The sequence below is a fragment of the Peristeroidobacter agariperforans genome (assembly GCF_004138335.1).
In the GTDB taxonomy this organism is placed as follows: domain Bacteria; phylum Pseudomonadota; class Gammaproteobacteria; order Steroidobacterales; family Steroidobacteraceae; genus Steroidobacter; species Steroidobacter agariperforans.
In genome coordinates this window covers 403,123-518,465 of sequence record NZ_RYFW01000001.1, presented here as the reverse complement: position 1 = coordinate 518,465, position 115,343 = coordinate 403,123, and the positions used below count along the sequence as shown (strand labels likewise).

Sequence of the window (115,343 nt, the reverse complement as noted above, 5' to 3'; positions counted from 1 at the left end):
AGAACGGTGCATGGCCGAGCTGCTGTCCCGGCGCGTCGACGGCATCATCATTTTCTCGGGCCGGCTGGAAGATCGACAGTTGGCCCACTATGCGAAGCAGGTGCCGCTGGTGGTGAGCGGTCGCAGCCTGAAGGCGCAGAACATTTTCAGTCTGCCGGTGGATGACGAGCGGGGTGCGTGGCTCGCGACTCGGCACCTGATCGAGCTCGGGCATCGGCGCATCGCCTTCATCGCCGGCATTCTCGATCACCCGGACGCATCGCTGCGTTTCAAGGGATATCGCCGCGCGCTCGCCGACGCCGGCATTCCGCACGATCCGAAGCTGGTCGTGCCCGGTGACTTCCACGAAGAAGGCGGTGTCGAGGCGACGATGCGGCTGCTCGGGTCCGGAAACAAATTCAGCGCGCTGTTCTGTGTGAACGATCAGACCGCGTACGGCGCGTGCCTGGCCTTGTATCGCCGCGGCTTGAATTGTCCACGCGATGTTTCCGTCGTCGGCTTCGACGACCTGCATTCCTCGTCCTATCGAGTGCCGCCGCTCACCTCGGTGCGTCAATCGATCCGCGTGCTGGGCGAAAGCTCCGGCGCGGCCATGCTTCAGATGCTGCAAGGTGAACAGCCGGATATTTCCTTGCCGCAGGTCGAGCTCATCGTGCGTGAGTCCACCGCGGCGCCTGCAAAAGAATGAAGATAGCGATGACCGATCAATTACCCGTAGCCGAGCTGCGTCGGCGTTTTGCCAGCGATTTTGTCTGGGGCGTGGCCACCAGCGCCTTTCAGATCGAGGGTGCGGCGCGCGCCGACGGCAAGGGCCCGTCGATTTGGGACGACTTCTGCCGCGTGCCTGGCGCAATCGCGGATGGCGGCACCGGCGACGTGGCGTGCGATCACTATCACCGGCTCGAATCCGACCTGGATCTGATCGCCGATCTCGGCGTCACCGCGTATCGCTTTTCCATTTGCTGGCCGCGAGTTCAGCCAGCAGGCGAGGGCGCATACAACGAGCGTGGCATCGAATTCTACGAGCGCCTGGTCGATGGCTTGCTGGAAAGAAACATTCGACCCTACGCGACGCTGTATCACTGGGACCTGCCAGCCGAGCTGCAACGTCTGAACGGCGGCTGGCTGGCGCGCGATACGGCATATCGATTCGCCGAGTACGCGGAGGTGATCTCGCGCCGCTTGGGCGATCGCGTCGTTTCCATCGCGACTCACAACGAGCCTTGGGTCTCGGCGGTGCTTGGCTACGAGCGCGGCGTGTTCGCGCCGGGAGTGAAGGACCGTCGCGTTGCGTACCAGGCCAGTCATCACCTATTGCTGAGTCACGGACTGGCGATGCAGGCGATCCGCGCGAGCGGCGTCAAGGCCGAAGTGGGGATCGTGCTGAACATGTCGCCGGTTCGTCCGGCTACGGATTCCGAGCTCGATGCGCATCATGCGCGGCTCGAAGACGGACGGCTGGTTCGCTGGTACACGGATGCGGTGTTCAAGGGCCAGTATCCGAGCGATATCGTCGAGCATCTCGGCGCCGATGCGCCGGTCGTCCAAGCCGGCGATGCGGCGCTGATCGCGCAACCGTGCGATTTCGTCGGCATCAATTATTACCACCCGACGGTGTCCAGCAGCTCCAATCCTGCCGCGCCGGCTTCCAGCGGCGCAGCCGTCACCGATATGGGCTGGGAGGTTGCACCTCGCAGCCTCTGCGATTTGCTGCTCCGATTGAAGCGCGATTACCAGCTGCCGCCGATCTACATCACCGAGAACGGCGCGGCGTACCGCGACCAGTTAGTGGACGGGCGGATCGAGGACGAGCAGCGACGCCAGTACATCGAGTCGCACCTGCTCGCCGTGGCCGAGGCGATCGACCGGGGTGTCGACGTGCGCGGTTACTTCGTCTGGAGCCTGATGGATAACTTCGAGTGGGCCGAGGGTTACCGCAAGCGGTTCGGCATTGTGCACGTGGACTACGCGACTCTGCGCCGGACTTTGAAGCGCAGCGCGTTGTGGTACCGGTCGTTGCTCAAGACGGCGAGTGTCTGACGATCAGCAGACGCCGACAGGCAGGACCAGTTGAGCGGATTCCGGCTGAGGACCGCGGCGGCCGCGGGCGCGGCCCTTGTTGCTTCGGCCACGGGGGCTGGCGTGAATGGCCGAAAGGGTTTCGCGAGCCGCTACGGTGGCGTGATCTGCGGACTCATAGCCCAACATGCGCGTGAAGAGGTCGACCACCGGCGTATGCCGGTAGCTGTGCAGCTCGTAGCTGTAACCGTCCTGGTCGTGGAAGATCCGTGCGTATCCGTGCTCTGTGTGGAGTAGATCAACCAGCGTGCGCATCGCCTTCGCCAGCAGGGTAAAACGAGACTCGACCACGGGCTCGAGGGCTGTCATGGTCGGGAGTATAAGAACAAGAGGTTTCGGCAAAGAGGCGACCAGTGCGCAGCCTGCGCATTTTAGGGGTTCGCCTTATTCATATTTTTCGCGGGCGGTCGGCGTTGACTTGGCCGTGGGAGGGAATCTCAGCGGCGCCGTCAGTTAATTATCAGCCTGGCCTACGCATACTGCCGCGCTTTTCCGTCACGCGGAGTATGCGATGCGTTTAGGTTCAGTGGTGCTCGCCGGGGCTGTTGCCGTTGGCGCAACGGCTGCGGCCCACGCCGACGAAGCCGGCTTGCTCTACAAGCTGGAGTCGGCGGTCAGCCTGCCCAGCACCGATAGCGGCTGGGATTACATCAAGATGCAGCCGGGCACCGGCCGGTTGTTCCTGGCGCGCGATGTCGATGGCCTGACCGTGTTCGACGTGGACCAGAACAAAGCGATCGCGACCGTCGAGAACTCCAAGGGCGCCAATGGTCCGCTGCTGCTGCCTCAGTACAACCGGGGTTACGTGGCGAACACCGACGGCTCGCTGCTGAGCTTCGACCTGCAGACGCTGAAGCCCATCCAACGCCTGGGGCTCGATAAGGACGGCGGGCTGAATAGTGGCGTGCACGATCCGGCGACCAAGCAGGTGCACTTCATCACCGGTACGCGCCCCGCGCAGTCCACCTGGTACACGCTGGACGCTGCGACCGGCAAGCTGCTGAAGACGACGACTTTCCCGTTCAAGAAGATGGACGATCCGGCGATCGACGGCGCCGGCAACATCTACGCACCGGCGCGCAAGGACAACCTGATCCTCAAGCTCGACTCCAAGACGCTGAAGGAGAGTGCGCGCTGGCAGGTGCCCTGCAATGTTTCCAAAACGCGCTGGCAGGCGAGCACCAAGCGCATCATCGCCGCTTGCGTGGGTGACAACCCGCAAATGTTCTCCGTGGACCCGGCAACCGGCAAAGTGAGCGCGACGGTCGCGATCGGCCCGAGCATCGACGGCATCGGTATCGATGAGAAGCGCAAGCGCATCGTCACCTCCAGTAACGATGGCTTCGTGACCGTGATTCAGCAGAAGGGGCCGGATCAGTTCGCCGTGCTCGGCACTGTCACTACGCGAGTGGAAGCCCGCATGATGTACATGGATGAGCGCAACGCGAACCTGTACTTCGTCACGGCCGATTCGACCACGACGAAGGATGCGAGCGGCCAGGAGAAGCAGGTTTATCACCCGAACAGCTTCGTGGTGCTGACGTACAAGCCGATCTGACGGCTTGTCATGAGCCCTCTCTCGCCGTCCGCGAGAAAGGCAATCAACGTCGGGACCTGTAAATCTCGCACCAACGTGTCGGCGGCGTGCAAAAACCGACGTCTCTTCTCTTAGTGGTGCCTGTCGCGGAAGGTTTTAGCAAGAATTCTCCTTCCACCATCATTACACTCACCCTTCATGCGACAGCGACGTCGTAGTGATCAGGCGAGGCAGTGCATCCATGAAAGTGGTCATCACAGGCGGCACGGGATTTCTGGGTCAACGCCTTGCTGCTCGCATTCTCGAGCAAGGATCTGTATTCGCTCCTTCCGGCGGCCGCGAGGCCGTGAGCGAGATGGCGCTGTTCGACAGCCGAGTCCCACCCGACCTCACAGTCACCGATGAGCGCATCAAGCTGCTGGAGGGCGACATCGCCGATCGCGCCACCGTCGCCAAGCTGATCGATCGGCCGGACATCGCAGTCTTTCATCTCGCCTCGGTCGTGAGCGCCGGCGCCGAGCAGGACTTCGAGCTGGCGATGCGCGTCAATCTGGATGGGCACCGGTATCTGCTCGACGCACTAAAGGCACTCGGTTCCTGTCCGAGATATGTATTCACCAGCTCACTGGCTGTTTACGGTGGCGATGGCAACCTGCGCGAGGTGGATGATCCGACTCGTCACATTCCACAAACCACTTATGGAATGACCAAAGCCATCGGCGAGCTGCTGGTCAATGACTACACTCGCAAGGGTTTCATCGATGGTCGCAGCGCGCGGCTGGGCTTTGTGATCGTACGGCCGGGTGCGCCGAACCGAGCGGCGTCGGGCTTCGCGAGCGGAGTGCTGCGCGAGCCGCTCAATGGTGAAGACTATGTGTGCCCGGTGCCTTTCACGACCAAGGTGGCTGCAACCGGCTATCGCACCGTTATCGAGGGATTGCTGGCGTTGCACGCAGTCGAGGGCAGCAAGCTGGGCGCCGATCGCGCGCTCAATCTAAGAACGAGGACGGTCACGGTCGGCGAGATGATCGAGAGCTTGCGGCGAGTCGCTCGCGATCGAAAGCTCGGCGCGATCAGCGAGCAGCCGGATCCTTTCGTGATGAAGGTAATATCGGGCTGGCCCGAGCAGATGCACGCGACCCGAGCGGCAACGCTCGGGTTTCCGCAGGATGAGAGCATCGATAGCATCATCCGCGAATACATCAGTGACTATCTGAAGTGAGCTCACGCGCATGGACCAGAAGAAGATTGCGGTCGTCACCGGCGCCGGCACGGGCATAGGGCGAAACGCCGCGTTGGCGTTGGCGAAGCGGAACTTTGCAGTCGTACTCGCAGGCCGCAATCTGCAAACCTTGAATGAGACTGCATCGCTGGCCGGAGGCGCGGAGACGCTCGCGGTGTCGACGGATGTGACCAACCCCGATTCAGTTGCGCAGCTCTTCGAGAAGACGAAGTCGGCCTTCGGCCGCGTCGATGTGCTCTTCAACAATGCGGGCACCAGCGCACCGCCCGTGCCTTTCGAACAACTCACGGCCGAAGAGTGGAATGCCGTCGTTGCAGTGAATCTCACGGGCGCATTTCTGGTGGCGCAAGCGGCGTACCGCGTGATGAAAGATCAAACGCCCCAAGGGGGTCGGATCATCAACAACGGCTCCATCTCGGCGCACGTGCCAAGGCCGAACTCGGCGCCGTACACGGCGACCAAGCACGCCATCACGGGCTTGACCAAGTCGCTGTCTCTGGACGGCCGCAAATACAACATCGCCTGCGGGCAGATCGACATCGGCAACGCCGCGACCTCGATGGTGAACAAGATCTCCACCGGCGTCGTACAAGCGAACGGCTCGCTGCTGGCGGAACCCACCATGTCGGTCGATCACGTGGGTGAAGCCATTGCCTACATGGCCGGCCTGCCGCTCGAGACCAACGTGCAATTCATGACCGTGATGGCGACGGCGATGCCATACATCGGGCGCGGCTGAGTCGGCGCTCGACGCCAGTCGAGCAAGGATGTATTTTCATTCGCCGTGAATTTCCTCCAGCGAGGCGCCGCAGACAATGGGCCGAGCCAGGTACGCCGCAGTCGTCGCCTTGCTGCTGACGATGGCCGCATGCAATAGCAATGAACCGCAACCTCCCGCGTCGCAGAGCACTGACGAAGTGACGCACGAGTTGGCAGGCACGCGCTGGGCGTTGGTGCAGCTCGGCGACAAGCCGGTGACGATCAGCGAAGGCGGTCGCGAAGCGTACATCGCGCTCAATTCCGCCGATGGCAGCGTCGTCGGGCACGCCGGCTGCAATCGCATCTCGACGAAATACAAACAGACCGGGTCGCAGCTCAGCTTCGGCGATGTGACTTCGACGTACATGTTTTGCCCGGACATGCCGACCGAGACCGCGCTGCTGGATGCACTGAAAGCCACTGCTGGCTGGCGGATCGCAGGCTCGCAACTGGAACTGCTGAACGGCCAGCAAACGCCCGTCGCGCGTTTCGAAGCCAGGAATCTTTAGAGCACCGTGCAGCGCACGCCCCTTCCTGCCGGCGTCTGGGCGCTCGGTCTGGTCAGCCTGTTCATGGATGTTTCTTCGGAAATGATCCATGCACTGCTGCCGGTCTTCGTGGTCGGCACGCTCGGGGCCGGCGCGATCTGGCTCGGTGTGATCGAAGGCGTGGCCGAAGCCACCGCTAATATCGTTAAAGTGTTCTCGGGCGCGCTGTCGGATCGCTGGGGCAAACGTAAATCGCTGGCGCTGCTCGGTTACGGCCTCGCGGCGGTCACCAAACCGCTATTTCCGCTCGCCGGCAGTGCGTTCACGGTGTTCGCCGCACGGTGTGTAGATCGCGTCGGAAAGGGAATTCGCGGCGCGCCGCGCGATGCCCTAGTCGCCGACTACACGACGCCGGAGCAGCGGGGCGCCGCTTATGGATTGCGGCAGTCGCTCGACACGGTGGGTGCGTTCATCGGGCCGCTGCTCGCAATCGCGCTGCTGATGTTATTAGCGAACAACGTCCGCGCGGTGTTCTGGATCGCCGTCATTCCGGCGCTCATCTCGGTCGCGATTCTGTGGTTTGCGGTCAAGGAGCCGTCGCACCTGCGGCCGATGCAAAAGCGCGTCGTGGATCTGCGTCCTCGCGATTTGCCCAAACCGTTCTGGGCGATTGCCATCGTCGCGACCTTCTTCACGCTCGCTCGTTTTTCCGAAGCGTTTCTGATCCTGCGCGGCGCCGACATTGGCCTGACTATCGCCTGGACGCCGGTGGTTCTGGTGGTCATGAATGTGGCTTACATGTGCTCGGCCTATCCCGCCGGAGTGTTGGCGGATCGAATGCCACGCCATCACATTCTGCTGTTGGGAGCGGCGGTGCTGGTGCTGGCCAACTTGATGCTCGCCGGCGCCAGCGATGCCACGGTCGTGTTGATCGGCGTCGCGCTCTGGGGACTGCACATGGGACTGACGGAAGGCGTGTTCACCGCAATGATCGCCGACGCCGCGCCTGCGGATCTACGTGGCACGGCGTTCGGTGTATTCAATCTGATGCGTGGCCTGCTGTTGCTCTTCGCCAGCATCATCGCCGGAATCATGTGGGAGGCCAGCGGCCCGGCGGCGACTTTCATTACCGCGGCCGTGCTCGCGGCGTTCTCGATGTTGCTGCTGATGGCATCGCGCAGTATGTTGCGATCATGACAGCCACCGATGTGATTCAGGCGCTGCAGCTCGCTCCTCATCCCGAGGGCGGGTGGTATCGAGAAATCTATCGTTCTACGGATCAGGTTCAGCGTGGCGCCGAGTCGCGCAGCGCGACCACCGCGATCTATTACCTGCTCGAACGTGGGCAGCTCAGCCGTTGGCACGTCGTCGATGCCGATGAGATCTGGCACTTCTACAGCGGCGCCCCGCTCGAGTTGCTGGCTTACGATCCCAAATCCCATCAGCTGAACCGCCACTTACTTCATGCCGGTACCGCCGAAGCGCGGCCAGTGGGTGTCATTCCTTCCGGTGTGTGGCAAGCCGCGCGCAGCCTCGGCGACTATTCATTGGTTGGCTGTACGGTCAGTCCGGGCTTCGAATTTTCAGGGTTCAGGTTCACGGCCGACCTGCCCGATCACCGGCCGCATTTTGTCGGCGAGTTGTCGAAATACGCGGCGTTGCTATGACCCGCTGGATTGTTCTTCTCAGCCTCATCTTGAGTTGGAACAGCCACGCCGAGCAGCTGTGGATTCGCGCCGGCAAAGTGATCGATGTGGAGCGCGGTCGCGTGCTCAGGGATCAGATGATCCGCGTGGACGGTGAGCGAATCGTCGGGGTCGGCGATTACAAGGCGGATGCAAATGCGGGTGGCCATTGGCTGGACTGGTCCAGCTACACCGTGCTGCCCGGCCTGATGGACATGCACACCCATCTGGCGGACTTCGTCACCTCATCTGAGGTCGCCGCGCCACTGTATACGTCAGCGGCCGACGCAGCCCTACAAGGCGTCGACAATGCGCGTCGAACGATTCGAGCCGGATTCACGACGGTGCGCGATGTGGGCTGTTATCGCGCCTTTACCGATGTAGCTCTGCGCAACGCCATTGATCGCGGCATCGTCGAAGGGCCGCGGATGTTTGTTGTGGGCGCCTATATCACTGTCAGTGGCGGCGGAGGCGAGGTAACCGGCTTTGCGCCCGATGTAGTCGTGCCAGCGGAGATGCGTCGGGGAGTCGCGAACTCGGAGGCCGAAATCCGGCAGCGCGTGCGTGAGCTGATCAGCGGGGGCGCGACGTTCATAAAGATCATCGCGACCGGCGCCGTGCTCACGTCCGGTACGACGCCTGGCGCCGCTGAATATTCCGAAGCGGAGATACGTGCAGCGGTCGATGAAGCCGCTCAGTACGGAGTCTTCGTTGCCGCTCATGCGCACGGCGCCGAGGGCATCAAACGAGCCGTGCGCGCCGGCGTGCGCTCCATCGAGCATGCTTCGTATCTCGACGACGAAGGCATTGCGCTCATGAAGAAGCACGGCACCTGGCTGGTCGCCGACATCTACAACGGCGACTACATCGCCGAGATCGGCCGGCGCGATCATTGGAGTGAAGAGATTCTGCGCAAAAACGATGAGACGACGCAGACCCAGCGCGACGGATTCGCCAAAGCGGTCAAGGCGGGCGTTCGCATCGCGTTCGGAACCGACAGCGGGGTCTATCCGCACGGCGACAATGCGCGCCAGTTTCCTTACATGGTGCGCTATGGGCTCACGTCGATGGATGCCATTCGGGCCGCGACGTTGAATTCCGCGCAGTTGCTGGCCCAGGAAAAAGACCTCGGATCGATCGCCGTGGGCAAGGTCGCCGACTTGATTGCGGTCGACGGCGATCCATTGCAGGACATCGACAAACTTCGCCAGGTCCGCGGCGTCATCAAAGCCGGCCGTCAGATCCGCTTGGACTGAAGCATGAGCGCCACCCAGTTGCCGCCGCGTCGGATGGGGTTCTGGATGTGCCTGGCGCTGGTGATCGGCAACGTGGTCGGCTCGGGTGTTTACTTGTTGCCGGCGTCGCTGGCGCCGTACGGTCTCAACAGCATTTTCGGCTGGCTCATCACCTCGGGCGGGGCGGTCGCTTTGGCGGTGGTGTTCGCCCGGCTGGCGAAGCTGTTCCCTAAGGCCGGCGGACCGTATGTTTATGCGCGCGTTGCTTTCGGCGATCAGGTGGGATTTCTCACGGCCTGGGGCTATTGGATCGGCGCATGGGTCGGCAATGCCGCCATTGCCATTGCGACGGTCGCGTATCTCGCCGAGCTGATTCCCTGGATCAAACATACCACCGGCGCGCCCGCTCTCGCGTCGTGTGTGATCATTTGGGTGCTGACCTATGTGAACTGGCGGGGCGCCCGGGAGGTCGGCGGCGTGCAGATCGTCACGACGGTGCTGAAGTTGCTGCCGCTGATCGCGATCATCGCATTGGGACTGTGGTTGCTGATGAAGGCCGACGCATCGGTCATCCAGGCCGAGCGTACGGCGTTCTCCATGCCCGCGATCAACGCGTCCGCAATCCTGACGTTATGGGCGTTTCTGGGGCTGGAGTCAGCCACCGTTCCCGCGCGCGCGGTAGACAACCCGGAACGTAACGTGCCGCTCGCGACCCTCTGGGGCACGCTCGTCACTGCAGCGATCTACATCCTGACGTGCTCCATCGTCGTGTTGTTGCTGCCCGGCTCGCAGCTGGCCGACTCCAGTGCGCCACTCGCCGAGGTCATTCGCATGTTCTGGGGCGACGGCATCGCCGGCACGCTGGCGCTGTTTGCTTTCATCAGCGGCTTCGGTGCGCTCAACGGCTGGATTCTGTTGCAAGCGGAAATGCCGCGCGTGCTGGCGAATGAGGGTGTATTCCCAAGGGTTTTTGCTCGCGAGTCGAGGCATGGCACACCCGGCGCGTCGCTGGCGATCACGAGCCTGTTACTGACCACGCTGGTTTTGATGAACTACAGCCGCTCCATGGTGCAGGTGTTCACCTTCATCATTCTGATCGCGACCTCGACCTATCTGGTGATGTACCTGTGTTGTGCCCTGGCCGCGCTCAAGCTTTGCTGGAACGGCTCGCTGGGCGAGGCAGGCCGACGGCTGTCGCCGTTCTTGCTAATAGCGATGTTGGCCTCGGTTTATTCGCTCTGGACCCTGTTCGGCGCCGGGGCCGAAGAATTCTGGTGGAGCATGGCGTTGTTCGCGGCCGGTTTGCCGGTTTACTGGTTGATGCAGCGGCATAGAGCCGGGGCCCGGTCCGGCTCGCCACCTTATTGACTGACAAATTCACTCGCCAGCGAGCTATGCGGCGATGCATACTGGCGGGGAATGCAACCGGTTACACTCCGGAAACTAGCCATAGAATTCCCGCCGTCACGAGGCGGAGCGAGAGGGGGTTGGATGAACGAGAACACCTACGACGCCATTGTCGTCGGCACCGGCATCAGTGGCGGCTGGGCGGCCAAGGAGCTGACCGAAAAGGGTTTGAAGACGCTGGTGCTGGATCGCGGGCGCAATGTCCGGCACGTCCAGGACTATCCCACTGCGACCACCGATATCTGGGAGTTCCCATATGCCGGACGGGCCACCGCCGAGGAATTGAGGCGCCAGGAAACCGCGGCGCGCACCGGCTACGCGATCACGCAGGCGAGCAAGCATTGGTTCGTCGACGACACCGAGTTTCCGTACACCGAGAAGCAGCGCTTCGACTGGGTCCGCGGCTATCACGTCGGCGGCCGCTCCATCATGTGGGGCCGGCAGAGCTATCGCTGGAGCCCGATGGACTTCGAGGCCAATGCCAAGGATGGAATCGCGGTCGACTGGCCGATCCGCTATGACGATCTCGCCCCCTGGTACGACCACGTCGAGCAGTTCATCGGCGTCAGCGGCCAGAACGAGGGCTTCGCGCAGCTGCCCGACGGCAAGTTCCTGCCGCCGATGGAAATGAACTGCGTCGAGAAACATTTCAAGCAGCAGGTGGCCGAAAAGCTCGGTCGCCAGCTCACGATCGGCCGGGTCGCGCATCTCACTGCGCCGCTGGCGCACAGCCCGCAGCGTGGCACCTGCCAATATCGAAATATGTGTATTCGCGGCTGCCCGTTCGGCGCGTACTTCAGCAGCCAGTCGAGCACGCTGCCGGCCGCCGAGAAGACCGGCAACATGACGCTGCGGCCGAACTCGATCGTTTACGAAATCATTTACGACGAGAAGAAGGGGCGTGCGTCGGGCGTGCGCGTGCTCGACGCGGAGACCCGCCAGACCACCGATTTTTTCGCCAAGGTGATCTTCCTGAATGCGTCGACCTTCGGTTCGACGTACATCATGATGAACTCGATCTCCAAGCGTTTCCCGAATGGCTTCGGCAACGACAGCGGCGAGCTCGGCTGCAACATCATGGATCATCAGCTCGAGATCGGCGCACGCGCGATGGTCGACGGCTTCGATGACAAGTACTACACCGGCCGCCGCCCGAACGGCATTTACATTCCGAGATATCGAAACGTCGGCAAGGACAAGCGCGATTACCTGCGTGGCTTTGGCTATCAGGGTGGCGCGTCACGCGGCGGTTGGACCGGGCTGATGCTCGACACCAAGCTCGGCGAGGAGTTGAAGGAGCGCGCGGCGGAGCCGGGGCCTTGGTACATGGGGCTCGGCGGCTTCGGCGAGATCCTGCCGTATCACGAGAACCGCGTGACCATGGATCATTCCAGGAAGGACAAGTACGGCATGCCGGTGCTCGCATTCGACGCCGTGCTCCGGCAGAACGAGTTGGCCATGCGCAAGGACATGGCGAACGACGCGGCCGAGATGCTCGAGGCGGCGGGCTATCGCAATGTGCGTAGCTACGATCGCGAGATGGGCATCGGCCTGGGCATTCACGAGATGGGCACGGCGCGCATGGGACGCGATCCCAAGACGTCCGTGCTCAATGCGCACAATCAGGTGCACGCTTGTAAGAACGTCTATGTCACCGATGGCTCGTGCATGACCTCCGCGGCATGCCAGAACCCGTCGCTGACCTACATGGCTTTGACTGCGCGTGCCTGCAATCACGCGGTCGAAGAACTGAAGCGCATGAACATCTGAGGTGACTCATGAGTGCCGATAACATGAACATGAATCGTCGCCAGGTGTTGCAGCGGGCTGCCTATCTGATGGGCGGCGCGCTCTCGGCGCCCGCCGTCCTTGGCTTGCTCAGCGGCTGCGCGCCGAAGCAGGAAGAGGCGCTCTGGGAGCCGGTCTTCTTCAGTAAGGAACAAGGCGCGATCGTGGCCGACGTCGCAGAGATCATCATTCCGCGCACCAAGACGCCCGGTGCAAAGGATGTCGGTGTGCCTGGGTTCATCGACACCATGCTCAAGGATGTTTACGAGCAGGCCGATCGGGATCGCTACCTGGCGGGCTTGAAGGAATTCGACGATGCGGCCCGCAAAGCGCACGGCAAGCCGTTCGTCGAGCTGAGCAAGGCTCAGCAGACCGAGCAGGTGCGGAAATTCAATGACGACGCGATCGCGACCGAGCTTTCTTACGACCCGCGGCCGAAAGATCTGAAGCGTCCGTTCATCCTCATGACGCGCGAGCTGACGCTGCTCGGCTTCTTCTGTTCGGAAGTCGGCGCTACGCAAGTCCTGCAATACGTTGCGGTGCCCGGCGGGTTTCAGGCCTGCGTGCCCGTCGCGGAAGCGGGTAACGGCAGGGCGTGGGCGCAGGAAGCGATGGGACGTTTATAATCCGTTACCGACGCAGCAGCCGCCGGCGCAGGAAGCCGCGGCTGCTGGTCGATTCGAACATCAGCAACAATCCCAGCGCGATCAACAGCGGCAGGATTTCGAACACGGCGCGATAGGCCAGCACGGCGCCGAGCAACTTCGCCGGCGGGACCTGCGGCAACATCAATAATAACGCCGCTTCCAGCACGCCCAGTCCGGCGGGCACATTACTGAGCTGACCGGCGACGAAGGCGATGCAGTAGATCGCGATGAAGGCCGGCCAGCTCATGTTGAGCTCCTCGGGCATGAACAGATAAAGCATGCCCGTCATCAGCGAGATCTGGATCACCCCGATCGTCAGCTGCAACGAGGTGTCACGAAGCGTCGGCACCGGCAGCGTTTGCCCGCCCATCGTCAGCGGCGTCTTGCGACGGATGACGAAGGTCAGCCAACCGATATCCTTCGCAAGGCCGACGGCGCCGAGTATCAACACCGTGCCGGTGGAAATTCGCAGCGCCTGCGCGGCGGTGTCGGCGTTGAGTAAAAGTGACAAATCGATCAGCCAGCCGACACTGAAGAAATAAGGCATGGCGGCCAGCACGACGACGGTGGCGACCTCTCGCGCCGACAAGCCGACCGCAGCATACATTCGATAACGCAAAGCGCCGCCACTGACCAGGGCAAGCCCGATGGCCCGTGCGATCGGGTTGGAGATGATGGCGGTTCGAAAAGCCACCAGCGGCATGGTTCGGCCGCTCGCCATACGCACGGCGATGCCTTCGTAAATCCCCACCAGCGCATACACGCCGGCGCTGAACAGCAGCCCGAGCAGCATGGTTGTCGCGGGCTGCGCCAGCACTTGTTGCCGCACGTCGTGGAAATCGATGGCTTCGAGCCGATCGACCAGCACCCAGCCGGCCAGCGCGAGCATCGGAATCCACAGCAACGGGGCCCATTTCTTCATGTAGCTGAACGCACTGACTCGGACTTTGGCTCATCTTAAGTCGACCGCTTCGCGCGGCGGCTGCAAGTCGATGCAATTCGTTCAGGTGGACGCGCGTTCCGCGCTGGCGGTTTTTGCCCACCCGCGCGCCCTTATTGCTTGGCGCTGGCGCGCCGGACTTGGAGACCCCACCACCCGCACTTTTGCCTCTCTTTATGGCGCTGCGCGCCGGCCTGCCGGCGTTCCGTGCGGTCAGCAAAAGGGGGCCGGATGGCCCGCGCGCAGTGCCAACAAAAGAGATACACGGGCGGGCGGGTGGGTTCTTCGGCGCGCAGTGCCAAAGTAAAGAGAACAGGGCGGGGGCTCAATTTCCCGACTGTGCCGCGCAGTGCTGGCGAATGAAATCCATGTGCTTCGGCATGGCGCCGGCGCAGTTGGCGATGACGGAGCGGACCTGAAGCACGCGCCTGCGCGATTCCTCGGCGGACAACGCGTCGCAGACCGGATCGTAGCCGCGCGGCACGATGCCCTGCCCGATGAACACTGCGAACCAGCTCGTGTCGGTGAAGAGCTCGGTGTCCTGACGGAAGATGCGGCCCCGGCTGCGGAACAGCTCCATCCTTTGCTTCAGGCTCTCCGGGATGCTCATGGTGCGGCACTGGTTCCAGAACGGCGAGTCATCGCGCGTAGTGGCGTGATAGTGGAGGATGAGGAAATCGCGGATGCGCTCGTGCTCGAAGGTGCAGGCGCGGTTGTATTCCTCGATGTCAGCGGCTTCGAAATGACGGTCCGGAAATAGCGAGAGCAGCCGCGCGATGCCGCTCTGGATCAGGTGAATGCTGGTGGACTCGAGCGGCTCCATGAATCCGGCCGCCAGACCAATGGCCACACAGTTGTTGATCCAGAAGCGCTTGCGGCGCCCGGTTACGAACTTGAGCAGCCGCGGCTCGGCGAGCGGCCGCCCATCGAGATTGGCGAGCACTGTCTGCGCCGCCTCGTCATCGCTCACGTGGCTGCTCGAGTACACATAGCCATTGCCAGTGCGATGCTGCAGCGGAATGCGCCACTGCCAGCCGGCGCTGCGTGCGGTGGAGCGCGTGTAGGGCAGAGGCTCGCCCACGTTTTCGCTGGGCACGGCCACGGCGCGGTCGCAGGGCAGCCAGTGGTTCCAGTTCTCATAGCCGCTCTTGAGCGCCTGCTCGATGAGCAGGCCGCGAAACCCGGAGCAATCGATGAACAGGTCTGCCTGAATGCGCTCCCCGCTCGCGAGCTGCACCGACTGGATGAAGCCGTTCTCGCCGTTGAGCTGAACGTCCACCACTTTGCCTTCGGTACGCACTACGCCGCGACTCTCGGCGTAGTTGCGCAGGTAGCGCGCATACAGCGCCGCATCGAAGTGAAATGCGTAGGACAGCGTTGCGAGCGGCGTGTTGCCCGTTTGCAGCGGCCGCATGAATCGGCCGTTGCGCGCGGCGACCGCGGGCAGTGAGTAATCATCGAGATCGGTCGGCTCGCCGAGCGAACGTAGTTTCAGCCACCAGGCATGGAAGGAGACGCCCTTGATGTCGGTGCCGAAAGGTCCGAAGGGGTGCAGGTAGGTGCGGCCAATGGCAGCCCAGTCCACGAACTGAATGCCGAGCTTGAACGTGCCCTGGGTCTGGCGCACGAAGTCGTTTTCATCCAGGCCGAGCAGCCGGTTGAACACCGAGATCATGGGAATGGTCGCTTCGCCGACGCCGACGATGCCGATCTCTTCGGACTCCACCACGCGAATCGCGCAGTAGTCCTTGAGCACCTGTGAAAGCGCGGCGGCCGTCATCCAGCCGGCCGTGCCCCCGCCCACGATGAGCACGCTGCGAATTCGCGAGTCGGACACGGCTTCCCCCTGATGCTGGGGTGCGTTGCGCACTATGGGGCGCGAAACGCACGCAGCTTTGTATCAAATGGACAACAAACTCGTTATTTAAAGCCTACGTTCTTACGGTCAGGAATGTCCAGCGATAGTCAACGCGAACAAGGACTTCGCAACCGCAGAATTAACGGCAATTGGCAAAATCCCGATTGCGCGCAAGCTCTGCTACATAAAAATATTTGGACAGCGCTGTCATTCTGCCTTTAGGATATTTCCCAACAGCGAAGCCAGGCGCGTCTCGATCGCACAGGTCGGGCGTTGGCTCCCGGCAACGCTCGTAGCAACCATGGAACGTGCAAAGAATTGGGGGAACCATGCGAAAGGTGCCGTTGGTACTGGGTGGGGTGGGCCTTTGCTTCTCGATGTCGTCGGGCCTGCAGGCCGCCGAGACGGGCGAAGCGGGTCTGGAAACTGTTGTCGTGACGGCGACGCGCCGCGAGACAAATCTGCAGGAAACGCCGCTGGCGATTTCGGCCTTCAGCCAGGAAAGCCTGGATGAGAATCACGTCTCGACGCTGCTGGACATGCGCGGCCTCGTGCCCAATCTGCAATTCTTCTCGAACGGCGATCACGCCGTGCCGCTGGTTTTCATTCGCGGTCTCGGCACGCGCAATCAGACGGAAGCCGGCGATCAGGGCATCGCGTTCTACACCGATGGCGTGTTCTCGGCTCGCTCCCAGGGCACGACGGTGATGATGTATGACCTCGATGGCGTCGAGGTGCTGCGCGGCCCGCAGGGCACGCTGTTCGGACGCAACTCGACCGGCGGCGCGGTGTCGCTGCGTTCGGCCAAACCCCGTTTGGACGGCTTCGATGCTTCGGGCGAGATCGCCGCGGGCAGCTACTCGATGTTGGAACTGCGCGGCATGGCCAATGTGCCCATCACTGAGGACTGGGCCATCCGTGTCGCTGGCGCCAAGGATGAGCAGGAAGGCCAGACCGACTTCGCGCCGGGCAATCAGTTTGCGTCCTCGCGCAAGTACGGCACGGTCGATCTCAGCTCATTCAGAGTCAGCTCGCTCTACCAGCCGTCCGATGACGTCCGTTGGCACCTCGTCTACGAGAATTTCCGCAATCGCGGTACCGGCGATGTGGCCAGCCAGGATTTCGAGGATCGCGTGAATGACGCGACCGCGGCCGGCAACCTGGACCTGGATTCCGACAGCATCCGCACGCGTCTCGATATCGGCTTCGGCGAGGGTTACACGCTGAGCTACATCGGCGGCTATGCCGAGTTCAGCCAGGCCCAGATGTACGGCAATCAGCCGCAGGGCGACACGCGCAACACGGTGGATTCGACCTACGAGGGCACGCAGCACGAGTTGCAGCTCACGAATCCGTCCGAAGCGCGCTTCAACTACACCGCCGGCCTTTACTACTTCGAGGAAGAAAACAGCATTCGCTTCGACATGCTGCACGGGAGCTGGGGCTTCACGCCTCAGGATCAGGCCACCGTGCTGTCGTCCTTCGTACAGCCGGCGCGCTCGCTGGAGACACAGAGCGTGTATGCGCAGGGTACGTTCAAGTTCACCGACGACCTGCGATTCACCGCGGGCGCCCGCTACATCGAGGATACACGCGAGGATAAGGGCGGACGCTCGATCGACTGCACCTTCGGCCTGCGCGGCGACCTCCCGAGCAACATCGTACGCAACGCGGCGGCACTGAACGGCGCGCAGGGTTGTTACTACCGCCAGTACAACGACATGAAAGGCGACTGGGACAAGACGACGTGGATGGCGCGCGGCGAATATGACCTGACCGATTCGGTCATGATGTATCTCTCGTACGAGACCGGCTGGAAATCGGGCGTCTTGCAGGATGGCAAGGGCTACGACGACCTCGTGACACCGAGCGGCACGCTCGATTTCTCGCGCAACAATTCGTTGCTGCAGAAGCCAGAAGAGGTCACCAGCACGGAGCTCGGCATCAAGACGGATTTCAGCACCTGGCGGCTGAGCGCCAACCTGTTCTACATGGACTTCACGGACATGCAGGTGACTGGAGCAGTGATCGATCCGGTCACCGGGCAGTCGACGCTGACCAACACCAACGCGGGCGGCGCCACCATCAAGGGCTTGGAGCTGGAGGCTTCGACGGGGTTGTTCGACGGCGCGGGCCAGCTCGCTGCGACGTTCGCATATCTGGATGCGACGTACGACGAGTTCTTCGGCAACGACCAGAACTTTGGCAACGCAAACGGCCGTATCTGGAATCCCTGCGCCCTCGGCGTCGAGCCGAGCGGCGCCTGCGTCGGCAACGTGTTCAACTTCGCGGGCAACAATCTGCCGTATGCGCCGGAGTATCAGCTGACTGTGCAGTACTCGCACGAGTTCCCGCTGCCAGGCGGTTCTGCGGTGGTGCCGCGCATTCGAGCCAGCTACTACGACGAAAGTTTCCTCAGCTGGGAGAACCGCGGCGACCGGCCCGCGGGCACGATCAATGCGGCCGATCCTGGGGAAAGGGATTTCGACCGTCAGCCCGCGTACACCATGGTGGATGCGGCTATCGCCTTCCGTTCGAGCACGGATCAATGGACCGCCGAGGCATTCATCACCAACGCGCTCGATGAGGAGGTCAAGACCGAAGCCTTCTACGGCACGCCGCAGACCTTCTACAGCTGGGGCCAGCGCCGCCAGGTGGGCCTGCGCCTCGCGTACAAGTACAAGTAATCGATCCGCCAATCATCGTTGGCAGGAGACGAGGGCACCTCCCGCCTCATCCTGCACTCCGGCACGGCGCAAGGAAGCGCCGTGCCTTTTTTATGACGACCGATCGGGGCACATCCACGTGCCCGGGTTTTCTTCCAGATGTTGTCTGTTTTGGTGGGGCCCGCTCGTCATGGCAACGGACAGGTATGCTGTCCGTCACTTCTTCAGGAGTCCGCCATGGCCGAGTACCTGGTTTTGTTGCACGAAGATCCCGCCGCTACTCGCACGCTCAGTCCCACGCAGATGCAGGCGCTGATCCAGCGCTATACCGACTGGATCGGTGGCCTGCGTACCGGTGGATTCGTCACCGTGGGCAAGAAGCTCAAGGACGATGGCGGCCGTCATCTGCATTCCGAGAAGGGCAAGATGGTCGTGAGCGATGGGCCCTACGCCGAAGGCAAGGACATCATCAGTGGTCTGTTCGTCGTGACAGCCGACAGCTATGAGCAGGCGCAGGCCCGGCTGGGTTCGGGGCCGCACCTGGAATTTGGCTGGATCGAGTTGCGCGAGATCGATGCCGCCCCGTGCGCCTGACGCGAGAGGGCTGGTCGCCGACCTGTTTCGTCGCGAGTCGGGTCGGCTGATCGCGCTGCTCGCCAATCGCACCGGCGTGGCCCGCATCGACATGGTCGAGGATGCCGTGCAGGATGCGCTCGTCTCGGCGATGCGCAACTGGGCGATCAATGCCGTGCCGGCGAATCCGTCGGCATGGCTCTACACAGCGGCTCGGAATGCGTTGACCGATAAGCTGCGTCGGGCGCGCTTCGAAGTGCCCGAGGAATTCACGCAGGAACGCTCGGCCGAAGCGGACAATTCCTTTTCCTCCGAACACGCCTTCAATGACGAACTGCTGCGACTGATCGCCTTCTGTTGTCATCCGTCCCTGATGCCGGCATCGCAGCTGGCATTGACGCTGCGACTGGCCTGCGGATTGAGCGTTGAGGAAATCGCACATGCGTTACTGACGACGCCGCAATCCATCACGCAACGCATCGTGCGAGCCAAACGCGAGCTGCGCGATGCGGATGTGACTTTCGATATCGCCCCGCGAGAGCTGGTTCAGGAACGATTGCCGCGCATTCTCAATGCGATCTATCTGCTGTTCGACGCGGGCTATCTGAGCCCGCGACATCCGCAATGGTTCCGGCCGTTGCTCTGTGACGACGCGTTACGCCTGGTGAGGATGCTGGCCGAGCACCCTTTGACGGCAGAGCCCGAAACACACGCGTTGGCCGCGTTACTACATCTCACGGCGGCGCGCTCGCCGACGAGAGTGGATGATGAAGGTCGTCCCGTGCCGCTGGCCAAGCAAGATCGTTCGCGCTGGAATCAGGCGGCCATCAACGCCGGCATGGAGTTCTTTTCACGATCCATTCGCGGCGAGACGCTGACTCGTTATCACATCGAGGCGGCGATCGCGACCGTGCACGCCAGCGCGACCAGCATGGAAACGACCGACTGGGCGCAGATCGTGCGTCATTACGATCAGCTGTGCGAGTCATTCCCGAGCCCCGTTGCAACTTTGAACCGAGTCATCGCGTTACGCTACGCGCGTGGCGCGCAAGAGGCGCTATTGGCGCTGCGGGCCAGCGATGAGCTGCATGCAATCCAGGACACGATGGTGTACCACGCCACGATGGCGGAACTGCACGAAGCGCTCGAAGAGCACGATCAAGCAGCGGCCGCATTTGGCGCGGCGGCCGAGCTTGCGGAGAGCGACACCTTGGCCGAGTTGTTCCGGCGCCGCGCACGGGCAGTGAAGAAGTAACGATCCTTTGATTCATGACGCTATTCGCCGTCATCGTAGAGACATCTTCCAAAGTGGCGTCCACGTCGGCGCGGCTGGCGAAGGTGCGCGAGCTGGCCGCCTGTTTGCGGCAGTTCGCGGCCGATGAGATCGTCGTTGGGGTCGCGTATCTCTCCGGAGAAACGCCACAAGGGAAGTTCGGCATCGGCTACTCGGTCTTGAAGACGGCAAGCGCGGCCGCGGCAGCGAGCGAGCCCGAATTGTCAGTTCTGGAAGTCGATCAACGGCTGACCGAGATCGCGAGTATCCGTGGGAGCGGCTCGACAACGCGCCGCGCCGATGCACTCCGCGAGTTGTTTTCTCGCGCGACTGAAGCAGAACAACATTTCCTGATGCGCCTGCTGGTCGGTGAGCTGCGCCAGGGTGCGCTCGCGGGCGTGATGGTGGACGCAATTGCAGCGGCTGGCCAAATTCCAGTAGACAAAGTTCGGCGCGCGGCGATGTATGCGAAGAGCCTGGGCGCCGTCGCGCACGCCGCGCTGGTCGAAGGAGAAGACGCGCTGGCGAACTTTCAGTTGGAGCTGCTTTCGCCGGTCGCGCCCATGCTGGCGCAAACGGCGGCCGATGCCGGTGAAGCGTTGGAGAAGTTGGGCGAAGACACTGTGTTCGAGTGGAAGATGGATGGCGCGCGCATCCAGGTTCACAAGAGCGGCGACACGGTTCATATCTATACGCGCAGCCTCAATGATGTGACGGCCGCGGTTCCTGAGATCGCGGAGCTGGTGAAGGCGCTGCCAGCGCGCGAAGTCATTCTCGACGGCGAGGCCATTGCCTTCACTGCGGCGGGTCGGCCGCACCCATTCCAGATCACCATGCGTCGATTCGGGCGCAAGCTCGATGTCGAGAAGCTGCGAGCCGAGTTGCCGATGCGTGCTTACTTCTTCGATTGTTTGCGCTTGGGAGAAGCGAGCCTCGCCGATCGGCCCACGCGCGAGCGCTACGAAGCGCTGGCACGGGTCGTTCCGACGGATTTGATCATTCCACGATTAGTGACCGCGTCCGAGGAAGAAGCGAGTGCGTTCTACGACGCAGCGATTGCCGCCGGTCACGAAGGCATCATGGCGAAAGCGCTGTCGGCGCCGTACGAAGCGGGCAATCGTGGCGCGAGCTGGCTCAAGATCAAACGAGCTCATACGCTCGATCTGATCGTGCTCGCCGCCGAGTGGGGCCATGGTCGGCGCACCGGCAAGTTGTCGAACCTGCATCTCGGTGCGCTCGATGCGGCGACGGGCGAATACGTCATGCTCGGCAAGACCTTCAAAGGTCTGACCGATGCGATGCTCGAATGGCAGACGAAGGAGTTCCTCGCACGCGAGACGCACCGTGACGATTGGACTGTCTATATCCGTCCGGAACTGGTGGTGGAGATTGCGTTCAGCGATCTGCAGGCGAGTCCGCGCTATCCCGGTGGCCTGGCGTTACGACTGGCGCGAGTGAAACGTTATCGCGACGACAAGCGGCCCGATGAAGCCGACACGATGACATCGGTGCGCAGGATCTTTGAAGCGCAGAGCGGCTAAGTCGCGGACACGGGCGCCGTTGACGCCGCGGCCCGTCGCATCGGCTGCAACCGCCAATAGGTGAGCGAGCGCCACAGCCATTCCGCAGGTCCATAACGGAAGTGACGCAGCCACAGCGGGCTCCAGATCAGCTGCACCACCCAGATCGCCACCACTATGTAGTACAGCTCGTGTCGCGCGAGCTGGCCGTACCAGGCAAGGCCGGCGCCCGTAAAGATCAGCAGGCACAACAAACTTTGCGTCAGGTAGTTGGTCAGGGCCATCTGGCCGACGTCGGCAAGGACGCGCGACGCGTTCGCGAGCCACGGCGTCCGGCAAATGATCGCGATCAGTCCGAGGTGTCCGAGCGTCATGGGGATCCGGCCGAGATCGTAGGTAAGAAGGGCATTCATCAACGCTTCGGGTGAGAAGCCGCCGGCCTCCAGCTCCCGGATCTCGGCAGCATTGACGATCAATCCCATCGTGTAACCGACGACGATCATCGCGAGGTAGGTGCGAGTCGAGCTCCCGCCAGTCAGCACGCCCCATTTCAGTAGCGCCATGCCCAGCAGCATCATGCCGAAGCACTCGACGATGCCGTGGCGGAAGAAGAACACGCTTTGCATGAACCACGTGTCGCCCCGGAGCACGGCAAAGGCGGACGCGTAGCTCTCGCGCACTTTGGCGACGTAGGCTTCCAGATTCTCGCGCGCCGGCTGGAACTCGGCCTGCAGAGCGGCATAGGCATCGATGGCTTCCTGATCGCCGTCGGCGAGTGGCTCACCGGCGGCGCGACGCTCATTCGCCGCCTGGGCCAGCGCCTGTGTCTCATGGAAATCCAGCCACTCACCCGCCGAGATCGCCGTCTGCAAGCACATGAGCACGGCGGCGAGAATCAACAGGCGTCGTGGGGAGAGATCGCGAAATACGAACAGCACCAGGCCGGCGAAGCCGTAATAGAACAGCACGTCGCCGCTCCATAGCAGCACATAGCCGTTGAGCAGCCCGAACACGATCAGCCACAGCGTGCGTCGGAAATACAAATCGGCCGGCCGCAGATCGCCGGCGCGCGAGGCATGGCGCTGTAGAAACAACAAAGCGCTGGCCCCGAACAGAAGTGTGAACAAGCCGCGCATCGTGCCTTCGAAAAACAGCGCCATGACGCGCCATACGGCGAGATCGGTCGCTGAATTGGCGCCCCAGACGGTCGGATTGTCATAGGCATAGGGCAGCCCGAAGCCGGTGATATTCATCAGCAGGATGCCGAGCACGGCGATGCCACGCATCGTATCGAGCATGCCGATACGATGTTCGTGGGCTACCGCTGCGGCTTGGGGCGACATGGCACGGTTACGGTACCTCCGCGAAGCTGTGCCATAAAGCGGCTTTTGGACTCGGCGGGCGCGCCTGCGTCGGACGATTCCGGCACAATAGCGCGTCGCCGTTTTCGGGAACCTCACGTGAGCTTGCAGTTGTCCGCCGCGCTGATCATTTTCGTCGTCACCATCGCTACCAGTCTGGTCGGCCTGTTCGGCAATACCAAGGTCATCGACCGCTGCATGTTCCGGCCGTACTGGTTCCTGCGGCGGCGTGAGTACCACACCATCGTGACCAGCACCCTGGTGCACGCCGACCTGATGCACCTGATCTTCAATATGGTGACGTTCTGGGCGTTCGGCTTCCTGCTGGAGCGCGCGATCGGCTCGGTTCACTTCCTGACGTTATATTTCGCCGGCATGCTGATCAGTCATGTCGGCACCTACATCAAGCACAAGCGCGAGCCCGAGTACGCCAGCCTCGGCGCGTCCGGCGCAATCCTGGCAGTCCTGTTCGCGGCCATCGTCCTGTTTCCCGACAACTCGCTGTACATCATTCCCATCCCGGTGCCGATTCCGGCGCCGTTGTTCGGCATCGGATACCTCGCCTATACGTGGTGGGCTTCGCGCAATTCGCACGGTCGCGTCAACCACGATGCTCATTTCACTGGTGCGATCACCGGCTTGGTATACGTCGCGCTGGTCGCCCCCGAAGCCTACCGGTATTTGTTAGCTAATTTATTCTGACGTTTTCGAGCTCGCGCCTTTCGTTGTATACGCGCAAATCATTGCGCCGCACTATGAGGTGATGCGAAAAAGCGGCAGCGAAAAAGTATGCAATCCAAGTCGATGCATACCGCTATAGACGTTCAGTATATAGACGTATTGGCGTTGCCATGATCGGTGCTACGTTCCGACCTTCTCCCAGCGGAGGTCACGATCATGGAAAGAAGAAAGATCGATCGTTGGAGCGTCCGTCCTTTGTCTGCAACTGCTGGAATGTGTGTTGCCCAGGCAACACTCATGCTGTGCAGTACCTTGGCATGGGCTGGGGAACAGCCCGAAGAAGTCGTCGTCACCGGTTCGCGCATTCGTCAGAATCCGGTGGAAAGCGTCGCGCCGCTGCAGACGGCCACCGCGGCCGATATCGATCGCAGCGGTGAAATCTCCGTAGCCGACTATCTACAGCGCTTGCCCATCTCGGGCTCGGCCATCAATCGTTCCAACAACTCCAGCGGCAACCTGGGCTTTCCGCCGGACGGCGGCGGCATCGGCGCCGGCTCGAGCGAGATCGATCTGCGTTATCTCGGCTCCAAGCGCGTGCTGGTCCTGGTCGACGGCAAACGTTGGGTGCGCGGATCGTCGGCGAGCGGCGTCTCAGGCGCGGTCGATCTGAACACGGTGCCGACCGCGGCCATCGAGCGCATCGAAGTGTTACAAGACGGCGCGTCGCCGATCTATGGATCGGATGCCATTGCCGGCGTGGTCAACATCATTACGCGCTCCGATTTCAGCGGCGCGGGTTTCGAAACCAACCAAGGGATGTTCGACGAGGGCGACGGTTACACCCAGGACTACAGTGTCTCCTTTGGCGCGGGCGCCGAGCGCAGTCGCGCCTTCTTTGCCGCAAGCTACTCGCGGCAGGACGCGGTGTATTCGAAAGACCGCGAGCTGTCGCGCGAGGTCATCTATGGAGCGCCTCCGGGCGTCGGTGGCAGCTCGGGCACGCCGCAAGGACGCTTTATCTTCCTCGACCCGCGCGGCGATGTGGACGGCGATGGCGAGCTGGACGCTGTCGATGTAACGCTCAACACCGGCGTGGTCAACGACGGCACGATGCTGCCGACTTACGATCCAAACAATCCGGCCAGCGCCGATTTCCATGCGTTCGGCACGTCGGACCGTTTCAACTTCCGGCCGTACAACTATCTGGTGACGCCGAACCGGCGCGTCAATCTATTTGGTAAGGCGGAATACGATATTTCCGACAACGTGCTGTTTCGCTTCACGGCGGCGTACACCAATCGCAAGTCGAGCAACCAGGCGGCGCCGAACCCGCTGTTCCTCGGCTCCGACGCGGGCTCCGGCTTCTATTTCGACAATATTTTCATTCCGGCAGACCAGCGCTACAACCCGTTCGGCATCGATCTGGACGGCACCGACAATCTGATCACGATCGGCCGGCGTCCGCTGGAGGCCGGGCCGCGCATCTTCGATCAAACTGTCGACACCTGGATGGTGTCCGGCACGTTGAGCGGCGAGCTGCAGTTCGGTAGCAAGCCGCTGTTCTGGGATGTGAGTTTGAACTGGGGCCGCAACAATGCCTCGCAGCAAGGTCACAACATCTTCAATTCGCGCAAGACCGCGCTGGCGCTCGGGCCGGAGGCCGCTTGTCTGGCGGTGCCCGGCTGCGTGCCATTCAACATTTTTGGCGGCCAGGGCGCGAACGGCGAGGGCAGCATCACGCCGGAGATGCTCGAGTGGGCAACGTTCACGCAGAGCGATCAGAGCGAGCAGGAGCTGAACGACGTCATCGCGAACGTCAGTGGCGACTTGTTCAATCTGCCGGCGGGTGCGTTCGCGTACGCGGTGGGCTTCGAATATCGCAAGGAGTCCGGCTCGTTCACGCCGGACGCGGCGGTACAGGCAGGAGAAACTGCTGACGTGCCGGCGCAGCCTACCGACGGCCAGACACGAGTACGCGAAGCCTATCTCGAGTTGCGTGCGCCGGTGCTCGCGGAAGTGCCGGCTGTCCAGCGGCTGGAGTTGTCGGCGGCAGTGCGTTACTCCGACTACGACAATATCGGCAGCGACAATGTGCTCAAGGGCGGCATCTACTGGCGCGTGGTCGACGATCTGGCGTTGCGCGCCAGCTATTCCGAAGGCTTCCGAGCGCCGAACATCGGTGAGTTGTTCAATAGCGGCTCGCGTTTCGACAGCAACATCAACGATCCGTGTTCCAACTATCTGACCAACGCGTCGGCGACGGTGCAGGCGAATTGCGCGGCGCTGGGTGTGCCGACCTCGTTTACGCAGATCAATCAGCAGATCAGTGTGCAGACCGGCGGCAACGAAGAGTTGCAGCCCGAGACCTCGGAAACCATCAACATCGGTTTCGCGTACAACCCGTCGTGGGCCGAGGATGCTGCCTGGATCGACCAGCTCACATTCGACGTCAACTACTACGACATCAAGCTCGAGGACGCGATCCAGGCGTTGTCCGCGCAGAGCCAGCTGACCAATTGCGTGAATACGCTCTCGCCGTTGTTCTGCGATGGGATCGTGCGCGGACCGGGCGGATCGATCACCGCGTTTGCCAACCAGCTCACCAACATCGGTCGAATCGAAACGGACGGCTTCGACTGGACGGTATTGCTCGCGACGTCCGAGGGCGGCATGGGCTCGTTCCGCTTCCAGTGGTCCAACACTTACCTTGCCGGCTACAAGGAGTTCACGCTCGGCACCAACGGACTGGTCGCAACCGAACGTGCCGGCATCGAAGTCGGATCGCCGACGCGTGGCTATGTTCGCTACAAGTCCACACTTGCCGTCGACTGGCTGTTCCATGACTTCATCACCTCGCTGACGCTGCGCTATCTGAGCGGTCTCACCGAGATCTGCCCCGGTACGCTGGTCGATGCCGGTGTGCCCGAGGTGTGTTCCGACCCGGTGAACCTGACCAACGAAATGGAAAGCAAGGTCTACACCGACTTGCAGCTGAGCTGGACGCCAGCGGTCTTCGATCAACAATTGCAGGTGGCCATCGGCGTCAACAACGTGCTCGACGAAGATCCTCCGCCCTGCCTGAGCTGCGATTTGAATAACTACGACGGCACGCTCTACCCGGTGCCCGGCAGGTATTTCCATGCCCGAGCCGCGCTCAAGTTCTGAGGCGGCCTATCGACAATCTGGGAGGATCCAATGAGCAAGCACAATGACGTGATCTTGATCGCGATTGCTTCTGCAGTGGGATTGGCGATGACGCCACGAAGCGCGGCAGCAGCGACGCCCGCAGCAGCCGAAACCAACATTCTCGATACCATCGTGGTCACCGCGCAGAAGCGCGAAACGGCCTTGCAGGACGTGCCGTTCTCCGTCGCGGCCGCGAACGAGGCGCAGATTCGCAATTCCGGATCCGACAACATCGTCAACCTGTCGCGCAACTTCGCCGGTTTGACCATCACCGATCTGGGCCCCGGCCAGAGCCAGGTGGCGATTCGCGGCATCAGCGCCGGGCAGGTGGTGCGCGATCAGCCGGGCGTGAAGGAGTCCGTCGGCGTATATCTCGACGAGTCTGCGATCTCGGTCGCGCTGTTCACGCCCGATCTGGATTTGTTCGATCTGGAGCGCTTCGAAGTGCTGCGCGGCCCGCAGGGAACATTGTTTGGTGCAGGCTCTTCGGCGGGCACGGTGCGTTACATCACTCGTCAGCCGCAGTTGGGCGAGTTCGAAGGTGCGGTCGAAGTGGGCGGCTACACGGGCACCGATGCCGATTGGGGCGGTGGCATCAAAGGCATGATCAACGCGCCCATGGGACAGACCACGGCGCTGCGGCTGGTCGGCTACTACAACGAGCAGGCCGGCTTTATCGATTCGGTCTATCCGGGCCGCGCCGTGCGCGAAGATGTGAACAGCGGCGAGAAGAGCGGTGCACGCGTCGCGCTGCTCATTCAGCCGAGCGAGCAGATCGCAATCACACCCCGCATCGTTTATCAAAAGCTGGAGACGGATGGTTATCCGCGCATCGACGTTTATAACATTCTCGGCAATCCCTACACGACCACCGAGCCGCCCGTGAATCCTGGCGAGCGCGGTCAGGTCACGCAGATCCGTGAGGGCATCGACGATGAGCTCACACTCGCCGATCTGAAAATGGAATTCGGTCTCGGTGGCGTCACGCTGACTTCAGTCAGCTCTTACACCGACCGAGATCTGACGGTGCTGCGCGATGCTAGTCAGCTGACGGGCAGCGTCACCTTGTCATTGAGTGGCAATACGGGAATCGCAACCTCAGCGGACGTGCGCCTGAACTCGCCGCTGTACGATGTGACTTCGCTCAAATCGTTCAGTCAGGAGCTGCGGCTCGCCTCCGATGGCGGCGGCGTGTTCGAGTGGCTGGTCGGCGCCTTCTATCAGGACATCGATCGCGACTACGGTCAGAACCTGCCGACGCCGGGCTACGATGCCTTGCTCACGCGCCTGGACTTCCCGACCAGCGCCGGCTTCAATGCGCCGCCCGATACGCCGTATTTCTCGAATGTTCCGTATAGCTTCCGGCAGTACGCGGCCTTCGGCGAAGGCACGTTGCACTTCAATGAGCAGTGGAGCCTGACCGGCGGTCTGCGCTACTACGATTTCAAGGAAGACCGGACGCTGACCTTCGCCGGCGTGTTCGCCGATGTCGGTTATACGAATCAGCCGGGCTCGACCAGCTCCGACGGCTTTTCGCCGCGCGTGATTCTGTCCTTCGAGCCGGACGACGATGTGTTGCTCACGGCGCAGGTGGCTCGCGGCTTCCGTTTGGGCGGCATCAATGATCCGCTGAACGTCACGCTGTGCAGCGACGACGATCGAGCGACCTACAGCGGTCAGCCGACGTTCGAAGATGAGAAAGTGCTGAACTACGAGCTGGGCGCGAAGACGCTGCTCGCCGATCGGCGCGTCACGTTGAACGCTTCGGTGTTCTATTCCGACATCGACGATCTGCAGGTGATCGCGGACGCCGGCTCCTGCTCGTCCCGCATCGTGCTCAACGCCCAGGCCGAAGCGCTTGGCGCCGAAGTCGAGCTGTATGCGCGGCCCGATGAGCACTGGGACTTCGGATTGTCGGCGACCTATGTACAGGCGGAGATCACCGAGTCGCGGTTGAATGCGAGCGGCGCGCCGATCGCAGGTATTCGAGACGGCAACCGGCTGCCCACCTCGCCGGAGTTTCAGGCAGCGGCCAGCGTGACATACAACTGGGCGTTCTCGACTGCGCTGGACGGGTTTGCGAACCTCACTTTGCAGCACGTGGGCTCGTCCTACACCCAGCTGGCGGACCAGGAACCGCCGACCGGCTGCGTCGGTTGTGCCGGAGCGCCGGGTTTCTTCCCGTTCGGCGCCCCGACGATTTCCCAGTTCACCTTCGATCCGGAGCTGCCCAGCTACGATCTGGGCAATCTGCGTTTCGGCGTGAGGTCGGATGTGTGGGAGGCGGCGGCGTATGTGAACAATTTGTGGGACGAGCGCGCCTTCCTGTCGTTGGATCGTGAGCGTGGCTTTCGCGCCCGCGTCGGGTATCTCACCAACATGCCGAGGACTTATGGCGTGTCGCTGCGGATGAACTTCTGAGCCAACGTAAAAATTGCCAAAGAAAAATCGACCCATTCGCTTCGCTGGACGCCGGCTGCCCGCCGGCGTCCCCCAGCGCCGGCGTTGAGCGGTTATCATCGCCGCTCAACTTTCGCCGAGGATTGTGAATGTCAGGTCTACGTCGCACCCTGTGCGTCATCACGGTGCTGGTCGCGCTGGCCGGTTGCGACCGCTCGCCCAAGCCGAATGCCCGAGCCACCGAGCCGCCGGCGCCGGTCGTCAACGTCGAGTGGACCAAGTACGTCGATGAATTCGTCGACGGCTATTTCCGCGCTCATCCGAGTTTCGCGGTCGCGCAGGGCAAGCACGAGTTCGACGGCCAGCTGCCGGACTGGAGCGCCGAGGGCATCAAGAAAGAGATTGCGCGGCTCGAGCAGATGCGCGCCAAGGCAGTCGGTTTCAAAGACGACTCGCTGATGCCGGAGGAGCGGTTTCAGCGCGACTACGTCGTGAGCCGTATCGATAACGATCTGTTTGCGCTGCGCGACCTGCGCCAGCCTTTCACCAACCCGGCCTGGTACTTCGATTCCGGTCTGGATCCGAGCACCTACGTCACGACGCCCTATGCGCCGCCGGACGAGCGGGCCCGCGCATTCATCGCGTACGCAAAACAGGTGCCGAATGCGCTGGAACAGATCAAAGCGAACCTGCAACTGCCGTTGCCGCGCACCTTCATCGATTTCGGCGTCGCGAGCTTTGGCGGCTTCGTGGATTTTTATCGCAACGATGTGCCGCAGGCATTCGCGGAAATTCCCGACGAGCTGAAGAAAGAACTGAGCGTAGCGATCGAGCCTGCCGCGGTCGCGATGGAAGATTTCGCCAAGTGGCTGGAAGCGCAGCGTGCGACGGCCAACGACAATTATGCGCTCGGCCCCGAGCGCTTCGCCGCCATGTTGCGAATGACTGAGAACGTCGACGTGCCGCTGGAAAAAATCGAGGCCATCGGTCGCGCCGATCTGGAGCGCAACCTGTCTGCGCTCAACGAAGCGTGCAAGGCGTTCGCGCCGGGCGCGAAGATCGAGGAATGCGTCGCGCGCGTGAACGCCGACAAGCCCGAGGGCGGCGCTGTCGCGGGCGCGCGAGCCCAGCTCGAGACCATCAAGAAATACATCCTGGATCATGACGTCGTCAGCATTCCGGGCACCGAGGAAGCGAAGGTCGAAGAAGCGCCGGCGTATCGGCGCCAGAACTTCGCGTACATCAACATTCCCGGGCCCTTCGAGAAGGAGCTGCCGTCGGTCTACTACATCGCGCCGCCGGATCCGAAATGGTCCAAAGCCGAGCAGGACGAGTACATTCCCGGCAAGGCCGATCTGCTGTTCACTTCGATTCATGAAGTGTGGCCGGGCCACTTCCTGCAGTTCCTGCACTCGAACCGTTCGCCGTGGCGCTTCGGCCAGTTGTTCGTCGGCTATGCCTTTGCCGAAGGCTGGGCGCACTACGCCGAGGAGCTGATGATCGAGCATGGCCTCGCGGCCACCGAGCCCGAGTTGCACATCGGCCAGTTGCTGAACGCGCTGCTGCGGAACGTGCGTTACATGTGCGCAATCGGACTGCACACCCAAGGCATGACCGTTGCTCAGTGCGAACAGATGTTCAAAGAGAAGGCGTTTCAGGATGCAGGCAATGCGCGGCAGCAGGCGGCGCGCGGCACTTATGATCCCGGTTATCTGAATTACACGCTGGGCAAGCTGATGATCCGCAAGCTGCGCGACGACTGGGCCGGCAGCCGCGGCGGCCGCGAGGCGTGGAAACTATTCAACGACGAATTCCTGTCGTATGGCGGTCCGCCGATTCCGCTGGTGCGCTCGCAGATGATGCCTGGGCCGGCGGGCGAGCTATTTTGAGGTAGACAGGGCGCGCAGGTCTCGAGACATTTTGATCGCGTCCTCGAGGCCGCTGTAGTAGCCATCGACGCGATCGGTCTCGCGATAGCCCAGCCTTGCGTAGAAATGGCGCGCCTCACGCTTGATGGCGCGCACTTCCAGCCGCACCAGGAACAGGCCAGCGACCATTGCGGTCTCCTCCACCCATTGCACCATGCGCCGGCCGATACCCTGCCGGCGATATTCGTTCGCGACGCCGAGCAATGCGATGTGCGCCGACTCGTCGCCGTACTGGGCGAGGATGAATCCGGCGAGACGATTCTGATCGCGCGCAATCACTGCAGCGCTTTCGCGCTGGCGCATCAGGCTGGCCACGCGCCGGGGCGTCCAGCTCCAGGGCAGGTCGGTTTCGATCAGGTCGCGCGACAGGTGGGCTATGGCAGGTGCATCTCCCATGCGCGCTGGACCAAGAGTGACGGTGCTCATCGGTGTCGATAGTAACCAAATCCGGCGCGGCTGGAACTGGCCGGGACTCTCAATTGGGCATTCCTGCAGGTTGTTCGCGTTCAGGTGGGGATGTGGTTTCGGCGCCGTGACGCGGCCGGCGGCCGGCAAAGAAATATTTGCTCTATGATGCGATCCATGTCGCATCTTCCTGACCCGCAGTCACGGGCGAGCCTGTGGCCGCTGCTGATTGCAGCAGCATTACTGGCCTTCGGCACTGGCCTGGTTCGAGCCGAATCTCTGCAGGACGGGCCCTATGTCATTCGTGCCGCCGATGGCAGCTGGCGCTCACGCTCGGTCGAAGATGCTGGCGAGGGGCCACGAGTGCGCGATCAGGCCGTCGCGGTCGGCGATGTCGTGACGCTTGCGGCCGTCGGCTCGCTGCCGGCGTTCGAGGTAAAGTTGCGTGGCCCCGCGCAGCCGGCGAGCGATGAAATTCGTGTCAACCCACGCACGCCGATATTCGTGATGGCTGATACGCACGGCGAATTCGAAATCGCCGTGCAGCTTCTGCAGCGGCACGGAATCATCGACGAGCGCCTGCGCTGGTCGTTCGGCAAAGGACATCTCGCTGTACTCGGCGATGTGTTCGACCGCGGCCCGAACCAGACCGAGCTGCTGTGGTTGATTTACAAGCTCGAAGCGGAAGCGGCGCGAATCGGTGGAGGCGTGCACCTGGCGATCGGCAATCACGAGTCGATGGTGCTCACGGGCGACGATCGCTATCTGAACCCGAAATATCGACGCGTCGCTGCGCTGCTGGGCGCCGACCGATATGCTTTGCTCTGGAGCGAGCAAACACTACTCGGCCAATGGTTGCGGAGCAAAGCTGCAGTGTTCCGGCTCGGCCAATATCTGTGCTTGCACGGCGGCATCTCGCGTGAGCTGGTGGATCGCGGGCTGTCTTTGTCGGCTGTGAATCAAACCGTGCGCGCCGCGTTGCTGGAGCCCGGGGCATCCGCGGACGTGCAAACCGAATTCGTCATGGGCCAGGACGGGCCGCTGTGGTATCGCGGCTATTTTCAGGACGCGGCTCGCAAAGGCGGCTTCAAGGTCGCGGAGCAAAGTGATATCGAGCTGATTCGGGGGCGCTTCGGCGTGCAGGCCATTCTGGTCGGGCACACCACGGTGCCTGCCGTCACTGCTTTATATGGCGGGCGCGTGATCGCGGTGCAGGTTTATCCGCATCGGGATGAACAGACGCAGGCGCCGGTAATGGAAGGTCTGATGATTCGCAAGGACGGGCAGATGTTTCGAGCGCGTGTCGACGGCAGCAGCGAAATGTTGCCGCGCTCTTGATGCGGCCGCAGCGCCTGCGCTGCGGTTGCCGTTAGTTCGTAGAATTTTTTTCGCACCCCCAGGGTTCATTTCCGAGGCCTACCGGATCTATACCAACAAGCAGCTCAATCGAAACTGCGAGTCTGCTCCCGGGTCCGATGTGATCGTGCTGGTCTCATGTCAATCTGTGAGCCTGCCTGTGAGCGATCGAGGCGAGTAAGGTTTTGCGAGTTGGCCCGTTGTTGCCTTGGCTAATCGGTGTCCTCCTGCAGGCCCAGGCACAACGATCTCTCAACACTGACGTCGCGATCGTTCACAGGCTTCTCTTCGGGCTCCGTGCTTCAGAGCCCGCCACCACCCTAGCGCTTCTTACTTACGCCCACGTGCTGCGCTTCGGCCGCGACTTGATCCACGCGCCGAGCGCCAATCCGATCAGCACCAGGGCGCCGCCGGATAACAGCCAGCGCAACATCACATTGCGCTTCAGGTCCTGCACTTCGTCGGTCAACTGTGTGACCTGTGTGGTCAGCGACGCATTGCTGGCCTTCAACTGTTTGTTTTCTTCGAACTGCGTGATGGCCGTGGCCGAGACGCGGCGGATCTCCGCCAGCTCGGTTTGCAGTTTCTGATTTTCTTTGGAGAGATCGTTGGCCTTGCTTTCGATCTCGCTGCGCGCGCCGCGCACGTCCTGATAATTCTCGCGAGTCGATTTCAGCTGCGCCTCGAGTGCTTCGACGCGCTTGGTCGCGGCGGCGAGTCGGTCCTTCGCGACGGGTTGACTGACCAGGTACTGAGTAGGCAACCATCCCTCGGTGCCATTCGGTGTGCGCACCTGCGTGAACCCCGCGGCCTTGTCTTCGCCGAGCACATCCAACGCGAGACCGCTGGGCAGCGCGGCGTTGATGATCTTGTGACCATTCGATGGGCCGCGACGCAGAGGAACAGTCAGCTCATCGGAGATATACATTGTCGCGGCGAAGGCGGACGCCGGTCCTAGCACCATCAGCAGCGCTAGCAGCACCTTTCTCAACATCAGCTCGAATCCTTATAGGTCTAGTTGCTGCCGATCTGTCGGCAGACGCGAACTATAGCGAAACTGAACCGTAATAACGGCCTGATCTGAACCGGTTCGCCAAATGGCGACAGTTACGCTCGTAGGTATTTCTCCAGCGCCAACCACGGAACTTACGAATAAAAAGGGCGGCTCGATGAGCCGCCCTTGTAAGAGTTGCCAGCCACAGGCTGACGGAAATTTAATCGTCGAGCGCCGCTGTCTGCGTGGCCTTGCTTGCACTGACGCGCGCTTTATCGGTGGTCTCGTCGAGGTAGCGGAAGCGCACGAAGCCGATGCCCATTTCTTCGAAGGTCTGATCGCCCCAGCGCACCGGCTTGGTGGGATCCGGGTTTGCCGGATTCTGTGTCGAGTTGTCCCAACTGAAGCGCCACACCAGCTTCGAGCCGGCCGGAATGGTCTTCGGCTGCTGGTACTCGTACACCGTCTGCCAGTTGAAGTCGTATTTGGGCACGTTGAGCAGAATCTCTTCCCGACCGTCCGGATAAACAGCGGTCATCGTGCCGGCGCGGCCGCGCAGATGCGAGTGGGGCATGATGTTGTAGATCAACATGTCGCGCTGAATGGGGCGCGTCACCGTGGTCGTATGTTCCTTCGCGCCCGGCGGAATCTCGAATTTGAAATCGGTCAGCGCCGTGAGGTGCAAGGGATACTTCGGCGGGTTGCTGGCTTCGCGGAAATAGAAGCCGACCTTGCTGTGATCCGTGACGGCTTTGCCGTTCGGCGTGTAGTGCATCTGGAATACGAAGTCCGCGTCCTTCGGGAACAGCACGCCGGTGTCTTGCGGATAAACGATCGGCTCCATGCCCGGCGCGAAGCCGGCGAGATTGCCGCCGCTGCGCTCGCCGGTGGAGCCGGCGACGACGGGATCGTTGGCGATGATGTGATGAATCGCCTGCTTCGCGCCCGGATGAATCTCGACCGCAGTGATCCAGACATCGCGACCGAGCGGGTTCTTCACGCGCGGATACTGATATTCGATGACGCCCGTCGCGGGAATGTCGTACGCGGGGATTTCAACGATCAGATCCGGCTTGCCGTGTTTCCATTCTTTGATCTCAGGCTTGACCGCCAACAGCGGATCATCGCCAGTGCCGCGAGGCGCGCCCGCCTCGATCCAGTGCACCAGCAGTTTGCGTTGATCGTTGGTGAGGCCGCGTGCGTTCTCGAATGTGCCGTAATGGGGATCGGCATGCCACGGCGGCATGCGCTGAGTGCGCAGGACTTCGCGGATCATCGGCGCGAAGCCTTTCACCATGTCGTAGCCCGTCATGGCCCACGGGCCGACGCCGCCGACTTGATGACACACGACGCAACGATCTTTGAGCAGCGGCGCGATCTCTTTGGAATAAGAGATCTGGTTGTGACTCACCTTGCGATCGCGCTCGGGAAAATTGACCAGGCAGCCGACGCCGTCGGCCTGCGGTGTCTGCACGGGCTTGCCGGCGAGCACGGCGTCGAGCGCATCGGTGAGATAGTGGTGCTGCGCCGGGCGTTGACGCTCATAAGAGAGCCGGTCATCCATTGGGCCGCGATATTTGAGCTTCCAGCCCTTGGGATCGATCACGAACACTTCGGAGGTGCGCACGACACCGAGCGCCTCGCCGATGAGCTGCGATTCATCGAGCAGGATGGGGAAGTCGATCTTGAACTCGCTCGCTTCCTTGGCGACCAGATCGCGCGTGTCCTGCAAGTTCGAATTCAGCAACAGGAACTCGACGCCCCGAGCCTGGTATCTGGCGCGCACTTCGGCCAGCGCCGGCAACGCCTGGCGCACGATGGGGCAACCATTTCCCTGCACCATCAGCACCACGGCCTTCATGTCCGAGAGGTAGTAGAGCTCGTGCGATTTGCCCCGCTGATCGAGCAGGCGGAAGTTGTCGACCGTCTGGCCCGGCTCGACGGCCATGGCCTGCGTGGTCAGGCCGATGGTCATGGCTAGGGCGGCCAGCGCCCGTTTCGCTGCGTTTCTCATGGCACCCCCAACGAGACATCCTTGGTCCAGCTATGGACAACATTGTCAGCGAGGGCGCGGCGGGGGGCACTCTGGCCCCGCGTGAAGATTTGTCAGGTCTTGTAACCCACTAGTATCGGATGACCGTCCGCGCCGACTGCCCTTCCCAACGGAAGTCCTTGATCAGATTGAGATCGATGAGCACCGCCAGGGCGTCGACCTGGTAGCCCGCGAGCAGGCACAGCTCGGCGGCTGCAGCCAGGGTCCCGCCGGTGGCGAGCACGTCGTCGATCAACAGCAGCCGGCCGTTACCCTGCTGCATTTCCAGCACTCCCTCGCCGTACTCGAGCTGATACGGGATGCTGACGACCGGCGGAGGCAGTTTGCCTTTTTTGCGGATCGGGACGAAGCCTTTGCCATGCCGCAGGGCCAGGGCGGAGCCGAGCATGAAGCCGCGCGACTCGATACCCGCCACGGCGTCGATCCGCCCCCATTCCTCGGCGTCCAGCAAGCCGCTCATCGCCTCGATGGTCGGCCCGAAATGACTGCGCAGTAACGGGGCAATGTCGCGAAAAATAATGCCGGACCGTGGGAAATCGGCGACATCGCGGATGAATTGTTTCAGATCGGTCATGAGGTCGGGGTCGGTTGGCGGCAAGCTTCAGGTAGACTCTCGCCCCCAATTATTGACCATGTCAGCGCGTTTCGCTGCGGACCGGTTCAGGTTCGCCCCGTTTTCATCCCCCAGTCCATCTACGTAATCATGCCGACCATGTTTCCTTCTGCATTCCGTGCCCATCCCTGGCATGGCGTCGAAATCGGCGCCGAAGCTCCGTCCATCGTCACCGCCTATATCGAGATCGTGCCCACCGACACGGTGAAATATGAGCTCGACAAGGCCACCGGCCTGCTCAAGGTCGACCGCCCCCAGCGCTTCTCGAACATCTGCCCGTCGCTCTACGGTTTCCTGCCCCGCACGCTGTGCGCCGAGCGCGTCGCTGCTTATTGCGAGGAGCGCACCGGCAAGACCGGCATCAAGGGCGACGGCGACCCGATGGATATCTGCGTGCTAACCGAAAAATCGATCGGCCACGGCGACGTGCTGGTGCAGGCGATCCCGATCGGCGGTCTGCGCATGATCGATGACAACGAAGCCGACGACAAAATCATCGCCGTGATGCGCGATGACGCGCTGTATGGCCACCTGACCGACATTTCTCAGTGCCCGAAGTCGGTGATCGAGCGCGTGCGCCACTACTTCCTGACGTACAAGCACGCCCCGGGCTCGCCGGATCACGCGGTAGAGATCACGCACGCGTATGGCCGCGATGAAGCGTACGAAGCAATTCGCCGCAGCCAGGCAGACTATACGTCTGCGTTCATGGGTGTTCGCTAAGCGCATTTTTCTTTGGGTGTGCGCTGAAGATTACTCACACCCCAACCCCCTCGCCCTCAAGGGCGAGGGGGCTAAAAGAATAAATTTGCGCGCTGGCGCGCGCGGCTGATCCTTGGGCGAAGGTTGCGATGTGGGCAATCTTCGTCTTGGTTGACGTCTTCGTTGACATACTATGTCAGCGTTTGAAGTTGTAATCCCGACATGCGCGCCGAACGACTCATTGCCATTCTCATGGCCCTGCAGAGGGCTCAGGCGCTCACCGCCGGTGAGCTTGCTCAGCGTCTGAGTGTTTCGGTTCGCACTATATTTCGCGATATCGACGCGCTCTCGACCATGGGCGTGCCGGTGTACACCGAGCAAGGGCGGGGCGGGGGCATTCGCCTGGTCGAGGGTTACACCTCCGATCTGACGGGTCTGTCTTCTGGCGAAGCGGAAGCGTTGGCGCTCATCGCGAGTCCCGCCGGCATCGGCGTTCAGGATCTCGCGGCTCCAACTCGTACCGCACTCGACAAGCTCGCCGCCGCCGTACCGACGATGCACCAGTTGCGGGCTCAGCACGCTCGCGGCCGATTGTTGTTCGATACCAAGCCCTGGTTCCGTTCTTATTCCGTTTCGCCTTACCTCGACACGTTGCGTGCCGCGATCTGGAAGGACGAGTGCATCAACATCAACTATCGCCGCAGCAACGGCGAAGAAAAGGAGTATCTGGTCGAGCCCTACGCGCTGGTCGTCAAGGTCGACACCTGGTACCTGATCGGCCGCGTGAAGCGTGAAACTCGCGTGTTCCGCATCTCACGCATGTTGTCGCTGGCGACGACCGGCACGAGTTTCACGCGCGATTCCGATTTCGATCTGCACAAGTTCTGGAACGCCTGGTGCGAGAAGTTCGAGAAGAATCCACCGGTCGCCTTCCCGGTGGATCTGAATATTTCCGCCAAGGGTAAGCAGCAATTGCTCGACAGCTTCGGCAACTGGTTTCGCACCCGGCTCGAGCCGCTCGGCGAGAACTTCAAAGGCCGCAAACCGGTGACGCTCGACTTCGAGCGGGAGGAAGCGGCGCTGCGCATTCTGTTCGATCTGGTGTTCGAGGCCGACATCGTCAAACCTACCGAGCTGCGTCGTAAGCTGCGCAATCAAGCCAAGCGAGTGGTCGCGGCGACGACCTGATTATTTTTTCCCGAGCAGCACGGCGATCAGGCACGCGATGATCAGCACGCTGTATTCCATGCCGTTGCGGCCGAGCCCGACCACGAACCAGCCCGCGTGCCAATGCACCCACCAGATGCCGAGCGCGGTCTGGATGATGAAGTAAGCCGCGAGCGGCGCGGTGTAACGGCCCAATGCCAGCAACGTACCGCCGGCGATCTCGATGAGCGTGACCGCCCAGGCCCATGCCAGGCCGAACGGCAAGCCCCGCGATTCCAGGAACGGGCCGAACGGGCCGACGGCATTCTCGACGACACGCATGACGCCGTGAATGATGAACATGGCCGCGACCGCGACGCGCACCACCATGATTGAAGAGATCTTCATGATCTACGCTGCATCCTTAAATAAAAGCGCGCGATCATAAGGGAGCGCGTCGGTGATTGCAGCATTACCGGGGTTTCGATCACCAGAGTGATGAACCCATCACGTCTAAAAGCGGCTGGTGAGACGCAGCGGTAACGCGCAATACTTCACCGCCTTATGAGCACATCCACCGCAGCTCCGTCCAGCGTCTCCGCCAGCACGTTTGGACTCATTCTCGCAGCGGCGGCCATCCTGCTCATCACGATGGGTGTGCGGCAAACGACAGGTTTGTTCCTGTTGCCCATCACTCAGAGTACAGGCGTATCCATCGTCGCCATGAGCTTCGCGCTCGCCGTCGGCCAATTTGTATTTGGGGCGGCTCAGCCGGTCTTCGGCGCCGTCGCGGACAAGTATGGCGCGCCGAAAGTCATCATCGCGGGCTCTTTGTTGTTGGCGCTCGGCGCCGCGCTCACGCCGCTCATGACGACGAGTGCCGGCCTGCTGCTGACGATGGGGGTGATCGCAGCGGCTGGTGCGGCGGCAGGCAGCTTCTCGATACTGATCGGCATCGCCTCGCAGCGCTTGCCGGCGGAAAAGCGCTCGATGGCCTCGGGCATCATCAATGCCGGGGGCTCGATCGGTCAGTTCGTGTTCGCGCCGCTGGTGCAATTCATCATCGGCGTGGCGGGCTGGGCGAGCGCAATGTTTGCTACGGCGTTCGCGGCGTTGCTGACGATTCCATTGGTGCTGCCGTTGATTCGCTCCACTGCAAGCGCTGCAAGCAGCGCTGCCAGCACCGTCGCGGCTGGTCACATCAGCCTGAGCAATCAGTTGCGCGAGGCGCTGCGCAATCCGAGCTACTTATATCTGCACGCCGGCTTCTTCACTTGCGGATTTCACATCGCGTTCCTGGTCACGCATTTCCCGAGCGACCTGCAGCTGTGCGGATTGACGCCGAACGTGGCGGCGAATTCGCTCGCCTTGATCGGATTGTTCAATGTTGTCGGCAGTCTCGGCATCGGCTGGCTCGGCCAGCGGTACCGGATGAAATATCTGCTGGCGTGGATCTATGCGAGCCGCGCCCTGATGATTGCCGTCTATCTCGTGATGCCGAAGACGGCGCTGAACATCTACGTGTTCGCAGCTGCGCTGGGCGTGACCTGGCTCGCGACCGTGCCGCCGACGGCAGGCCTGGTCGGCAAGTTGTTCGGCACGCGTTATCTGGCCACGCTGTTTGGTCTCACGCTGTTCTCGCACCAGGTCGGCGGTTTCCTCGGCGCATGGCTCGGCGGCGTGGTGCTGTCGCAGACCGATTCATATCAATGGATGTGGTACGCCGACATCGCCCTGGCGCTGCTGGCGGCAATTATCAATCTGCCGATTCGCGAGCAGAGGTTACAAGCTCAGCCAGCAACGGCTTGAGCCCACGCCGTCGGCAGCTCCTGCACGTCCATGTGCCCGCTGCATCAGGGCATCCCTGCCCAAGTCCGGTTGCTAGCCGCATTTTGCCGGCACCCCCTGACACCCTGCTGCTCTAGTGGGTACACTGCCGCGCCTCCAATAGCCGACACGGATCAAGTGCCATGACTGCACTCGTGACTCTGCGCAATGTCACCAAGAGCTATGTTCGCGGTAAGCAGAAGGTTGAAGTGCTTCATGGGGTCGATCTGACGATCGAGACCGGCGAGTTCCTGGCGTTGATGGGGCCGTCGGGCTCGGGCAAAACCACGTTGCTGAATCTGGTCGCCGGCCTGGATCAGCCCACTAGCGGCGAAGTGCTGGTCGCGGGCGATCGCATCGATCAACTGTCGCGCGGCAGCCTGTCGGACTGGCGCGCCCGGCACATCGGCTTCATCTTCCAGTTCTACAACCTGCTGCCGGTGTTGACCGCCGAGGCCAACGTCGAAGTGCCGTTGCTGCTGACCAATCTTTCCAAGGCGGAGCGGCGTCGGCGCGTGCAGGTCGCGCTGGAACTGGTCGGCCTCGCCGAGCGCGCCCGGCACAAACCCAACGAACTGTCGGGCGGTCAGCAGCAGCGCGTTGCCATTGCCCGTGCCATCGTGTCCGATCCTACGCTGCTGGTTTGCGACGAGCCCACCGGCGACCTCGACCGGCAGAACGCCGAAGAGATCATGAACCTGCTGCAGGCGTTGAACCGCAGCCAGAACAAAACCATCGTGATGGTGACGCACGACCCGAAAGCCGCCGAGTACGCGTCGCGCGAGCTGCACCTCGACAAGGGGCTGCTCACCAACGATACGAGGCGCGCGGCGTGAAATATTTCAGCCTCGTCTGGGCCGGGCTGTGGCGCAAGAAGACGCGCACCGTGTTCACGATGATCTCCATCGTGATCGCGTTCCTGCTGTTCGGCCTGCTGCAGGGGATCAACCAGGGGTTCAACACTGCGCTGGCGCGTCTGGACGTGGATCGCCTGTATGTTTCGGCGCGCACCGGCATGACCGACGGCATGCCGATCTCGTATCTGTCGCGCATTCGCAATGTGCCGGGCGTGCGTGCGGTTTCCATGTGGGCGTATTTCGGCGGCTATTACCAGGAGGCGCGCAATCCCGTTCCGGCCTTCGCCACCGACGCGGTCGAGCTGATGAAGGTCTACAAGGAAATCAAGATTCGCCCCGAGTACATCGAGGCCATGGCCAAGACTCGCACCGGTGCGCTGATCGGCGAGCCGCTCGCGGCGAAGTACGGCTGGAAGGTCGGCGACCGGGTGCCGATCGGCACGTCCATCTGGACCAACAAGGCCGGCAGCAATACCTGGGAGTTCGATATCGTCGGCACGTTCGACGCCCAGGCGTATGGCGCGGGCTTTCCGTCGTTCTATCTGAACTACAGCTACTTCGACGAGGCCCGCCAGTTCGGCACGGGCGAGTTGCATTACTACATCGTCTCCCTGGAGGACCCCAAGCAGGCGACACGCATCTCGCGTGAGATCGACGAGATGTTCGCCAACTCCTCGGTGGAAACGCGCACGCAGACCGAGTCCGCGCTGGCGCAGTCTCAGCTCAAGCAGTTTGCCGATATCAACTTCATCGCCAATGCGATCGTCGGCGCCGTGCTGTTCACGCTGTTGTTCCTGACCGCGAACACGATGATGCAATCGGTGCGTGAGCGTACCTCCGAGCTGGCTGTGCTGAAGACACTCGGCTATTCGGACACCAAGGTGTTGCTCCTGGTGCTGACCGAGTCGCTGCTGTTGTGTTTGTTTGCTGCCGCGCTCGGCATTGCTCTGGCCGCGCTGGTGTTCGAAGCGCCCGCGCTACAGAAACTGTTCGGAAACTTCTCCATGCCGATGTTTGTTGCGAGCATGGGCGCGGGCATCGCGGTGCTGGTTGCGTTCATCAGCGGCTTTCCGCCAGCCTGGCGTGCGCGTCAGCTGAACATCGTCGATGCTCTTGCCGGGCGTTGAGCAGGATCGCTTCATGAAAATGTTCCGTCAGATCGGCGCGGTCACCGCAATGAACTTCCGCAGCCTGCCGCAGCGGGTGAGCACTTCACTGGTGGTCGTCATCGGCATTGCTGGCGTGGTCGCCGTGCTGGTATCGGTGTTGGCGATGTCGACAGGGTTGATCCGGACGATGGAAACCACGGGGCGCGAGGATCGCGCCATCGTCATGCGCAATGGCTCGGTCGCCGAGACCTCGAGCGCGCTGGATCGCAATTCGGTGCGGCTGATCGTCGATGGCGCGGGCATCAAGCGTGACGAGAAGGGCGAGCCGATCCTGAGCGCGGAGAACTTTCGCATCCTGATGCTGCACAAGAAGGCGGACGACGCGGAAATCAGCGTGATCCTGCGCGGTGTCGGCCCCAGGTTGCTCGAAGTGCGTCCCGAGCTGAAGATCGTCGAAGGACGAATGTTTCAACCGGCGGTGGCCGAGGTGATCGTTGGGAAGTCGGCGCACGCGCAGTTCAAGGGTTTGAACGTCGGTGACGTGGTCAGGTCGCGAGGCGCCAACTGGACGGTCGTCGGCGTGTTCGAGACCGCCGGTGACGCGCACGAATCGTCGTTGATCACGGACGCGGAAACCTTGAACTCCATCGATCAGCGCGGCGCGTTCCAAAGTGTCACTGCCTTGCTCGAGTCGCCGTCGGCATTTCAAACGTTCAAGGATTCGTTGAGCGCCAACCCGGCGCTTGCGGTGGACGTGGTGCGAGAGCGCGAGTACTACCGCCAACAATCGAAGACCATGACGACCATCATCTCGGTGATCGCCTACGTGGTGGGCGGCATCATGGCGGTGGGTGCGGTGTTCGCGGCTCTGAACACGATGTACTCGGCCGTGAGTGCTCGTTTACAGGAGATTGCAACGTTGCGTGCGCTCGGGTTCGGCTCCACCGCGATGGTCATGTCGGTGCTGGCTGAAGCGCTGGTTCTGGCGTTGATCGGCGGTGTCATAGGCGCGCTGCTCGCGTGGGCATTCTTCAATGGCAATACCGTGAGCACGCTGGGCGGTGCGGGCGGTCTCGGCCAGCTGGTGTTCGAGCTGAGCGTCAGTCCACAGCTGATGATTCTTGGGGTCGTGTGGGCCTGCGTCATCGGCGTGCTCGGCGGTTTATTCCCTGCGTTACGGGCCGCGCGCTTGCCAGTGGCCATGGCCTTAAGGGCGGTTTAGTTCGCGACCTCCTCCCTTCGGGACGCATTTTGTTATTCTGGGGGCGGACCGGGGCGCCCCATGCAACAAACGATTCGATTCATAAAATCCGCGGACGGCACGCGCCTGGCGGTCGGCACATCGGGGCAGGGAGCGCCGCTGGTGAAGGCGGCCAACTGGCTGTCGCACCTGGAGTTCGACTGGCAAAGCCCGGTGTGGCGACACTGGTTTCGCTTTCTCTCGGCGGGCCGACAGCTGATTCGTTTCGATCCACGCGGTTGCGGGCTCTCGGATTGGGACGTCGCCGATCTCTCGCACGCCGCTCAGGTCGCAGACCTCGAAGCAATCGTTGCTGCTTCCGACCTGGAAACATTTCCGTTGCTCGGCGTGTCACAAGGCGGCGCTGCGTGCATCGAGTACGCCGTGCGCCACCCCGAGCGAGTCAGCAAGCTGCTCTTATATGGCTGCTATGCGGAGGGCTGGGCGCAACGGGGCGAAGATTCGCGACGGCACGGCGAGGCGCTGGTCGAGCTGATTCGTCAAGGCTGGGGTCAGGAGAATCCGGCGTTCCGCCTGTTGTTTGCTTCGTTATTCATCCCGGATGCGACCACCGAGCAGGTCCGCTGGTTCTCGGATCTGATGCGCACCACGACCGAACCGGAGATTGCCGCTCGCATCATCGAATCGTTCGGGCAGATCAATGTCCGGTCGCTGTTGCCGCTGGTGAAAGTGCCAACCGTCGTGGTGCATGCCCGCAATGACGCGCGCATTCCTTTCGATCAGGGCCGATTGCTGGCGGCTGAGATTCCCAACGCCAGTTTCGTGACGTTGGAAAGCCGGAACCACATACTCATCGAGAACGAACCGGCCTGGGCGCGGTTCTGCGAGACATTCAACGATTGGATGGGCGTGACGGAGCCGGTGGATGTCGGCGGTCAGGCGATCGCGCCAGTCGACCTCGTCGAATTGACCGCGCGTGAGAACGCGATCCTGCGTCTGGTGGCGCAGGGTGCTGCGAACGGGGAAATCGCACGGCGCTTGTTCATCAGCGAGAAAACGGTGCGCAATCACCTGACGAACATTTTCGAGAAGTTGGGCGTGGACTCGCGCGCCCGGGCCATCGTCGTGGCCCGCGACCGGGGCGTCGCGTAGTCCTAATGGGCATCCAATCAGCCCGGGTACAAGTAGGACATTTGTCCTGGCCGTGTGGCGCTGCGAATGAGTCTTCTGCCTCATGCGCCGCTTGCCATAAATCTGCAACATGCGCGCACTTTGAAAAACCGCCCGCGAGTCAAACGTATGAGTGCCGCAGCCGCCATGGTGGTGTCGCCCGCCGCCGAAAAGCTTTTCCAGGAAAATTCCGATCGCGCGCGCTATGCCCGCTGCATCAAGGCGTCCAAACGGGTGCGCTGGGACATCGACGCCGATGTGTTCCGCGGCCGGACGTTCGACTTTCGCCGCAAGTTCCTGCCCGACGGCCTGACCAAGGTGGACGAGCTCGAGTTCCTCACTGCGGACGAGAAGCGGGCGATGAGTCACGTGCAGGGGCGCAGCTATGCGTGTCTGTTCGGGCTGGTGGAACGATTCATCGGCGCCAAGACGCTCGAGCTCGCCAGCAAGCAGGTGCTGGGCGACCAGGTGGCGCTCGAAGGGCTGGTGCGCTTCAGCGACGAGGAGCTGAAACATCAGGAACTGTTCCGTCGCATCGAAACGGCAATCGCCGCGCGCATGCCTGGCGGTTACGCCTTGATCGCCGATGCCAACGAAGTGGCTCGCAGCGTGCTGAACAAATCCACGTGGGCGGTGCTGGCGCTCACCTTTCACATCGAGCTGTTCACGCAGGCTCACTATCGGGAAAGCCTGGAGCGCGACGACCAGCTGTCGGATCTGTATCGCGACATCTTCCGGTTTCATTGGCTGGAAGAGTGCCAGCACGCGGTCATGGATGAGATCGAGTGGAGCCGTGAGGATCGCAGTCTCACCGCGGCGGAGCGCGACATTGCCGTCGACGATTTCATTTCCCTGCTGCGCACTCTGGATGAAGTGGTGAGCGCGCAGTCCTCGGCCGACGCGGGATATTTCATGCGGCTGTGTGAGCGCAGCTTTTCGCCCGCCGAGCAGCAGCAGATTCGGAACACGATGCTGCGAGCCTATCGCTGGCAGTACATCGTGTCGGGCGCCCAGCATCCGCACTTCATGAAGATGCTGAGCGGCATGGTCACGCGCCAGCAGTTGCAGCGGGTGCAGGCGTCGCTGGCGCTGATGATCGGCGGGCGCACGCATATCTGACGCTTGCGAACGAAGTCAGATCGAGTGCGAGTAAATAAAAGGAGGGCCGACGTCCGTCGGTCCTCCACTCGAATTGCGGATCAGGTCTGGGGAATCGGGCCCAGGTAATCCAGCTTGCCGATCTCCACACCGCCATGACGCAGCAGCGCGTACGTGGTCGTGACGTGGAAGAAGAAGTTCGGCAGCGCCCAGTGGCGCACGAAATCCACCGCCTTGAAGTTCAGCGACGTCCGCGGCGTCTTGACCGTGATGATGCGATTGTCATCGCCATCGAATTGCTGGGGCTTGAAGCCTTCCAGATAGTCGATGGTCTTGTTCACGCGCGCGATCAACTCGGCCATCGTGGTTTCTGTGTCTTCGAACTTCGGCGGCTCGGTGCCGCTCAGACGCGCAGCTGCGCCCTTGGCGGCGTCGCTCGCGATCTGAATTTGACGGGCGAGCGGCAGCATGTCCGGATACAGCCGCATGGAAGCGAATACGTTGGCGTCGAACTTGCGCGCCTCGGCATGCGCCACTGCTTTTTCCAGGATGGCTTTCAGGCTGCGCAAGGAGTGCAGGAATGTGGGAATCGACACGTCGTACAGTGACAGGCTCATGGCGTGGTCTCCAGCCCCCCTGGGCTCTATTGGGTTAGCGCCGCGGATTATAGGTGGGCGGTAACATTCCGGTCTCCGGTCGGCGAGCGGAATATTCAGCGGTCTGGGTCACGAGTCTTTTGCCTGATACCGCGCGTGTCGGACACCTACTGTCTGGCCAGCACCAACGTATCGGCTTCGCGGCCAAGCTCGATCAGTCGCAGTCGACCCTGGTCGTTGCCGATGACGGTGACCGATGCGTGATCCGGACGGACACACACGACAGCGTCGCTTTTCTGAGCGGAGCCGACCGCGGCGTTGATCGCGATGAAGTGAGTGTAGATGACGCAGTCGTGCTGGATGGCGAGCAAGGATTCGATCAGCTGACGGCGCCACTGCAGATAATCGATCGATCCTGCCGGAGCTTTCTCGTGCAGCTGTTGCCAGGTGCCGCGCATCGATGCGATCAGCCAGTCGCGTCGTTCGGTGGCGGCGATCGGCGGTGAGGGAATTTCAGCCACCGAAGGCATCGGCTCGGCGTTGCAGAACCAGATTTGCTCGAGCGGCTGCGCGGTCTCGCGGCAACGGCGCATCGGGCTGCAGTAGAGCTGCAGCCGGGACAACGAGCGGGCCAGCTCTTCAGCGGTGGCTTGCGCTTGGGTCAGGCCGGTGGGGTCGAGGCCCGGATCGGGGTCCTCGCCCCAGGAGGCGGCGGGTTTGGCGTGTCGAACCAGGTACAAACGTGGCATGCCGCCAGTTTGCGTTATTTTTCGGGCGGCTTGTACACGTCGACAGACAGGGTCACGGTCCTGCCCTCGTTCACATTGAGTGCGCCGACCCCGACGACCTTGCGCTCGACTTCCTCGCCACGGTCATTGCGGACCGAGATGACGATCGAATATTCCCACGGCTCGCCTTCCGCCGGATGACGGAATCCACCCTCGACCCGCAAGGCCGAGAAGGTGGCTTTCGCTCGTTGTTCCGCGACGGCCTTGGGATCGAAGCGCAAGTGGTGCTTGCACGCCGGGCAGATGCTCGCGCTTTCGAGAATGGTCGACTTACAGTGCGGGCAGACGCGCGTCTTGCCATAGGCAGCCGCGCGTCCCGAACCTATCGAAGCCATTGCGGTTACTTGCCGCCCTTCTCATCCCAGCCGAATTCGGCGCGGCCGCGCATGCGCGAGCCCGCGGCGACCGTGAGCGAGCCAGCCTTCAGGTCGCCGTTCAGCACGCCGGTCTGCAACAGCTCGACGCGAGTCGCCGCATCGATGTTGCCTTCCAGCTCGCCGCCGACGACGACCGTGTTGGCGCGAACGCTGCCGGTGATCTTGGCGCCCTGCTCGATGGTCAGGTTGCCCTGCACGTGCACGTCGCCCTTGAAATTACCGGCGACGCGGACGTTACCCGAGCCTTCGATCTTGCCTTCGATGGTCAGGCCGGCGGCCAGCACGGATTCCTTAGCATCCGCAGCAACGGCAGCCGAGCGAGCTGCCGGCGCGGGGGTACGGGCTGTTTCGACACTCGCGACCGTGGCCACGGCTTTCTCCGGGGCGGGATCGGGGGTGTTCTGTTCCCTGCCGTACTGATCTTTCCACAACGCCATATCGGCACACTCCTCAAGTTGAACGAGCTGCGGTTAATTACACAGGCTGTTAAAACGTGTCAAACATTCCGACACGAAGCGTCGCGGCCTGGAGACATCACCGCGCCGAAAGGCTGTTCGTGCAGTCGCGTCGTTCAGTTGCGGCTTTTGCGATGCAGGAATACAGACTGTGAAATTGCTCACTCGCAGGCCTATATTCAGGCCGCACAACTCTAAGCCGGTGAGGATTTCTACATGATCAAGCTCACGGTCAATGGCCAGCCACGCGATGTGGACGTGTCGGGGGATACACCACTGCTTTGGGTGCTACGGGATTCATTGGGGCTGACGGGCACCAAGTACGGCTGCGGAATGTCACTGTGCGGAGCCTGCACCGTGCATGTCGAGGGTGCTCCAACGCGCGCCTGTATCACGCCCGTCGAGAGTGTCGCCGGTAAGGCGATCACTACTGTCGAGGGGCTGTCGTCGGATCGCAGTCATCCAGTGCAGAAGGCCTGGATGGAGATCGATGTCCCTCAGTGCGGTTACTGCCAGTCCGGACAGATCATGTCTGCCGCGGCGCTGCTAAAGCAGAACCCGAAACCTACCGATGCCGACATCGATGCGGCGATGAGCGGAAACATTTGTCGCTGCGGCACCTATCCGCGCATTCGCAAGGCGATTCATCGAGCCGCGGCGATCGCGGCGGGCGCGACGGGCAGGGAGGGCGGCTGACATGGCAAGCTCACCTCGCTCATTCATGAACGACATGTCACGTCGCGGCTTCCTCAAATCGAGCGCGACGGCCGCGGGCGGTCTGGTCATCGCCTGTTACTTGCCCGGCTGTAGCAAACCGGAAGAAGTCGCGAAGCAATCCGGTCCGCCGAAGCTGGTCAAGGCCAACGCCTTCCTGCAGATCGGCACCGACGGCTCCATCACGATGTTTTGTGACAAATCGGAGATGGGCCAGGGCGTGTACACCGCGCTGCCGACGCTGCTCGCCGAAGAGCTGGGCGTTGCGCCCACCGCCATCAAGGTTGAATTCGCACCGCCTGGAAACGAATACGTGAACAAGCTGCTCGGCGCGCAAGCGACCGGCGGCAGCACGAGCGTTCGCGAAGCGTGGGACAAGATTCGAATGGCGGGCGCCGAAGCGCGCACTCGTTTGATTGCCGCCGCGGCCAAAGAGTGGGGCGCGCCACCGCAGTCGTGCACGGTCGCCGATGGCTATGTTTTGTTCACTAGCCGTCGTGCTTCTTTCGGCGAGTTGGCCGAAGCGGCCGCCGCGATGCCGGCGCCGCAGAACGTTCAGGTCAAAGGGAGCAACGAGTTCAAATATGTCGGCAAAACATTGCCGAGACTCGACACGCCGTCGAAGGTCGATGGCAGCGCGCAGTTCGGCATCGACATGCGCTTGCCCGGCATGTTGTACGCAGCACTCGCGCAGCCGCCCGAGCTGGGCGGCGCCGTGAAGAGCTTCAATGCCGACAAAGCGAAGGCAATGCCCGGCGTGCGCGAGGTGTTGCAAACATCGTCCGGTGTGGCTGTGGTTGCAGACACCTGGTGGCAGGCGAAGACCGCGCGCGACGCGTTGGATATTCAGTGGAGCCCGGGCGCGACGGCGAAGCTCAACAATGCATCCATCTATGCGGGATTGAAAACGGCCTCGGGCGGCAAAGGATTGGATGTTCGCAAGGAAGGCGACGTCGAGGCGGGTTGGAAATCGAACAGCCGGCGTGTCGAGGCGACTTATGAGCTGCCGATGCTCGCGCATGCGACGTTGGAGCCGCAGAACTGCACGGTCGAGTTTCGCGACGATGGCTGTCACGTGTACGCGCCCACTCAAGTTCAGCAGATGTCACAGGCCGCGGCGGCGAAAGCTGCTGGATTGCCGCCAGAGAAAGTGTTCGTACACACCACGTTCCTGGGTGGCGGCTTCGGTCGCCGGCTGGATGTCGATTTCGTTCCCGCCGCGGTCGAGTGCGCGAAGGCGATGAACAAGCCGGTGAAATTGTTGTGGACGCGTGAAGACGATACGACGCACGACAAATATCGTCCGCCCGCTCGCAACACGCTGTCGGCGGCGTTTGACGGTAACGGCAAGCTGAATACGGTGAAGGTGCACCTGGTCGCGCCGTCCGTGACTGCACGCTGGGCGCCGGGCGCCGTGCCCCAAGGAACGCCCGATCCGTTCGCGATCGAGGCAGCTCACAACTTTCCGTACGAGGCGCCAAATCTGCACATCGACTATGTGCAGCACGAAGTCGGACTGGATGTTGGCTACTGGCGCTCGGTGAGCCATGCGCTCAACTGCTTCACCATCGAGAGCTTCATGGACGAGCTGGCGGCCGAAGCACAGATCGATCCGGTCGAGTTCCGCCGCTCCTTGTTAACCAAGCAGCCGCGTTGGCTGGCCGTGCTCGATGTCGCGGCTCGCAAAGCAGGGTGGGGCAAGCCGCCGGCGGGACGGCATCAAGGCGTGGCTCTGATGTCGGGCTACGACTCCTACCTGGCTCAGGTCGCGGAGATTTCGCTCGAAGGCGACAAGCTCAAAGTCCATCGCATCGTCTGCGCGGTCGACTGCGGCCAGATGGTGAACCCCGGCATCGTTCAGACCCAGGCCGAAGGCGGCATCATCTTCGGCTTGACCGCGGCGCTGTTCAGCGAGATCAACGTCACGAACGGCAAGGTGCAGGAACAGAACTTCGACACGTATCGACTGCTGCGCATGAACGAGTCGCCGGTCATCGAAGTTCACTTGCTCAACAGCGATGAAAAGCCCGGCGGTATGGGCGAACCGACCGTCGCGCTGGTGGCGCCTGCGGTTTGTAACGCGATCTACGCGGCGACCAGGAAGCGGCTGCGCAAGCTGCCGATCGTCAAGCAAGGATTCGTGGTCTGAGCACTCAGCAGCAGCGCGATACTCCGGTCCATTTGCTCTGCTGCTGTTTCATATAGAAGGCGCGTCGGCTCATCGGCGGTGAGCCGGCGTGCGCGTGGGCGTGATGAGCCAGATACTTATCGTAGGCGTCATCGGTGGCGAGCGACCGGATCATGCTCCAGGCCAGGCCCAGGAATGATGTCAGTCGCTGCATGGTTATGTCGCCTCTACCCCGAGCTCGATGGTGCTGATGTGGACATGCGGTGCTTCCGAGTTCGGAGGCACCGGCTGGCCTCGAATAGCGCGCAGGCTAACACGCACCATGTCGGCGATGACAACCCAGAGGATTGCCGACAACAACACTGCGAGTACCGCGTCCAGGCGCTGATTGAAGATCAACTGAGGCGCGACCGCCGCTTGTTCAGGTGTCATCGCGCCGGAGGCCAGCTTGGCCGCCATCTGATTCGCTGCCGATAGGAAGCCGATGCGCGGGTCGTCGGAAACCACTTTTTCCCAAGTGGCCGAGGTCGTGATGATCGCGAGCCACGCCAGCGGCACGCCGGTGACCCAGCTATAGCGCAGCTTGCCCTGCTTGATCAGGATGCCGGTCGCGACGCTCAGGGCGATGCCGGCCAGCAGCTGATTGGCGATGCCGAACAACGGCCAGAGGATGTTGATGCCGCCGTTCGGATCGACCACGCCGATGTACAGGAAGTAACCCCAGCCGGCGACCACCAGGCCGCTGGAGATCAGCACCGACGGGTACCAGGAGGTCTCGCCCATCGGCTTCCATACATGGCTGAGCGCATCCTGCAGCATGAAGCGGCCGACGCGCGTGCCGGCGTCGAGCGTGGTGAGGATGAACACCGCCTCGAACATGATGGCGAAGTGATACCAGATGGCCAGCATGCTCTCGCCGAACGCACTCGAGAAAATACTCGCCATGCCGACCGCCAGCGACGGCGCGCCGCCGGTGCGGGCGAACAACGTCGACTCGCCCATTTCCTTGGCGAGGAACGCCATCTGATCGACGGTCACCGGGAAGCCCCAGCTCGTAATGGTGGTGACCGCCGCCTCGGCGGTCGCGCCGACGATGCCGGGCGCGCTATTGATCGCGAAATACACGCCGGGCTGGAGCAGCGTGGCGGCGATCATCGCCATCACGGCGACCACCGATTCCAGCATCATGCTGCCGTAGCCGATCAGGCGCACATCGCTCTCGTTGCCGATGAGCTTGGGCGTCGTGCCGCTCGAGACCAGCGCGTGGAAACCCGAAATTGCTCCACAGGCAATGGTGATGAACACGAACGGGAATAGCGCGCCGCCGAAGATCGGGCCGCTGCCGTCGATGAACTGCGTGACCGCCGGCATGTGGATCTCGGGCCGCATCAGGATGACGGCCACGATCAGCAGCAGCACGGTGCCGAGCTTGAGGAAGGTCGACAGATAATCGCGCGGCGCGAGCAGCAGCCACACCGGCAGCACGGCGGCGATGAACCCATAACCGATCACGAACCCAGCGAGCGGCTTGCCCTGCAGGTTGAACAGCTCGCGCAGCGCCGGGTGCGAATCGACCCAGCCTCCGCCGACCACGGCTAGGAGCAACAACGCGAGCCCGAGCAGCGATCCTTCGAGCACGCGACCCGGTCTGATATTGCGCAGATACAGACCGATCAGCACCGCGATCGGGATGGTGGCGAACACGGTCGAGGTGGCCCACGGGCTGTGCTTCATCGCATTGACCACGACCAGGCCGAGCACCGCGATCAGGATGATCATGATGGTCAGCGTGCCGAGGATGGCGGCGAAACCGCCGACCGGACCGAGCTCGTCACGCGCCATCTGGCCGAGGCTGCGGCCGTTGCGTCGCGTGGACAGGAACAGGATGGTCATGTCCTGAACGCAGCCGCCGAGCACGCCGCCGACCAGGATCCACAAGGTGCCGGGCAGGTAGCCGAACTGGGCCGCGAGCGTCGGGCCGATCAAGGGGCCGGGGCCGGCGATCGCGGCGAAGTGATGGCCGAACACGATCCAGCGATGGGTCGGCATGAAGTCGCGGCCGTTGTTCAGCCGCAGTGCCGGTGTCGCGCGTGTCGGATCGACGCTCAATACCTTGGCCGCCACCCACGCACTGTAAAAGCGATAACCGAGGCTGTAGATGCACAGCGCGGCCACCACGATCCACATGGCGTTGATGGTCTCGCCGCGATGGAGTGCGACGCCGCCGACCGCAAAGGCGCCGACCAGCGCCACCAGAATCCAGAATGCTTTTCTCAACATCTTATTTCGCCGAGCCTCCAGCCCACCGCGTGCACGCGGGCCGCATGGTAGCTGCCAGCCATCCCCCAATCGAAGTTAAGAGTTGCAGGCTATTCGCCGAACCGGGTCGCGGCGATACCGGCCCAGTCGGTGCAGAACAGCCGGCTGTCGCGCAGCTCGGTCTTGATGATGCCGGTGTTCGGCAGCGGATGGCGCAGGGCGAAATCGGCCGGCACATTGCTCGCCAGCACCGGCACCATGAAGCCCAAGGTCGCGCTGTGCGCGACGATCACGACGATGCCCGAGTCCAGCGCGTGACGGTTCATTAGTTCCCGCACAAACGGCAGGAAGCGGCGCTGCACGTCGGCGAAGCTTTCGCCGGCGCCGTTGCGCGCGTCGAGGTCTTTTTCCATGAACCACTTACGGGTCAGCTCGGCGTAGACCGCGCGGATATCCTGAGTGGACTCGGGTGTCATGCCGAAGTCGATTTCGACCGCTTCGGGCGCGAGCGACAGCGTGAGGGTGTGATCGAACGCCACTGCGTCCGCTGTCTGAATGGCGCGCAGATGGGTGCTGCTATAGATCTTGGTGATGGGCGCGCCACGCAGCGATTCAGCCAGGGCGCGCGCCTGCTCCACGCCCTTGCGCGTCAATGGATAACTCACCCCGCCGTCAGGCACCGTGCGCGGATTGCCGGGAACATTGATCTCGCTCTCGCCGTGGCGGATGAACCAGATCTGCAATGGCGTATCGGCCGTCGACGGCAGTGAAGCGGCGAGCGCAACTGCGCCGGCGAGGCCCACGAATGCACGACGATTGAGCCGCGTGGTGATCATGAGATCCGTGTCTTGCTGCGATGAGGGTGGAATTCCTGGCGTGCTGTTGTACCTCATCGCCATTTTTTGGCAAGTCTGCGGCGGCTCGCGTGCGCATCGCATGAAGCAAATGTGCAATGTGAGATCGTCGATCGAGTGTTGACTACTTTTGCGCCAACGAGCGGAGTATGCTCAGCCGCCAACGAACGTCTCTTGATTCGACCGCTTGATTACCTAACAAAGTTCATCGAGGGAGATCGCGATGGCAGATCAGAGTGTCCGTGGACGATTCGTCTGGCATGAGCTGGTGACGCCGGACGCCAATGCCGCCCATGCGTTCTATGGGAAGGCGATCGGCTGGAAGCCCCAGCCCTGGGAAGAGGATGCTGCTTACGTAATGTTCGCCGCGCAGCGCGGCCCGATCGGCGCCGCCGTTGCAGGCAACGGTTCCGCCCCGCACTGGCTGCCATACATTGGCACCGGCGATATCGACGCGACCATCGAGCTGGCAAAGAGCAAGGGCGGCTCGGTCGTGAAGGATGTAGACACGATGTCCAGCGGCAGCCGCCACGCGGTGCTGCAAGATCCTTATGGCGCGAAGTTCGGTCTGTATGAATCCGCCGAAGACTACGGCAAGATCACGCCACCGCAGCCAGGCGAGCATTCCTGGCACGAGCTCATCAGCACCGACCACGAGGGCGCGTTCGACTTCTACTCCGCCCTGTTCGGCTGGGAGAATATGGTCGAGCACGACATGGGGCCGATGGGCAAGTATCTGATCTACGGCTTCGGCGACGTGCCGTTCGGCGGCATGATGACCATGAAGAGCGGGCCGAGCCCGAACTGGTTGAGCTATGTGCACGTCAAGGACGTGAACCAGACCGCCAAGAAAGTGAAGTCCGCCGGCGGTCAGGTGATCAATGGCCCGATGGAAGTGCCGGGCGGCGACTGGATCGTACAAGCCGTCGACCCGCAGGGCGCGATGTTCGCGGCCCATGCCACGGCGGCGAACATGAAGAAATCAGAAAAGAAGGAGAAGAAGGTGAAGCCTGAACAGTTGAAACTCGATACCGAGACGCCGCCGTCGGTCGTGCAGGATCCGGAAACGCCGGCTGAAGAGCAGGCGCCGCCGGTCGAAACGCCGCCCGCCGCTCCGGCTGAGAAGCCCGCCAAGAAGCGAGCGCCTGCGAAGAAGGCTCCGCCGAAGGAAGCTCCGCCCGCAGAGGCCCCGGCTGAGGAAGCTCCGGCCAAGCGGGCGCCCGCGAAGAAGTCTCCGGCGAAGAAGGCGCCTGCCAAGAAGAAGGCACCCGCCAAGAAAGCGCCGGGCAAGGCACCCGCGAAGAAGGGTGGCAAGAAGAAGTCGAGCAAGAAGTCGGCGGGTAAGACCGCCGGCAGCAAGAAGACCGCGGCGAAAAAAGGCGCGAAAAAAGGCGCCCAGAAAAAAGCCGCGGCCAAGAGCAAGACGCGCTCAGGGGGAAAGAAGAAGGCGGCGAAAAAGCCGCGTAAGGGGAAGTGATCAAACACTCCCAGGGAAGGGACTAGTAACTAGCCTTAGCGATTAGCGCCGGGGTCGTCGAAGGATGTCGACGACCCCGACTTCTATCTGACTTCCACTCGCATCGAGCCGATGCCGCCAATGCCGGCGTCGACGACGTCGCCCGACACCACCGGGCCTGCGCCCGGCGGCGTGCCGGTGAGAATGATGTCGCCCGGATACAGCGTGAAAAATGTCGACGCATATTCGATCAGGCGCGGCACGTCGTTCAGCAGATTACGAGTGTTGCCGCGCTGGCGCGGCTGACGATTCACCTGCAGCCACAGGCCGAGCGCCCCTGGATCTGCAATTTCATCGCGCGTAATCAGCCAGGGTCCGAGGACTGTATGGCCGTCCGGAGACTTGCGCAGGCTGCGCTCCTCCGTGCCTTTGACGGTCATATCCAGCGCCACCGTGTATCCGACGACGTGATCCATGGCGCGCTCGCGACTGACGTTGCGACACCAGGAGCCGATGACGACTGCCAGCTCCACTTCGTGATCGTGCTGCCGGCCGGGCAGGGCGAGCTCGATGCCTTCGGACGGACCGATGACCGAGGTGCTCGCCTTCAGGAACAGGCCATCGCGGTCCAGCGTGCTGACCGGGTAGTCCGCATCGTCGGCGGGCTCGTGATAGTTCTTCAGCGCGCCGAGGATTTTGCTGGGGTTGGCGACCGGGCTTTTCAGCGCGCAGTCGGCCAGATGACGCGGCACGCCGGACAATGCCGCCTGGTCGATCAGGCCGCGTAGCCGGTCGAAACTGCCGATCAGCAGGTCACCCGGGGGGAGCGGCCAGCGCTCGGCGGGAATGGATTCCAGGACGGTGGTCACATCGACGACCATGTCGCCGCGAAGCACACCTACTCTGTCGGTATCGAATCTACATAGACGCATGCGGCCGGCAGCTTCCCCTACGGCGTCCGGCCGTGCAAGAGCCGGCGCATTCGTGTAGAAAGACCGCCTCGCTCACATGGCGGCGATAACTTTCGAAGTTACATAAAGATGAAGAAGGTCACCGGGAAAACCTTTGACGGGCAGCGCGTGGTCCTCGACGGCAAGTCGTTCGTCGATTGCCACTTCAAGGACACCAACCTGGTCATCGAGGGCAATGGGCTCTTCGAGATGCAGAATTGCAAGATCGAAGAAGATTGCCGGCTGGCCGTGGAAGGCCCGGGCCAGGTGCTGCTGCACACCTTGAAGATGATGCTGTACTCGGGCGGCTGGATGTCCCGGGTCGCGGACAACGTGCTGCACGCCGTGAAACAGCCGCCGAAGACGCGCAAGAAATCTGCTGGCTAAACCGCGATCCGCCGCTCGATCATTTTCGTCAGCGCGTACAGGGTCTCGAGGATCGGCGTGCTGACGCCGTGCTTGCGGGCGGCGCGCACCGTGTTGCCCAGGATTGCCTCGATCTCCATCGGTCGGCCGTACTTGTAATCCAGCGCCATGCTGGTGAGGTATGGCTGCATGCCCTGGGTGGTGCTGATGAACTGCTCGACCACCTTCGGGTGCACCGGGTGGCCGGCAGCCGCGGCCACTGCGCAAACCTCATCCATCGCTCGTCGAATGAACGCAGTCGACTCGGCGGTGCCGAGCATGACCGCGGTGTCGAGCATGCCGCCGGTGATCGAAATCGGATTGAATGTCGCGTTCCACACCGCCTTCACCCAGCGCGCGCTCACCACGTCATCGGTCAGCTTGCAGCCGATGCCGGCGCCGTTGAGCAAGGCGGCCAGCCGCTCGCCCGCCGCTGACGCGCCGCTGGGGTAGCGACCCAGGTTCAGCGAACCCATGGTCTGGTGATTCACCATGCCGGGGGCGCTGCGCCCCACGCCGACGATGGCGAGGCCGCTGAGGATCTCGTTCTCGGGAAAGGCCGTGGCGATTTCCGCCTCGATATCCACCCCGTTCTGGATCAGCACAATGACCGTCTTGGGTCCGACGGCCGGGCGGATCAGTGCGGCGCGATCCACGCCTTCCAGCACTTTGGTGGTCAGGATCAGGTAATCCGGAGGCGTCTTGGACTCGGCCACGGTCTTGAACACTGCGTGTGGACAGAACCGATGGTTGCCGAGCAGCGGGCTGCTAATGTCGTAGCCCTCGCGGGAAACTACGTCGTAATCCGACCGACAGACCACTGAGACCTGGGCCCCCTGGCGGGCCAGCGCCGAGCCGAACAGAGCACCGACCGCGCCGGCGCCGACGATGAGGATGGATGTCATGGGCTGAGAATAGCCGCTAAGATCCGCAGCCGCGAAATTTACCCCAACCGGCCACACCGGCCTGACTTTCACCCACCCATGCCCAACTTGACGACTTTAGGCGCCAACGACCTGCGCGCCGTCCACGAAGACATCCGCCGCCGCTACCAGGCTTTTGCCGAGCGCAAGCTGAAATTGAATCTGACCCGTGGCAAACCGTCGTCGAAACAGCTGGACCTGTGCAACGAGCTGCTGAGCCTGCCCGGCGCCGACTACCTGGCCGGTGGCGTGGACACTCGCAACTACGGCGAGCTGCAGGGGTTGGCGGAGCTGCGTGCGCAGCTGGCGCCGATTTTCGGAGTCAGCCCGGACCGCGTGATTCTGGGCGACAACGCCAGCCTCTCGCTGATGCACGATGCGGTCGTGTATTCGATGCTGAAGGGCACGGTCGATAGCGAGAAGCCGTGGTCGCGCGAATCTCGCGTCGCTTTCATCTGCCCGGTGCCGGGCTACGACCGTCACTTTTCCATCTGCGCGCAGTTCGGCATCGAGATGATTCCGGTGCCCATGCTCGAGACCGGTCCGGACATGGACGCGGTCGAGAAGCTGGTGGCCGCCGATCCGCAGATCAAGGGCATGTGGTGCGTGCCGAAATACAGCAACCCGTGCGGCACGGTGTATTCCAACGAAACCGTCGAGCGCCTGGCGAAGATGAAGACTCCTGCGCGCGATTTTCGTTTGTTCTGGGATAACGCCTACGCCGTGCACCACCTGACCGCCGAGCGCGTCGAGATTGCCAACATCGACGAGCTGTGCGCGCGTCATGGCAATCCGAATCGCGCGTTCATCTTCGGCTCGACCTCCAAGATCACGTTCGCCGGCGCCGGCGTTGCGTTGTTCGCGGGCTCGAAGGACAACGCCGCCTGGTATCTGAAGAACATGAGCATGCGGACCATCGGCGGCGACAAGGTGAATCAGCTGCGTCACATCCGTCTGTTCAACAGCAACGGCGGCGTCGCTGCGCTGATGGATCGTCATCGCGCCAGCCTCGCGCCCAAGTTCGAGCAGGTGCTGAATACATTCGAGCAGGCGCTCGGCGATTCTGGCGTTGCGAAGTGGACGCGTCCCAAGGGCGGTTATTTCATTTCGCTGGAAGTGCTCGACGGCTGCGCCAAGCGTGTCGTGCAGCTGGCGAAAGAAGCCGGCGTGGAGCTGACGCCTGCGGGCGCGACACATCCGCTCGGCAAGGATCCGCACGATCGTTTCATCCGCATTGCGCCGAGCTTCCCGGAGCTGGCGGAAGTGACGGAAGCGGTGCAAGGCGTGGCCGTGTGCGTGCTGCTCGCCGCCACCGAGAAGCTGTTGCAGTCGCATGCCAGCTGATCGCAGCGACGCGGCGCTCGAAACGCTCTTCCTGCCATTCAGTGAAGGCCGTCTGCCCTGGCCGACGGGTGGCGCGATGTTTCTTCGCGCACGAGACGGCTGGCCGCTGCGCGAGCGGTCGCTGCCCGGGCTCACTTGTGAGCAAAGCTTCAAGCCCGAAGCAGACGCATTGGCGCAAGCGGGCTTCGCGGTCAACGTCGCCGGCGCGGCAAAAACATACGAGCTGGTGCTGATATTGCCGCCTCGGCAGCGTGACGAGGCGCGTGCGCTGATGGCGCGCGCCGTCGCGATGACCAAGCCGGGCGGTCGCATCATTGTCAGCCAGAGCAATGACGAAGGCGCTCGCTCGAGCGAAGCCGATCTCACGCAGCTCACCGGTGACGTCGAGTCCATGAGCAAGAACAAATGCCGTGTGTTCTGGACGGCATCGCTCGCGCGACTCAACGTTTCTTTGATCGCGCACTGGCAGGAGCTCGATGCGCCTCGACCGATCGCGGACGGTCGTTTCGTGAGTCGTCCCGGAATCTTCGCGTGGGATCGCATCGATGTGGCGTCGGCATTGCTCGCGGAGCATTTGCCATCGAACTTGACGGGCCGCGCTGCCGATCTGGGCGCAGGCTTCGGGTACTTGTCAGCGGAGTTGTTGACTCGCTGTTCCGGCATCAGTGCGCTCGATGCATACGAGGCGGAGAACCGCGCGTTGGAATTGGCGCGCGTGAATCTGAAGAGCTTCGAAGCGCGCACGCCCATCGACTATCGCTGGCACGACGTGGCGGCAGGGCTGCCCGATAGCTATGACGTTATCGTCACCAATCCGCCGTTCCATGCGCAGCGCGCTATCGATCGACCAGACATCGGCCGGCGTTTCATCGCAGTCGCTGCCGATTCGCTGCGTCCCGGCGGCAAATTGTGGCTGGTGGCGAATCGTCACTTGCCCTATGAGAACGTGTTGAGCGAAAGCTTCGACAACGTGCGCACGGTCGTGCAACAGCACGGCTACAAGATCATCGAAGCGGTGCGTGCCAAGGCCGCTCGCAAATCCGGCAGGGCCGCGCGATGAACGAGATAGGTTCAGCAGTTCGCGCCTGCGCAGGGCTGGCGAAGGGCTCGCGATGAAATTACTCAAGCTCATCGCCAATCTCGGCTATGGCAGTCGCAAGGAAGTGCTCGCGATCTTTCGCGAGGGTCGCATTACAGACATCGACGGCGAAGTGCTGTACTCGGACGACAAGGTCGATCATTCGCGCGTCCTCATCGATGGCGAGCCGCTGGATCCCGCGCCCGGTCTGCTGCTGATGCTGAACAAGCCGGTCGGCTATACGTGCTCGACCAGCGATCCTGGCCAGATCGTTTATGACTTGTTACCCGAACGGTTTCGTCGTCGCGATCCCATCGTGGCGACGGTCGGGCGGCTCGATCGCGACACGACCGGGTTGTTGCTGATGACGGATGACGGCAAGTTGCTGCACAAGATCGTCTCGCCGAAATCCAAGCTGCCGAAGATTTATGAAGCGACGCTGGCGCGCGATCTGCGCGGCGACGAAGTGAAAATATTCGCGAGCGGCAAGTTGATGCTCGAATCCGAGCGCGAACCGCTCGCGCCGGCGACGCTGGAAGTGCTCGGCCCGAGACAGGCGAGGCTCACGCTGACTGAAGGCCGTTACCATCAGGCGCGCCGGATGTTTGCGGCCGTCGGCAACCACGTCGAGAAGCTGCATCGCAGCCGCGTCGGTGACCTCGACTTGGGCGCGCTCCCCGAGGGCAGATGGCGTCCGCTCGACGCCGCCGATCGCGACAAGCTGTTCGGGGTGACGGCCGCCTGACGCCGGGCTGACAGTGCCGTCAGCCGGCCCCGCCGCCGCTGTCCATTCCTCGTCGATTCTTGCCCGATTCTGCAAAGGTGGCTTGCCCGCGTGGGACAACGACGCTGAACTATGTTGATAATCAGGCGGTCGAATAGCCTGATTATCGTAGGGCCTGCAGCTATGAGCGCCGCCATTTCCATCCCGAATCCCGCCGTTATCGAGCTCCCCAATCTGGACGAGCAGCAAGCCGAGCTGGCTGCCCTGGTCACCCGGTTGACGCCCCAGGAGGGCATTCATCCGTCCGCCATTCCGGCGTTGACGGTGATTCGCGCCAACGCGCCGTCCGTACCGACGCCCTCGGTGTACGAGCCGAGCCTTTGCATCGTCGTGCAAGGGCGCAAGCGCGCACTGCTCGGCGACGACATCTATTACTACGATGCGTTGAATTACCTCACCGTGTCGGTCACGTTGCCCGCGATCGGCCATGTCCTCGAAGCGACGCCCGAGAAGCCCTATCTGTGTCTGCGCCTCGAGCTCGACGCACGCATGATCGGTGAGCTGTTGTTGCAGGTTGGCCGCAGCGCCGTGCCGCCGTCTACGGACCGTGGCTTGTATGTCGCACGCACCAGTCCGCAATTGCTCGACGCCGTCCTGCGGCTGACGCGCTTGTTGGAACAGCCGCGGGATGCCGCGATTCTCGCGCCCCTGGTGTTGAGGGAAATTCATTATCGAGTGCTCACCGGGGAGTTGGGGCATCGATTGCGCGAGTTGTGCATCGTCGACAGCCAGGTGAATCGCGTGGCGCGCGCCATCGATCTGTTGCGCAAGCGATTCACCGAGTCGTTGCGCATCGAAGACCTGGCGGCGGCCGCGCACATGAGCGAATCGTCGTTGCACCATCGTTTCAAAGCAGTGACGGCCATGTCGCCGATGCAGTTTCAGAAACACCTGCGCTTGCACGAGGCGCGCCGCCTGATGCTCACCGAGGGGCTGGAGGCCGCTGCCGCTGCGCATCGCGTCGGTTACGAAAGCCCGTCGCAATTCAGCCGCGAGTATCGACGCCTGTTCGGCGCTCCGCCGCGACGGGAAATAGAGACGGTCCGCGGCGGCAGACTGCAACCGGCCTGAGTTTTCGAAGAGCGTCACACTCCCGCGCGGCGGCGGTTTGCGTAGAATGGCGCCGTCCCCCAAGGAGTCCGTGCGGAGCCTTTCGATGAGCATGTCATTGCGCGATCAGCTGTTGGCCGCCGGCCTCGGCAGCAAGAAGCAGGCGCGCCAGGCCGAAAATCAGCAGAAGCAGCAGCAACATCAGCAGGCCAAGAATCGCCAGCTGCGTGAAGAGCAGGAGAAGCGGGCTGCCGAGGCGCGCGCCAAAGCGCAGGCGGATAAGGCTGCGCGCGATGCCGAGCTGAACCGCAAACGCCAGGAAAATCAGGACCGCAAGGAGCGCTGGGCGCAGATCAAGCAGCTCATCGAGCAGCATCGGCTGCCCAAGCCGGAGAGCGAGGAATATTTCAATTTCATCGATCGCGGCAAGGTGCGTCGGATCGTTGCCGACAATGCTTTGCGCGAAAAGCTGATTGCCGGCACGATCATGATCGCTCGCTGCGAAGGCAAGTACGACCTGGTGCTTCCGGAAATCGCCGAGCGCATCCGCGAGCGCGACGAGCGCGCCATCGTGAAACTGAACGCCGAAGAAGCCAGGCCGGCCGAAGACGATCCGTACAAGGACTATGTCGTCCCTGACGATCTGATGTGGTAGCTCAGTCGAGGACTTTTCGCGCGCGTTCCTGATAGCGCTGCGCGGACAAGCGCATGTTGTTGTCTTCGACATGGAACGGCGTCTGCGCGATGTACGCGAGTGCGCGCGGGACGCCGAATTGATCGATCAGCGGGCCAATTAACAGAATCCCGCCATAGCGCTGCACGTCCAGATACAGCTGATCGCCTTTATTCCATAACCCGCGGCGAAAGCCCGCGAAGTCTTCCGGCCAGATCATGTCGAGCCGGTTGGCATTGAAGATCGGCGTGCGCACTTCCTTCAGATGCTCGTTGATCCCTTCGACCAGCATCTCGCAGGGCAGGCGCGTGCCCAGATCGCTGGACTCGCAGTCCTTGTGCGGCCAGGACAGGCCGCGGCGCTTGGCCGCTTCCTGCAGGAAAGCGGTCCAGATCAGCTGATCGATGGTTTCCACCACCGGGAATGCATTTCGATATTGCTCGTTCTCGTAGAACGGCCAGTAGTAAGCGGCAGCGCGGATCGGATTGGGGACCTTGGCGCTGAGCAGGCGGCGAGGAAACACCAGCGCGTGATGGTCGGCGTCGTACGTTTCTTTGCCGTCGCTGTCTTTCAGCTCTTTGCTGCCGACGAATTTCACATCGAGCTCGGTGGGCAAGGTGCCGAGCAGATCGCCGAAGGCGTTGGTGATGGCTTCAGTCCGGTAATTCACCAGCGCTTCGAAGCGCTGCTTGCACTGCTCGCGATTGACGCTCTCGCAGGTGAGACCCAACACGGGAAATAGCAGAGTGATACACGCGAGTCCGAGACGCATCATCATTGCAGCCCCCGTCCACCGGCACTGGTCAAGTCCGCTTGGCCACAGACTTGCAGAAACCATGCCGAGGATAAGCAAGCAACGACACGCACGCACGGAAGTTCCATGCGGAAAAAGGCGCGCCAGCGGAGAACCGCCGTGACGAGAAAATCAGCGCGCGAGAATGACTTGGATTAACGCCGCGGAGGAAATAATTGCCGCGGCGATCGAGGCTGCGCTCGAGGACAAACGCAAAGTCGAATGAGACGTTGTCTCAAAATCCGACAACGAGCCCAAAGCCGATGGCGGCGATCAGACACCACTTCAGCACGTAGTAGAGCGGCTTGTGCCATTCCTTGATACGAATGCCGAGCGCGCGGATTTGATACACGTAAGCGAATATATGATTCAGCACGCCGACGTGCTCGCCGGGCACGTTCTGTGTTGCCGCCGCGCGAATCATGCCGTGGCCGACGGTGCGATTAATCCATCGCAACACGGGGTTAGAGATCGGCCGCTCGATGTCGCAGAAAAGAATCACGCGGGTGACGTCGGTACGGTTCTCGGCTTGATGAATGTATGTCTCATCGAACATCACCGCCTCGCCGTCCTTCCAGTAATACTTCTGTCCGTCGACCACGATGTAGCACTCGGGCGAATTGGGCGTGACCAGGCCGAGGTGATAACGCAACGAGCCTGCGAACGGATCGCGGTGAGCGCCGAGGCGAGAGCCGGGCGGCAAAAGTGTAAACATTGCCGCGTTGATGGAAGGAATTTTACCCAGCAGCTCGGCCGTCTTCGGACACAACGCCGAAGCCGATGGCAGGAAGTCGCCGTACCACTTCAGGTAAAAACGCTTCCAGCCGCGCTTGAAGAAGGTGTTGAAGCCGATGTCGTTGTAACCGGAGGCGGCACGGATATGACCTTCGTCGAACAGCTTCAGTGCCTCCTCACGGATCATCTGCCACTGTTCGGTGACCTGTTTCAGTTCCGGGAACTCCCGGATGTCCGCATAGGGCTTGGCTTTGACCGCCGAGAACAAATACATCAGCGCGTTGTAGGGCGCGAGCAGATTGGCGTGATCTGCGACCAGACGCGAGAACTTGTGCCGAACCCGGCCGCGGAACTGGATGAATGTGACGGAGGCCAGAAACGTCACCAAGATCAGCATCCGGGGTGACATGAGCGAGTGGAGCATTGCGCGGAGCTGCCGTGTGAAGTATCTGGTGTTGGGCGGAGGATACCTACCGAAGGCTTGTGAACAAGCCATTGTGGGGAATTGCAGTGTTGACGCTACAGCTCTAATCGCACTCCAGTCCTATACAATGGCGCGTGATGCATTGCAGAGTCTTTTGAACTTGGAGCCATGAGATGAACGAGCGAGTCCCGAATCGGTTACGCCAGGTCCACCAGTTGGGTCAGAGCATTTGGCTCGATGACATCCGCCGCAGCTGGCTGCGCGACGGGCACCTGGCTCGCCTCATCTCCGAGGATGCACTCGCCGGCGTGACCTCCAATCCTGCGATCTTTGCCAAGGCGATCGGCGAAGGTGCGGAGTACAACGACGCTATTGCTGCCCTGGCCCGCGCGGGCAAGAGCATCAACGACATCTACGAGACGCTGGCGCTCGAAGATGTGCAGGCCGCGGCCGATCTGTTTCGTCAGACCTACGATTCGACGGGGGGCGGGGACGGATTCGTGAGCCTGGAGGTTTCGCCGCACCTGGCGGATGACACGCAAGGCACGATTGCCGAAGGGGTGCGTTTGTGGAAGGCGTTCAATCGACCCAACGCCATGATCAAAGTCCCGGGCACCGAGGCCGGCCTGCCGGCGATCACTGACTTGATCGCGGCGGGCATCAACATCAATGTCACTCTGTTGTTCAGCGTCGATCGCTATCGCGCGGTCGTCGATGCGTACCTGACTGGATTGGAGCAGCGGGTGAAGGCGGGGCAGCCCATCGATAAAGTTGCATCGGTTGCGAGCTTCTTCCTGAGCCGCATCGATACGCTGATCGACGCCAAGCTCGACACGATGAACACGTACGAATCCAAAGCCCGCCGCGGCCGCGCCGCCATCGCGAGCGCGCGATTGGCTTATCAGTACTACAAGCAGTGGACCGGGAGTGATCGTTGGCGCGCTCTGGCGGACAAGGGAGCGAAACCGCAACGTTTGTTATGGGCGTCCACTTCCAGCAAAGATCCGGCGTACAAGGACACGATGTATGTGGAGGCGCTGATCGCGCCGAACACTGTTAATACGTTACCGCCTGCGACGGTCGATGCGTTTCGCGATCATGGTGACGCGGGTGTGAGGATCGAGGACGATCTGGCTGAGGCGAAGGAGACGGTGCAGATCCTTCGCAACATGGGCATCGAGCTGAAGGCGGTGAGCGAGCAGCTCGAGCGCGAGGGCGTGAAGAAATTCAAGGAGCCGTTCGACGCGTTGTTTGTTACGTTGGGCAAGAGGGCGGAGAGCTTCAGGAAGTAATAGCGCTCGATGGTGCGCTCGTTCTGGAGTTGAGGTCGTCGCCGGAGGCGTCGGTGGTTCGCGTCGCCGGAAGCGACCTGCGGTCGCGCTACCGCGCTCTAACGAGCGCTCACGTTTCTTGCTACCGCGCGAAACTTACGAGTCGTCTTCGCGACGACTCGCGACAGAGCGCTGCCCGATCGAACTGCGGCGAGGTCACTGACTCCGACAGCAACGCCGACCTAGACCGCACCCGGCGACGCAGACCACCACACCACCGACAGCAACGCCGAGCTAGACCACTCCCGGCGCGCCGCAGATCACCAACGCGCCTCTCTTAGAGCGACCGGCCGAACAGCTGACATTGCGGCGGTTGAAACCCTTCCGGCGTCGGCGGGTCCCGATGAACCTTCAAGTATTCGACCAGCGCGAACCGTTGCTCATCCGTGAACTCCGGTCCAATCACCCCTGAAGGCAGCGGATTCGCCTCCGGGTCAGCCAGATGTTTACTCCACGTCGCTCCATCGGCTGCAAAACCGTGACCGATGTTTCTATTGCCCGGGATCGACGTATCCAGCCAGAACCCGTCCTCATCACCTTCTGCATCCGGCGCCGTCACATAGCCAACGTGCACTGGATCGAATTCCCGGCGGCCGACGAAGAATTTCTGGTCACGCTTCGATGGCGGCAGCAGCATTTGGTACAGCGACGGCACTGAGCCGTTGTGCAGGAATGGCGGCGTCGCCCACACGCCTTGCAGCGGCCGCGGTTTATAACCAGCAATCTGCTGCGGCAAATCCAGTGCGCCGAAGCCTTCCAGACATTGCTGAGTGGCGTAGTCGATCCCGTAATCCGCATAGAAGCGGTTCTTGATCAGAATGCCAACCAGGTTCAGCGCCAGGCCCTCACTGAGTTTGGTCACATCCAACCGAGCGACAGTCTGCTCGACGTTGGCCGGCCCATTGCGCACATCCCACAACAGATTGAGCGTGTGACAATCGAGCCCGCAGTCGAGCGGATCGTCGGGCTGCGTCGTCGGAAGGACCGGCATGGGCGACAGCAATGTTTCCAATGCCGTGTCGATCGCGTCGAAGCTGTCCTGCGGCAAGCTGGGCGTGGCATTCGCGTCGGGATCGGGATAGCCCTCGAGCAAGGCGGGCAATTCACCCAGCGGCAGTTGCTGCTCGCCGCGCAGACGAACGACTTCTCGTAGGCGGAACCGCGCATCGCGCGCCAGCGAGCGAACTAACAGCGGGCGCAGAGCATCGGCGAGCTGGGCATTCGTCAGGCCCGTCGTCGACAGATTGTAACGACGCTCCATGAAGCCCTTCGCCGCATTCGGATCCGTGCCGATGTGTTCCAGCGGAATCACTTCGATGCGCCATTCCACTTCCGGGAACGGCTTGAGCGGCGCGCTCGCCTGCTGACGTGCGGCATCGGATACATGCGGGCCGTGGCAGCCGCGGCAGTATTGTTCGAACAGCTTGGCGCCTTGTTCCGCCTTCGCGGTGTCGATGGCGCCGAGAATCTGTTCCGGCCAGCTCGGCGGCGTGAGCTGTTGCAGAGTGTGTTCGATACGTTGCAGGCCGGCGATGTCGACACTGCTGCGGAATCGCTGGTCGTTCGGCAGTGGCTCGTTCATGGCGCTGCGCATTGGTGCAATCGCGCCAACGCCGAGCGCCTCGCCGATGTTTCTTGCCAGCGGCTGCGCCACCGAGCCGTTGTACTGCACCCAGTCGAACTTCCAGATGTTCCAGAGATAGGGATAGCTGACCGGCGCATCGCCGACCTGGTAATTGCCCTTGGCCAGGTGATCGCCGAACGCGGTATTGCCGATGCGTCCCAGCGCGTCGGTGCGGCCGAAGCCCTCGTGCACCGGATACAGCTTGCGCAGCGGATTGTTCTGGCCGCTGCCGATCATGGCCTTGATGGTCGCCCACAGCGCCGACTTCAATTCCGATTTGGAATCCGGATAGCCGGGACCGAGCACCCGCTGTGCGAAACGATCGAACTTCCAGGGCTTGACTGCGGTGTCGACCAGCGATGCCAGCAGCACCGGCGCGAAGCTGCCCCGGGTCATGTCGGTGAAGGCGTGCATGGCCTGACCGCCGTCGATGCGCATCGCGACGGTGCGATCGTTCCTGGTGTAGTGGATTTCGCCGGTGTGACAGGCGGCGCAAGTGATATCGAGCACGTACTCGCCGATCGCCGGATCGAAGTGCCTGGTGAAGCCGATGGGCAGCTGGTCCGGATTGGCCGGGCTCGGCGCCGGATCGACCAGGAACCGGTATTTGCGCATGTGATCGGGGTTCGCGAAGCGCTCGCTGGAGAACGGCAGCTCCAGGTGCACGAACCAGTCGTATCTGAGCGCGCCGCCCGAGGCGCCTTGCGGCATCGAGGCGCCCTGGCCGGTGTAATAGTAGGTCTGGCGCTGCTCGGTGTTCTGGCCCGCGCCCCAGTTCTGATCGAGCCACACGTACTCGTCGACCGGCTCGAGCGCGGGAATGGTGTGGACCGGCCACAGCACGAACCAGAGAAACCCTGCCACCAGTGCCACGCCGGCAATCAGTACCAGCGCAAGCAGCCATCGAACGAGGCGCCGCATCGCTCACTCCCTGTTGTGTTTTTGAATTCAAGTCACATCGAGGCGCGCAAGTTACCGACAGGCTCACACAGCGCCCGCAGACGACATCACAATTCCAATATTTCATGACTGAGAAGGTCGCGGCTTTGGTCGCGGTGTCGCATACTTCGCGCCGATTCGTAGAGGCACAGCGGATAGGGAGGAGAGAGTGCCGATGTCGCCGCTTCGTATTGCCGTTTTCGCCGGGCGCCTGGTGCTGGCGCTGCTTCTGTGCGCAAGCGTGTATGTCACCGCTGCCGAGGCGGGCGCGACCGTGTTCGAGTTGGCCACGGCCGATCGCATCTACGTCGAGGAGTTCAGCCGTCACATCGACCTGCTCGAAGACGCCAGGGGCGATCTGTCGCTCGACCAGGTGGCTCAGTCAACTTTCGTCCCGGGCAGCCTCGCGGCCGCCAACGTCGGCTTCACCAGCTCGGTCTGGTGGGCACGGATCACATTTCGTAATCCAGGGTCGCGCGAGCGCGAGATCTTCGTTCGCCAGACCTACCCGCTGATCGACTATCTCGACGTCTACGAGCAGACCGCCCCGAACGAGTGGCGCATCCACAAGACCGGTGACCGTCGGCCGTTCGCCGCGCGCGACATCGCCCATCGCGACTTCGTGTTTCCCATCCATGTGCCCTCGCAGGGCGAGCGTGTGGTGTACCTGCGCTATCAATCCCAGGGGCCGATCGACATCAGCCTGGCGTTGTTCAGTTCGCCGGAGCTGTTGGAGTCGCTCAGCCGCGAGCAGCTGGCATATGGCATCTACTACGGTTGCGTGGTCATGCTGCTGGTGTGGAGCAGCCTGGTGTTCATCGCAGTGCGCGACAAAGCCTTCCTGGCGTACTTCGCGTATGTCGGCACTTTCGGCTTGTACATGCTGATTCACAACGGCCTGGCCTATCAGTACTTGTGGCCGGACAGTCCGCGCTGGGGCAATACGAGTCTGGTCGCGCTGATCAACATCGCGTTGTTCGCGGGCTTGCAGTTCTCGCGGATGATTTTGCGGGCGAAGGAAGTCACGCCGCGTCTGGACCTGGCAGCCCGAGGACTGCAGACCGTTGCAGCCATCCTGTTGCTGGCCGCGCCGTTCGTGCCTTATGCGACCATCATCGCGCCGGTCGCCGGGCTGGTGCTGATCGGCGTGATTTTCATGTTGGTGATGGGTATTGCCGCCATGCTGCTGGGCTCGCGGCCGGCGCGTTTCTACGTCATCGCATGGGGCTCGTTCCTGTGCGGCTCGGTGATTTTCCTGCTGAAGACCTTCGGCGTGCTGCCGCACACGTTCTTTACTCAGAACGGCTGGCAGATCGGCTCGTTGCTGGAGATGATCCTGCTGTCGATGACGCTGAGCACGCGCATGAACGAGCTGCAGCACCAGAGCCGAACCGATCCGCTCACACTGCTCGGCAATCGCCGCATGTTCGACGACCGGCTGCCGCAGGAATTCGTCATCGCTCGCCAGGAACAGCGGCCGCTGTCGTTGCTGGTCCTCGATATCGATCACTTCAAGGGTTACAACGATCGGCACGGCCATGCGTGCGGCGACCAGGCCATCAAAGCCGTGGCGAGTGCATTGCGTAAGTTCGCGCGTAAGCCGTCGGTTGCCTGTCGTTACGGTGGCGAAGAGTTCACCGTGATCCTGCCCGGCATCGATTGCCAGACCGCGTCCGTGATGAGCGAACGGTTACGGCGCACGGTTGAAGAAACATTGAATGGCGATCTGTCGATCACCATCAGCGTGGGCTATGCGTGCCTGTCGCGGGGCGACTTCGAGAACGCCGACAAATTCTTCGAGGCGGCCGACTCGGCGCTCTACCGGGCCAAGCAGCAAGGACGCAATTGTGTGGTGGCCTTTCACGATCGCATCGAGCCGGCGCAGGAGCAGGAGCCGCCGGCGCAGCGGGCCGCTACTTCCTGAGCCAGTAGATCGCGAGCACCAGAAACAGAATGATCAGCAGCCGCAGGATGATGGGCGGCGTCAGGCGCGCTTTGCGACGCATCGCGCGCCGGTGATAAGTGGCGATCGGCTGATAACGCTCGTTGCGTGCCCAGGCCAGCGCCTCGTCGCCCGCGATGAAATGCCCCGGCTCGGTATCGAACAACACGCCGTCGGTCATGGCGGCCAAAGTGGCTGCCGCGGCACTCGCGGCGTCACGATCCGAAGAACGACCGCTGAATCGCAGGCTCGCTACCGCGTTACGCGGGCCGATGGCTTGGGCGCCGGCATCGCCGATTTCCAGCGTCGGCGTGGTAAACGACTCCAGGTAATACTCGAAGCCGGTGCGGTCGTCGGGGCAGGGCAGATAGCCGCTGAATGAGCCCGGCTCGAAATCGGCATTCAGCTGCACATCGAAGCCCGCTTCGCGAATCACGCGGGCCCAGTCGGCGGCGGCCGGCAGGCGGGTGCGATCCAGGAATACGTTGTAGGTGATCACTTGCGTATTATGAAGCCATGATCTCGGGATGGGGGCTCCTGGTCGCGTCGCTGGCCTATGTTTGTGGCCTGTTCTTCATTGCGTGGTGGGGTGACCGGCGGCGGCTGTATCCCGAGCACACGCGGCTGCGGCCGCTGATCTACAGTCTGGCGCTGGCGGTTTACTGCTCGAGCTGGACGTTCTACGGCGCGGTGGGCAGCGCCGTGCGCGATGGGCTGAGCTATCTGCCCATTTATCTGGGGCCGCTGCTGGTGTTCGTGTTCCTGCTGCCGTTCTTCGAGCGGCTGGTGCGGATGGCCAAGCAGCAGAACGCCACCTCGATCTCCGATCTGCTCGCGGCCCGCTTCGGCCGTTCGCCGCAGATCGCAGTGGCCGTTACCGTCATCGCACTGACGGCCGCGATTCCATACATCGCCCTGCAATTGAAAGCGATCTCGATGAGTATCGAGGTGCTGTCGGCCGGCGCGCCGGCGCAAACCGTGGCCTGGTATCGCGACAGCGCTTTGCTGGTCGCGCTGATGCTCGCGTTGTTCTCGAGTCTGTTCGGTGCGCGGCAGGTCGATGCGACCGAGCATCATCCGGGCATGGTGCTGGCGGTGGCCGCCGAATCGCTGGTCAAGCTGATCGCATTGCTGTGTGTGGCGGTGTTCGCGTTGACGCAGCTCGATGGCATCGAACCATTGCTCGATATGGCGCGCCAGATGCCGGCTGGCGTCGATCATTCCATTTCTTTTCTCACGCAGACGCTGTTGTCGCTCACGGCAATATTCTGCTTGCCGCGACAATTCCAGGTGGGCGTGGTGGAGTGCGCCGAGGTCGGCGATGTGCGCCACGCGCGCTGGTGGTTCTCGACGTATCTGGCGCTGATCAGTCTGGTGGTCGTGCCCATCGCTGCGGCTGCAGTCGCAGCGGGCGCCGGCAGCGGCTCGATTGCGCCGGACTCGTTCGTGTTGTGGCTGCCGCTCAGCGCAGGGCACGACTGGCTGGCGTTGCTCGCTTATCTGGGCGGCTTCTCGGCCGCGACCGGCATGGTCATCGTTGCGACCGTCGCGCTTGCGACCATGGTCAGCAACGACCTGGTCCTGCCTGCGATCTGGCGCTGGCGCCCGCCGGCACTCGGTGATCGCAGTCTCGCATCGGGAGGCATTCTCTGGATCCGACGCGCCGCCATCCTGACGATCTTGCTGGTCTCGTTTTGTTTCTTTCGAGTGGTGCCGAACGGCTCCAGTCTCGCGTCGATAGGCCTGCTCGCATTCGCGGCCGTAGCGCAGTTCGCACCGGCGGTCGTCAGTGCGGTGTATTGGTCGGGCGCGAGTCGAGTCGGCGTGCTCGCCGGATTGTGCGGTGGATTCTTGATCTGGATCTATACGCTGTTGCTGCCGACTTTTGCGAGCGCGGACGGCGTGATGCCATCGTGGATCACGGAAGGGCCGTTCGGCATCGGTGTGCTTGCGCCTCATTCGCTGCTCGGGATCTCCGGGCCGGATCCGCTGACGCACGGCGTGTTCTGGTCGCTGCTGGTGAATATGATCGCGCTGGTCGGAATGTCGCTGTATTCGCCCCCGGCGATCGGCGAGCGATTGCAACTTGCGCCACGCATCGGGGGCGCGGATGCGCGCCGTGCAAAGTTGTTGCCGGGCTCGGCGACGATCGCTGATCTGCAGTTGCTCGCCGAGCGCTTGCTGGGGTGGAGCGCGGCGCAAGCCTGGTTCGAGCGATACAAGCAGGAGCATGGACGCGACTATTCGCCGCAGCAGCGCGCCGACGTTGGATTGTTACAGGGTTTGGAACGCGAGCTCGCCGGTGCGCTCGGTGCGGCCTCGGCACGAATGGTGTTGACCAGCGCGCTGCGAGGCGCCGGTCTGCAGTTCAGTGAGGTGGTTACGCTGTTCGATGAGGCCTCGCAGAAGCTGCGCTTCAATCGCGAAATGCTCGAAGCCATGATGGAGAACATGCCGCAGGGGATCAGTGTCGTCGACGCGGAGATGCGCCTGGTGGCATGGAACAGGCGGTACGTGGAGCTGCTCGACTATCCGCCGGAGTTGATGCGGGCGGGCCGGCCCATTGCCGATCTGATGCGATATAACGCGGGGCGCGGCTGGTACGGTCCGGGCGATGCAGAAGCGCATGTCGAGAAACGGCTGGCTCACATGCGGGCGGGTTCGCCGCACCTTTCCGAAAGACGCCGCAGCGATGGTCGTGTGATCGAAGTGCGCGGGCAGCCGCTGCCCGACGGTGGCTATGTCAGCACCTTCAACGACGTCACCACTTACAAGCACGTCGAAGCTGAGCTGCGCGAAATCAATGAAACATTGGAGCAACGCGTCGCCGAGCGCACCCGGCAACTCGTCGAAGCGACTGCGGTTGCAGAGAAGGCCAACTTGGGCAAGACGCGCTTCCTCGCCGCCGCCAGTCATGACTTGTTGCAACCCTTGAATGCGGCGCGGTTGTTCAATGCGGCGCTTCGAGGTCACGCCGGTCAGCTACAACATCCACAGGTCGAGCAGTTGGCGGATCGGGTGGAGAATTCGTTGCACGCTGCCGAAGAGTTGCTCGATGGCTTGCTCGACATCTCGCGGCTGGATTCGGGTGCGATTCAACCCGAGCTCGGCGATTTTTCCGCCGGCGCACTGTTGGATTCGTTGAAGGAACAATTCGCCCCGGTAGCCGCGCAACGCAATCTGGAGCTGCGAGTGCACGCCACGCGTGTGCAGGTGTACTCCGATCAGCGGATGCTGCGTCGAGTGTTACAAAACTTGATCGGCAACGCTTTGCGTTACACGCGCAGTGGACGCGTGGTCGTGGGAGTCCGTCGCCGCGCCGGCGATCAGGTCGAGTTTCAAGTCATCGACACCGGCCCCGGCATTGCCGCCGAAAGCCAGAGCGTGATCTTCGAAGAGTTTCGCCGGCTCGACCAGCATTCGCCCTGGGGCGAGCGCGGTCTCGGCCTGGGCCTGTCGATCTGCGATCGCATCGCTCACATTCTGCAAACTCGACTCACCTTGCGCTCGACCCCGGGCCGGGGCAGTGCTTTCAGCGTGCGGGTGGCGCGAGGCAAGGGCATGGCACGCGAGCCCGCGACGACACCGGCGCAAGTGCATAGCGTTGCAGGACTGCGGGGATTGCGCGTGCTGTGCATCGAGGACGATCCGAACATTCTCGATGCCATGCGCGAGTTGTTGACGCGTTGGGGCATCGACGTCGTCTGTGTCGGCACGGCCGCGCAGGCGCGTGAGACATTGCAGGCTCAGTCGATCGATCTGGTGCTCGCCGACTATCATCTCGGCGGCGAACCCATGGGACTGGATGTGTTGGATGAGCTGGTCCCGAAAGAGTCCGCGCGAATGCGTGCCGGCGCCTTGGTCACCGCCGATGGCACTGCCGCTCTAGCACAACGCGCGAGTGCGCTGGGATTCCAGGTGTTGCGCAAGCCGCTGCGTCCTGCGGCTTTACGAGCGCTGATCGTGGCGCTTATTGCTGATCCAGCGAGAGTCGCTGCGCCAGCAGCACGGCTTGCGTCCGATTGCTGACGCCGAGCTTTTGCATCACCGCGCTGACGTGAGCTTTGACAGTCGCTTCGGAGACCTCCAGCCCCGCCGCGATCTGCTTGTTCAACAAGCCTGACGACAGCATCGAGAGCACGCGGAACTGCTGCGGGGTCAGGGTTGCGAGTCGCGCGGTCGCATCGAGTTCCTGTTGATCCAGCGGTGTCGGATCGCTGCCCGTCGTTGCCGAGGCGGGTAGCCACGTGTCGCCGCTCAGCACGGAGCGCAAAGCCTCGACGATGACGTCGATGGAGGCCGATTTCGGGACGAACGCGGCTGCGCCGTGACCCAGCGCTCGCTGCATGATGCGTCGATCCTCACGCGCCGAGATCACCACGATGGGCACGGTAGGAAAATTCGCTCGCGCCTGCACCAAGGCATTGAAGCCTTGCGCGCCGGGCATGTTCAGATCCAGCAGCAACAGCTCGGGATCGGGATGGGCATCGAGCGCCGCGAACAATGAGTGCACGGTATCGGCCTCGATGATCTGAGCGCCCGGCACGGCCTGGGCGACGGCGAGCTTGAGTGCATCACGAAATAGGGGGTGGTCATCGGCGATCAGAACGGCGCGCTTCATTGCGCGCGCAATACTCCATGCTTGTGTCATTGGCGGCAACTCCATTTGCCTTCGGACGACCGGCGCGCGAGAGATCAGGCATCGGCGCAGCGCTCGCGGGCTATTCGACTTTCGTCGAATGGCGCTGCCTTGCGCTTCGACCAAAGATGAATGGCCGGTGCTCGAGCCGTGCGCGCATGCTCGCGCCGACTCGTCATCAGGGGACGGACAATGATCAAGCTAAGGAAGGTTGTGATCGTGTCGGCCATGGCCACCGGCATGGCGGGCTCGCCGCTGGCAGCACGGGCCGCGGAGACCGGGGCGGACGAACAGCAGCGCAAGCTGGAAGCGCGAGTCGAAGAACTGGAGCGACAACTGCGCGAGCTAACTCAAAAAACGTCGGGGGCGCCCGCTGCGACCACGGTCGATACGCCCACCGTCCAGGCCAAGCCGATTACGCCCAATGCCGTTGCCGGAACGCGCTTTATCTACAGCGGCTTCGTCAAGCTCGATGCGCTGTGGTCCGACTATCAGGATGGCGAGATCGCCGACGGCAGCATTGGCCGCGATTTCTATCTACCATCGACCATCCCGGTCGGCGGCGTGGGCGTGGGCGAGGGCGTGGATTTCGATTCTCACATCAAACAGTCGCGTTTCATCTTCGGCACCGACACGGACCTGGCCGGCGGCGGACTGTTGTCGTCGCGCCTGGAAGTCGACTTGTACGGTTCGGCGCTCGGCGATGAGCGGGCCACGAACACGTACGGCGTGCAGGTCCGGCACGCCTACCTTCAATATGGCCGATGGCTGGTGGGCCAGACGTGGAGTAATTTCATGGATGCGACCACGTTGCCTGAGACGGCGGACTTCATCGGCCCGACCGACGGCACTATCTTCGTGCGCGAGCCGATGGTTCGATACACGCTCGGCAACTGGTCGTTCTCGGCGGAAAATCCCGAGACGACGATTACGCCGCTCGGCGGCGGCACGCGCATCGCTTCGGATGACAACAATATTCCCGATCTCACCGCGGCCTACACTTGGAAGCTCGGCGTTGGAACGCTGCGTGCGGCGGCGCTGGTGCGTCAGTTGAAATATGAAACGACCGGCGTCGGCGCCGTGAACGACTCGACCCAGGGCGCGGCATTGTCGCTGGCCGGCAAGATCAACTTTGGCAAGCACGATCTGCGCTTTGCCATCACCGGCGGCGCCGGACTCGGCCGCTACGTCGGCGTCAATTTCGCAAACGATGCCGTATTGACCGCCACGGGCGAATTGGAAACGATCTCGGGCTGGGCGGCGTTCGCGGCCTGGCGCCAGGTCTGGAACGATCGGGTGCGCAGCACCTTGATGGTGTCGGCGTCGGATTACGACAACGATGCGCGGCTGACCGGCGGCAACGCCAACAAGTCGAGCTGGTCCTGGGCCTTCAATACCTTTTATTCGCCGCTGGCGAAGCTCGATCTCGGTGTCGAGCTGCGCATCGCCGAGCGGGAGATCCAGAGCGGCGCGAGCGGCTCGATGCGCCGCCTGCAAGCGGTCGCCCGGTACTCATTCTAGAAAGTAACATTCGATAACGCTGCAAGTTCTGGCAGGGGAGAATCATGGCCACCACACCACAGACGCTGTCGCACCCCACTGCGGGAGGCATCGACCGGTCGCACCGGCGCGTGATCTTCGCGTCCTCGCTCGGCACCGTGTTCGAATGGTACGACTTCTATCTGTATGGCTCGTTGTCGGCCATTATCTCCAAGCAGTTCTTCTCCGGCGTCAATGAAACCACCGGTTTCATATTCGCGCTGCTGGCCTTCGCCGCGGGCTTCTTCGTGCGGCCGTTCGGCGCACTGGTGTTCGGCCGGCTGGGCGACCTGATCGGTCGCAAGCACACCTTTCTCATCACCATCGTGATCATGGGCGCGTCGACGGCCATCGTCGGCATGTTGCCCAGTTATGCGGCGATCGGGGTTGCGGCGCCGATCATTCTGATCGGCTTGCGCTTGTTACAAGGCCTCGCGCTCGGTGGTGAGTATGGTGGCGCGGCCACGTATGTCGCCGAGCATGCGCCCGACGGCAAGCGCGGCTTGTACACGAGCTGGATTCAAACCACGGCGACGCTGGGTTTGTTTCTATCGCTGCTGGTGATTCTGATCTGTCGCGTCGCGCTCGGCGATCAGTTCGAGGTCTGGGGCTGGCGGATCCCCTTCCTGATCTCGATCGTGCTGCTCGGCATCTCGGTGTACATCCGCCTGCAATTGCAGGAGTCGCCGGCGTTCCTGGAAATCAAGAAGGAGGGCAAGCTGTCGACCGCGCCGCTCACCGAAGCGTTCGGCAATTGGAAGAATCTGAAGATCGTGCTGCTGGCGCTGTTCGGTGCGACGGCCGGTCAGGCGGTCGTCTGGTATGGCGGCCAGTTCTATGCGCTGTTCTTCCTGGAGAAGATCCTGCAGGTCGATGCCAAGGCCGCGAATCTGATCATCGCCGCCGCGTTGGTGATCGGCACGCCGTTCTTCGTGGTGTTCGGCGCGTTGTCGGATCGCATCGGCCGCAAGACCATCATCATGGCCGGCTGCGTCCTCGCCGCCGTGACTTATTTCCCGGTGTTCAAGGGGCTGACGCACTTCGCCAACCCGGCGCTGGAGCGCGCGGTGGCGACTGCGCCGGTGACGGTGATCGCCGATCCGGCGGATTGTTCGTTTCAGTTCGATCCAGTCGGCAAGTCGGCGTTCACGCGGTCGTGCGACGTGGTCAAGTCGTCGCTCGCCAGGGCGGGCGTGCCGTACGACAACGAAGCCGCGCCGGCGGGGTCGGTGGCTCGCGTGCGCATCGGCACTGGCGAGGGCGCCGTCATGCTCGACTCCTTCCCCGGCAACACGCTGGGCAAGGCTGAATTCAAGACCGCCAACGACAGCTTCACCGCGCAGCTGAAGAGTGCGCTGACCAAGGCCGGCTATCCGGCCAAGGCCAACATGGAGGAAGTGAATTACCCGATGGTGATCGCGCTGTGCACCTATCTGGTCATCCTGGTGACCATGGTGTACGGGCCGATCGCGGCCTGGCTGGTGGAGCTGTTCCCGACCCGCATCCGCTACACCTCCATGTCGCTGCCTTATCACATCGGCAACGGCTGGTTCGGCGGCTTCCTGCCGGTCACCTCGTTCGCCATCGTGGCGGCCACCGGCAACATCTATAACGGCCTGTGGTATCCCATCGTGGTGGCGGTGATGACGGCGATTGTCGGCACGCTGTTCCTGAGGGAGACCAAGGATCGGGGCTTGTGAGACAATAGCTGCACATACATCCCGTATTCAGTTTGATCGGGTAGCATCGCGCGTTCCTCGAGAGCGCGCGATGCGCCTGTTTTTGGGAGAAAAAGTGCACTATCTACCCGGTGCCCGCCGCGTAGCAGGCTTGTTGTTGTTCGGATCGCTGGCCGGCTGTGGCGGCGGCGGTGGGGGCGATGACGTCGCCCCGGTCCAAATCTCCACCAATGCGATTACGTTCAGCGCTGCCGGCCCGAGCGCCGAAGTGCCTGCCGCGCAGAGCTTTACGGCGACGTTCGGCGACGACGTCGTGCAGTTGTCCGTGATCCACAGCGGCGATGCGATCGCCTCGACCACTTCGGTCCTGAACGGCCGCAGCGCGCAGATTACTGTCGTGCCGGCAGCCCCGACCGCGGTCGGCCCGGGCGCGTTCGTCGGCGCAGTGGCGGTGACCGGCTATACGTGCGCCGACACGACCTGCAGCCGGATGGCCGCGGGTAGCACGGCCACCCTGCCTGTCAGCTATCAGATATCGCCGGCGCTGCTGAGCGTCGCCCCCTATGTGGAAGTGGCTGGAAGGAGCGACACGGTCGTCATTCGCGGCCAGGGTCTGCGCGCTTTCAACATCAGCGGCGTGAGGTTTGGCGATACGGCTGCAACCAACGTCAACGTGAACACCGCCGGCACCGAGCTGAGCGCCACGCATCCGGCGCTGGCCGCGGGTTCGTACGTCATTCATCTCGACTCGACCAACCACACCGGCGAGATTCCCTCGAACGTCGCGTTGCGAGTGGTCGACCCGGTCGCATTTGCGGCGACGACGCTGGATCATCCGTCGGCGGCTACTGTTGTGCGCTCGCTGAGCTATGACTTGGAAAGGCAGGCATTGATCGTGGTGAGCGACGCTGGCGGCGGCTCCATCGCTCATTATCGATACGCGAACGGCGCCTGGGGCGCGCCCACCCAAGTGGGGAGCGGCTTCCTCGACGCTGCGCTGTCTGCCGACGGCACCCAATTGTTTGCAATCACTCCGGCGCATTTTTGGCCCATCGATGCTGCGACGCTGGCAGTGGGAACGAACATTGCGGCGCCCTCGCTGGCCACGAATTCGTTTTTGAAGAACATCGTCGTGGGCTACGACAATCGCTCGCTGATCACGACCAGTCTCACCACCAGCGGCTCGACGCAGGGATATATCTACGATCCGCCCACCGGCATCCTCGGCCTGAACGGCACCGCGCTCAACAATGCGACGCCCACCATGTCCGCGAGCGGCGCCGGCGCCATCCTGAGTCAGGGCGATTCCACGTTGACCAGCGATGTGCCGGTTTATCTCTACGCGACCGCCGCCAATGCGCTGAGTGCGAGTACGGTGTCGTTGCGGCAGAACGCCGTGCCGCCCGCGGTGAATCGCTCGATCACCCGCATCGTGCTGAACGGCACGAAGGTTTACGACGGCAATTTCGCGTTGCTCGGCACGCTGCCGGACACCACGGCCGGGGTCGTTCTCAAATCCGATGGGTCCCGCGCGTACGCTTATGACACTGCGGCCGGCGGCATCCTCGTTTACGACGTCAGTGTCGATCGCGATGAAGCAGCCTACACCGCACTGGGTGCGGTCACGCCGCTCGCGGCCGATCCAGGCCCGGGTTTGCGGATGGCCATCACGCCCGATAACGGGACCTTGTTCGTTGCTGGCGGCACACGCATCGTCGTGCAGCCCACGCCGGCTCTGTGAGCACCCCAATGAACTCACAAAAACTTCATATCGGCGCTTCTCTGCTGGCGGCCCTGCCGCTCGCAAGTAACAGCGCGGCGGCGGCGGAACCTGCGCAGCGCGCAGTGCAGTCGACCAACTATTCGCTAGGTCTGATCGCGAGCGACAGCGACACCAAAGACAGCACTTCGAACGGCACCTTCGGTCTTGGCGGCAGCGCCAACATGCCGATCGGCAATCTGTTCGGCGCATCCTTGGCGGGCAGCTACTCGCGGACCACCGCGCGCACCAGCGACGTGTTGTTCGATGTCGCCTCCCAGACTTCATCGCGCCAGACCTGTCGCTTCAACAACGCCGATGGGTCGTTGAGCGTGTTTGCCCGCAAGCCGACGCTCGGCCGGATCTCGGCGTCGTATGGCAAGGGCAACGTGAAGTCCGATTGCGGTGACGAGTCGGTGTTCGTTTCCACCGGCGACGACAGCATGGGCATCGACTACTACAAAGTCGGCGCCGAAGCGTATCTGTGGGATTTCACGTTCGGCGCGGTGCACACCTCGACCGAGCCGGAAGACGGCGAGAAGCTGGAGTCGGATATCTTCAGCGCCAGCTGGTATCCCCTCGACAGCCTCAAGGTCACGCTGTCCGGCGGCGATCTGTACGAGCAGGACACCTACGGCATCGAGATCGAGCATCAGCCCGAGTTCATGGGCAACTCGCTCGGCGTGGCGCTGGGCTATTCGGTGATCGATCGCGATCAGGAGATCGGCACCATCAATTTCAGCGTGGTGTTCCACTTCGGCACCAAGGTCGAGCTGAAGACGCGCGATCGCCAGTATCGGTAGCGATATGAGCGAACAATGGCTGTTCGAGCCGGACTCGATCGACTGGCAGGAGTTGTCGATCCTGTATCGGATCGCGCCATTGGGGGATAAGAGTGCCGAGCATCTGCGGCTGGTGTTCGGCAACAGCCGCTTCAAATGTTTCGTGCTCGAGGACGGCAAGCTGATCGGCGCCGGCCGCGCGCTGGCCGACGGCCGCGATTGTTCTTACTTGTGCGACATCGTCGTGCACCCGCAGTATCAAGGCCGCGGGCTTGGCAAGGCGCTGGTCGCCAAACTGACCGAGCTGTCGGCCGGCCATCGCAAGATCATTCTGTACGCGAATCCGGGCAAGGAAGGGTTCTATCGCAAGCTCGGCTTCCGCCGGATGCTGACCGCGATGGCGAAGTTCGGCGACCAGCAGCGCGCTATCGACACGGGGCTGGTTGCGGACGAGTGATCGGCGCCGTTTGACCATTGCCGGCTGCCCCGCCGAGTTTCATAGTCGCTGAACGGGCAGTCCGCGCGTTACTCCGGGAGTCATCGCTATGGTCACGCGTCGTTCCTTCATGCGGCAGTTGGGGGTGGCGGGCGCCGCCGGTGTCTATTTCGGCGAGACCTTGATCGCCGGCGCTGCGCAGGCCGATGTGCGGGTGAAGTCTCCCAAGACGCCATCCAGGGTCTGGCTGGACGCCAACGAGAATTCCGCCGGTCCGCCGGCCTCGGCCATCGAGGCCATGGTGCAGAACGCGTCTCACACCTGGCGTTATCACTTCGATGAATTCGGCGAGTTCGCGCGAGCGATCGCCGCGAGCGAGCAGGTTTCGCCGGCTCAGGTGCTGTTCGGCGTCGGTTCGAGCGAGGTCATTGCCTCGGCGATCGGCGCGTTCACCAGCGAGTCGAAGCCCATGATCACCGCTTCACCCACCTACGACATCATCGTGCAGCTGGCTCGCGCGATGGGCAAAGCGGTCGTCGAGATCCCTTTGACGCCGCCGCAGTGGTCCTACCCGGTCAAGCAACTGGTGGAGGAGGCGAAGAAGGCGGGCCGCGGGATGATCTATCTGTGCAATCCCAACAACCCGACCGGCTCGATCACGTCGGTGGAGGACGTGCGCTGGCTGGTGAGCAATCTGCCGGCGGACACGGTGCTGTTCGTCGACGAGGCCTATCTGGAATTCGCCGATCCGGCGAAGGTCGAGAGCGCGATCAAGTACGTGCGCGAGGACAAGAGCGTGGTCGTCACGCGCACGTTCTCCAAGATCTACGGGATGGCGGGTGTGCGCGCCGGCTTCGGCTGCGCGCGTCCGGACCTGATCTCCGCCATGAATCCCTTCATGGACAACGTCATTCCTTATCTCGGCGTGCGTGCGGGCATGGCGGCCTTGCAGGAAAAATCCACGCTGGTGCCGGAACGCCGCAAGAACAATGCACGGACTCGCACCGAGCTGTGCCAATGGCTGGATCAGAACAAGGTGCGCTACATCCCTTCGCAAGCCAACTTCATCATGATCGACGTGAAGCGCGATGTGCGTGAGTTCAGCGCCGCGATGTTTCGCGAAGGCGTGGCAGTCGGCCGCCCGTTCCCGCCACTCAACACCATGCTGCGCGTGACCATCGGCAGTGCCGCCGACATGCAACGCTTCCGCCAGGCGTTCTTGAAGGTGTATTCGGCGTGAGCCGCGCGCTCAGCCGTTCACGACTTTGTCGACAGCGGTGAGCTCCACCGCCGCCGGCGCCGCGACGCTGGAAACTCGTTGACCAACGCGTGGGATAGGCTCTTCGCCATGAAAGCGTTGAGCGGTGATCTCCAGCCAGCGCTCGATGTGCCGGCAGAACCGCTCGATGGCGCGGGTGCGGTGGAAGACCAGCCCCGTGCCTTCGTACATCTGCTCCTGCGCGGGCGAGACGTGATACCACCATTGCAGACGATCCAGCCGTTCGCCATCCATGTACGGCAACGTGATCGAGAACCGACGGCCGTTGCGAGTCGGCTCGGTTTCAGCGAACGCAAAGTAATCCTCGAGCGCGCGCGGCAGTTCGATGTGCGGCATCCGGGCTAGGCGTACGGGGGGAGACGCTCCGATGATAGCGAGTGTCGCGATTTGCATCCACCTCGACATGCGCGCGCAGTCATGCATTGCCCCCGTATGACACGAACCACTAAGCTCACGCGCTGCATCGTTTTCGTGCATAGGGAGAGACAAGGTGTCCCAGCAACTCATCCGTAGCCTGGCGTGCGTGCTCGCTTTGAGCCTCGGCTTGCCGGCGGTCGCGTCGCAACTGGTCAAGGCGCTGCCGAGCGAGACGCCGGAGAAGTTCACGCCCAGCCTCGAAAGCTTCGACTACACCAAGCGGGAAGTGATGATCCCGATGCGCGACGGCGTGAAGCTCAAGACCTTCATCCTGATTCCCAAGCGCGTCACCAAGGATGCCAAGGCGCCCATCATCATGACCCGCACGCCGTACAACGCGAGCGGGCGGGTCACGCGCTTCAACAGTCCGCGACTGCTCGCGGCTGTGCCGCAGATGAATGACACCACTGTCGAAGCCGGTTACATCGTCGTCTACCAGGACGTGCGCGGAAAATTCGGCTCCGAGGGCGATTATGTGATGACGCGTCCGCTGCGCGGTCCGGTGAATCCCACCAAGGTCGATCACGCCACCGACACCTACGACACCATCGATTGGCTGGTGAAGAACGTCCCCGAGAGCAACGGCCGCGTCGGCGCGATGGGTGGCTCGTACGAGGGCTACACCACTTTGATGGCCACGGTGAATCCGCATCCGGCGTTGAAGGTGGTGGTGCCGTTCGCGCCCATGATCGATGGCTGGATGGGCGATGACTGGTTTCACAACGGTGCGTTCCGTCAGGGCGCCGCGCTCGAATTCGTCTATGGCCAGCAGTCCACGCGCAGCGGCGCGTTCAAATTCTGGTGGGGCGAGTACGACATCTACGACACCTTCCTGCGGGCCGGCTCGGCGGGCGCGCTGGCGAAGTCGCGCGGTTTGGACCAGCTTGGATTCTGGCGCGCGCTCGCCGACCACACGAGCTACGACACGTGGTGGCAGGAGCAGGCGGTCGACAAGCTGCTGGCCCAGCTGCCGATCAAAGTGCCGATGATGATCGTCGGTGGTCTGTTCGATCAGGAAGACATCTACGGCAGTCCGGCGCTCTACAAGGCGCTCGCGCCGAAAGATCCGACCGGCCAGTTCGTGCACCTCGTGATGGGCCCGTGGAATCATGGCCAGGGACGCCGCGAAGGTCGCTCGCTCGGTGCGCTCGAATTCAGCGGCGACACCGCCGGCTGGTTCCGCAGCAAGGTGATGCAGCCGTTCCTCGATCATTATTTGAAAGACGCGCCGAAGCCGGCGACGCCAAGAGTGCTGGTGTACGAAACGGGCGCCGACGAGTGGCGTCAGTACGATCACTGGCCGCGCTCTTGCGCCGTTGCGTGCGTGGAGAAGTCGCGATCGTTGTATCTGTTGTCGGGCGGACGCCTGGGATTCGAAGCGCCCTCCGGCGGCTTCGACGAGTATGTTTCCGATCCGGCCAAGCCCGTGCCGTACCGGCCGCGACCGAACCTGCCGATGAGTGCGCCTGACTCGGGCTGGGGCGAATGGTTGGTCGATGACCAGCGACATGCGGGCACGCGCCCCGACGTGCTGGTGTACGAAACCGAGCCGCTGACCGAGCCGCTGCGTGTCGCCGGTCAGCCGATCGCGCGGTTGTTTGCTTCCAGCAGCGGCACCGATTCGGATTGGGTCGTCAAGATCATCGACGTGTGGCCCGACGAAGTGCCCTCCAGGCCGACCATGGGCGGGTATCAGCAGATGTTGTCGGCCGATATTTTCCGCGGCCGTTATCGCGCGAGTCTTTCGAACCCGCAGCCGCTAACGCCGAACGAGGCACTGCACTACGAGATTCCGCTGCCGCAGGTCAATCACACGTTCCGGCCCGGCCATCGCATCATGGTGCAGATCCAGTCGAGCTGGTTCCCGCTATACGACCGCAATCCGCAAACCTTCGTGCCGAACATCATGTTCGCGAAGCCGGAGAACTACGTGAAAGCGACGCAACGCATCTGGCGCGCGCCGGGCAAGTCGAGTCAGATCGACTTGCCCGTGTTGAGGGCGCGCTGAGGAGTTACGTCCACGCCTTCATATATTTCTCATCCTGCGCGGCCGCGCGTTTGAACGCCGGCCGCTCCGCGCAGCGAGCCAGATATTCCTGGAAGGCCTTGCGAGGCTCGAGCGCCTTCGCCATCAAACCCCAGCCGATTTCCGAACCGACATAGACGTCGGCGGCGCTGAAGCGATCGCCGAGGATGAACTGCCCTGCAGACACGGCTTGCTCGAGTGCATTCAAAGTGTCGGCGTAGCTGCCGTAACCCAGTGCGCCCGGGCGATCTACCGGCGGCCGCTTGAACATGTGATCGACAATCGCGGGCTCAACGCAGCCGGCGCCGAAAAACATCCAGCGATAGTAGGTCCCGCGCTCCGGTGAATCAGCCGGCGGAGCGAGGTTCGCAGCAGGAAATGCATCGGCGAGATAGGCGCAGATCGCGGCGGCCTCGGTTACGACGAGGTCGCCGTGTTTGATCGCCGGGATTTTTCCCATCGGGTTCACCGCCAGATATTCCGGCGTCTTGTGCTCACCGCGATCGAATCGCAGCAGTTGCGTTTTGTACGGAACGCCCACTTCCTCGAGCATCCAATGCGCGATGCGGCCGCGGCTCTGTGGGTTGTGAAAGAAGGTAATGTCGGCCATGGCTGCCTCCTTTGTTACGTTGGTCTCGCTGTTCGGAGTTTAACGTGCCAGTTGACGGCGGAGTTTCGTTTGATCAATATTCACCTCATTGGGTGAATGAAAATCATGACGCTGGATGACACCTTGCTGGCATTGGCCGACCCGACGCGACGGGCGATCTTGCAGCGTCTGTCGCGGGGCGAGGCGCGAGTGACGGAGCTGGCGGAGCCGTTCGATATTTCGCTGAACTCCGTTTCCAAGCACATCCGCATTCTGGAGCGCGCGGATCTGGTCCGCCGTCGCCGCGTAGGTCGCGAGCATCTTCTGACATTCAACACCGGGCCCTTCGATGAACTCGCCGAATGGATGACCACACAACGCACGCTGTGGATGAATCGGTTGGATGCACTGGACGCGATGCTGCGCGCTGAAGACCGCATGGCTGCACCAGTGCCGAAGCGCCGCAAGAAGCGAGGTGCACGATGAAACAAACCGATGATTGGCAGCTGTCGGTCAAGCGTCAGTTCACGGCTTCGGCGGAGCGAGTGTTCGATGCATTTCTCGACCCGAGCAAGGCCGGACGATTCATGTTTGCCACGGCCACTGGAACGATGGTGCGAGTAGAGATCGACGCTCGCGTCGGTGGTGCGTATGCGTTCGTGGATCGACGGGTCGGAGAGGATGTCGAGCACGTCGGCGAGTACCTGGAGATAACTCGCCCCCGTCGGCTGGTCTTTACGTTGCGCGTCGAAAAGTATTCGAAGGATCAGAGCGTGGTGAGCATCGAGATCACCCCACGAGGCTCAGGTTGCGAATTGGTCCTCACGCAGAGCGTGTCCAAGCAATTTGTCGAGCATTCGCAGCGCATTGCGGCGGGGTGGGCGGCTATTCTTGACTGTGCTGCTGAGATCGTTGGTCCTTGAGACCATCCACCGAAGGAGAAAGACATGCCTCGCTACGCCGACGGATTCGTCATCGTTGTCCCGAAGAAAAACCTGAAGGCCTATGAAGCCATCTCCAAGAAGGCCGGCAAGATCTGGAAAGAGTACGGTGCGCTGGAATATTGCGAGTCGGTCGGCGATGACTTGAAGGTGAAGTTCGGCCTGCCGTTTCCGAAACTGTGCAAGCCGAAGGCCAACGAAGCGGTCGTGTTTTCCTGGATCGTCTACAAGTCCAAGGCCCACCGCGACAAGGTCAACGCAAAGGTGATGAAGGACCCGCGCCTGGACATGGACAAAGACAGCATGCCTTTCGATATGAAGCGCATGAGCTACGGCGGCTTCAGTCTGCTCGTCGACCTTTGATTCGAGCGTGTGGCCGGCGGAGGTTCAGCCTCCCGCCGGCCAGGCGCGACGCTGTCAGCGCGCACCGTCCACTGATGCCGAGAGTTTCTGATACCGATGCAGCTCGGCCTGCACGCCGGCGAGCTTGCTGGTCACTCGCTCGAACGCATCCGAGCCCGATGCCCAACGCATCGGCGGTTGTTCGCTATCGGCCAGCGTAAGTAACGCTGCCGCGAGTTTTGTCGGATCGCCGGCTTGCTGGTGGTTATAGCTATCGTACTCGGCTTTCAGCCTCGATGAGATCTGCTCGTACTGCGCAATCCGGCGGGAGCCATATCGCACCGACGTGCTATCGAGAAAGTCGGTGCGGATGAAGCCCGGCTCGACGATCGTCACGTGGATGCCGAGCTCCGCCACATCCAGCGCGAGCGATTCCGAGAAACCTTCGAGGGCGAACTTGGTCGAGCAATAAATGCTTGCGTAAGGAAAGCCGATTGCGCCGCCCATGGAAGAAATATTGAAGATGTGTCCGCTGCGCTGCTCGCGCATGACCGGCAGCACGGCCCGGGTCACGTTGAACGCGCCGAACACATTCGTCTCGTACTGCTGCTGAATCTCGGTCGCGGTGATTTCCTCGAACAAGCCGAGTTGGCCATAGCCCGCGTTGTTCACCAGAACGTCGACGCGCCCGAAGCGCGCAACGGCAGCTTCCACCGCAGCGAAGGCGTGCAGTTCCTTGCTCACGTCGAGCTCGACCGCGAGGACTCGATCGCCATGCTGTTTGAACGTGGCCGCGATCTGATCTCGATTGCGCCCGGTGGCGACGACGTTGTCGCCGGCTGCGAGCGCTGCTTTGACGATCTCCGCGCCGATGCCGCGCGAAGCGCCTGTAATGAACCAGACTTTCTGTTGTGACATGTGACCGCTCCAATGTTTGCTAGTGCGCCAGCGAGAGCGCAATCGACACGGGAGCAGTGTAGAAATGGGGGCCGGAGCGGCGGTAGCAAGATCCGGGCAGCTTCTAGCCCGATCCTGCAAGGGTGGCGGGATTCAGGCGAGAGGCAGACGAATCATACAAACGTGGGTCCGGCTGGCTCCGCGGCTGCCGCCGATGAGGCGGACACGCCGCGGAGTCGAGCTTGTAGAGCGCATGACCAGCGCTCCCATTACTGCAGCTGAGTCACAGTCACGCTGTAACCAACGTGTTCCATCGACTGGACACCGAAGGCGCCGAAGGTGAGCGACAAGGTGACGATGGCGACCGACAACAGCATGCAAACGGCGCGCTGGGTGGACTGAGTGGCTTTAGTGACGGCGTACATGAGATTTCTCCTGTTTGGTTGCTTTCTAAACCCGCGTTATTGCGGTGTTCGTAGCTTCTGACGCGAGCACTTCTCAAAGGGTTGCAGCGGCAGATGCGAAAAATTCGACCTGCCGGCGAACCACAGCTGGTTACCGGTGAAAGCGGTGAAGCAGGGGAGAAGCGATGCGCCTCGCGCCTTTATTCGGACGCGAGGGGAGCGGGCACCAGTACAGTTGAGAATGGATCCGGGCCTTACACCGCGGATTCAGTAAAGGCCGTACTTATTATTTGCCGGCGCGAGCCATCTGCGTGCCGACGCTGCCTTCGATCCATTTGCGGACGCGACGGGCATCGGCAACCCGAGTGAGCTTGCCGAACGAGTTGAGCAGCACGATCACCGTAGGACGATCCTGAATTTTGGTCCGCATGACCAGACATTGACCTGCGTCCTGGGTGAAGCCGGTCTTCTGGATGGAAATGTCCCAGTCGTCTTTGGACGTGAGCGAGTTGGTATTGCGGAATTCGAGCAATTGACGCCCCACCTTCACGGTCAGCTTTTCGCTGGTCGAGTACTCCTGAATCAACGGCTGACGTGACGCTGCGATGACAAGCTTGACCAGGTCCGAGGCGGTGGCGACGTTGCTGCTCGACAGTCCGGTGGGATCCGCGAAGCGGGAGTTCTTCATGCCGAGCTGGCGCGCTTTGGCGTTCATGGCTTTCAAGCAGGCCGGGACGCCGCCGGTGTAAGCACGACACACCGCCTGGGCGGCGCGATTCTCGGATGACATCAGGGCCAGATGGAGCAATTCACTGCGGGTGAGCTTGGTGCCCACCGCCAGGCGGGAAGCGTTGCCCTTGGTCTTGTCCCGGTCGACCTGCAGGATGGTCACGGTCTCCTCCAGCGGCTGCTCGCCTTCGAGCACCACCAGCGCGGTCATCAACTTGGTGATCGATGCAATCGGCATCACCTTCTGCGCCTGCTTGGAATACAGCACCGTTTCGTCACCCTCGTCCAAGATCAGCACGGACGCGGATTTGATCTGCAGCTTGCCGGAGGGGACCGGCTGGGACCAGGAGTGCGAGGAGAACGAAGCGAGCAGGACGGTGGTAGCGGCGAACAGCCATGGGCGGAAGCGGAAAGAGGTTCGCATCGCTCTAGATCGTGCCTTTAGTTCATGTTGATTCGATGAGCGCAAAGGTAACCGATTTGCAGCGCTTGCGAATGTGAGTTTTTCCCTGGTTGAGCCGGTGGTCGCGGGCGGCAAAAGACAACAGGATCGGTACAATCCCGCCCCCCATGTCTACCTCCACTCCCGAGCAGGAACTCGGGCACGCGGCCGACTCCTCCGCCGCGCAGCCCAACCTTTCGTTCTGGCAGGTCGTGCGCCTGTCGTTGCAAGGTCAGCACCTCGATTACACGACGGTGCCGTTGAATCGCGCCGTGCTGCTGCTGGCCGTGCCCATGGTGCTGGAAATGATCATGGAGTCGCTGTTTGCCGTCGTCGACGTTTTCTGGGTGTCGCGGCTCGGCTCGGACGCCATCGCGGTCGTCGGTTTGACCGAGTCGATCATGACGCTGATCTATGCCGCCGCGATCGGCATTTCCATTGCCGCCACGGCAATCGTCGCCCGACGCATTGGCGAAAAAGATGCGGAGCGCGCTGCGCAGGCCGCAGGCCAAATTGTCCTGCTCGGAGTCACGCTGTCGGCGGCGATTGGCCTGCTGCTGAGCTATTTCGCCTCGGACATTCTCCGCCTCATGGGCGCCAGCGACAGCGTCGTATCGCTGGGCACGGACTTCGCTCGGATCATGCTCGGCTGCAATGTGACCGTGTTCATGATCTTTGTGATCAACGCCATCTTCCGCGGCGCGGGCGACGCGGTGTTGGCCATGCGCACGCTGTGGCTGGCGAATGCTCTGAATATTGTGCTCGGTCCGCTTTTCATTTTCGGCTGGGGACCGTTTCCCGAACTGGGCGTCACCGGCGCGGCGGTCGCGACCAACATCGGCCGCGGCGTCGGCGTGCTCTATCAGTTGTGGCACCTGGCAGGATTCCACAGCCGCGTGCAGGTTCGTTTGCGGCATCTGCGGCCGGTGTGGATCGACCTGCAGGCCATCCTGGGCACCGCGAGCACGGGCATCGCGCAGTTGTTGATCGGCACCACCAGCTGGGTCGGTCTGTTCAAGATTCTCGCGGCGTTCGGGAGTGCGGCACTGGCGGGCTATACGATCGCCATGCGCATCGTGATGTTCGCTCTGATGCCTGCGTGGGGCCTGGCGAATGCCGGTGCAACCCTGGTGGGACAGAACCTCGGGGCCGGCAAACCGGATCGGGCCGAGCAGGCGGTCTGGATAGCGACGCGCTTCAATGCAGTTTTCCTGGGCATCGTCGGCCTGGCCTTCGTGCTCGGATCCGGGCCGCTGGTTCGGTTGTTTACCGACGATCCGCCGGTGCTCGAGCATGGCATCCGCGCCTTGTGGATCATCAGCCTGGCGTTCCCGTTGTATGCAGCCGGCATGTGCCTGGAGGCGGCGTTCAACGGCGCCGGCGACACCTGGACGCCGACGCGGCTGAATTTCTTTTGTTTCTGGCTTGGACAGATTCCACTCGCGTGGCTGCTGGCGGATTTCTTCGCCATGGGGCCGCTCGGTGTATTCATTGCGGTGCCCATCGGCTTCTCGGCACTGGCGCTGTGGAGCCTGGCGCTGTTCAGGCGAGGACGCTGGAAACAGCAGCGGGTGTGATGGGGACTCCAGTCGCAGAAAGAATTTTGCGCACCCTGTAACCTTTTGGGATTTAGCCCCGTCCAATCAGGAATCGCGCCACCGGCCCGACGCTGGGCTTAAGGGTGCAACTTAGGGCGAAGATCGGGGTTCTAAGCCTGACTTCGTGCCGACCCAAGGAATCCCGGGGACCCCGGTCGTGGAACCAGCAATGAACAGCAGTGCAAATCAGTCTTCGATGCGCTACGAAGCGGGGGCAGCCGTAACTCCCTTCCCCGCGCGTCCTGCGGAATCCCGGCAGACGGCGTCGGTCCATGAAGCGATGCCCGCTGTGACGGAGGGGGCGGCTGATGAACATCAGGGCGGCGGCTCGTTCACACGGATCGATCCAATGAAGGCCTTGATTGCGGTTGCGGTGATCGCAGCCCTCGGCCTCGGCACCTGGGCTTTGACGCGCAATCCGTCGACACCGGCAGTAGCGGCTCCTACGGCCGCCGTGGCCCCGGTCGAGCTGGCGGCGGTGGATATTGCAACCGTCGAATCGCGTGTCATTTCGCGTGCCCTGCCGTTGTCCGGCAGCATCGCGCCGTTCGTGCAAGCCACGCTGAAATCCAAAGTCGGCGGCGAAGTCGAGCAGTTGAAGCTGCGCGAAGGCCAGGACGTTCGCGAAGGCGACGTGATCGCGCGCGTCGATACTCGCAACCTGCAGGCTCAATACGATCGTGAAGCGGCGGCGGTGGAGAAGGCGCGCGCCGATCTCGATCTCGCGCGGCTCAATCGCGACAAGAATCGTCAGCTGCTCGAACAGAAGTTCATTTCGCAAAACACGTTCGAGCAGACCGAGAGCGCCTACGCCGGCAGCGTCGCGAGCTTCAAGCTCGCCGAAGCGCAAGCCCGGGTCGCGCAGATCAATCTCGAGGATGCCGTGATTCGCGCGCCGTTCTCCGGCACGATCGCGAAACGCCTGGTGCAGCCGGGCGAGAAGGTGTCGCCCGATTCCGAGATCGTCACGCTTGTCGATCTGAAACAGATGGTGCTGGAAGCGGCCGTGCCCTCCGCCGAGATTCCGTCGGTGCGCGTCGGTCAGAAGGTGCGCTTCCGCGTCGGCGGCTTCGGCGACCGCACGTTCGAAGGCGAAGTGCAGCGGATCAACCCGGTGACGGCTGACAACTCGCGCGCCATCATGATTTACATCGCTGTGCCGAATCCGGACAGCGCGCTCAAGGGCGGCATGTTCGCGCAGGGCTCGCTGATGCTGAGCTCGATGCAGCCGGTGCTCGCGGTATCGCAGCGCGCCGTTCGCGATGAGGCTGGCGTTTCATATGTTTACGTCCTGCGCGACGAGAAGATCGTGCGCACGCCCGTGAAGGTGGGACCGCGCAGCGAAGGTGAAGCTTTCGTCGAAGTTCGCGACGGCTTGAGCGCCGGCGATCGAGTCATCGTCGCCGACATCGGCGATGACAAGGCCGGCGCCGTCGCCCGCGTACGCAAGACCGAAACGACCGCTGCTGCCAAGACTGAAATCGCCCGCAACTAAGCGGCTGGCTGGCTCACATGTGGATCACCAAGACCAGCATCAATCAGCCCGTGTTCGCGACCATGGTCATGCTGGCCCTGGTCGTGCTGGGCGGCTACTCGTACCGTCTGCTGCCGGTCGAGCAGATGCCCGAGATCAACGTCCCGCAGGCCTATGTCACGGTCTCCTATCCCGGCGCATCGCCCGAGGCGATCGAGAACGACGTTATCAAGCCGCTCGAGAACGTCATCAACAGCGTCGAGGGCGTCAAGAACATCTACGGTACGGCGCGCGAAGGTAACGCCTTCCTGATGATCGACTTCCGCATGGAAGTCGACAGCGTCGCGGCAACTCAGGAAGTGCGCGACAAGGTGGCTCAGATCCGCTCGTCGCTGCCACGCGAGGTTCGCGAACCCACGATTTCGCGGGCCACCAACGACAGCTCCACCGAGCCCGTCGTCAGCCTGGTCGTTTATTCCAAGACCCGCAGCCTGCGTGAAGTGTCCACGATCGTGGATCAGCAGATCGTCAAGCGGCTGCAGAATTCGTACGGCGTCGGCAATGTTTCCACCGGCGGCGCCATCGAGCGGCAGGTACAGATCTTCCTTCGCCCCGAGCAGCTGCAGAGCTTCCGCGTCGGCGTCGATCAAGTCATCGAAGCGGTCCGCGCGGCGAATCAAGACTTGCCGGCTGGCATGATCTCTCGTGGCCCGACGGAGCAGCTGGTGCGCGTCGAAGGCAAGATGAAGAACCCGCGCGACTTCGAGCGCATCATCGTTGCCAACCAGGGTGGTGCGCCGGTGTACTTGCACCAGGTCGCCGACATCGTCGACGGCGAGGCGGAAGAGCAGTCCATCTCGCGCATGAACGGCCTGCGCTCAGTATCGTTGGACGTATATAAAGTCCAGGCGGCCAACATGGTCGAAGTCGGCAAAGGCGTCGATGAAGCGGTCGCCGATCTCACCTCGCGCCTGCCGGCGGACATCGTCATTCGCACGCTGTGGTCCGACGCCAAGTTCATCGAAGGCTCGCTGGACCGGGTGAAAGAAACCATCATCGAGGGCGCGCTGCTCACGATCCTGATCGTGTTCCTGTTCCTGCACTCGTGGCGCTCCACGGTGATCACCGGCCTGACGCTGCCGATTTCCGTGATCGCCAGTTTCACGGCGCTGCACGCCTTCGGATTCACGCTCAACTTCATGACCTTGATGGCGCTGTCGTTGTGCATCGGTCTGCTGATCGACGACGCGATCGTGGTGCGCGAGAACATCGTTCGTCACGCCGATATGGGCAAGAGCCATCGGGCCGCCGCGCTCGAAGGCACCAGCGAAATCGGCCTGGCCGTGATGGCGACGACGTTCGCGATCCTCGCCGTGTTCATTCCGGTCGCGTTCATGAGCGGTGTCATCGGCAAGTTCTTCCTGCCGTTCGGCATTACGGTCGCGGTCGCGGTGATGGTGTCGCTGTTCGTGAGCTTCACGCTCGATCCCATGCTGTCCTCGGTGTGGCCGGATCCGAGCCAGGGCCGATTCCGCCGCGTGCCCTGGCTGGGCAAGCTGATGGAGCGCGTCGAGTCGGTCATCGAATATGCCCATCGTGTCTATGACAAGTTGCTCCGATGGGCGTTGAGCGGTCGCCGTTACGGGCTCTCGCGCCGGGTGAGCCTCAGCCCGCGCTCGTTGCTGTTGTTGATTGCTGCCTTCTCGTTCTTCGGCAGTTTCTTGCTCGTGCCAAAGGTCGGCACGGAGTTCGTGCCGCAGCAGGACGAGGGCATCATGTTCATGCGCATGAATACGCCCATCGGCTCCAGCCTCGAGTACACCGATGCGAAGATTCGCGACGCCGAAGACGCGATTCGCGAGATCGATGGCGTCGACAGCATCCTCACGACCGTCGGCACCGATGAAGGCCGCAACTATGCGCGCGTGCGAATTCTGCTGAAGGACAAGACGCTGTTCGATCGTCCGCCGCAGAAGCAGATCGAAGAGGAGATCCGTAAGCGTCTGTCGAACATGGCCGGCCTGAGCCTGACGGTGCAGGGCCAGAACCAGCCCGTCGTGATCTCGATCCTCGGCCCCGAAAACAGCAAGCTGACCGAGCTGTCGCAAGAGCTGATGAAGCGACTGTCGACGATTCCCGGCATCGCCGACCTGGAAAGCAGCGAGCGCGGCGCCAATCCGACCGTTGCCGTGCGCATCAAGAATGAGCTGGCAAGCGATCTCGGCCTGACGACGGCGAGCATCGGCAATGCGCTGCGTCCGTTGATCGCGGGCGATCAGATCAGCACCTGGCTCGGGCCCGACGGCCAGGACTACGACGTCATCGTGCAACTGCCGAAGCAGCGCCGCGAAATCGTTTCGGACCTGGGCGATCTGTATGTGAGCAGCACGCGCACCGACGCTAACGGCAATCCGATGCTGGTGCCGATCCGTCAGATCGCGGACTTCGTCGAGACCACCAGTCCGCAGCAGATCAAGCGGCTCAACCTGCAACGGCGCATCACGATTTACGGCAACGCGCAGGGTCGCCCGTCGGGCGACGTGGGCACCGACGCGGAAAAGATCGTCAAGGCCATGCAACTGCCGCCGGGCTATCGCTTCGACGTGAGCGGCGCTCAGCAGGAAATGAATGAGACTTCTGCTGCAGCAGGCGCCGCCCTCGGCCTGGCGGTCATCTTCATCTACCTGGTGCTGGCATCGCAGTTCGGCAGCTTCCTGCAACCGGTGGCGATCATGGCGTCATTGCCGCTGTCGCTGATCGGCGTGCTGCTGGCGCTGCTGTTCACGGGCACGACGCTCAACATCTTCTCCATCATCGGCTTCATCATGTTGATGGGCCTGGTGACCAAGAACGCGATTCTGCTGGTGGACTTCACCAATCAGGCCATTCGCAACGGCGTGCCGCTGCGCGAGGCCATCTTCGAAGCCGGTCAGGTGCGCTTGCGTCCGATCTTGATGACGACGCTGGCGATGATCTTCGGCATGCTGCCCATGGCGATTGGCGTGGGCGCCGGTGGCGAGCTGCTCGCCCCGATGGGTCGGGCCGTCATCGGTGGCGTGATCACTTCCACGTTGCTGACGCTGCTGATCGTGCCGGTGCTCTACACCTACATCTACGGCTTCACCGAGCGCGTCAAAGCGCACTGGCGTCGCAGTCATGCGCACGATCAGCTGCCTCCTGACCCTCAGTTAGAGCAGCCACATCTCAAGCAGCCATCCCTGGAGCCTTAGCCAGCCAGCACATCCGCGCTCACCCCAGCTGACACGTCAAAGGTTGAGCTGCGCAAAATGGTGTGTCATTTTACGACGCCCCTTTTGTCGCGGAGTCGCGCGTGTCCTCTGATGCCGCTCAATCGCTTGCCGAGCGTTCCGCTACGGCGATGTATGCCGACGATCGTGCTTCGCAAAGCCTGGGTATTCGCGTCGTCGAAGTCCGGCCCGGCTTTGCGAAGGCCACGATGCTGGTGCGCGACGACATGCTGAATGGCCAGGCCGCCTGCCATGGCGGCCTGATTTTTTCATTGGCGGACAGTGCGTTCGCTTTCTCCTGCAATTCCCACGGCGGCACCGTCGTCGCAGCTGCCGCATCGATCGACTTTCTTGCGCCTGCGCAGGCCGGCGATGAGCTGACAGCTGTTGCAGTCGAGCGTTGGCGATCCAGGCGCAACGGTGTATATGAAGTGACGGTCGCCAATCAGCGTGGCGACACGATCGCGCTGTTCCGCGGCCGCTCGCACCAGGTTCGCGAGCCGTAACTCCGCAGCACACTCTCGAATGCAGCGTTGCAGGAGGAGAGCATGTCGCTAGACAAAGAAACCTACGAAGCCATCGAGCGCACCAGTGCCGATGAGCTCAAGGCTCTGCAACTGCGGCGGTTGCAGTGGTCGCTCCGGCACGCCTACACCAACGTGCCTCATTACAAGAAGGCCTTCGATGCCGTCGGCGCGCATCCGAACGATTTGCGCGATCTCGAAGATCTGAGCCGCTTCCCGTTCCTGGTGAAGCAGGACTTTCGCGATCAATATCCCTTCGGACTGCTGGCAGTGCCTCGGGAGCAGGCGGTTCGCTTGCACGCGTCGAGCGGCACGACCGGCAAACCTACCGTCGTTGCGTACACGCGCAGCGACATCGATATGTGGGCGGAGTTGATGGCGCGATCGATCTTTGCGGGCGGCGCCCGGCCCGGAGATCTCGTTCACATCGCCTATGGCTATGGCTTGTTCACCGGCGGACTCGGCGCGCACTACGGCGCTGAAAGATTGGGTTGCACCGTCGTGCCGATGTCAGGCGGGCAGACCGAGAGACAAGTGCAGCTGATTTGCGATCTCGAGCCGCGCGTCATCATGGTGACGCCGTCGTACATGCTGGCGATCGCCGAAGAGTTTGCGCGTCAGGGCCTCGATCCGACCTCGTGCGCGTTGCGCATTGGAATCTTTGGCGCCGAGCCGTGGACCAACGCCATGCGCACCGAGATCGAGTCGCGCATGGGCATCGATGCCGTCGATATCTATGGCTTGTCAGAAGTGATGGGGCCGGGCGTCGCGATGGAATGCGTCTCCACCAAGGACGGCCCGGTGATCTGGGAAGATCATTTTTATCCCGAGATCATCGATCCCGACACCGGTCGCGTGCTGCCCGACGGAGAAGAAGGCGAGCTGGTGCTGACTTCGCTCACCAAGGAAGCGCTGCCGGTGATCCGTTATCGCACGCGCGATCGAACTCGGCTGCTGCCGCCGACGGCGCGCACGATGCGACGCATGGCGCGCATCTCCGGCCGCACCGACGACATGATGATCATCCGCGGCGTGAATGTGTTTCCCACTCAGATCGAAGAGCTGATCCTGAAACAATCGTTGCTCGCGCCTAACTATCATTTGGAGATATTCCGCGACGGTCATCTCGACTCGCTGACCGTCAACGTCGAGCTGCAGTCGGGCGTGGAAGATCATCAAGCGCGGCGTGACGGCGTGGCCGGCGAGCTGGTCCGGTCGATCAAGTCTTATATCGGCCTCACGACCAGTGTGATCGTGCATCCGTCGAGCTCGCTGGAACGCTCGATGGGCAAGGCAAAACGGGTCAGCGACCGCCGCCGGCCGGCGTAATTACCTGTCACGGCCCTCGGTAGAAGATAAAAGGCTAAGCCAATCAGCAGTTTGGCGTTCTTCCCCTTGTACGTATAGGCGCTGGACCGACGCTGCTTGTAGGGTCCGCTGACACCGGTGTCACGAAGCGGGCGTATTTTGCCACCGGTGTCATTCTCTCGCGATCATCAGCTCGAAACAGAGCACTCGAAATCATAGGAAAGATCCAACGGACAGGAGATAACTATGCTTCGCAAATTGTTGGTAGGGGGATTATTGCTGGCCTCGGCCGCCTCCGCGTGGAGCGCGACCAATCGACCTGAAGGCTACGTGACCATCTGCCGGACTCCCGAGACCTGCTCGGTGAGCGCCAGCACCAACGTGGCGTTCGGCGCTTCCGGTCAGTTTGTTTATAAAGTCTTGAATGGCACGTTCACTTGCACCGTGGCCACGTTCGGCTCCGATCCGATTCCTGAAAAGTCGGTCAAGGAGTGTTCGGTGCCATCGGGCGGTGGCACTACGCCGCCTCCGACGGGATCGACAATCAGCCTCAGCGCGTCCGCGGGTAACGGAACCGTATCGCTGAGCTGGTCGTACTCGAGCGGTTCGGGCGCAACGCAGGAAGTTTATCGAGATCTCGACGCCGATCCGAACGGTCGGGTGCGCATTGCCAGCGTCAGCTCCAGCACGCGCAGCTACACCGACAGCGGTTTGACCAATGGCACGACGTACTACTACACGATCAAGAACACGGCCAGCGGAGTAGCAACAAACTCCAACGTCGCATCAGCCACGCCGTCGGGCGGTGGCACGACACCGCCGCCGACAGGTTCGATCACGGGCTCCTCGTGTTCGACCAGCGGCGCGCAAACGACCGTGAACGAAACGATCCGCGTCACCAGCGGCACTTATGACGGTGGCTGTCAGCGCTTCAATGCGGGCTCGGGCCTGGGCGACGGCAGTCAGTCGGAAGGCCAGGATCCGGTGTTCCGCGTGGAGAACGGCGCGACGCTGCGTAACGTCGTCATCGGCAACAACGGCGCCGACGGTATACACACGTACAACGGCGCGAATCTCGATAATATCTACTGGATGAACGTCGGTGAGGATGCGATGACCATCAAGTCTTCCGGCACGACCACGGTGAGCAACATCGAAGGCTACGATGCCGACGACAAGTTCTTCCAGGTCAACGCCGCGTCGACTTTGAACGTCACCAATTGCATCATTCATCGGGCCGGCAAGGCACTGCGCCAGAATGGTGGCACGACGTTCCAGATCAATGTGAGCTTCAATCGCTGCGACATCAACACCATGAAAGAGGGTGTGTTCCGCACCGACAGCTCCAGCAGCAGGGCCACGCTGACCAATAGCCGGCTGCACGATGCGGGCACGGTTTGTATCGGCTCATGGGCGAGCTGCACACAATCGGGTAACAGCAGCTACTGAGTCGAGGCTCACGGGATGGACGGTTGGCCGGGAGCGACGCTGCTCCCGGCCATTCCGCAGATGAACAGGGATGCAAGATGATCAGACTCATGGATCGGCGGGTGGTCTCGAGCGTGGTCATGATGGCCGCGCTCGCGACTGCTGTTACGGTCATCGTGAAGAACCACGAGGCCCGGGAGATCGCGGCTGCAGCCGAGCCAACAGACGCGCCAGCTGCAGAGCGTTTGACACGCCCGCTCGTTTCACCATTGGTGCCCGAGCAGCAGCGCTCTCTGGCAACAGCGGAGGACCCAGCCGATGCCGCATTTCTGGCTCAGGTCGAGCACAAGTATCGATTTCTGATTGCCGATGTCGAGGAAGCCCATGTCGATGAGTTGCGCCGTCGGTTGCTGGAGCGCGAGTCGCAAATAGATGTCGGTTCGCGCAGCCGCATCGATGCGGGCATCGGCAAGCTCTTGCCGGCGGAAAGCTTCGCTTACTATCAAGCGCTGAAGGATTCGGATCTGGAACAGCATCACCTGGCCGAATACACGGGCGGCATCAGCAATGTCGCGCCGCTGGACGAGCGACAGGAACGGATCGTGCTGAACGCGAAGCTGCGCCAAAAGCAACGCTATGCCACGGTCATGCGAGATGTCGGACTCGATCGAGACAGCTTGTCGAAGGAGGAGCGCGCTTACGCCCACGCAGGTACGGCGGAAGCGCTCAAGCAGTACATGGACGATTTCCTGGCGGAGGTGGCGCCGGCACTTTCGCAGGAGCAATACGTGCAGCTCAAGAACTACGAAACGACGGAGTTCGCCCGCGAGCTGAGCCGATTGCAGCAACGGATCAATGCAAAGTAGCAGCCGCGCGAGCCAGCCGCACGACGCGCTCGCCCACCAGGACCAGATCGCCATTGCGTGAATTGAAGACGGCGCTGCGAAAGTGGCGGCGCGTGTGGCTCGGAATTCGCTGCCAGGTTCTGCCCGCATCGGCCGAGCGCAGGATTATTCCTTGCTGACCGACGATGACCAAAGCTCCGCTGCCCGGCTCGAGCAAGCCTCTGCGCAGCTCCGCGTCGGTGCCACTGTCGATGGCTTGCCAGGATGCGCCAGCGTCGCTGGAGCGGACGATGCTGCCGTATTCGCCGAATGCCACGAGCGTATTGCTCTTCGGGTCGTGAAGCATGCGGCGGAGTGAGCGCTCGGTGCCCGAGGGCACGCGACGCCATTGCAGTCCGGCATCGATCGAGCGTAGCAGAGTGCCTTTGCCTCCCAACAAGAACATCGTATTCGAGCGTTCGTCCGCGTAGCTGCCAAACAAATCTTCATCCGTACCGGTCTCGACAAGTTGCCATTCGCGCCCCCCATCGGTGCTGCGCGCAGCGACGCCGCGCTGACCGGCAATCAGCAGGGTGGATTTGTTTGCTGCCACTGTTCCTTGCCACAGCTCACGATCGGTTTCCAGCTTCGACCGTTGCCAGGTCCGCCCGGCATCCTGCGACGAATACATCGAGCCACGTGCTTCGACGACGGCCAGCGACTGCTGGCGCGGGTCGCTGAGAATCCACGGAAACGCTTCTTCCTTCTCCAGCGGCGTCCAATGCGCGATCTGCCATTTGTTTCCGCCATCCTCGGAACGAATGATGGTTCCCGGCGCGCCAGCCGCAATCAGCACCTTGTTGGAGGAATCGATCACCAGCGATCGCAGGTTCGGTGGCGTGTTCATATTGGGATATCTCACGTCGATACTTTTCCACGTCAGCCCGCTGTCCCCGGATCGCAGGATGCTGCCCAGCTCGCCGCTCGCGATCATGGCATCGCTGTCGGGCAGAGCGAGGATCTCCCGCAAGTTCAGGCTCAGCTCGGGCGACACGCGGCGCCAGCTCTTGCCGGAATCGGCCGAGGTTGCGATATAGCCGCCTTCGCCATGGCCGACGAAACGTCCATCACCGGTCTGCGCCAGCGATTCCATGCTGCTGTCGAAGCCAGTCGTGATCTTCTGCCACTGCTGGCCGCCGTCGGTGGATCGAGCCGCGAGTCCGTGATGGCCGACCGCAATCAACGACTGGCTGGGCGCGTCATAGCGAAGGGCGCTGATGAAGCGCTTCTGTCCGTCGATCAGCAGCTCGATCTTTTCCCAGGAATCCTCGCCGCGCCCACGACGAAACAAGTCGCCCGTGTGGCTCGCAAGCAGTAATGCGTCGAATTTCGGATCGCGCGCAGCGTCCGTAATATAGGCATTGCCACCCATGCTCATCAGGCGCCAGGTTTCGCCCCGATCCGTGGAGACCAGGAAGCGCCCCAGCGCACTCGTCGCAATCAGCTCGTTTTCCAGCGCGTGGATTGCAGTCACGGGAGTGACCGGGTCCTGCATCTTCACGCGGGTCAGATGCCAACTGACGCCCGCATCCGTGGATCGTCCGATCAGGCCGGCTTCACCGCCGATCAGAAGGGCGCCGCTACTGGGCTCGACGAACAATGTTTCCAAGGTGAGATCGAGCTCGTTCGGCAGCGACGACCAGGTCTTGCCGCCGTCCACTGAGCGAAGAATGGTTCCGCGTGTGCCGGCCGCTATCCAGGCGCCGCTTGGCGCATGGTGAATCACCGCCCGCAGATCGAAATCAGAAGCTCCGAGAGAGATGGATTGCCATCGCCGACCGGCATCTTGCGAGCGAAGCATCGTGCCGCGCTCCCCGACGGCGATCAGAACCTTTCCCGCTGCATCGGAAGCCACACGCGTGAGATCCGCATCCGCGGAGGTCTCGGCGTATTGCCAGCGGGTCGTGTCTGTCGAATATAGGATGGTGCCGTCGGTGCCCCAGAGCAGCAGCGTGCCCGAGCTCGATTCGTACAGCGAGCCCGTCAGCTTGGGATTGATGATGCGCGCCGAGTAAGTGATGGAAGCGGGGCGATCATCCGCCGAAGCGGACACGGCGCCGCAACCCATGGCGATGAATAACAGCGTGCGGGCGCAAGCGAGCAGTTCCATTGATCTCATGCGAATCCCTCCGATCCGCATGCTGCCCATCCTGGGCGTGAGTCGCAAGTGAGATCAGTTCTTGCGCTGGAATTTCAGGCGGACGCGCAGGCGCTCGCTGTTAGCCCCATCGCTACGCGGTTCGTATTTCCACTGTTCGACAGCGGCGAGCGCCGCTTTGTTGAACAACCGGCCGCGACTGCTGTCCTCGACTCGGGGCTCGATCACATCGCCCGAAGCGGTGACCTGCAGGCTCACGTCGACCCAGCCCTCAATACCACGCATGATCGCTTCTTGGGGATACTGAGGCTGAACCATCGTGATGAGTTTGGGCTCCTGTGCCGGAGCGGCGGGCGTTGCTACAGGAACAATGACGTTGTCTGCGGCGACGTTTGCTTCAATCTCCGGAGCTGACTCCGCAATCGCCGGCGCTACTCTCTCAGCCGCCAGGGTGGCTGCGACAGCCGCCACATCGGCGACCTTTTGCAGCGGCGCTGACTCAGCCTTCGCCGGCATTGCAATTGGAGCTGAGGCGGGATGTGAAGCACGCGTCTCCCGATCCTTCGTGGCCGCGGGATTTTCGATTGCCGGGGCGGCTGGTTTGGCAGTCGCGGTCGCGCTGGCAAGGAGCGTTCGCAACTCCGCTCGCCACTGCCTATCCAATACGATCAAACCGTCGTGATCGGGCCGCACACGCCGCGCTTTCTCCAGCGCAACGCCTGCTTCGGCGATTCGCTTCTGAGACAGCAATAGCCGTGCATTAGTCAGATGACGATCGGCAATGGCATCGATGCCGGCGATCGCATCGGTGTTGGCGGGATCGAGCGCGAGCACCGTGCTGAAGTAGTGAAAAGCACTGCGCTCCGGTGGATCGGTGTATCGGCCGTCGGCCATCGCGGCTCGGGCATCGTTGAGATTGCGAGCGATGACCTCTCGTGGATCGATGTCCGGCATGCGCTGAGCCATCACCCACCACACCGCGAAGCCCACCGAGAGGAGGGCGATGGCGAATGCGACCCAAGGAGTGCGGCCTCCCTGTTCGCGACTGACTTCTGGATCGGCAACAGGCGCTCGCGCCGACGACTGTGCAGGGGCGAGCGGCACAGCGATCCTGGTCGGAGCGATGGCAGCCGGCGCATCCACCGATGCTGCGTCTGGTTCTTGTTGTTGGCGCCGCCTGCGTTGGGCGGTCTGATAGAACGGCGCGGTGCTTTCGTTTCGGCCCGACGCCGGTTCGAGTTGTACGCGCGCAGTATCGGTGGCCATGCGCTTGCTCCCCATGGTGGGAATCCTGCTGCGTCACGGCGCCAGCGGATTCGCTCTGCAGGCCACGCTAATCCAACCCAAATATGATGTCAGTGGTCGGAAGTCCTAATGTACGAGACATCCGAGCTGAAGGCGGCGAGTGTTGGTTTTTTCGACGTCGGCAAAAGGCCGGCTAGGTTCGGCCAGCCGCCGCCGCTTGCAGCTGGGGAAAGAACTCGGCGAAGTCGGCGTCGAAGCCGGCGCGCTCGGCAATCAAATCGGCGACGCCTTTCTCCAGGGCGAACTCGCGATTCCAGCGCGACGAAAGATACGCCGACAGGCGACGCAGCGAGCGCTCCACGCCTTCGATGCGTCGATACGAACCGAGCAGATCGTGACGAATGATTCGATCCAGCGTCACGCGCGCCGACGCCGGCAGCTCGATCTTGCTCGACTCGATGTCGGCATAGAACTTCGCGGTGAACGCATCGAGCACGATGGGCGAGTAGCGATCCCAGCTGGTCGCCAGCAGGTGATCGTAGAAGACATCCACGAGCACGCCGCTGAAGCGACGGAAGTCGGCGCCCACGCGCGAGCGACTACGCTTCACCAGCGGGTGCGAATCGGTGAATGCATCGATTTGCTTATGTTTCTGCACGCCGCGTTGGAAGGCCGCGCTCATGCCGCGCAACTCTTCTCCTCTGACGATGTCGGCCAGCAGATTACCGAGACGGAATTCGACGTCCGGCTCGGACAGGAACACGTGGGCGAGCCAATTCAAAGAACAGTCCTTCCAATCGATTCCGGCAATTTAGCCTAGAGATGTCGACCCGTCGAGGCGCATGTCGCCCACCTCAGACACTGTAATCCGCGACAATTCTGCATCCGCGCATCGGCGTTTCCCGAATAAACGCTGCAGATTGCACCGTGAGCTGAACGTCACGGGCCGGTCATCTGCGCTCCATCGCAGTGCGTGCGATGTCAAAACCAAAGGGATGCTCCCATGAGATTGATGAAGTTGGGTTCGGTCGCGATCTTGATCAGTGCGTCCTTGCTGACCGCCTGCAGCGACAACGGCGACGACGAACGGCGTCAGCCGGCAATCACCGCGCCGGATTCGCCGCTGCCTTCCGCAGCTCTGGGAACTGCCTTCAGCGCCACCTTCCTTGCGTCCGGCGACACCGTGATGTGGAGTGTTGCCTCGGGCACATTGCCGCCCGGCCTGACGCTGAACGCTACGACCGGCATGTACACGGGCACACCGACGGCGGCGGGTGATTACACATTCACCATCGCCGCCACCAACAACTTTGGCATGGCCAGCCGCGCGTATGCACAGACCGTCACGGCGCCGCCATTCGACAGCAATGCGCTGCTGTCGAACAACTCGCTGGTGGCCTTTCCATCCGTGCTTGCAGCGGGGTTCGATACGCCAGTGGCCATTACTGGCCTGCTGACGGGCGACACGCTGGTCAGCATCGATCGACGGCCACAGAACGGCTACTTGTACGGCCTGGGTTACAACGCGGCCAACGGCACCGTCCAGCTTTACGGCATTTCTTCGCAGACCGCCGTGGCGACGCCGATCGGAGCGGTCGGCCAGTTCGTCGCAGCTGACGGTACGACACCGGTGCGCATCGGTGTGGATGCGAGCACGGTCTTCGGCATGGACTTCAATCCGACCGTCGATCGCGTGCGCGTAGTGAACAGCGCCGGTCAGAACTTCCGCATGAATCCCAACAACGGCGCGCTCGTGGATTTCGACGCCACCGCCGCTTCGCCGGGCGTCCAGATGGACGGCGGCATCAACGGAGCGACGACGTCGGTGCAGGAAACGGCGTATACCAACAGCTCTCCCAACGTCGCCGTGACGACGCAGTACACGGTCGATCAAACGATCGACTCGGTCTGTATTCAGAATCCGCCCAACAACGGCACGCAGACGATGTGCATGCCGCTGTCGGTGCCGGTAGAGACGATTCAGGGCTTCGATATTCCGTCGTCAGTCACAGTGGCCGCATCGAACGCGGTGGCCACGGGGCTGGGCACGGCAGTCGTACGCGCTTCGGGTCGGACCCAGGATGAGCTGGTCAACATCAATCTCGCTTCAGGCAATGTGACGACGCTGGGACCGGTCAATCCCACCGGCATCATCGGCGTCGCTCTGCAGTCACCGGCGACGACTCCGACGCTGTTCGCACTGTCTGCGGATGGCACTCAGCTGTTTCGCATCCTGAGCACGGCGTTGAGCACGCCGGCGACGGTGAACATCGCCGGTGTGGATCCCGGAGAAACATTGGTGGGCATCGACTTTCGCCCGCAAACCGGTCAGCTGTTTTCGTTCGGTGTGAATGCGGCGGCCGACACTGGCACCATCTACGTCATCGATCCGCAAAACGGTATGGCCATGCCCGTTGGCACGACCGGCATGGTTTCGTTCAGGACTACCGCGGGCGCGGTCGTCGACTTCCCGCCGGTCAGCGCGGGGTACGGCTTCGATTTCAATCCCACGGTCGATCGCATTCGCGTCACCACCGGTACGGGCTTGAACTTCCGGCTCAATCAAAACACCGGCGCACCCGTCGACAACAATGCGAACGATGCCGACGGCAACACGCCCGATGGCTCGATCAACGGTCAGCCGGCGGGCTCCACGGGCGTGACCGCGGCCGCGTATACGAACAGCTTCGGTCAACCGCTCATGGGCGGCGTGACCACGCAGTACGTGATCGATCCGGTCAGCAATACGCTCTTCATCCAGAACCCGCCCAACAACGGCACGCTGACGGCGCCGCAGCCCATCACGTTGAATGGCGCCACGCTGGACTTCACCGAAGCAAATGGCTTCGACATTCCCGCGAACGTAAGAGTGACGACGTCAGCGACGCCGGCGACGGGCTCGGGCTTCGCGGCACTGACAGTAGGCACGACGACGCGCCTGTATTCGATCGATCTGAGCAATGGCCGCGCGACGGATCTGGGCGCACTGCCTGCCGGTGTGAGTGGGCTCGCCGTTGGCCAGATCGGCGTGAAGTAAAGTTATAACTTCCAACAGCGACGGCGGTGACTGGCACCGCCGTCGCATCGCTAGTAGAAACAGCGACTCGGGCATCCTGACACGTTAGGTTTTATGCGCTAGTTGTTTGACGAGCTGTCCTTGCCGTCCCAGCCGCGCTTGCCGAAACCGCGGCCAGGGCCCCGGCCGTGCTCGCGCAGCGCTTCGAACTTCTTCAGCTGGGTCTCGTTCAGCACCGAGCTCAGCTTGGTTTGCAGCTCCTGTTTGGACTGCTCGCGCTTGGCTTTCATCTCATCGCGCGATGGGCGAGTACCCGCGGCGCGAGCGGCTTCGAAATCAGCGCGCATTTGTTCGTGCTGTTCCTTCAGGATCTTCTCGACTTCGGTCTTCTGATACGCATCCAGGTCGAGCAGCAACGCCAGGCGGTCCATGTCTGGACCCGGCGCAACCCGTGCGGGCGGGGTGGTGGTGGCCGTCGTGGTATCGGCGGCAAAGGCCACGCCGCTGGCAAGCCAGGCAAGCGCAAGCAGGGTGACTTTGGTTTTCATCACAATCTCTCCGTTGGGTGAAGGTGTGTCCTTGCGGTCGAGACCTGAGAACACGCTTGCAGAATAGGCACTCGCGGACGCCGGTGCGGTAATCAATTGTTACCAACTGCATCGTCTGAAATCACTGTTAATTCAGTGACTTGTAGCTTCTCGCGGTAGTACCAGCCGGGCTTCCAGCCCGCCGTTCTGACGATTGTGGAGAGACAGTGAACCTCCATGGGCCTGCGCGATGTCCCGCGCGATGCTCAAGCCGAGGCCGGTGCCGCCGGTGTCGCGGTTACGGGAGTGCTCGAGGCGGAAGAACGGCTCAAATACTTTTTCCAGCATGTCCTCGGGGATTCCCGGGCCTTCGTCCAAGACGCGCACGATCAATTGCAGGCCGTCGTCGATCTGGATCGTGGCGCTGACGCCGTGGCGGATCGCATTCTGAACCAGGTTGCCGAGGCAGCGTTTCAGTGCGAGAGGTTTCGCAACGTAAGGAGCTCGAGCCGAGCCGCTGATGCTCACTTCACCGCCCATCTCGGCGTGCTGTCGTTGCAGCTCCAGCGCGAGCGCGTTGATGTCGACGGGCACAGCCGTTTCATCATCGTTCAGGCCACGGAATACGCCGAGCGCGCCGCGAATCATGCTCGACATCTCATCCAGGTCTTCAACCAGGCGCTGACGCAGTTGATCGTCGTCGACCGATTCGACTCGCAATCGCAATCGGGTCAGCGGCGTGCGCAGATCGTGCGACATCGCCGCCAGCACTTGAGTGCGGCTGTCGAGATAGCGTCGCAAACGTTCCTGCATGGAGTTGAATGCCCGCGTCGCGCGACGAATTTCTCGCCCGCCGGTTTCTTTCAATGGCGTACCCGTCGCGCCGCGACCCACTGCGTCGGCGGCGCGTGCGAGATCGCCCAACGGACGCGTGATGGTACGGGTCATTGCATAGAGGACGACGCCCAAGGCGATCGCGAGGAGACCCAGCTCCAAGAAGATCTGCTTTGGCAGGCGCGGGCCGGAGCGGGGCGCGAACGTGCGAAAGACGGCCTTGTCGCCGTCTGGGAATGTCACTGTGACATCGAATACCCGGTCGCGCCGGATCAATCCCGGCGGAGGAGCGCCATCGGGCGGCGGCAGATCCCGACGCAAGACGTGCAGAGGAATGACTTCGGAGCGCCGTGCCCGCGGCGGCCCTGTTGCAACCTTGTACTCCGAGCCGAGATGGCGTTGCAGATGAGCGGCGAACGCGCGCTCCAATGCAGCTCGTTCTTCGTCTTGAATGCGGGGTGGCGGCGGCCGAACGTCGTCCGGTGTGAGGCGTTGCTCGCGCAGTTTGAGGCGCGCATCGTCACGCTGTTCCCGCGACAATCCCGCAAGATACTGGCTCGTTTCGGCGATGGTATTCGCCGAGCTGCCGGCGCCGCTGTCGAGCAGCGCCAGCTCGCGACGCTCGCGCACGATCAACAGAATAAACACCAGCAGCATGGCGCCGATCACGCCCACGGTTGCGACGAACAGGCGTCCGAACAACGTGTCCGGCAGCAAGCGGCGGTCCATTATTCCTGCTCGACGGGCACGCCCATCACATAGCCTTCGCCGTAAATCGTCTTGATAATTTTCGGGGAGCGCGCGTCGTCGCGCAGGACCTGGCGCAATCGGCTGATGCGAACATCGACGCTGCGGTCGAAGGGATCGATGTCACGACCGCGCAGTAGCTCCATCAACTGCGAGCGCGACAACACTCGGGTCGGATGCGCCAGCAGGATGGAGAGCAGGCGAAACTCAGCGCCGCTGAGCGCATGTTGGGAGCCGTCGGCGTGGGTGAGCGAGCGGGCGGTGACATTGAGCTGCCAATCGCCGAAGCGATAGATGTTCACGGCGGTCTGTGCCGGATCGCGCGGCATATGTGCGGTCCGCCGCAGGATCGCTTTGATTCTTCCCACCAGCTCGCGCGGGCTGAATGGCTTGGACAGATAGTCGTCGGCGCCGACTTCCAACCCGACGACCCGGTCGATCTCTTCGCCCAGTGCAGTCAGCATGAGGATCGGAATCTGCGAGTGAGCGCGCAGCTCGCGCGTGAGTTTCAGGCCGTCTTCGCCGGGCAGCATCAGATCGAGCACGATCAAGTCGACATGCGATTGTTCGAGCGCGCGTCGCATGGCTTTGCCATCGGCGACCGCGGTGGCGCGATAACCGTTCTTCTGCAGGTAATCGCCCAGCAGCGTGCGAATTTCGCGATCGTCGTCGACGATCAGGATGTGGCGAGAGTCGGTCATGGGATCACGTCAGGGGCCCGTTCGCATCATGACCAATGACGGCGAAGCGTGCCCGCTGACATTGTAACCAAGTGTTGCCGCCGCGCGAGCAGCAACACTGAGTAACGATTCCTAGGCGTGGCCGACGTTACGCAGCTCGTTGTCGTCGACCGGATCGGGGCGCGCTGCGTCGACCGTTTTGCCGTCGTAGGGCATGACGCGATCGCGACCGGCGTCTTTGGCTCGATACAGCGCCGCGTCCGCGTGCGCCAGCAGCTGACGCAGCTCGTAGCCGGACTGTTCGGTCGATGTGACACCGAAGCTGCCGGACACCAGGCAACGCTCGCCGTCGTATTGGGGCTCGATGGCGTTCAGCGCGATTCGCAGGCGCTCGGCGCGTTGTATCGCGTCCTCCAGGCCGCAGCCCGGCAGCACGATGCCAAACTCTTCGCCGCCGACGCGTCCGAAAATGTCACTGACCCGCAGATGACCCTGGCAGGCGAGGACAGCCTGGCGCAGAACATGATCGCCCGCGGCGTGGCCGAAGCGATCGTTGATGGATTTGAAATGATCCAGGTCGCACAGGACGACGCTGGCCTGCTGTTGCGATTTGCGCGCCGCTTCGAGCACGGCTTCGGCAAGTTGAATGAAGCGCGGACGGTTGGCGATCCCGGTCAGGCTGTCCACCTGTGACAGTTTCATGAAATGCAGCTGTGAGCGCTTGGTCCGATAGGCCCACAGTGCGATGAACACCAGCACCAGCAGCAACAGCGCGATGTACAGGCGGCTGGTCTCGGCAGCCTTGCCGTCCAGCTCGCGCTGGAGCTGCAGCAGTTTGTTCTCCTGGTTGAGCGCTTCCAGCTGCGATTTGGTGGACAGGGTGTTCGATTTGACGCGCTCGTAGGCCAGCTGGCGAGCGGTTACGTCATCGAGATAAGCCTTGTCGGCGGCGGCGGATTTCTTCAGGTAGGCGATGGCGCTGCTGATGTCGCCTTGTTTCTCGGTCTCTTCGTAGAGCACGCGGTAGGCGCCGACCAGCGGCAGGGTAAATTGATTCTTCACGCTGTGCTCGGCGGCGCGCAACGCCATGCGCTGAGCGTTCACCCCGGCGCCGCGCCGCTGATAAGCCTGCGCCATCAACGATTCCCACTCCGAGATGCCGCGTGGATAGCGCGTTTGCTCCACCTCGCTATAGTACCGCTCGAGCAGGTTGATGGCCTCGTCGACGCGATTCTCGCGTAAAAACAAACGAGCTTGGGTGGAGCGGATGCCGTTCGCGGCCATCGATTCACCCTGCCGCAGGCAGGCGTCGATGGCGGCGGGCAGGGCGGGATCGTCGGCCGTGATCCGCTTGGTCTTGCACAGGGCATCGAGGCGGATCTGCTCGCCTCGGCAGATGCCACGGCCACGGGCGTTCTCTTCGGCAACCCGTTCGGCGTAGTGAATGCCCAGGTCGTATTCGCCGACCAGGACGTAGAGATCGGCCGCGACCGACATGCCCTGCAGCCGGGCGTCCTTGTCGGTGACCTCGGGCAGTTTGTTCAACAGTTTGTTGAGTTGCAGGAACGCCCCTTCGTAGCGCGTCGCCAGCATTTGCACGTTCGTGGCGGTCACGCTGGCGCGGAACTGGATCGTCGGGTCGCTCGCCTTGTCGGCCAGCGACTCCAGCATGGGAATCGCGGCTGCGTACTCGCCGGCGTATGCCAGACGCCAGCCCTGCAGATATTGGAGATGCTCGCGTTGCTGGCCGGAGAGATTGTCGAGCTGGGCGTGCAGTTGATCGATCAGCCGGGTGAACTCGGCGGGGTCGACGGTTTTGACCGCGTCAGCCCGTTGCAACATGGCGGCGAAGTCCTCGCCGTCCGCCGCCAGCAACGGCCCGCCAGCGAACAGGCACAGGCAGGCGATTCCGCCCAGCAGCCAGTGCCGGACGGAATCGTTGCGAATAGGTGCTTGCTCAGCTGGCGCGGGCGACACGGCGCTCGCCACCGTCTTTGGGCTGCTGCTCTTCGGGCTCTTCGTCTTGCGGCGCGTGGACCATACAGCAGACGTTCTTGCTGGCGCCCATCAGCTCCTCGAGCTGACCCGGGCGCTGCTGCACGATGGCTGCCTGCACGGCCGGCTCGAAGCCCGCCTGCGCCAGCTCCTGCGCCAGTTGCTCGCCGGTCAGCGACTGCAGCCGCGAGCTACGACCAATTCTTTCCAACAGATCCACGACATTCGACACGATGCGCTCCTCCTATCCCCCAAATTGTTGTTGAACGACGTGCTGCCTCGTGCAGCTTGGGTTGTGACAAGCCTAGGACAATCGCGGCCGGCCGGCTCTCGAACGCTCCACAGAAAAAATTAACGGCGCCGGCAGGCCACGAGGCCCCGACTTAACAGAATGAATTATGCCTGTTTCCAAGCCAACAGACGGTACAAGAATGGCCGGAAGCCGACGGCGAGGGGCGAGTCGGGATTCGCCGGGCGTGCCTAGCGCACGTTGCGGAAGGTGGATGGCGGCGACCATGAGTCACGACGCACCGACCAGGCATTTCCTTGCCCATCGTCTTGGTCATTCCTTTGACAAGCTCCGTCCGCCGCAGCGGCACTGCCGCGGCGTGCAAAGCCTACGCTAAGCACACCCCGCTGCACAGCTACATGGTCCACGGCGAACTCCACCCACAGCTCATCCACCGGCAGATGTGCGAACACTTGCTGGATGAGCCCGATAAAAGCTTCCTTGGCATAACCTTTGGCGCGCGCCGACTCGATGAACATCACACCGGCCTGAACGCTGCGGTTCACGGCGTCGAAGTTCTGCAGGCTGCAGATGCCTACATCGCTGTGCGACGACTTCTCCTGCACGGTTAGGAACAGCCGTTCGATGGGCCGGCGCTGCATGCCGTCGAGCGCGATTCGAAAGCTCTTGGCGGCGCGCTCGGGGGCGAGGGGCGCGCCAATGAAGCGCATGGTCTCCGCGTCCGTATACAGATGTTCATAGAGCGCCGCGTCGGCAGCGGCCAATGGGCGCATGCGCAGCCGTTCCGTCTCGACTGGAAACACGTGCACCGGTGCTCAGCCTTGGGGCGTCAGTTCGCGATCGAGCGCGGACAGGCGCTCACGGATGTGATGATCGGGTTGCAGCGGTTGCGCCGGTGGAACCACCAGCGTGAAGTGCATGTCCGCCTCGGCAGTGGGCAGCTGGGCCAGCGGCACGCGAATGATCTTGGGGCGAAAGGTGGGCAGCGTCGCTGCTCGATACAAGATCACTTCATGATCGAGCGGATAGTCGCGGCTCAACACATCGACCAGCACCTGCCGGTAAGCGGCGCCGGTGGCAAAGCGTGCGAACGACTGGTCGCCCGACAGCCCCACCTGCCACAGGATCAGGTAGGCGGCCGTGTCCAGGCGACGCCGGTTGAACATGAACTGGCTGGCTTCGTAGTGCTGGCAGCCATATTTGCCGGGATCGAAGCCCAGGTCGGCATACATACAATCCGCCGCCGAGACGCCCGGCTCCATGTGCGCTTCATAACCTTCGCTACGCGCGGTCTCGATGGCTTTGTGGGTGGGCCAGGCGAATACGCCGGGGTGGCCGTAGAAGGCGGCACAGACGCGTTTGCCTGCACGCACCTCGGTCAGCATGGTTTCCACCATTTCGCGGTAGGTCTGCATGCGTGACTTCCCCTCCTGATACAACGACTGCAGGCTGCGCACGTCGCGGTTCATTCGGGCCACCCACATTTCGACGATGCCGTCCGACAGCCCGGTGAACACCACATCGGCGTTGTGGATGTAATCGCGCGCCAACGGCGTGAGGTGCGCTCCCAGGGTCATCCCGATCCCGACGCACACCAAACTTCCCGCTGGTTTCATGTTGGCTCGCTTGTCTTGTTTATCGGGCGTCGGGCTGGACTTCCGGTCGTGCCGCATCGAAGGCCGGCAATGTTTCCAGATGCGTGCTGATAGCGACCAGCGTCGGGAACGGCGTGAGATCGCATTTGAAGCGGCGCGCGTTGTACATCTGCGGCGCCAGGCACACGTCGGCCAGCGTCAGGCTGTCGCCGAAGCAATAGCGGCGCGAGCTGGAATGTTTTGCGACCTGCTGCTCCAGTCCCCGGAAACCTTCGGCGACCCAGTGCAGATACCAGGTGTTCACGCCATCGTCGTTCTGGCCGAGATCCTGACGGACATAGTTCAGCACCCGCAGATTGTTCAAGGGATGAATGTCACAAGCAATCGCGAGCGCCATGGATCGGACCTGGGCGCGCGCCAGCGGGTCGGCGGGCAGCAGCGGTGGCTGCGGGTGCAGATCATTGAGATATTCAATGATGGCGAGCGATTGGGTGAGCACGCCGCCATCGACTTCGATGGCCGGGATGAGCCCTTGCGGATTGAGTGCGAGATAGTCGGCGGCGCGCTGCTCGTTCTTGAGCAGGGACTTCGAAACGTACTCGTACTGCAGGCCCTTCAAGTTCAGAGCAATGCGCACGCGAAACGCGGCCGAGCTGCGAAAATAGTTGTACAGCTTCATACCAACGTCACTTGCAGAGCTTCCAGCCCGTCGACGCCGCCTTCCAGCACGTCGTTCGACTTGATCGCCGCGACTCCGGCGGGCGTGCCGGTATAGATGAGATCGCCGGGCGCCAGCTCGAACAGCGTGGACAGCTCGGCAATGATTTCCGGCACGCTCCAGATCATGTCGGCGAGGGCGCCTTGCTGGCGCAACGCGCCGTTGACCTTGAGCCAGATCTTGCTGTCATCGAGCCGGGCGGCCGCAGCGGGCGTGATGGCGCTGATCGGCGCCGAGCGGTCGAAGCCCTTGGCGGTATCCCAGGGGCGGCCTTTGTCCTTTGCCTCCGCCTGCAGATCCCGCCGCGTCAGGTCGATGCCGACGGCGTAGCCGAATACATGGGAAGGCGCTTCGGAGATGCCGATGTTTGCACCGCCGGTGCCGATCGCGACCACCAGTTCGATTTCGTGGTGCAAGTCGGACGTGCGCGATGGAAACGGCAGCTGCGCGCCGTTGGCAACGATGGCGTCGGCGGGCTTGCTGAAAAAGAACGGTGCTTCGCGCTCGGGATCTTTGCCCATTTCACGCGCGTGCGCCGCGTAGTTGCGGCCGACGCAGTAGATTCGATGGACGGGAAAGCGCTCGGTGCGCCCGACGATGGCGACGGCGGGGGGCGCCGGCGGCGGGAAGACGAAGGACATAGGCTGGCAGCCGAAAAGTTTCGGGCCGCTAGGATACTCCGACGATCATTTGCTCCACCACCCAGCGCTTGAGCAAGCCCGCCGCCTGTACCGGCACGGCATCGGCGTCATGCCAGCCACACAGCGCGTCGCAGAGCATTTCGAAGGAGCCGCCGTCGCGCATGACTGCCAGTGCCGCGACCTCATCGGGGCCGAGCGAGCGGTACTGAGTTTTCAGTCCCTCGCGCCAGATCAGCCAGGACTGCGCTTCACTCAGCTCGACGCACTCGGGCGGCGAGTCATCTGCCGACAGCGCCTTGAATATCACCGGCGCATTGGTGCGCATCGCCAGCACCTGCACCGTCGGATGAAATTGAAACGTCAGAGTCGGCCATTGCTCGGGCGCGATCGCAGCCAAGGCATCGATGCCGACCGGTTCGGCATCGGCGCCGTCGAAGGCGGTCGCGACCGACCATTCCCATGTCGCCAGCTCGGCGAGCCACGGTTGGTCGGGGAACGACTTGCACAAAAGCCCCGGCATGCGATCGCCGAACCAGCGGATCGACGGATAGCGCGACGGGGACAGGTCGATGTATTCGCGCGCGAGTTCGGCGAATTGTTCTTTGCCCAGCAACGCTTGCAGGCGAGGCAGCGTGCTGGCGAGCGCTTCGGTCAAACGCAGCCGATACGCTTCGGAATAAATTGCCAGTCGCAAGGTCGCAGGGACCTCTGGCGAGCCCTCGACCGCAGTGACGATGCGCTCGTGGCCGTGCATGACGAGCCGTTGAAAGTCCCGCTGCAACTCAGCCAGCTCGGTCGTGTCGAGTTGGGCGCTCATGCCGCGGACTTCGCTCGTTGCGCCGACGTAGTGATATCGCGCGCGCGGTCCAGTTCCGCTAGCAGCACATCGAGCTCGGGAATGTTGTCGTCGCGCTCGATCATGGTCGAGAGCGCGCCGAAGCGCTCGACCGCCGCATGAAACAGGCGCCACACCGATTCGCAGACCGGCTCGTCGTGCGTGTCGATGAGATAGTTGCCCATGTTCCGATGGCCGGCGAGATGGAACTGTTGAACCCGCTCCGCTGGGATGCCTCGCAGGTAGGCCAGCGGATCGAAACCATGATTCACACTGCTCACGTACACGTTGTTCACGTCGAGCAGTAAGTGACAGTCGGCGCGCTCGGCGATCTCGCGCAGGAACTCCCATTCCGTCATGTCGCAGCGGGTGAAGCTCACATAGCTCGATA

101 protein-coding genes (2 of these 101 only partly in view) are annotated in these 115,343 nt (G+C 62.4%); 59 read left to right on the top strand and 42 right to left on the bottom strand.

The genetic code is table 11. The annotated features are described in order from the left end of the window. Both EK373_RS02255 and EK373_RS02250 read left to right on the top strand, forming a co-directional pair. A protein-coding gene (locus EK373_RS02255; RefSeq protein WP_129641121.1) for a LacI family DNA-binding transcriptional regulator crosses the window boundary here: on the top strand, nt 1-688 show its 3' portion. 371 nt of this gene lie to the left of the window's left edge; the window shows 688 of its 1,059 coding nt (coding positions 372-1,059); its start codon lies beyond the left edge, outside the window; the stop codon is at nt 686-688. A gap of 8 nt (nt 689-696) precedes the next feature. Then, the gene (locus EK373_RS02250) at nt 697-2,040 is read left to right on the top strand and encodes a GH1 family beta-glucosidase (protein ID WP_129641120.1); all 1,344 of its coding nucleotides are present in this window, start codon (nt 697-699) and stop codon (nt 2,038-2,040) included. Nucleotides 2,041-2,043: 3 nt separating this feature from the next. Here EK373_RS02250 and EK373_RS02245 read toward each other — a convergent pair whose 3' ends face one another. Beyond that, nucleotides 2,044-2,388 (bottom strand): hypothetical protein, encoded by a 345-nt coding sequence (locus tag EK373_RS02245; protein ID WP_129641119.1) that lies wholly within the window; start codon nt 2,386-2,388, stop codon nt 2,044-2,046. A gap of 202 nt (nt 2,389-2,590) precedes the next feature. On the opposite strand from EK373_RS02245, the gene EK373_RS02240 reads away from it, so the two are divergent. From EK373_RS02240 to EK373_RS02195, 10 genes are all read left to right on the top strand, one after another. Continuing rightward, on the top strand, nt 2,591-3,637 hold the full coding sequence (locus tag EK373_RS02240) for a YncE family protein (RefSeq protein ID WP_129641118.1): 1,047 nt from the start codon (nt 2,591-2,593) through the stop codon (nt 3,635-3,637). Between the two features lie 220 nt (nt 3,638-3,857). Continuing rightward, a complete protein-coding gene (denD, locus tag EK373_RS02235) occupies nt 3,858-4,838 on the top strand; it encodes a D-erythronate dehydrogenase (protein ID WP_129641117.1) in 981 nt (326 codons plus the stop codon). A 10-nt stretch (nt 4,839-4,848) separates the two neighbouring features. Further along, nucleotides 4,849-5,598: an SDR family oxidoreductase gene (locus EK373_RS02230; protein WP_129641116.1), complete on the top strand. Its 750-nt coding sequence runs from the start codon at nt 4,849-4,851 to the stop codon at nt 5,596-5,598. A gap of 76 nt (nt 5,599-5,674) precedes the next feature. Further along, the gene (locus EK373_RS02225) at nt 5,675-6,127 is read left to right on the top strand and encodes an META domain-containing protein (RefSeq protein ID WP_129641115.1); all 453 of its coding nucleotides are present in this window, start codon (nt 5,675-5,677) and stop codon (nt 6,125-6,127) included. 6 nt (nt 6,128-6,133) lie between these two features. Next, a complete protein-coding gene (locus EK373_RS02220; RefSeq protein ID WP_232831000.1) occupies nt 6,134-7,303 on the top strand; it encodes an MFS transporter in 1,170 nt (389 codons plus the stop codon). Further along, a complete protein-coding gene (locus tag EK373_RS02215) occupies nt 7,300-7,773 on the top strand; it encodes a cupin domain-containing protein (RefSeq protein WP_129641114.1) in 474 nt (157 codons plus the stop codon). Before EK373_RS02220 ends, EK373_RS02215 begins: the two co-directional genes overlap by 4 nt. Further along, the gene (locus EK373_RS02210; RefSeq protein WP_129641113.1) at nt 7,770-9,047 is read left to right on the top strand and encodes a Xaa-Pro dipeptidase; all 1,278 of its coding nucleotides are present in this window, start codon (nt 7,770-7,772) and stop codon (nt 9,045-9,047) included. Before EK373_RS02215 ends, EK373_RS02210 begins: the two co-directional genes overlap by 4 nt. A 3-nt stretch (nt 9,048-9,050) precedes the next feature. Next, nucleotides 9,051-10,394 carry an amino acid permease gene (locus EK373_RS02205; RefSeq protein WP_129641112.1) on the top strand — a complete coding sequence of 448 codons (1,344 nt, stop codon included), beginning with the start codon at nt 9,051-9,053 and terminating at the stop codon, nt 10,392-10,394. Between the two features lie 123 nt (nt 10,395-10,517). Further along, a complete protein-coding gene (locus tag EK373_RS02200) occupies nt 10,518-12,203 on the top strand; it encodes a GMC oxidoreductase (RefSeq protein WP_129641111.1) in 1,686 nt (561 codons plus the stop codon). Between the two features lie 8 nt (nt 12,204-12,211). Continuing rightward, a complete protein-coding gene (locus EK373_RS02195; RefSeq protein WP_198683017.1) occupies nt 12,212-12,847 on the top strand; it encodes a gluconate 2-dehydrogenase subunit 3 family protein in 636 nt (211 codons plus the stop codon). A 4-nt stretch (nt 12,848-12,851) separates the two neighbouring features. On the opposite strand, the gene EK373_RS02190 is transcribed toward EK373_RS02195, so the two are convergent. Next, a complete protein-coding gene (locus EK373_RS02190; protein WP_129641110.1) occupies nt 12,852-13,790 on the bottom strand; it encodes a lysylphosphatidylglycerol synthase transmembrane domain-containing protein in 939 nt (312 codons plus the stop codon). A 343-nt stretch (nt 13,791-14,133) separates the two neighbouring features. Further along, the gene (locus EK373_RS02185) at nt 14,134-15,645 is read right to left on the bottom strand and encodes a tryptophan halogenase family protein (protein WP_129641109.1); all 1,512 of its coding nucleotides are present in this window, start codon (nt 15,643-15,645) and stop codon (nt 14,134-14,136) included. A 350-nt stretch (nt 15,646-15,995) separates the two neighbouring features. Here EK373_RS02185 and EK373_RS02180 point away from each other — a divergent pair, with 350 nt between their 5' ends. The 4 genes from EK373_RS02180 to EK373_RS02165 all read left to right on the top strand — a co-directional run bounded on the left by EK373_RS02180 (nt 15,996) and on the right by EK373_RS02165 (nt 21,719). Then, on the top strand, nt 15,996-18,353 hold the full coding sequence (locus EK373_RS02180; protein ID WP_129641108.1) for a TonB-dependent receptor: 2,358 nt from the start codon (nt 15,996-15,998) through the stop codon (nt 18,351-18,353). Nucleotides 18,354-18,569: 216 nt separating this feature from the next. Beyond that, a complete protein-coding gene (locus tag EK373_RS02175) occupies nt 18,570-18,926 on the top strand; it encodes a YciI family protein (RefSeq protein ID WP_157994192.1) in 357 nt (118 codons plus the stop codon). Continuing rightward, nucleotides 18,907-20,160, top strand: a complete 1,254-nt coding sequence (locus tag EK373_RS02170) for an RNA polymerase sigma factor (protein WP_157994191.1) — start codon at nt 18,907-18,909, stop codon at nt 20,158-20,160. The genes EK373_RS02175 and EK373_RS02170 overlap by 20 nt, the downstream gene beginning before the upstream one ends. A 14-nt stretch (nt 20,161-20,174) precedes the next feature. Beyond that, complete coding sequence (locus EK373_RS02165) at nt 20,175-21,719, top strand: ATP-dependent DNA ligase (protein ID WP_129641105.1); 1,545 nt, start codon at nt 20,175-20,177, stop codon at nt 21,717-21,719. Here EK373_RS02165 and EK373_RS02160 read toward each other — a convergent pair. After that, on the bottom strand, nt 21,716-23,041 hold the full coding sequence (locus EK373_RS02160; protein WP_129641104.1) for a DUF418 domain-containing protein: 1,326 nt from the start codon (nt 23,039-23,041) through the stop codon (nt 21,716-21,718). The genes EK373_RS02165 and EK373_RS02160 overlap by 4 nt on opposite strands. 117 nt (nt 23,042-23,158) lie before the next feature. Between EK373_RS02160 and EK373_RS02155 the strand changes: the two genes are divergently transcribed. The 4 genes from EK373_RS02155 (at nt 23,159) to EK373_RS02140 (ending at nt 31,215) form a co-directional block, all read left to right on the top strand. Next, the gene (locus EK373_RS02155; protein ID WP_157994190.1) at nt 23,159-23,761 is read left to right on the top strand and encodes a rhomboid family intramembrane serine protease; all 603 of its coding nucleotides are present in this window, start codon (nt 23,159-23,161) and stop codon (nt 23,759-23,761) included. A gap of 276 nt (nt 23,762-24,037) precedes the next feature. After that, nucleotides 24,038-26,905 (top strand): TonB-dependent receptor plug domain-containing protein, encoded by a 2,868-nt coding sequence (locus EK373_RS02150; protein WP_198683016.1) that lies wholly within the window; start codon nt 24,038-24,040, stop codon nt 26,903-26,905. A 30-nt stretch (nt 26,906-26,935) separates the two neighbouring features. Further along, the gene (locus EK373_RS02145) at nt 26,936-29,347 is read left to right on the top strand and encodes a TonB-dependent receptor (RefSeq protein WP_129641101.1); all 2,412 of its coding nucleotides are present in this window, start codon (nt 26,936-26,938) and stop codon (nt 29,345-29,347) included. A 128-nt stretch (nt 29,348-29,475) separates the two neighbouring features. Next, nucleotides 29,476-31,215, top strand: coding sequence for a DUF885 domain-containing protein (locus tag EK373_RS02140; protein ID WP_129641100.1), 1,740 nt, complete (start codon nt 29,476-29,478; stop codon nt 31,213-31,215). Here the strand turns inward: EK373_RS02140 and EK373_RS02135 are convergent. Further along, the gene (locus EK373_RS02135) at nt 31,207-31,809 is read right to left on the bottom strand and encodes a GNAT family N-acetyltransferase (RefSeq protein WP_157994189.1); all 603 of its coding nucleotides are present in this window, start codon (nt 31,807-31,809) and stop codon (nt 31,207-31,209) included. The genes EK373_RS02140 and EK373_RS02135 overlap by 9 nt on opposite strands. A gap of 27 nt (nt 31,810-31,836) precedes the next feature. On the opposite strand from EK373_RS02135, the gene EK373_RS02130 reads away from it, so the two are divergent. Then, the gene (locus tag EK373_RS02130) at nt 31,837-32,997 is read left to right on the top strand and encodes a metallophosphoesterase (protein ID WP_157994188.1); all 1,161 of its coding nucleotides are present in this window, start codon (nt 31,837-31,839) and stop codon (nt 32,995-32,997) included. A 352-nt stretch (nt 32,998-33,349) separates the two neighbouring features. On the opposite strand, the gene EK373_RS02125 is transcribed toward EK373_RS02130, so the two are convergent. From EK373_RS02125 to EK373_RS02115, 3 genes are all read right to left on the bottom strand, one after another. Further along, a complete protein-coding gene (locus EK373_RS02125; protein WP_129641097.1) occupies nt 33,350-34,009 on the bottom strand; it encodes a TIGR04211 family SH3 domain-containing protein in 660 nt (219 codons plus the stop codon). Between the two features lie 220 nt (nt 34,010-34,229). Further along, nucleotides 34,230-36,023, bottom strand: a complete 1,794-nt coding sequence (locus tag EK373_RS02120) for a redoxin domain-containing protein (protein ID WP_129641096.1) — start codon at nt 36,021-36,023, stop codon at nt 34,230-34,232. A 109-nt stretch (nt 36,024-36,132) separates the two neighbouring features. Continuing rightward, the gene (locus EK373_RS02115; protein WP_129641095.1) at nt 36,133-36,636 is read right to left on the bottom strand and encodes an adenine phosphoribosyltransferase; all 504 of its coding nucleotides are present in this window, start codon (nt 36,634-36,636) and stop codon (nt 36,133-36,135) included. A 129-nt stretch (nt 36,637-36,765) separates the two neighbouring features. Here EK373_RS02115 and EK373_RS02110 point away from each other — a divergent pair, with 129 nt between their 5' ends. After that, nucleotides 36,766-37,398: an inorganic pyrophosphatase gene (locus EK373_RS02110; protein WP_129643252.1), complete on the top strand. Its 633-nt coding sequence runs from the start codon at nt 36,766-36,768 to the stop codon at nt 37,396-37,398. A 201-nt stretch (nt 37,399-37,599) separates the two neighbouring features. Continuing rightward, complete coding sequence (locus EK373_RS02105) at nt 37,600-38,565, top strand: helix-turn-helix transcriptional regulator (protein WP_129641094.1); 966 nt, start codon at nt 37,600-37,602, stop codon at nt 38,563-38,565. On the opposite strand, the gene EK373_RS02100 is transcribed toward EK373_RS02105, so the two are convergent. Then, nucleotides 38,566-38,931, bottom strand: a complete 366-nt coding sequence (locus EK373_RS02100) for a DoxX family protein (RefSeq protein WP_129641093.1) — start codon at nt 38,929-38,931, stop codon at nt 38,566-38,568. It lies immediately after the preceding gene. A gap of 156 nt (nt 38,932-39,087) precedes the next feature. Here EK373_RS02100 and EK373_RS02095 point away from each other — a divergent pair, with 156 nt between their 5' ends. The 6 genes from EK373_RS02095 to EK373_RS02070 all read left to right on the top strand — a co-directional run bounded on the left by EK373_RS02095 (nt 39,088) and on the right by EK373_RS02070 (nt 45,806). Then, entirely contained in the window at nt 39,088-40,332 is a 1,245-nt protein-coding gene (locus tag EK373_RS02095) for an MFS transporter (protein ID WP_129641092.1), read from the top strand. Nucleotides 40,333-40,493: 161 nt separating this feature from the next. Further along, a complete protein-coding gene (locus tag EK373_RS02090) occupies nt 40,494-41,186 on the top strand; it encodes an ABC transporter ATP-binding protein (protein ID WP_129641091.1) in 693 nt (230 codons plus the stop codon). Continuing rightward, on the top strand, nt 41,183-42,334 hold the full coding sequence (locus EK373_RS02085; RefSeq protein ID WP_129641090.1) for an ABC transporter permease: 1,152 nt from the start codon (nt 41,183-41,185) through the stop codon (nt 42,332-42,334). The genes EK373_RS02090 and EK373_RS02085 overlap by 4 nt, the downstream gene beginning before the upstream one ends. A 13-nt stretch (nt 42,335-42,347) precedes the next feature. After that, complete coding sequence (locus EK373_RS02080) at nt 42,348-43,538, top strand: ABC transporter permease (RefSeq protein WP_232830999.1); 1,191 nt, start codon at nt 42,348-42,350, stop codon at nt 43,536-43,538. 60 nt (nt 43,539-43,598) lie between these two features. Continuing rightward, on the top strand, nt 43,599-44,669 hold the full coding sequence (locus EK373_RS02075) for an alpha/beta fold hydrolase (protein WP_129641089.1): 1,071 nt from the start codon (nt 43,599-43,601) through the stop codon (nt 44,667-44,669). 147 nt (nt 44,670-44,816) lie between these two features. Then, complete coding sequence (locus EK373_RS02070) at nt 44,817-45,806, top strand: hypothetical protein (protein ID WP_198683014.1); 990 nt, start codon at nt 44,817-44,819, stop codon at nt 45,804-45,806. 80 nt (nt 45,807-45,886) lie between these two features. On the opposite strand, the gene EK373_RS02065 is transcribed toward EK373_RS02070, so the two are convergent. The 4 genes from EK373_RS02065 to EK373_RS02050 form a co-directional block, all read right to left on the bottom strand. Next, nucleotides 45,887-46,402, bottom strand: coding sequence for a DUF1993 domain-containing protein (locus tag EK373_RS02065; protein WP_129641088.1), 516 nt, complete (start codon nt 46,400-46,402; stop codon nt 45,887-45,889). Between the two features lie 146 nt (nt 46,403-46,548). Beyond that, complete coding sequence (locus tag EK373_RS02060) at nt 46,549-47,130, bottom strand: histidine phosphatase family protein (RefSeq protein WP_129641087.1); 582 nt, start codon at nt 47,128-47,130, stop codon at nt 46,549-46,551. A gap of 14 nt (nt 47,131-47,144) precedes the next feature. Continuing rightward, a complete protein-coding gene (locus EK373_RS02055) occupies nt 47,145-47,495 on the bottom strand; it encodes a hypothetical protein (protein WP_407676182.1) in 351 nt (116 codons plus the stop codon). 14 nt (nt 47,496-47,509) lie between these two features. Continuing rightward, on the bottom strand, nt 47,510-47,983 hold the full coding sequence (locus tag EK373_RS02050; protein ID WP_129641085.1) for a bactofilin family protein: 474 nt from the start codon (nt 47,981-47,983) through the stop codon (nt 47,510-47,512). Between the two features lie 234 nt (nt 47,984-48,217). Between EK373_RS02050 and EK373_RS02045 the strand changes: the two genes are divergently transcribed. Next, entirely contained in the window at nt 48,218-48,697 is a 480-nt protein-coding gene (locus EK373_RS02045; RefSeq protein WP_129641084.1) for a (2Fe-2S)-binding protein, read from the top strand. 1 nt (nt 48,698) lies between these two features. Next, complete coding sequence (locus tag EK373_RS02040) at nt 48,699-50,864, top strand: xanthine dehydrogenase family protein molybdopterin-binding subunit (RefSeq protein ID WP_198683013.1); 2,166 nt, start codon at nt 48,699-48,701, stop codon at nt 50,862-50,864. Between the two features lie 4 nt (nt 50,865-50,868). Here the strand turns inward: EK373_RS02040 and EK373_RS02035 are convergent, their stop codons facing one another. The 3 genes from EK373_RS02035 to EK373_RS02025 form a co-directional block, all read right to left on the bottom strand. Beyond that, nucleotides 50,869-51,057, bottom strand: a complete 189-nt coding sequence (locus tag EK373_RS02035; RefSeq protein WP_129641083.1) for a CstA-like transporter-associated (seleno)protein — start codon at nt 51,055-51,057, stop codon at nt 50,869-50,871. 2 nt (nt 51,058-51,059) lie between these two features. Beyond that, nucleotides 51,060-53,123 (bottom strand): carbon starvation CstA family protein, encoded by a 2,064-nt coding sequence (locus EK373_RS02030; protein ID WP_129641082.1) that lies wholly within the window; start codon nt 53,121-53,123, stop codon nt 51,060-51,062. Between the two features lie 89 nt (nt 53,124-53,212). Next, a complete protein-coding gene (locus EK373_RS02025; RefSeq protein WP_232830998.1) occupies nt 53,213-53,995 on the bottom strand; it encodes a histidine phosphatase family protein in 783 nt (260 codons plus the stop codon). Between the two features lie 184 nt (nt 53,996-54,179). Here EK373_RS02025 and EK373_RS02020 point away from each other — a divergent pair, with 184 nt between their 5' ends. Beyond that, nucleotides 54,180-55,433: a VOC family protein gene (locus EK373_RS02020; protein ID WP_129641080.1), complete on the top strand. Its 1,254-nt coding sequence runs from the start codon at nt 54,180-54,182 to the stop codon at nt 55,431-55,433. Between the two features lie 83 nt (nt 55,434-55,516). Here EK373_RS02020 and EK373_RS02015 read toward each other — a convergent pair whose 3' ends face one another. Beyond that, nucleotides 55,517-56,344 carry a fumarylacetoacetate hydrolase family protein gene (locus EK373_RS02015; RefSeq protein ID WP_129641079.1) on the bottom strand — a complete coding sequence of 276 codons (828 nt, stop codon included), beginning with the start codon at nt 56,342-56,344 and terminating at the stop codon, nt 55,517-55,519. Nucleotides 56,345-56,452: 108 nt separating this feature from the next. Between EK373_RS02015 and EK373_RS02010 the strand changes: the two genes are divergently transcribed. Next, nucleotides 56,453-56,749: a hypothetical protein gene (locus EK373_RS02010; protein WP_129641078.1), complete on the top strand. Its 297-nt coding sequence runs from the start codon at nt 56,453-56,455 to the stop codon at nt 56,747-56,749. Here EK373_RS02010 and EK373_RS02005 read toward each other — a convergent pair. Next, nucleotides 56,746-57,672 carry a ketopantoate reductase family protein gene (locus EK373_RS02005; protein ID WP_129641077.1) on the bottom strand — a complete coding sequence of 309 codons (927 nt, stop codon included), beginning with the start codon at nt 57,670-57,672 and terminating at the stop codon, nt 56,746-56,748. The two genes, EK373_RS02010 and EK373_RS02005, sit on opposite strands and share 4 nt — an antisense overlap. Before the next feature lie 78 nt (nt 57,673-57,750). Between EK373_RS02005 and EK373_RS02000 the strand changes: the two genes are divergently transcribed. From EK373_RS02000 to EK373_RS01980, 5 genes are all read left to right on the top strand, one after another. Beyond that, nucleotides 57,751-59,034 (top strand): aminotransferase class I/II-fold pyridoxal phosphate-dependent enzyme, encoded by a 1,284-nt coding sequence (locus EK373_RS02000; RefSeq protein ID WP_129641076.1) that lies wholly within the window; start codon nt 57,751-57,753, stop codon nt 59,032-59,034. Further along, nucleotides 59,024-60,094 (top strand): class I SAM-dependent methyltransferase, encoded by a 1,071-nt coding sequence (locus tag EK373_RS01995; protein ID WP_129641075.1) that lies wholly within the window; start codon nt 59,024-59,026, stop codon nt 60,092-60,094. The genes EK373_RS02000 and EK373_RS01995 overlap by 11 nt, the downstream gene beginning before the upstream one ends. A 52-nt stretch (nt 60,095-60,146) precedes the next feature. Beyond that, nucleotides 60,147-60,857, top strand: coding sequence for a pseudouridine synthase (locus tag EK373_RS01990; RefSeq protein ID WP_129641074.1), 711 nt, complete (start codon nt 60,147-60,149; stop codon nt 60,855-60,857). Between the two features lie 162 nt (nt 60,858-61,019). Further along, complete coding sequence (locus EK373_RS01985) at nt 61,020-61,967, top strand: AraC family transcriptional regulator (protein ID WP_129641073.1); 948 nt, start codon at nt 61,020-61,022, stop codon at nt 61,965-61,967. Between the two features lie 85 nt (nt 61,968-62,052). Then, complete coding sequence (locus EK373_RS01980) at nt 62,053-62,601, top strand: DUF2058 domain-containing protein (protein ID WP_129641072.1); 549 nt, start codon at nt 62,053-62,055, stop codon at nt 62,599-62,601. Nucleotide 62,602: 1 nt separating this feature from the next. Here EK373_RS01980 and EK373_RS01975 read toward each other — a convergent pair whose 3' ends face one another. Both EK373_RS01975 and EK373_RS01970 read right to left on the bottom strand, forming a co-directional pair. Beyond that, complete coding sequence (locus tag EK373_RS01975; RefSeq protein ID WP_129641071.1) at nt 62,603-63,397, bottom strand: hypothetical protein; 795 nt, start codon at nt 63,395-63,397, stop codon at nt 62,603-62,605. Nucleotides 63,398-63,647: 250 nt separating this feature from the next. Then, nucleotides 63,648-64,571 (bottom strand): aspartyl/asparaginyl beta-hydroxylase domain-containing protein, encoded by a 924-nt coding sequence (locus tag EK373_RS01970; RefSeq protein WP_129641070.1) that lies wholly within the window; start codon nt 64,569-64,571, stop codon nt 63,648-63,650. Between the two features lie 173 nt (nt 64,572-64,744). Between EK373_RS01970 and tal the strand changes: the two genes are divergently transcribed. After that, nucleotides 64,745-65,863 carry a transaldolase gene (tal, locus tag EK373_RS01965; protein ID WP_129641069.1) on the top strand — a complete coding sequence of 373 codons (1,119 nt, stop codon included), beginning with the start codon at nt 64,745-64,747 and terminating at the stop codon, nt 65,861-65,863. 316 nt (nt 65,864-66,179) lie between these two features. On the opposite strand, the gene EK373_RS01960 is transcribed toward tal, so the two are convergent. Then, nucleotides 66,180-68,447 (bottom strand): c-type cytochrome, encoded by a 2,268-nt coding sequence (locus tag EK373_RS01960; RefSeq protein ID WP_129641068.1) that lies wholly within the window; start codon nt 68,445-68,447, stop codon nt 66,180-66,182. A gap of 193 nt (nt 68,448-68,640) precedes the next feature. Here EK373_RS01960 and EK373_RS01955 point away from each other — a divergent pair, with 193 nt between their 5' ends. Continuing rightward, nucleotides 68,641-70,389, top strand: coding sequence for a diguanylate cyclase (locus tag EK373_RS01955; RefSeq protein ID WP_129641067.1), 1,749 nt, complete (start codon nt 68,641-68,643; stop codon nt 70,387-70,389). Here the strand turns inward: EK373_RS01955 and EK373_RS01950 are convergent. Next, nucleotides 70,379-70,906 (bottom strand): hypothetical protein, encoded by a 528-nt coding sequence (locus tag EK373_RS01950; protein WP_129641066.1) that lies wholly within the window; start codon nt 70,904-70,906, stop codon nt 70,379-70,381. The genes EK373_RS01955 and EK373_RS01950 overlap by 11 nt on opposite strands. Nucleotides 70,907-70,923: 17 nt before the next feature. Between EK373_RS01950 and EK373_RS01945 the strand changes: the two genes are divergently transcribed. Beyond that, the gene (locus tag EK373_RS01945) at nt 70,924-74,436 is read left to right on the top strand and encodes a hybrid sensor histidine kinase/response regulator (protein ID WP_129641065.1); all 3,513 of its coding nucleotides are present in this window, start codon (nt 70,924-70,926) and stop codon (nt 74,434-74,436) included. On the opposite strand, the gene EK373_RS01940 is transcribed toward EK373_RS01945, so the two are convergent. Beyond that, nucleotides 74,378-75,058 (bottom strand): response regulator, encoded by a 681-nt coding sequence (locus EK373_RS01940; protein WP_232830997.1) that lies wholly within the window; start codon nt 75,056-75,058, stop codon nt 74,378-74,380. The two genes, EK373_RS01945 and EK373_RS01940, sit on opposite strands and share 59 nt — an antisense overlap. 180 nt (nt 75,059-75,238) lie before the next feature. Here EK373_RS01940 and EK373_RS01935 point away from each other — a divergent pair, with 180 nt between their 5' ends. The 6 genes from EK373_RS01935 to EK373_RS01910 all read left to right on the top strand — a co-directional run bounded on the left by EK373_RS01935 (nt 75,239) and on the right by EK373_RS01910 (nt 82,481). Further along, nucleotides 75,239-76,567, top strand: a complete 1,329-nt coding sequence (locus EK373_RS01935) for a DcaP family trimeric outer membrane transporter (protein ID WP_129641064.1) — start codon at nt 75,239-75,241, stop codon at nt 76,565-76,567. A gap of 44 nt (nt 76,568-76,611) precedes the next feature. Beyond that, nucleotides 76,612-78,285: an MFS transporter gene (locus EK373_RS01930; protein ID WP_129641063.1), complete on the top strand. Its 1,674-nt coding sequence runs from the start codon at nt 76,612-76,614 to the stop codon at nt 78,283-78,285. 70 nt (nt 78,286-78,355) lie between these two features. Then, nucleotides 78,356-80,005 carry a hypothetical protein gene (locus tag EK373_RS01925; protein WP_129641062.1) on the top strand — a complete coding sequence of 550 codons (1,650 nt, stop codon included), beginning with the start codon at nt 78,356-78,358 and terminating at the stop codon, nt 80,003-80,005. Nucleotides 80,006-80,013: 8 nt separating this feature from the next. Continuing rightward, on the top strand, nt 80,014-80,826 hold the full coding sequence (locus tag EK373_RS01920; protein ID WP_129641061.1) for a hypothetical protein: 813 nt from the start codon (nt 80,014-80,016) through the stop codon (nt 80,824-80,826). A gap of 4 nt (nt 80,827-80,830) precedes the next feature. Continuing rightward, nucleotides 80,831-81,262: a GNAT family N-acetyltransferase gene (locus EK373_RS01915; protein ID WP_129641060.1), complete on the top strand. Its 432-nt coding sequence runs from the start codon at nt 80,831-80,833 to the stop codon at nt 81,260-81,262. Nucleotides 81,263-81,350: 88 nt separating this feature from the next. Then, nucleotides 81,351-82,481 (top strand): aminotransferase class I/II-fold pyridoxal phosphate-dependent enzyme, encoded by a 1,131-nt coding sequence (locus EK373_RS01910; RefSeq protein ID WP_129641059.1) that lies wholly within the window; start codon nt 81,351-81,353, stop codon nt 82,479-82,481. Nucleotides 82,482-82,490: 9 nt separating this feature from the next. Here the strand turns inward: EK373_RS01910 and EK373_RS01905 are convergent, their stop codons facing one another. Beyond that, the gene (locus tag EK373_RS01905; RefSeq protein WP_129641058.1) at nt 82,491-82,856 is read right to left on the bottom strand and encodes a hypothetical protein; all 366 of its coding nucleotides are present in this window, start codon (nt 82,854-82,856) and stop codon (nt 82,491-82,493) included. A 169-nt stretch (nt 82,857-83,025) separates the two neighbouring features. Here EK373_RS01905 and EK373_RS01900 point away from each other — a divergent pair, with 169 nt between their 5' ends. After that, entirely contained in the window at nt 83,026-84,945 is a 1,920-nt protein-coding gene (locus tag EK373_RS01900) for a CocE/NonD family hydrolase (protein ID WP_129643244.1), read from the top strand. Nucleotides 84,946-84,949: 4 nt separating this feature from the next. Here the strand turns inward: EK373_RS01900 and EK373_RS01895 are convergent, their stop codons facing one another. After that, nucleotides 84,950-85,573: a glutathione S-transferase family protein gene (locus EK373_RS01895; RefSeq protein WP_129641057.1), complete on the bottom strand. Its 624-nt coding sequence runs from the start codon at nt 85,571-85,573 to the stop codon at nt 84,950-84,952. 105 nt (nt 85,574-85,678) lie between these two features. Between EK373_RS01895 and EK373_RS01890 the strand changes: the two genes are divergently transcribed. Genes EK373_RS01890 through EK373_RS01880 form a run of 3 tightly spaced genes read left to right on the top strand, consistent with a single transcriptional unit; the run spans nt 85,679 to nt 86,856 of the window. Then, nucleotides 85,679-86,038: an ArsR/SmtB family transcription factor gene (locus EK373_RS01890; RefSeq protein WP_198683009.1), complete on the top strand. Its 360-nt coding sequence runs from the start codon at nt 85,679-85,681 to the stop codon at nt 86,036-86,038. Next, nucleotides 86,035-86,475, top strand: coding sequence for an SRPBCC family protein (locus EK373_RS01885; protein ID WP_129641055.1), 441 nt, complete (start codon nt 86,035-86,037; stop codon nt 86,473-86,475). Before EK373_RS01890 ends, EK373_RS01885 begins: the two co-directional genes overlap by 4 nt. Before the next feature lie 24 nt (nt 86,476-86,499). After that, entirely contained in the window at nt 86,500-86,856 is a 357-nt protein-coding gene (locus EK373_RS01880) for a DUF1428 domain-containing protein (RefSeq protein WP_129641054.1), read from the top strand. A gap of 54 nt (nt 86,857-86,910) precedes the next feature. On the opposite strand, the gene EK373_RS01875 is transcribed toward EK373_RS01880, so the two are convergent. From EK373_RS01875 to pbpG, 3 genes are all read right to left on the bottom strand, one after another. Then, complete coding sequence (locus tag EK373_RS01875) at nt 86,911-87,753, bottom strand: oxidoreductase (protein WP_129641053.1); 843 nt, start codon at nt 87,751-87,753, stop codon at nt 86,911-86,913. Between the two features lie 248 nt (nt 87,754-88,001). Further along, on the bottom strand, nt 88,002-88,157 hold the full coding sequence (locus EK373_RS32970) for a hypothetical protein (protein ID WP_157994186.1): 156 nt from the start codon (nt 88,155-88,157) through the stop codon (nt 88,002-88,004). A 265-nt stretch (nt 88,158-88,422) separates the two neighbouring features. Then, complete coding sequence (gene pbpG, locus EK373_RS01870) at nt 88,423-89,289, bottom strand: D-alanyl-D-alanine endopeptidase (RefSeq protein WP_129641052.1); 867 nt, start codon at nt 89,287-89,289, stop codon at nt 88,423-88,425. Between the two features lie 146 nt (nt 89,290-89,435). Here pbpG and EK373_RS01865 point away from each other — a divergent pair, with 146 nt between their 5' ends. The 7 genes from EK373_RS01865 to EK373_RS01835 all read left to right on the top strand — a co-directional run bounded on the left by EK373_RS01865 (nt 89,436) and on the right by EK373_RS01835 (nt 99,753). Further along, a complete protein-coding gene (locus EK373_RS01865; RefSeq protein WP_129641051.1) occupies nt 89,436-90,884 on the top strand; it encodes an MATE family efflux transporter in 1,449 nt (482 codons plus the stop codon). A gap of 190 nt (nt 90,885-91,074) precedes the next feature. Next, nucleotides 91,075-92,400 carry an efflux RND transporter periplasmic adaptor subunit gene (locus tag EK373_RS01860; RefSeq protein WP_129641050.1) on the top strand — a complete coding sequence of 442 codons (1,326 nt, stop codon included), beginning with the start codon at nt 91,075-91,077 and terminating at the stop codon, nt 92,398-92,400. 17 nt (nt 92,401-92,417) lie between these two features. Beyond that, nucleotides 92,418-95,609 carry an efflux RND transporter permease subunit gene (locus EK373_RS01855; protein ID WP_129641049.1) on the top strand — a complete coding sequence of 1,064 codons (3,192 nt, stop codon included), beginning with the start codon at nt 92,418-92,420 and terminating at the stop codon, nt 95,607-95,609. A 101-nt stretch (nt 95,610-95,710) separates the two neighbouring features. Further along, a complete protein-coding gene (paaI, locus tag EK373_RS01850) occupies nt 95,711-96,133 on the top strand; it encodes a hydroxyphenylacetyl-CoA thioesterase PaaI (protein ID WP_232830996.1) in 423 nt (140 codons plus the stop codon). Nucleotides 96,134-96,175: 42 nt separating this feature from the next. Further along, nucleotides 96,176-97,480 carry a phenylacetate--CoA ligase PaaK gene (gene paaK, locus EK373_RS01845; RefSeq protein WP_129641048.1) on the top strand — a complete coding sequence of 435 codons (1,305 nt, stop codon included), beginning with the start codon at nt 96,176-96,178 and terminating at the stop codon, nt 97,478-97,480. A 225-nt stretch (nt 97,481-97,705) separates the two neighbouring features. After that, the gene (locus tag EK373_RS01840; protein WP_129641047.1) at nt 97,706-98,908 is read left to right on the top strand and encodes a pectate lyase; all 1,203 of its coding nucleotides are present in this window, start codon (nt 97,706-97,708) and stop codon (nt 98,906-98,908) included. Nucleotides 98,909-98,985: 77 nt separating this feature from the next. Beyond that, the gene (locus EK373_RS01835) at nt 98,986-99,753 is read left to right on the top strand and encodes a hypothetical protein (protein WP_129641046.1); all 768 of its coding nucleotides are present in this window, start codon (nt 98,986-98,988) and stop codon (nt 99,751-99,753) included. Here the strand turns inward: EK373_RS01835 and EK373_RS01830 are convergent. The 3 genes from EK373_RS01830 to EK373_RS01820 form a co-directional block, all read right to left on the bottom strand. Further along, nucleotides 99,740-101,890 carry a YCF48-related protein gene (locus tag EK373_RS01830; protein ID WP_157994185.1) on the bottom strand — a complete coding sequence of 717 codons (2,151 nt, stop codon included), beginning with the start codon at nt 101,888-101,890 and terminating at the stop codon, nt 99,740-99,742. The genes EK373_RS01835 and EK373_RS01830 overlap by 14 nt on opposite strands. A gap of 54 nt (nt 101,891-101,944) precedes the next feature. Continuing rightward, entirely contained in the window at nt 101,945-103,135 is a 1,191-nt protein-coding gene (locus EK373_RS01825; protein ID WP_157994184.1) for an energy transducer TonB, read from the bottom strand. Nucleotides 103,136-103,307: 172 nt separating this feature from the next. Continuing rightward, nucleotides 103,308-103,895, bottom strand: coding sequence for an acyl carrier protein phosphodiesterase (locus EK373_RS01820; RefSeq protein WP_129641043.1), 588 nt, complete (start codon nt 103,893-103,895; stop codon nt 103,308-103,310). Nucleotides 103,896-104,117: 222 nt separating this feature from the next. Between EK373_RS01820 and EK373_RS01815 the strand changes: the two genes are divergently transcribed. After that, nucleotides 104,118-106,151, top strand: coding sequence for a DUF4394 domain-containing protein (locus EK373_RS01815; protein WP_129641042.1), 2,034 nt, complete (start codon nt 104,118-104,120; stop codon nt 106,149-106,151). A 98-nt stretch (nt 106,152-106,249) separates the two neighbouring features. Here EK373_RS01815 and EK373_RS01810 read toward each other — a convergent pair whose 3' ends face one another. From EK373_RS01810 to bufB, 11 genes are all read right to left on the bottom strand, one after another. Beyond that, the gene (locus EK373_RS01810) at nt 106,250-106,678 is read right to left on the bottom strand and encodes a hypothetical protein (RefSeq protein WP_129641041.1); all 429 of its coding nucleotides are present in this window, start codon (nt 106,676-106,678) and stop codon (nt 106,250-106,252) included. A 132-nt stretch (nt 106,679-106,810) separates the two neighbouring features. Then, complete coding sequence (locus EK373_RS01805) at nt 106,811-108,220, bottom strand: ATP-binding protein (protein ID WP_129641040.1); 1,410 nt, start codon at nt 108,218-108,220, stop codon at nt 106,811-106,813. Beyond that, complete coding sequence (locus tag EK373_RS01800; protein ID WP_129641039.1) at nt 108,220-108,939, bottom strand: response regulator; 720 nt, start codon at nt 108,937-108,939, stop codon at nt 108,220-108,222. The genes EK373_RS01805 and EK373_RS01800 overlap by 1 nt, the downstream gene beginning before the upstream one ends. Before the next feature lie 111 nt (nt 108,940-109,050). Then, nucleotides 109,051-110,895 carry a sensor domain-containing diguanylate cyclase gene (locus EK373_RS01795; protein ID WP_129641038.1) on the bottom strand — a complete coding sequence of 615 codons (1,845 nt, stop codon included), beginning with the start codon at nt 110,893-110,895 and terminating at the stop codon, nt 109,051-109,053. After that, entirely contained in the window at nt 110,876-111,145 is a 270-nt protein-coding gene (locus tag EK373_RS01790) for a hypothetical protein (RefSeq protein ID WP_129641037.1), read from the bottom strand. Before EK373_RS01790 ends, EK373_RS01795 begins: the two co-directional genes overlap by 20 nt. Before the next feature lie 248 nt (nt 111,146-111,393). Then, a complete protein-coding gene (locus tag EK373_RS01785) occupies nt 111,394-111,936 on the bottom strand; it encodes a GNAT family N-acetyltransferase (RefSeq protein ID WP_129641036.1) in 543 nt (180 codons plus the stop codon). A 42-nt stretch (nt 111,937-111,978) separates the two neighbouring features. Beyond that, the gene (locus tag EK373_RS01780) at nt 111,979-112,779 is read right to left on the bottom strand and encodes an SAM-dependent methyltransferase (protein ID WP_129641035.1); all 801 of its coding nucleotides are present in this window, start codon (nt 112,777-112,779) and stop codon (nt 111,979-111,981) included. Nucleotides 112,780-112,798: 19 nt separating this feature from the next. Continuing rightward, complete coding sequence (gene maiA, locus EK373_RS01775) at nt 112,799-113,437, bottom strand: maleylacetoacetate isomerase (RefSeq protein ID WP_129641034.1); 639 nt, start codon at nt 113,435-113,437, stop codon at nt 112,799-112,801. Further along, a complete protein-coding gene (locus tag EK373_RS01770; protein WP_129641033.1) occupies nt 113,434-114,117 on the bottom strand; it encodes a fumarylacetoacetate hydrolase family protein in 684 nt (227 codons plus the stop codon). The genes maiA and EK373_RS01770 overlap by 4 nt, the downstream gene beginning before the upstream one ends. Nucleotides 114,118-114,145: 28 nt before the next feature. Further along, a complete protein-coding gene (locus tag EK373_RS01765) occupies nt 114,146-114,934 on the bottom strand; it encodes an HvfC/BufC N-terminal domain-containing protein (protein ID WP_129641032.1) in 789 nt (262 codons plus the stop codon). After that, on the bottom strand, nt 114,931-115,343 hold the final stretch of the coding sequence (bufB, locus tag EK373_RS01760) for an MNIO family bufferin maturase (protein WP_129641031.1). Its footprint extends 439 nt past the window's final position; only the last 413 of its 852 coding nucleotides appear in the window; its start codon lies off the right edge, out of view; the stop codon is at nt 114,931-114,933. The genes EK373_RS01765 and bufB overlap by 4 nt, the downstream gene beginning before the upstream one ends.

Coding starts and splice junctions, on each gene's coding strand:
- EK373_RS02250 (WP_129641120.1), top strand. CDS start 697: ATGACCGATCAATTACCCGTAGCCGAGCTGCGTCGGCGTTTTGCCAGC.
- EK373_RS02245 (WP_129641119.1), bottom strand. CDS start 2,388: ATGACAGCCCTCGAGCCCGTGGTCGAGTCTCGTTTTACCCTGCTGGCG.
- EK373_RS02240 (WP_129641118.1), top strand. CDS start 2,591: ATGCGTTTAGGTTCAGTGGTGCTCGCCGGGGCTGTTGCCGTTGGCGCA.
- denD (WP_129641117.1), top strand. CDS start 3,858: ATGAAAGTGGTCATCACAGGCGGCACGGGATTTCTGGGTCAACGCCTT.
- EK373_RS02230 (WP_129641116.1), top strand. CDS start 4,849: ATGGACCAGAAGAAGATTGCGGTCGTCACCGGCGCCGGCACGGGCATA.
- EK373_RS02225 (WP_129641115.1), top strand. CDS start 5,675: ATGGGCCGAGCCAGGTACGCCGCAGTCGTCGCCTTGCTGCTGACGATG.
- EK373_RS02215 (WP_129641114.1), top strand. CDS start 7,300: ATGACAGCCACCGATGTGATTCAGGCGCTGCAGCTCGCTCCTCATCCC.
- EK373_RS02210 (WP_129641113.1), top strand. CDS start 7,770: ATGACCCGCTGGATTGTTCTTCTCAGCCTCATCTTGAGTTGGAACAGC.
- EK373_RS02205 (WP_129641112.1), top strand. CDS start 9,051: ATGAGCGCCACCCAGTTGCCGCCGCGTCGGATGGGGTTCTGGATGTGC.
- EK373_RS02200 (WP_129641111.1), top strand. CDS start 10,518: ATGAACGAGAACACCTACGACGCCATTGTCGTCGGCACCGGCATCAGT.
- EK373_RS02195 (WP_198683017.1), top strand. CDS start 12,212: ATGAGTGCCGATAACATGAACATGAATCGTCGCCAGGTGTTGCAGCGG.
- EK373_RS02190 (WP_129641110.1), bottom strand. CDS start 13,790: ATGAAGAAATGGGCCCCGTTGCTGTGGATTCCGATGCTCGCGCTGGCC.
- EK373_RS02180 (WP_129641108.1), top strand. CDS start 15,996: ATGCGAAAGGTGCCGTTGGTACTGGGTGGGGTGGGCCTTTGCTTCTCG.
- EK373_RS02175 (WP_157994192.1), top strand. CDS start 18,570: ATGGCCGAGTACCTGGTTTTGTTGCACGAAGATCCCGCCGCTACTCGC.
- EK373_RS02170 (WP_157994191.1), top strand. CDS start 18,907: ATGCCGCCCCGTGCGCCTGACGCGAGAGGGCTGGTCGCCGACCTGTTT.
- EK373_RS02165 (WP_129641105.1), top strand. CDS start 20,175: ATGACGCTATTCGCCGTCATCGTAGAGACATCTTCCAAAGTGGCGTCC.
- EK373_RS02160 (WP_129641104.1), bottom strand. CDS start 23,041: ATGTCGCCCCAAGCCGCAGCGGTAGCCCACGAACATCGTATCGGCATG.
- EK373_RS02150 (WP_198683016.1), top strand. CDS start 24,038: ATGCTGTGCAGTACCTTGGCATGGGCTGGGGAACAGCCCGAAGAAGTC.
- EK373_RS02145 (WP_129641101.1), top strand. CDS start 26,936: ATGAGCAAGCACAATGACGTGATCTTGATCGCGATTGCTTCTGCAGTG.
- EK373_RS02140 (WP_129641100.1), top strand. CDS start 29,476: ATGTCAGGTCTACGTCGCACCCTGTGCGTCATCACGGTGCTGGTCGCG.
- EK373_RS02130 (WP_157994188.1), top strand. CDS start 31,837: ATGTCGCATCTTCCTGACCCGCAGTCACGGGCGAGCCTGTGGCCGCTG.
- EK373_RS02125 (WP_129641097.1), bottom strand. CDS start 34,009: ATGTTGAGAAAGGTGCTGCTAGCGCTGCTGATGGTGCTAGGACCGGCG.
- EK373_RS02120 (WP_129641096.1), bottom strand. CDS start 36,023: ATGAGAAACGCAGCGAAACGGGCGCTGGCCGCCCTAGCCATGACCATC.
- EK373_RS02115 (WP_129641095.1), bottom strand. CDS start 36,636: ATGACCGATCTGAAACAATTCATCCGCGATGTCGCCGATTTCCCACGG.
- EK373_RS02110 (WP_129643252.1), top strand. CDS start 36,766: ATGCCGACCATGTTTCCTTCTGCATTCCGTGCCCATCCCTGGCATGGC.
- EK373_RS02105 (WP_129641094.1), top strand. CDS start 37,600: ATGCGCGCCGAACGACTCATTGCCATTCTCATGGCCCTGCAGAGGGCT.
- EK373_RS02100 (WP_129641093.1), bottom strand. CDS start 38,931: ATGAAGATCTCTTCAATCATGGTGGTGCGCGTCGCGGTCGCGGCCATG.
- EK373_RS02095 (WP_129641092.1), top strand. CDS start 39,088: ATGAGCACATCCACCGCAGCTCCGTCCAGCGTCTCCGCCAGCACGTTT.
- EK373_RS02090 (WP_129641091.1), top strand. CDS start 40,494: ATGACTGCACTCGTGACTCTGCGCAATGTCACCAAGAGCTATGTTCGC.
- EK373_RS02080 (WP_232830999.1), top strand. CDS start 42,348: ATGAAAATGTTCCGTCAGATCGGCGCGGTCACCGCAATGAACTTCCGC.
- EK373_RS02075 (WP_129641089.1), top strand. CDS start 43,599: ATGCAACAAACGATTCGATTCATAAAATCCGCGGACGGCACGCGCCTG.
- EK373_RS02070 (WP_198683014.1), top strand. CDS start 44,817: ATGAGTGCCGCAGCCGCCATGGTGGTGTCGCCCGCCGCCGAAAAGCTT.
- EK373_RS02065 (WP_129641088.1), bottom strand. CDS start 46,402: ATGAGCCTGTCACTGTACGACGTGTCGATTCCCACATTCCTGCACTCC.
- EK373_RS02060 (WP_129641087.1), bottom strand. CDS start 47,130: ATGCCACGTTTGTACCTGGTTCGACACGCCAAACCCGCCGCCTCCTGG.
- EK373_RS02050 (WP_129641085.1), bottom strand. CDS start 47,983: ATGGCGTTGTGGAAAGATCAGTACGGCAGGGAACAGAACACCCCCGAT.
- EK373_RS02045 (WP_129641084.1), top strand. CDS start 48,218: ATGATCAAGCTCACGGTCAATGGCCAGCCACGCGATGTGGACGTGTCG.
- EK373_RS02040 (WP_198683013.1), top strand. CDS start 48,699: ATGGCAAGCTCACCTCGCTCATTCATGAACGACATGTCACGTCGCGGC.
- EK373_RS02035 (WP_129641083.1), bottom strand. CDS start 51,057: ATGCAGCGACTGACATCATTCCTGGGCCTGGCCTGGAGCATGATCCGG.
- EK373_RS02030 (WP_129641082.1), bottom strand. CDS start 53,123: ATGTTGAGAAAAGCATTCTGGATTCTGGTGGCGCTGGTCGGCGCCTTT.
- EK373_RS02025 (WP_232830998.1), bottom strand. CDS start 53,995: ATGAGGTACAACAGCACGCCAGGAATTCCACCCTCATCGCAGCAAGAC.
- EK373_RS02020 (WP_129641080.1), top strand. CDS start 54,180: ATGGCAGATCAGAGTGTCCGTGGACGATTCGTCTGGCATGAGCTGGTG.
- EK373_RS02015 (WP_129641079.1), bottom strand. CDS start 56,344: ATGCGTCTATGTAGATTCGATACCGACAGAGTAGGTGTGCTTCGCGGC.
- EK373_RS02010 (WP_129641078.1), top strand. CDS start 56,453: ATGAAGAAGGTCACCGGGAAAACCTTTGACGGGCAGCGCGTGGTCCTC.
- EK373_RS02005 (WP_129641077.1), bottom strand. CDS start 57,672: ATGACATCCATCCTCATCGTCGGCGCCGGCGCGGTCGGTGCTCTGTTC.
- EK373_RS02000 (WP_129641076.1), top strand. CDS start 57,751: ATGCCCAACTTGACGACTTTAGGCGCCAACGACCTGCGCGCCGTCCAC.
- EK373_RS01995 (WP_129641075.1), top strand. CDS start 59,024: ATGCCAGCTGATCGCAGCGACGCGGCGCTCGAAACGCTCTTCCTGCCA.
- EK373_RS01990 (WP_129641074.1), top strand. CDS start 60,147: ATGAAATTACTCAAGCTCATCGCCAATCTCGGCTATGGCAGTCGCAAG.
- EK373_RS01985 (WP_129641073.1), top strand. CDS start 61,020: ATGAGCGCCGCCATTTCCATCCCGAATCCCGCCGTTATCGAGCTCCCC.
- EK373_RS01980 (WP_129641072.1), top strand. CDS start 62,053: ATGAGCATGTCATTGCGCGATCAGCTGTTGGCCGCCGGCCTCGGCAGC.
- EK373_RS01975 (WP_129641071.1), bottom strand. CDS start 63,397: ATGATGATGCGTCTCGGACTCGCGTGTATCACTCTGCTATTTCCCGTG.
- EK373_RS01970 (WP_129641070.1), bottom strand. CDS start 64,571: ATGCTCCACTCGCTCATGTCACCCCGGATGCTGATCTTGGTGACGTTT.
- tal (WP_129641069.1), top strand. CDS start 64,745: ATGAACGAGCGAGTCCCGAATCGGTTACGCCAGGTCCACCAGTTGGGT.
- EK373_RS01960 (WP_129641068.1), bottom strand. CDS start 68,447: ATGCGGCGCCTCGTTCGATGGCTGCTTGCGCTGGTACTGATTGCCGGC.
- EK373_RS01955 (WP_129641067.1), top strand. CDS start 68,641: ATGTCGCCGCTTCGTATTGCCGTTTTCGCCGGGCGCCTGGTGCTGGCG.
- EK373_RS01945 (WP_129641065.1), top strand. CDS start 70,924: ATGATCTCGGGATGGGGGCTCCTGGTCGCGTCGCTGGCCTATGTTTGT.
- EK373_RS01940 (WP_232830997.1), bottom strand. CDS start 75,058: ATGACACAAGCATGGAGTATTGCGCGCGCAATGAAGCGCGCCGTTCTG.
- EK373_RS01935 (WP_129641064.1), top strand. CDS start 75,239: ATGATCAAGCTAAGGAAGGTTGTGATCGTGTCGGCCATGGCCACCGGC.
- EK373_RS01930 (WP_129641063.1), top strand. CDS start 76,612: ATGGCCACCACACCACAGACGCTGTCGCACCCCACTGCGGGAGGCATC.
- EK373_RS01925 (WP_129641062.1), top strand. CDS start 78,356: ATGCGCCTGTTTTTGGGAGAAAAAGTGCACTATCTACCCGGTGCCCGC.
- EK373_RS01920 (WP_129641061.1), top strand. CDS start 80,014: ATGAACTCACAAAAACTTCATATCGGCGCTTCTCTGCTGGCGGCCCTG.
- EK373_RS01915 (WP_129641060.1), top strand. CDS start 80,831: ATGAGCGAACAATGGCTGTTCGAGCCGGACTCGATCGACTGGCAGGAG.
- EK373_RS01910 (WP_129641059.1), top strand. CDS start 81,351: ATGGTCACGCGTCGTTCCTTCATGCGGCAGTTGGGGGTGGCGGGCGCC.
- EK373_RS01905 (WP_129641058.1), bottom strand. CDS start 82,856: ATGCCGCACATCGAACTGCCGCGCGCGCTCGAGGATTACTTTGCGTTC.
- EK373_RS01895 (WP_129641057.1), bottom strand. CDS start 85,573: ATGGCCGACATTACCTTCTTTCACAACCCACAGAGCCGCGGCCGCATC.
- EK373_RS01890 (WP_198683009.1), top strand. CDS start 85,679: ATGACGCTGGATGACACCTTGCTGGCATTGGCCGACCCGACGCGACGG.
- EK373_RS01885 (WP_129641055.1), top strand. CDS start 86,035: ATGAAACAAACCGATGATTGGCAGCTGTCGGTCAAGCGTCAGTTCACG.
- EK373_RS01880 (WP_129641054.1), top strand. CDS start 86,500: ATGCCTCGCTACGCCGACGGATTCGTCATCGTTGTCCCGAAGAAAAAC.
- EK373_RS01875 (WP_129641053.1), bottom strand. CDS start 87,753: ATGTCACAACAGAAAGTCTGGTTCATTACAGGCGCTTCGCGCGGCATC.
- EK373_RS32970 (WP_157994186.1), bottom strand. CDS start 88,157: ATGTACGCCGTCACTAAAGCCACTCAGTCCACCCAGCGCGCCGTTTGC.
- pbpG (WP_129641052.1), bottom strand. CDS start 89,289: ATGCGAACCTCTTTCCGCTTCCGCCCATGGCTGTTCGCCGCTACCACC.
- EK373_RS01865 (WP_129641051.1), top strand. CDS start 89,436: ATGTCTACCTCCACTCCCGAGCAGGAACTCGGGCACGCGGCCGACTCC.
- EK373_RS01860 (WP_129641050.1), top strand. CDS start 91,075: ATGAACAGCAGTGCAAATCAGTCTTCGATGCGCTACGAAGCGGGGGCA.
- EK373_RS01855 (WP_129641049.1), top strand. CDS start 92,418: ATGTGGATCACCAAGACCAGCATCAATCAGCCCGTGTTCGCGACCATG.
- paaK (WP_129641048.1), top strand. CDS start 96,176: ATGTCGCTAGACAAAGAAACCTACGAAGCCATCGAGCGCACCAGTGCC.
- EK373_RS01840 (WP_129641047.1), top strand. CDS start 97,706: ATGCTTCGCAAATTGTTGGTAGGGGGATTATTGCTGGCCTCGGCCGCC.
- EK373_RS01835 (WP_129641046.1), top strand. CDS start 98,986: ATGATCAGACTCATGGATCGGCGGGTGGTCTCGAGCGTGGTCATGATG.
- EK373_RS01830 (WP_157994185.1), bottom strand. CDS start 101,890: ATGAGATCAATGGAACTGCTCGCTTGCGCCCGCACGCTGTTATTCATC.
- EK373_RS01825 (WP_157994184.1), bottom strand. CDS start 103,135: ATGGCCACCGATACTGCGCGCGTACAACTCGAACCGGCGTCGGGCCGA.
- EK373_RS01815 (WP_129641042.1), top strand. CDS start 104,118: ATGAGATTGATGAAGTTGGGTTCGGTCGCGATCTTGATCAGTGCGTCC.
- EK373_RS01810 (WP_129641041.1), bottom strand. CDS start 106,678: ATGAAAACCAAAGTCACCCTGCTTGCGCTTGCCTGGCTTGCCAGCGGC.
- EK373_RS01805 (WP_129641040.1), bottom strand. CDS start 108,220: ATGGACCGCCGCTTGCTGCCGGACACGTTGTTCGGACGCCTGTTCGTC.
- EK373_RS01800 (WP_129641039.1), bottom strand. CDS start 108,939: ATGACCGACTCTCGCCACATCCTGATCGTCGACGACGATCGCGAAATT.
- EK373_RS01785 (WP_129641036.1), bottom strand. CDS start 111,936: ATGCGCCCATTGGCCGCTGCCGACGCGGCGCTCTATGAACATCTGTAT.
- EK373_RS01780 (WP_129641035.1), bottom strand. CDS start 112,779: ATGAAACCAGCGGGAAGTTTGGTGTGCGTCGGGATCGGGATGACCCTG.
- maiA (WP_129641034.1), bottom strand. CDS start 113,437: ATGAAGCTGTACAACTATTTTCGCAGCTCGGCCGCGTTTCGCGTGCGC.
- EK373_RS01770 (WP_129641033.1), bottom strand. CDS start 114,117: ATGTCCTTCGTCTTCCCGCCGCCGGCGCCCCCCGCCGTCGCCATCGTC.
- EK373_RS01765 (WP_129641032.1), bottom strand. CDS start 114,934: ATGAGCGCCCAACTCGACACGACCGAGCTGGCTGAGTTGCAGCGGGAC.